The sequence below is a fragment of the Helicobacter typhlonius genome (assembly GCF_001460635.1).
Taxonomy (GTDB): domain Bacteria; phylum Campylobacterota; class Campylobacteria; order Campylobacterales; family Helicobacteraceae; genus Helicobacter_C; species Helicobacter_C typhlonius.
Window position 1 is genome coordinate 1,151,050 of sequence record NZ_LN907858.1, and the last position, 115,343, is coordinate 1,266,392.

At 39.0% G+C, this 115,343-nt stretch carries 116 protein-coding genes, 12 tRNA genes and 2 pseudogenes (2 of these 130 only partly in view); 22 read left to right on the forward strand and 108 right to left on the reverse strand.

The annotated features are described in order from the left end of the window. The 5 genes from BN2458_RS05705 to BN2458_RS05725 all read right to left on the reverse strand — a co-directional run. Nucleotides 1-1,199, reverse strand: partial view of a replicative DNA helicase gene (locus BN2458_RS05705; protein ID WP_034326081.1) — the 5' portion only. Its footprint begins 244 nt before the window's first position; the window shows 1,199 of its 1,443 coding nt (coding positions 1-1,199); the start codon lies at nt 1,197-1,199; its stop codon lies beyond the left edge, outside the window. A gap of 45 nt (nt 1,200-1,244) precedes the next feature. Beyond that, complete coding sequence (locus BN2458_RS05710; RefSeq protein WP_034326082.1) at nt 1,245-2,546, reverse strand: sensor histidine kinase; 1,302 nt, start codon at nt 2,544-2,546, stop codon at nt 1,245-1,247. Beyond that, on the reverse strand, nt 2,539-3,234 hold the full coding sequence (locus BN2458_RS05715) for a response regulator transcription factor (RefSeq protein WP_034326083.1): 696 nt from the start codon (nt 3,232-3,234) through the stop codon (nt 2,539-2,541). Before BN2458_RS05715 ends, BN2458_RS05710 begins: the two co-directional genes overlap by 8 nt. 155 nt (nt 3,235-3,389) lie before the next feature. After that, a complete protein-coding gene (locus BN2458_RS05720; RefSeq protein ID WP_052082111.1) occupies nt 3,390-3,815 on the reverse strand; it encodes a DUF1104 domain-containing protein in 426 nt (141 codons plus the stop codon). A gap of 75 nt (nt 3,816-3,890) precedes the next feature. Next, nucleotides 3,891-4,655: a TSUP family transporter gene (locus tag BN2458_RS05725; protein WP_034326085.1), complete on the reverse strand. Its 765-nt coding sequence runs from the start codon at nt 4,653-4,655 to the stop codon at nt 3,891-3,893. 334 nt (nt 4,656-4,989) lie between these two features. Here BN2458_RS05725 and BN2458_RS05730 point away from each other — a divergent pair, with 334 nt between their 5' ends. The 4 genes from BN2458_RS05730 (at nt 4,990) to BN2458_RS05745 (ending at nt 6,605) form a co-directional block, all read left to right on the forward strand. Then, on the forward strand, nt 4,990-6,267 hold the full coding sequence (locus BN2458_RS05730; protein WP_058122062.1) for a glycosyltransferase family 61 protein: 1,278 nt from the start codon (nt 4,990-4,992) through the stop codon (nt 6,265-6,267). A 71-nt stretch (nt 6,268-6,338) separates the two neighbouring features. Continuing rightward, a tRNA-Pro gene (locus tag BN2458_RS05735) sits at nt 6,339-6,416 on the forward strand. Nucleotides 6,417-6,431: 15 nt separating this feature from the next. Continuing rightward, nucleotides 6,432-6,508 (forward strand) — tRNA-His (locus tag BN2458_RS05740). A 20-nt stretch (nt 6,509-6,528) separates the two neighbouring features. Next, nucleotides 6,529-6,605: transfer RNA gene (locus BN2458_RS05745), tRNA-Arg, on the forward strand. A gap of 360 nt (nt 6,606-6,965) precedes the next feature. Here the strand turns inward: BN2458_RS05745 and BN2458_RS05750 are convergent. The 20 genes from BN2458_RS05750 to truB all read right to left on the reverse strand — a co-directional run bounded on the left by BN2458_RS05750 (nt 6,966) and on the right by truB (nt 24,564). Next, a complete protein-coding gene (locus tag BN2458_RS05750; RefSeq protein WP_034342056.1) occupies nt 6,966-7,385 on the reverse strand; it encodes a hypothetical protein in 420 nt (139 codons plus the stop codon). A 69-nt stretch (nt 7,386-7,454) separates the two neighbouring features. Beyond that, nucleotides 7,455-8,552 (reverse strand): DegT/DnrJ/EryC1/StrS family aminotransferase, encoded by a 1,098-nt coding sequence (locus BN2458_RS05755; RefSeq protein ID WP_034327602.1) that lies wholly within the window; start codon nt 8,550-8,552, stop codon nt 7,455-7,457. Between the two features lie 100 nt (nt 8,553-8,652). Then, nucleotides 8,653-9,441 (reverse strand): hypothetical protein, encoded by a 789-nt coding sequence (locus tag BN2458_RS05760; RefSeq protein WP_052082023.1) that lies wholly within the window; start codon nt 9,439-9,441, stop codon nt 8,653-8,655. Further along, nucleotides 9,434-10,453 (reverse strand): glycosyltransferase family 2 protein, encoded by a 1,020-nt coding sequence (locus BN2458_RS05765; protein ID WP_034327601.1) that lies wholly within the window; start codon nt 10,451-10,453, stop codon nt 9,434-9,436. The genes BN2458_RS05760 and BN2458_RS05765 overlap by 8 nt, the downstream gene beginning before the upstream one ends. Nucleotides 10,454-10,470: 17 nt before the next feature. Beyond that, nucleotides 10,471-12,267: a translation elongation factor 4 gene (gene lepA, locus BN2458_RS05770; protein ID WP_034327600.1), complete on the reverse strand. Its 1,797-nt coding sequence runs from the start codon at nt 12,265-12,267 to the stop codon at nt 10,471-10,473. 172 nt (nt 12,268-12,439) lie between these two features. Continuing rightward, a complete protein-coding gene (locus tag BN2458_RS10400) occupies nt 12,440-13,609 on the reverse strand; it encodes a hypothetical protein (protein ID WP_052082024.1) in 1,170 nt (389 codons plus the stop codon). After that, complete coding sequence (mnmE, locus tag BN2458_RS05780) at nt 13,609-15,009, reverse strand: tRNA uridine-5-carboxymethylaminomethyl(34) synthesis GTPase MnmE (protein WP_034327599.1); 1,401 nt, start codon at nt 15,007-15,009, stop codon at nt 13,609-13,611. The genes BN2458_RS10400 and mnmE overlap by 1 nt, the downstream gene beginning before the upstream one ends. Beyond that, on the reverse strand, nt 14,972-15,829 hold the full coding sequence (locus BN2458_RS05785) for a Jag N-terminal domain-containing protein (protein ID WP_034327598.1): 858 nt from the start codon (nt 15,827-15,829) through the stop codon (nt 14,972-14,974). The genes mnmE and BN2458_RS05785 overlap by 38 nt, the downstream gene beginning before the upstream one ends. Further along, nucleotides 15,826-17,601 carry a membrane protein insertase YidC gene (gene yidC / locus BN2458_RS05790; protein ID WP_034327597.1) on the reverse strand — a complete coding sequence of 592 codons (1,776 nt, stop codon included), beginning with the start codon at nt 17,599-17,601 and terminating at the stop codon, nt 15,826-15,828. Before yidC ends, BN2458_RS05785 begins: the two co-directional genes overlap by 4 nt. Before the next feature lie 11 nt (nt 17,602-17,612). Beyond that, the gene (gene yidD, locus BN2458_RS05795; protein WP_081951328.1) at nt 17,613-18,032 is read right to left on the reverse strand and encodes a membrane protein insertion efficiency factor YidD; all 420 of its coding nucleotides are present in this window, start codon (nt 18,030-18,032) and stop codon (nt 17,613-17,615) included. After that, complete coding sequence (gene rnpA, locus BN2458_RS05800; protein ID WP_034342057.1) at nt 18,033-18,458, reverse strand: ribonuclease P protein component; 426 nt, start codon at nt 18,456-18,458, stop codon at nt 18,033-18,035. Nucleotides 18,459-18,469: 11 nt separating this feature from the next. Continuing rightward, nucleotides 18,470-18,604 (reverse strand): 50S ribosomal protein L34, encoded by a 135-nt coding sequence (gene rpmH / locus BN2458_RS05805; protein ID WP_034342058.1) that lies wholly within the window; start codon nt 18,602-18,604, stop codon nt 18,470-18,472. 59 nt (nt 18,605-18,663) lie between these two features. Further along, nucleotides 18,664-19,380 (reverse strand): OmpA/MotB family protein, encoded by a 717-nt coding sequence (locus tag BN2458_RS05810; RefSeq protein WP_034327589.1) that lies wholly within the window; start codon nt 19,378-19,380, stop codon nt 18,664-18,666. A 14-nt stretch (nt 19,381-19,394) separates the two neighbouring features. Next, nucleotides 19,395-21,302 carry a hypothetical protein gene (locus BN2458_RS05815; protein WP_034342059.1) on the reverse strand — a complete coding sequence of 636 codons (1,908 nt, stop codon included), beginning with the start codon at nt 21,300-21,302 and terminating at the stop codon, nt 19,395-19,397. A gap of 16 nt (nt 21,303-21,318) precedes the next feature. Continuing rightward, nucleotides 21,319-21,699, reverse strand: a complete 381-nt coding sequence (locus BN2458_RS05820; protein WP_034327586.1) for an ExbD/TolR family protein — start codon at nt 21,697-21,699, stop codon at nt 21,319-21,321. Then, nucleotides 21,696-22,148 carry a TonB-system energizer ExbB gene (gene exbB / locus BN2458_RS05825; protein WP_064504579.1) on the reverse strand — a complete coding sequence of 151 codons (453 nt, stop codon included), beginning with the start codon at nt 22,146-22,148 and terminating at the stop codon, nt 21,696-21,698. Before exbB ends, BN2458_RS05820 begins: the two co-directional genes overlap by 4 nt. A gap of 10 nt (nt 22,149-22,158) precedes the next feature. Further along, nucleotides 22,159-22,626: an SsrA-binding protein SmpB gene (gene smpB / locus BN2458_RS05830; protein WP_034327583.1), complete on the reverse strand. Its 468-nt coding sequence runs from the start codon at nt 22,624-22,626 to the stop codon at nt 22,159-22,161. 1 nt (nt 22,627) lies between these two features. Further along, nucleotides 22,628-23,494, reverse strand: a complete 867-nt coding sequence (locus tag BN2458_RS05835) for a 4-(cytidine 5'-diphospho)-2-C-methyl-D-erythritol kinase (protein WP_064504563.1) — start codon at nt 23,492-23,494, stop codon at nt 22,628-22,630. Continuing rightward, nucleotides 23,484-23,738: a carbon storage regulator gene (locus BN2458_RS05840; RefSeq protein WP_034327582.1), complete on the reverse strand. Its 255-nt coding sequence runs from the start codon at nt 23,736-23,738 to the stop codon at nt 23,484-23,486. The genes BN2458_RS05835 and BN2458_RS05840 overlap by 11 nt, the downstream gene beginning before the upstream one ends. Continuing rightward, a complete protein-coding gene (truB, locus tag BN2458_RS05845; RefSeq protein ID WP_034342061.1) occupies nt 23,707-24,564 on the reverse strand; it encodes a tRNA pseudouridine(55) synthase TruB in 858 nt (285 codons plus the stop codon). The genes BN2458_RS05840 and truB overlap by 32 nt, the downstream gene beginning before the upstream one ends. Before the next feature lie 154 nt (nt 24,565-24,718). On the opposite strand from truB, the gene BN2458_RS05850 reads away from it, so the two are divergent. Beyond that, entirely contained in the window at nt 24,719-25,240 is a 522-nt protein-coding gene (locus BN2458_RS05850) for a PAS domain-containing protein (protein ID WP_034327578.1), read from the forward strand. Between the two features lie 154 nt (nt 25,241-25,394). Here the strand turns inward: BN2458_RS05850 and BN2458_RS10405 are convergent, their stop codons facing one another. Both BN2458_RS10405 and BN2458_RS10410 read right to left on the reverse strand, forming a co-directional pair. Then, nucleotides 25,395-25,850, reverse strand: coding sequence for an outer membrane beta-barrel protein (locus BN2458_RS10405; RefSeq protein WP_328590463.1), 456 nt, complete (start codon nt 25,848-25,850; stop codon nt 25,395-25,397). Then, on the reverse strand, nt 25,762-26,037 hold the full coding sequence (locus tag BN2458_RS10410) for a hypothetical protein (protein WP_231944738.1): 276 nt from the start codon (nt 26,035-26,037) through the stop codon (nt 25,762-25,764). The genes BN2458_RS10405 and BN2458_RS10410 overlap by 89 nt, the downstream gene beginning before the upstream one ends. Before the next feature lie 332 nt (nt 26,038-26,369). Here BN2458_RS10410 and BN2458_RS05860 point away from each other — a divergent pair, with 332 nt between their 5' ends. Continuing rightward, the gene (locus tag BN2458_RS05860; protein WP_034342063.1) at nt 26,370-27,329 is read left to right on the forward strand and encodes an SLAC1 anion channel family protein; all 960 of its coding nucleotides are present in this window, start codon (nt 26,370-26,372) and stop codon (nt 27,327-27,329) included. Between the two features lie 717 nt (nt 27,330-28,046). On the opposite strand, the gene BN2458_RS09935 is transcribed toward BN2458_RS05860, so the two are convergent. From BN2458_RS09935 to BN2458_RS05955, 20 genes are all read right to left on the reverse strand, one after another. Further along, nucleotides 28,047-28,208, reverse strand: coding sequence for a hypothetical protein (locus BN2458_RS09935; RefSeq protein WP_156407283.1), 162 nt, complete (start codon nt 28,206-28,208; stop codon nt 28,047-28,049). Between the two features lie 233 nt (nt 28,209-28,441). Then, the gene (locus BN2458_RS10665) at nt 28,442-28,930 is read right to left on the reverse strand and encodes a c-type cytochrome (protein WP_081951329.1); all 489 of its coding nucleotides are present in this window, start codon (nt 28,928-28,930) and stop codon (nt 28,442-28,444) included. Nucleotides 28,931-28,977: 47 nt separating this feature from the next. Continuing rightward, nucleotides 28,978-29,223, reverse strand: coding sequence for a hypothetical protein (locus BN2458_RS05870; protein ID WP_034326262.1), 246 nt, complete (start codon nt 29,221-29,223; stop codon nt 28,978-28,980). Nucleotides 29,224-29,225: 2 nt separating this feature from the next. After that, nucleotides 29,226-31,304: an elongation factor G gene (fusA, locus tag BN2458_RS05875; RefSeq protein WP_034326264.1), complete on the reverse strand. Its 2,079-nt coding sequence runs from the start codon at nt 31,302-31,304 to the stop codon at nt 29,226-29,228. 15 nt (nt 31,305-31,319) lie between these two features. Beyond that, nucleotides 31,320-31,787, reverse strand: coding sequence for a 30S ribosomal protein S7 (rpsG, locus tag BN2458_RS05880; RefSeq protein WP_034326266.1), 468 nt, complete (start codon nt 31,785-31,787; stop codon nt 31,320-31,322). A gap of 15 nt (nt 31,788-31,802) precedes the next feature. Further along, on the reverse strand, nt 31,803-32,192 hold the full coding sequence (rpsL, locus tag BN2458_RS05885) for a 30S ribosomal protein S12 (RefSeq protein ID WP_034326268.1): 390 nt from the start codon (nt 32,190-32,192) through the stop codon (nt 31,803-31,805). A gap of 92 nt (nt 32,193-32,284) precedes the next feature. Beyond that, nucleotides 32,285-40,966, reverse strand: a complete 8,682-nt coding sequence (locus BN2458_RS05890) for a DNA-directed RNA polymerase subunit beta/beta' (RefSeq protein WP_034342807.1) — start codon at nt 40,964-40,966, stop codon at nt 32,285-32,287. A gap of 154 nt (nt 40,967-41,120) precedes the next feature. Further along, nucleotides 41,121-41,498, reverse strand: a complete 378-nt coding sequence (gene rplL, locus BN2458_RS05895; RefSeq protein ID WP_034326271.1) for a 50S ribosomal protein L7/L12 — start codon at nt 41,496-41,498, stop codon at nt 41,121-41,123. Nucleotides 41,499-41,518: 20 nt separating this feature from the next. Next, nucleotides 41,519-42,001 (reverse strand): 50S ribosomal protein L10, encoded by a 483-nt coding sequence (gene rplJ, locus BN2458_RS05900; protein WP_034326272.1) that lies wholly within the window; start codon nt 41,999-42,001, stop codon nt 41,519-41,521. A 93-nt stretch (nt 42,002-42,094) separates the two neighbouring features. Further along, the gene (gene rplA / locus BN2458_RS05905) at nt 42,095-42,799 is read right to left on the reverse strand and encodes a 50S ribosomal protein L1 (RefSeq protein ID WP_034326274.1); all 705 of its coding nucleotides are present in this window, start codon (nt 42,797-42,799) and stop codon (nt 42,095-42,097) included. 14 nt (nt 42,800-42,813) lie between these two features. Then, the gene (gene rplK, locus BN2458_RS05910) at nt 42,814-43,239 is read right to left on the reverse strand and encodes a 50S ribosomal protein L11 (RefSeq protein WP_034326276.1); all 426 of its coding nucleotides are present in this window, start codon (nt 43,237-43,239) and stop codon (nt 42,814-42,816) included. A gap of 27 nt (nt 43,240-43,266) precedes the next feature. Beyond that, on the reverse strand, nt 43,267-43,782 hold the full coding sequence (gene nusG, locus BN2458_RS05915) for a transcription termination/antitermination protein NusG (protein WP_034326277.1): 516 nt from the start codon (nt 43,780-43,782) through the stop codon (nt 43,267-43,269). Between the two features lie 22 nt (nt 43,783-43,804). Beyond that, nucleotides 43,805-43,984, reverse strand: coding sequence for a preprotein translocase subunit SecE (gene secE, locus BN2458_RS05920; RefSeq protein WP_034326310.1), 180 nt, complete (start codon nt 43,982-43,984; stop codon nt 43,805-43,807). Nucleotides 43,985-44,029: 45 nt separating this feature from the next. Next, nucleotides 44,030-44,105, reverse strand: a tRNA-Trp gene (locus tag BN2458_RS05925). A 17-nt stretch (nt 44,106-44,122) separates the two neighbouring features. After that, entirely contained in the window at nt 44,123-44,293 is a 171-nt protein-coding gene (gene rpmG, locus BN2458_RS05930) for a 50S ribosomal protein L33 (RefSeq protein WP_034326279.1), read from the reverse strand. 12 nt (nt 44,294-44,305) lie between these two features. Then, on the reverse strand, nt 44,306-45,505 hold the full coding sequence (tuf, locus tag BN2458_RS05935; protein ID WP_034326281.1) for an elongation factor Tu: 1,200 nt from the start codon (nt 45,503-45,505) through the stop codon (nt 44,306-44,308). An 82-nt stretch (nt 45,506-45,587) separates the two neighbouring features. Then, nucleotides 45,588-45,662, reverse strand: a tRNA-Thr gene (locus BN2458_RS05940). 71 nt (nt 45,663-45,733) lie between these two features. Beyond that, nucleotides 45,734-45,810: transfer RNA gene (locus tag BN2458_RS05945), tRNA-Gly, on the reverse strand. Nucleotides 45,811-45,882: 72 nt separating this feature from the next. Continuing rightward, nucleotides 45,883-45,967: transfer RNA gene (locus tag BN2458_RS05950), tRNA-Tyr, on the reverse strand. A gap of 54 nt (nt 45,968-46,021) precedes the next feature. Beyond that, a tRNA-Thr gene (locus BN2458_RS05955) sits at nt 46,022-46,097 on the reverse strand. A 210-nt stretch (nt 46,098-46,307) separates the two neighbouring features. On the opposite strand from BN2458_RS05955, the gene BN2458_RS05960 reads away from it, so the two are divergent. After that, complete coding sequence (locus BN2458_RS05960; RefSeq protein WP_034342804.1) at nt 46,308-46,508, forward strand: hypothetical protein; 201 nt, start codon at nt 46,308-46,310, stop codon at nt 46,506-46,508. A 248-nt stretch (nt 46,509-46,756) separates the two neighbouring features. Then, entirely contained in the window at nt 46,757-47,236 is a 480-nt protein-coding gene (locus BN2458_RS05965) for a hypothetical protein (protein WP_052082110.1), read from the forward strand. Nucleotides 47,237-47,248: 12 nt separating this feature from the next. Here the strand turns inward: BN2458_RS05965 and BN2458_RS05970 are convergent. From BN2458_RS05970 to BN2458_RS05985, 4 genes are all read right to left on the reverse strand, one after another. Further along, nucleotides 47,249-47,336 (reverse strand) — tRNA-Ser (locus tag BN2458_RS05970). Nucleotides 47,337-47,386: 50 nt separating this feature from the next. Then, nucleotides 47,387-47,461 (reverse strand) — tRNA-Cys (locus tag BN2458_RS05975). 19 nt (nt 47,462-47,480) lie between these two features. Continuing rightward, nucleotides 47,481-47,568 (reverse strand) — tRNA-Leu (locus BN2458_RS05980). Between the two features lie 102 nt (nt 47,569-47,670). Beyond that, a tRNA-Gly gene (locus BN2458_RS05985) sits at nt 47,671-47,745 on the reverse strand. A gap of 241 nt (nt 47,746-47,986) precedes the next feature. On the opposite strand from BN2458_RS05985, the gene BN2458_RS05990 reads away from it, so the two are divergent. From BN2458_RS05990 to BN2458_RS06005, 4 genes are read left to right on the forward strand one after another with little or no spacing between them, the layout of a single operon-like run. Further along, complete coding sequence (locus BN2458_RS05990) at nt 47,987-49,144, forward strand: succinyldiaminopimelate transaminase (protein ID WP_034326289.1); 1,158 nt, start codon at nt 47,987-47,989, stop codon at nt 49,142-49,144. Then, entirely contained in the window at nt 49,141-50,460 is a 1,320-nt protein-coding gene (gene murC / locus BN2458_RS05995; protein WP_034326291.1) for a UDP-N-acetylmuramate--L-alanine ligase, read from the forward strand. Before BN2458_RS05990 ends, murC begins: the two co-directional genes overlap by 4 nt. Continuing rightward, a complete protein-coding gene (locus tag BN2458_RS06000; protein ID WP_052082109.1) occupies nt 50,460-50,915 on the forward strand; it encodes a hypothetical protein in 456 nt (151 codons plus the stop codon). Before murC ends, BN2458_RS06000 begins: the two co-directional genes overlap by 1 nt. Nucleotides 50,916-50,920: 5 nt before the next feature. Continuing rightward, a complete protein-coding gene (locus BN2458_RS06005) occupies nt 50,921-53,155 on the forward strand; it encodes an endonuclease MutS2 (RefSeq protein WP_034326293.1) in 2,235 nt (744 codons plus the stop codon). Between the two features lie 5 nt (nt 53,156-53,160). Here BN2458_RS06005 and BN2458_RS06010 read toward each other — a convergent pair whose 3' ends face one another. The 5 genes from BN2458_RS06010 to BN2458_RS06030 all read right to left on the reverse strand — a co-directional run bounded on the left by BN2458_RS06010 (nt 53,161) and on the right by BN2458_RS06030 (nt 58,893). Beyond that, nucleotides 53,161-53,451, reverse strand: coding sequence for a hypothetical protein (locus BN2458_RS06010; protein ID WP_034326294.1), 291 nt, complete (start codon nt 53,449-53,451; stop codon nt 53,161-53,163). Nucleotides 53,452-53,562: 111 nt separating this feature from the next. Then, entirely contained in the window at nt 53,563-55,800 is a 2,238-nt protein-coding gene (locus BN2458_RS06015; RefSeq protein ID WP_034326296.1) for a flagellar hook-basal body complex protein, read from the reverse strand. Then, nucleotides 55,797-56,618 (reverse strand): flagellar hook assembly protein FlgD, encoded by an 822-nt coding sequence (gene flgD, locus BN2458_RS06020; protein WP_034326297.1) that lies wholly within the window; start codon nt 56,616-56,618, stop codon nt 55,797-55,799. The genes BN2458_RS06015 and flgD overlap by 4 nt, the downstream gene beginning before the upstream one ends. Nucleotides 56,619-56,633: 15 nt before the next feature. Continuing rightward, nucleotides 56,634-57,914: a flagellar hook-length control protein FliK gene (locus BN2458_RS06025; RefSeq protein WP_052082108.1), complete on the reverse strand. Its 1,281-nt coding sequence runs from the start codon at nt 57,912-57,914 to the stop codon at nt 56,634-56,636. Between the two features lie 37 nt (nt 57,915-57,951). Then, nucleotides 57,952-58,893: a hypothetical protein gene (locus BN2458_RS06030; RefSeq protein ID WP_231944739.1), complete on the reverse strand. Its 942-nt coding sequence runs from the start codon at nt 58,891-58,893 to the stop codon at nt 57,952-57,954. Between the two features lie 133 nt (nt 58,894-59,026). Here BN2458_RS06030 and BN2458_RS06035 point away from each other — a divergent pair, with 133 nt between their 5' ends. Both BN2458_RS06035 and BN2458_RS10575 read left to right on the forward strand, forming a co-directional pair. Next, a complete protein-coding gene (locus BN2458_RS06035) occupies nt 59,027-59,605 on the forward strand; it encodes a phosphatase PAP2 family protein (protein WP_034326298.1) in 579 nt (192 codons plus the stop codon). A 122-nt stretch (nt 59,606-59,727) separates the two neighbouring features. Then, complete coding sequence (locus BN2458_RS10575; RefSeq protein ID WP_268902970.1) at nt 59,728-59,862, forward strand: hypothetical protein; 135 nt, start codon at nt 59,728-59,730, stop codon at nt 59,860-59,862. Here BN2458_RS10575 and BN2458_RS06040 read toward each other — a convergent pair. Beyond that, nucleotides 59,828-60,523, reverse strand: a complete 696-nt coding sequence (locus BN2458_RS06040) for an NAD(+)/NADH kinase (protein ID WP_231944740.1) — start codon at nt 60,521-60,523, stop codon at nt 59,828-59,830. The two genes, BN2458_RS10575 and BN2458_RS06040, sit on opposite strands and share 35 nt — an antisense overlap. Before the next feature lie 8 nt (nt 60,524-60,531). Then, entirely contained in the window at nt 60,532-61,140 is a 609-nt protein-coding gene (locus BN2458_RS06045) for a hypothetical protein (protein WP_034342799.1), read from the reverse strand. 238 nt (nt 61,141-61,378) lie between these two features. Here BN2458_RS06045 and yedE point away from each other — a divergent pair, with 238 nt between their 5' ends. The 4 genes from yedE (at nt 61,379) to BN2458_RS06065 (ending at nt 66,053) form a co-directional block, all read left to right on the forward strand. Further along, entirely contained in the window at nt 61,379-62,605 is a 1,227-nt protein-coding gene (gene yedE / locus BN2458_RS06050) for a selenium metabolism membrane protein YedE/FdhT (protein ID WP_034342796.1), read from the forward strand. 11 nt (nt 62,606-62,616) lie between these two features. Next, nucleotides 62,617-62,856, forward strand: a complete 240-nt coding sequence (gene yedF, locus BN2458_RS06055) for a sulfurtransferase-like selenium metabolism protein YedF (protein WP_011116139.1) — start codon at nt 62,617-62,619, stop codon at nt 62,854-62,856. Between the two features lie 244 nt (nt 62,857-63,100). After that, complete coding sequence (locus tag BN2458_RS06060) at nt 63,101-65,128, forward strand: BspA family leucine-rich repeat surface protein (RefSeq protein ID WP_058122064.1); 2,028 nt, start codon at nt 63,101-63,103, stop codon at nt 65,126-65,128. Between the two features lie 316 nt (nt 65,129-65,444). Beyond that, nucleotides 65,445-66,053, forward strand: a complete 609-nt coding sequence (locus BN2458_RS06065; protein WP_173644078.1) for an outer membrane beta-barrel protein — start codon at nt 65,445-65,447, stop codon at nt 66,051-66,053. 79 nt (nt 66,054-66,132) lie between these two features. Here the strand turns inward: BN2458_RS06065 and BN2458_RS06070 are convergent, their stop codons facing one another. The 15 genes and pseudogenes from BN2458_RS06070 to BN2458_RS06135 all read right to left on the reverse strand — a co-directional run bounded on the left by BN2458_RS06070 (nt 66,133) and on the right by BN2458_RS06135 (nt 78,808). Further along, on the reverse strand, nt 66,133-66,510 hold the full coding sequence (locus tag BN2458_RS06070; protein WP_034342788.1) for a hypothetical protein: 378 nt from the start codon (nt 66,508-66,510) through the stop codon (nt 66,133-66,135). Continuing rightward, on the reverse strand, nt 66,483-66,866 hold the full coding sequence (locus BN2458_RS06075; protein WP_052082107.1) for an NAD(P)H-binding protein: 384 nt from the start codon (nt 66,864-66,866) through the stop codon (nt 66,483-66,485). The genes BN2458_RS06070 and BN2458_RS06075 overlap by 28 nt, the downstream gene beginning before the upstream one ends. A gap of 102 nt (nt 66,867-66,968) precedes the next feature. After that, a complete protein-coding gene (locus tag BN2458_RS06080; RefSeq protein ID WP_034342785.1) occupies nt 66,969-67,550 on the reverse strand; it encodes an NAD(P)H-dependent oxidoreductase in 582 nt (193 codons plus the stop codon). Nucleotides 67,551-67,730: 180 nt separating this feature from the next. Further along, entirely contained in the window at nt 67,731-69,233 is a 1,503-nt protein-coding gene (locus BN2458_RS06085) for a M48 family metalloprotease (protein WP_052082106.1), read from the reverse strand. A 26-nt stretch (nt 69,234-69,259) separates the two neighbouring features. Continuing rightward, the gene (locus BN2458_RS06090; protein ID WP_034342782.1) at nt 69,260-69,859 is read right to left on the reverse strand and encodes a LemA family protein; all 600 of its coding nucleotides are present in this window, start codon (nt 69,857-69,859) and stop codon (nt 69,260-69,262) included. Nucleotides 69,860-69,936: 77 nt separating this feature from the next. Continuing rightward, nucleotides 69,937-70,410, reverse strand: a complete 474-nt coding sequence (locus tag BN2458_RS06095; protein WP_034342779.1) for a flavodoxin — start codon at nt 70,408-70,410, stop codon at nt 69,937-69,939. Beyond that, nucleotides 70,407-70,841 carry a MerR family transcriptional regulator gene (locus BN2458_RS06100; RefSeq protein ID WP_034342776.1) on the reverse strand — a complete coding sequence of 145 codons (435 nt, stop codon included), beginning with the start codon at nt 70,839-70,841 and terminating at the stop codon, nt 70,407-70,409. The genes BN2458_RS06095 and BN2458_RS06100 overlap by 4 nt, the downstream gene beginning before the upstream one ends. Before the next feature lie 105 nt (nt 70,842-70,946). Continuing rightward, nucleotides 70,947-72,095: an aldo/keto reductase gene (locus BN2458_RS06105; protein WP_081951419.1), complete on the reverse strand. Its 1,149-nt coding sequence runs from the start codon at nt 72,093-72,095 to the stop codon at nt 70,947-70,949. Nucleotides 72,096-72,331: 236 nt separating this feature from the next. Further along, complete coding sequence (locus BN2458_RS06110; RefSeq protein ID WP_064504564.1) at nt 72,332-73,516, reverse strand: site-specific DNA-methyltransferase; 1,185 nt, start codon at nt 73,514-73,516, stop codon at nt 72,332-72,334. 2 nt (nt 73,517-73,518) lie between these two features. Next, complete coding sequence (locus tag BN2458_RS06115) at nt 73,519-74,304, reverse strand: restriction endonuclease (protein WP_034342253.1); 786 nt, start codon at nt 74,302-74,304, stop codon at nt 73,519-73,521. Between the two features lie 111 nt (nt 74,305-74,415). Then, nucleotides 74,416-74,529, reverse strand: a pseudogene (locus tag BN2458_RS09945) (carboxymuconolactone decarboxylase family protein); the annotation flags it as partial. 15 nt (nt 74,530-74,544) lie between these two features. Next, a complete protein-coding gene (locus BN2458_RS06120; protein ID WP_034342255.1) occupies nt 74,545-75,687 on the reverse strand; it encodes an aldo/keto reductase in 1,143 nt (380 codons plus the stop codon). A gap of 14 nt (nt 75,688-75,701) precedes the next feature. Next, complete coding sequence (locus tag BN2458_RS06125) at nt 75,702-76,631, reverse strand: carboxymuconolactone decarboxylase family protein (RefSeq protein WP_081951360.1); 930 nt, start codon at nt 76,629-76,631, stop codon at nt 75,702-75,704. 10 nt (nt 76,632-76,641) lie between these two features. After that, nucleotides 76,642-77,667 carry an alpha/beta hydrolase gene (locus BN2458_RS06130; protein WP_052082092.1) on the reverse strand — a complete coding sequence of 342 codons (1,026 nt, stop codon included), beginning with the start codon at nt 77,665-77,667 and terminating at the stop codon, nt 76,642-76,644. A 79-nt stretch (nt 77,668-77,746) separates the two neighbouring features. Beyond that, nucleotides 77,747-78,808, reverse strand: coding sequence for an aldo/keto reductase (locus BN2458_RS06135; RefSeq protein WP_231944741.1), 1,062 nt, complete (start codon nt 78,806-78,808; stop codon nt 77,747-77,749). A 172-nt stretch (nt 78,809-78,980) separates the two neighbouring features. Between BN2458_RS06135 and BN2458_RS09950 the strand changes: the two genes are divergently transcribed. The 3 genes from BN2458_RS09950 to BN2458_RS06145 all read left to right on the forward strand — a co-directional run bounded on the left by BN2458_RS09950 (nt 78,981) and on the right by BN2458_RS06145 (nt 81,365). Next, nucleotides 78,981-79,124, forward strand: coding sequence for a hypothetical protein (locus tag BN2458_RS09950; protein ID WP_156407284.1), 144 nt, complete (start codon nt 78,981-78,983; stop codon nt 79,122-79,124). Between the two features lie 97 nt (nt 79,125-79,221). Then, nucleotides 79,222-80,352 carry a PDDEXK family nuclease gene (locus tag BN2458_RS06140; RefSeq protein WP_034343626.1) on the forward strand — a complete coding sequence of 377 codons (1,131 nt, stop codon included), beginning with the start codon at nt 79,222-79,224 and terminating at the stop codon, nt 80,350-80,352. Continuing rightward, the gene (locus tag BN2458_RS06145) at nt 80,352-81,365 is read left to right on the forward strand and encodes a DNA adenine methylase (RefSeq protein WP_034343624.1); all 1,014 of its coding nucleotides are present in this window, start codon (nt 80,352-80,354) and stop codon (nt 81,363-81,365) included. The genes BN2458_RS06140 and BN2458_RS06145 overlap by 1 nt, the downstream gene beginning before the upstream one ends. A 35-nt stretch (nt 81,366-81,400) precedes the next feature. Here BN2458_RS06145 and BN2458_RS06150 read toward each other — a convergent pair whose 3' ends face one another. The 5 genes from BN2458_RS06150 to BN2458_RS06170 all read right to left on the reverse strand — a co-directional run bounded on the left by BN2458_RS06150 (nt 81,401) and on the right by BN2458_RS06170 (nt 87,914). After that, complete coding sequence (locus BN2458_RS06150) at nt 81,401-81,916, reverse strand: cupin domain-containing protein (protein ID WP_081951503.1); 516 nt, start codon at nt 81,914-81,916, stop codon at nt 81,401-81,403. Nucleotides 81,917-82,122: 206 nt separating this feature from the next. Then, complete coding sequence (locus tag BN2458_RS06155; RefSeq protein WP_052082197.1) at nt 82,123-83,568, reverse strand: restriction endonuclease subunit S domain-containing protein; 1,446 nt, start codon at nt 83,566-83,568, stop codon at nt 82,123-82,125. Further along, entirely contained in the window at nt 83,559-86,267 is a 2,709-nt protein-coding gene (locus tag BN2458_RS06160) for a restriction endonuclease subunit M (RefSeq protein WP_034343622.1), read from the reverse strand. The genes BN2458_RS06155 and BN2458_RS06160 overlap by 10 nt, the downstream gene beginning before the upstream one ends. 176 nt (nt 86,268-86,443) lie before the next feature. Then, a complete protein-coding gene (locus BN2458_RS06165; RefSeq protein ID WP_161594510.1) occupies nt 86,444-86,905 on the reverse strand; it encodes a cyclophilin-like fold protein in 462 nt (153 codons plus the stop codon). Between the two features lie 16 nt (nt 86,906-86,921). After that, entirely contained in the window at nt 86,922-87,914 is a 993-nt protein-coding gene (locus BN2458_RS06170; RefSeq protein WP_052082204.1) for an alpha/beta hydrolase, read from the reverse strand. Between the two features lie 905 nt (nt 87,915-88,819). On the opposite strand from BN2458_RS06170, the gene BN2458_RS06175 reads away from it, so the two are divergent. Next, entirely contained in the window at nt 88,820-89,611 is a 792-nt protein-coding gene (locus tag BN2458_RS06175) for a TSUP family transporter (protein ID WP_052082196.1), read from the forward strand. Between the two features lie 99 nt (nt 89,612-89,710). Here BN2458_RS06175 and BN2458_RS06180 read toward each other — a convergent pair whose 3' ends face one another. From BN2458_RS06180 to rplF, 30 genes and pseudogenes are all read right to left on the reverse strand, one after another. Next, nucleotides 89,711-90,115, reverse strand: coding sequence for a carboxymuconolactone decarboxylase family protein (locus BN2458_RS06180; RefSeq protein ID WP_081951502.1), 405 nt, complete (start codon nt 90,113-90,115; stop codon nt 89,711-89,713). A gap of 62 nt (nt 90,116-90,177) precedes the next feature. Beyond that, nucleotides 90,178-90,255: pseudogene (locus tag BN2458_RS10730) on the reverse strand (twin-arginine translocation signal domain-containing protein); the annotation flags it as partial. 193 nt (nt 90,256-90,448) lie between these two features. Beyond that, nucleotides 90,449-91,225, reverse strand: coding sequence for a M15 family metallopeptidase (locus tag BN2458_RS06185; protein ID WP_173644080.1), 777 nt, complete (start codon nt 91,223-91,225; stop codon nt 90,449-90,451). 58 nt (nt 91,226-91,283) lie between these two features. Further along, nucleotides 91,284-94,358 (reverse strand): efflux RND transporter permease subunit, encoded by a 3,075-nt coding sequence (locus tag BN2458_RS06190; protein WP_034343619.1) that lies wholly within the window; start codon nt 94,356-94,358, stop codon nt 91,284-91,286. Continuing rightward, entirely contained in the window at nt 94,358-95,053 is a 696-nt protein-coding gene (locus tag BN2458_RS06195) for an efflux RND transporter periplasmic adaptor subunit (protein ID WP_034326428.1), read from the reverse strand. The genes BN2458_RS06190 and BN2458_RS06195 overlap by 1 nt, the downstream gene beginning before the upstream one ends. 18 nt (nt 95,054-95,071) lie before the next feature. Beyond that, nucleotides 95,072-96,436 (reverse strand): TolC family protein, encoded by a 1,365-nt coding sequence (locus tag BN2458_RS06200; protein ID WP_034343617.1) that lies wholly within the window; start codon nt 96,434-96,436, stop codon nt 95,072-95,074. A 102-nt stretch (nt 96,437-96,538) separates the two neighbouring features. Continuing rightward, nucleotides 96,539-97,321 (reverse strand): formate dehydrogenase accessory sulfurtransferase FdhD, encoded by a 783-nt coding sequence (gene fdhD, locus BN2458_RS06205; protein WP_034343615.1) that lies wholly within the window; start codon nt 97,319-97,321, stop codon nt 96,539-96,541. A gap of 25 nt (nt 97,322-97,346) precedes the next feature. Beyond that, the gene (locus BN2458_RS06210; protein WP_034343614.1) at nt 97,347-98,324 is read right to left on the reverse strand and encodes a formate dehydrogenase subunit gamma; all 978 of its coding nucleotides are present in this window, start codon (nt 98,322-98,324) and stop codon (nt 97,347-97,349) included. A gap of 9 nt (nt 98,325-98,333) precedes the next feature. Beyond that, complete coding sequence (gene fdh3B, locus BN2458_RS06215; RefSeq protein WP_034326437.1) at nt 98,334-98,963, reverse strand: formate dehydrogenase FDH3 subunit beta; 630 nt, start codon at nt 98,961-98,963, stop codon at nt 98,334-98,336. Nucleotides 98,964-98,974: 11 nt separating this feature from the next. Continuing rightward, nucleotides 98,975-101,809 (reverse strand): molybdopterin-dependent oxidoreductase, encoded by a 2,835-nt coding sequence (locus BN2458_RS06220; RefSeq protein ID WP_082628719.1) that lies wholly within the window; start codon nt 101,807-101,809, stop codon nt 98,975-98,977. Nucleotides 101,810-101,828: 19 nt separating this feature from the next. Then, entirely contained in the window at nt 101,829-102,044 is a 216-nt protein-coding gene (locus tag BN2458_RS06230; protein ID WP_034343609.1) for a twin-arginine translocation signal domain-containing protein, read from the reverse strand. Between the two features lie 93 nt (nt 102,045-102,137). Then, nucleotides 102,138-102,824: a molecular chaperone TorD family protein gene (locus BN2458_RS06235; RefSeq protein ID WP_034326446.1), complete on the reverse strand. Its 687-nt coding sequence runs from the start codon at nt 102,822-102,824 to the stop codon at nt 102,138-102,140. Next, nucleotides 102,821-104,356 carry a 4Fe-4S dicluster domain-containing protein gene (locus tag BN2458_RS06240; protein ID WP_052082195.1) on the reverse strand — a complete coding sequence of 512 codons (1,536 nt, stop codon included), beginning with the start codon at nt 104,354-104,356 and terminating at the stop codon, nt 102,821-102,823. Before BN2458_RS06240 ends, BN2458_RS06235 begins: the two co-directional genes overlap by 4 nt. 152 nt (nt 104,357-104,508) lie before the next feature. Further along, complete coding sequence (locus BN2458_RS06245; RefSeq protein ID WP_034326448.1) at nt 104,509-105,099, reverse strand: anthranilate synthase component II; 591 nt, start codon at nt 105,097-105,099, stop codon at nt 104,509-104,511. Nucleotides 105,100-105,106: 7 nt separating this feature from the next. Then, nucleotides 105,107-106,960 (reverse strand): bifunctional chorismate-binding protein/class IV aminotransferase, encoded by a 1,854-nt coding sequence (locus tag BN2458_RS06250; RefSeq protein ID WP_034343606.1) that lies wholly within the window; start codon nt 106,958-106,960, stop codon nt 105,107-105,109. A gap of 55 nt (nt 106,961-107,015) precedes the next feature. Then, nucleotides 107,016-107,510, reverse strand: coding sequence for a hypothetical protein (locus BN2458_RS06255; RefSeq protein WP_034326453.1), 495 nt, complete (start codon nt 107,508-107,510; stop codon nt 107,016-107,018). Between the two features lies 1 nt (nt 107,511). After that, nucleotides 107,512-108,585 (reverse strand): ankyrin repeat domain-containing protein, encoded by a 1,074-nt coding sequence (locus BN2458_RS06260; RefSeq protein WP_034343603.1) that lies wholly within the window; start codon nt 108,583-108,585, stop codon nt 107,512-107,514. 154 nt (nt 108,586-108,739) lie between these two features. After that, entirely contained in the window at nt 108,740-109,090 is a 351-nt protein-coding gene (gene rplQ / locus BN2458_RS06265) for a 50S ribosomal protein L17 (RefSeq protein ID WP_034343600.1), read from the reverse strand. A gap of 14 nt (nt 109,091-109,104) precedes the next feature. Next, complete coding sequence (locus BN2458_RS06270; protein WP_034326460.1) at nt 109,105-110,109, reverse strand: DNA-directed RNA polymerase subunit alpha; 1,005 nt, start codon at nt 110,107-110,109, stop codon at nt 109,105-109,107. 19 nt (nt 110,110-110,128) lie between these two features. Continuing rightward, the gene (gene rpsD, locus BN2458_RS06275) at nt 110,129-110,755 is read right to left on the reverse strand and encodes a 30S ribosomal protein S4 (RefSeq protein WP_034326462.1); all 627 of its coding nucleotides are present in this window, start codon (nt 110,753-110,755) and stop codon (nt 110,129-110,131) included. A gap of 11 nt (nt 110,756-110,766) precedes the next feature. Then, nucleotides 110,767-111,159 (reverse strand): 30S ribosomal protein S11, encoded by a 393-nt coding sequence (gene rpsK / locus BN2458_RS06280; RefSeq protein WP_034326465.1) that lies wholly within the window; start codon nt 111,157-111,159, stop codon nt 110,767-110,769. An 11-nt stretch (nt 111,160-111,170) separates the two neighbouring features. Then, a complete protein-coding gene (gene rpsM, locus BN2458_RS06285) occupies nt 111,171-111,533 on the reverse strand; it encodes a 30S ribosomal protein S13 (RefSeq protein ID WP_034326467.1) in 363 nt (120 codons plus the stop codon). Between the two features lie 3 nt (nt 111,534-111,536). Then, nucleotides 111,537-111,650: a 50S ribosomal protein L36 gene (gene rpmJ, locus BN2458_RS06290; protein WP_002956266.1), complete on the reverse strand. Its 114-nt coding sequence runs from the start codon at nt 111,648-111,650 to the stop codon at nt 111,537-111,539. Nucleotides 111,651-111,740: 90 nt separating this feature from the next. Beyond that, nucleotides 111,741-111,959: a translation initiation factor IF-1 gene (gene infA, locus BN2458_RS06295; protein WP_011116239.1), complete on the reverse strand. Its 219-nt coding sequence runs from the start codon at nt 111,957-111,959 to the stop codon at nt 111,741-111,743. Further along, nucleotides 111,960-112,721: a type I methionyl aminopeptidase gene (map, locus tag BN2458_RS06300; protein ID WP_034343598.1), complete on the reverse strand. Its 762-nt coding sequence runs from the start codon at nt 112,719-112,721 to the stop codon at nt 111,960-111,962. It lies immediately after the preceding gene. A gap of 2 nt (nt 112,722-112,723) precedes the next feature. Next, complete coding sequence (gene secY / locus BN2458_RS06305) at nt 112,724-113,974, reverse strand: preprotein translocase subunit SecY (protein WP_034326476.1); 1,251 nt, start codon at nt 113,972-113,974, stop codon at nt 112,724-112,726. Then, nucleotides 113,974-114,372, reverse strand: a complete 399-nt coding sequence (rplO, locus tag BN2458_RS06310) for a 50S ribosomal protein L15 (protein ID WP_034326479.1) — start codon at nt 114,370-114,372, stop codon at nt 113,974-113,976. The genes secY and rplO overlap by 1 nt, the downstream gene beginning before the upstream one ends. Nucleotides 114,373-114,381: 9 nt before the next feature. After that, the gene (gene rpsE / locus BN2458_RS06315) at nt 114,382-114,822 is read right to left on the reverse strand and encodes a 30S ribosomal protein S5 (protein WP_034326482.1); all 441 of its coding nucleotides are present in this window, start codon (nt 114,820-114,822) and stop codon (nt 114,382-114,384) included. A gap of 12 nt (nt 114,823-114,834) precedes the next feature. Further along, complete coding sequence (rplR, locus tag BN2458_RS06320) at nt 114,835-115,191, reverse strand: 50S ribosomal protein L18 (RefSeq protein ID WP_034342207.1); 357 nt, start codon at nt 115,189-115,191, stop codon at nt 114,835-114,837. Between the two features lie 9 nt (nt 115,192-115,200). Beyond that, nucleotides 115,201-115,343 carry the end of a 50S ribosomal protein L6 gene (gene rplF, locus BN2458_RS06325; RefSeq protein ID WP_034326489.1) on the reverse strand. 394 nt of this gene lie beyond the right edge of the window, so only the last 143 of its 537 coding nucleotides appear in the window; its start codon lies beyond the right edge, outside the window — the gene reads right to left on this strand; the stop codon is at nt 115,201-115,203.

Below are 115,343 nucleotides of genomic sequence, written 5' to 3' on the forward strand. Positions count from 1 at the left end.
AACCTCGCGTATCGCTCCCTATCCTCGCGCTTTTTGTAAATATCATCTCTATATAGAAACAAAATCACATCAGCATCTTGCTCTATTGCACCCGAATCTCGTAAGTCCGAAAGCGTAGGATGTTTATCATCTCTAGTTTCCACAAGGCGATTAAGCTGTGAGAGAGCTATTATTGGCATTTCAAGATCACGCGCTAACATCTTAAGCCCACGCGAGATTTCAGCAATTTCTATTTGCTTATTCTGCTCCTTTCCACCGCTCATAAGCTGCAAATAGTCAATAATCGCCACATTAATTTCAGGGTGCTGTTTTTTCAGTCGGCGCAAAATCCCCTTGAGCTGCGCGATACCCAAAGACGAGGTATCGACAATATACAGAGGTTGGCTTGACATTGTATTTGCTACTTCACTCAAACGACCAAGCTCATCATTTGTGAGGTTTGCAGTGCGGAGATTCTGCAAAGCAATTGAGCTTTTCGCACTAAGCATTCTCATACCGAGTTGTAAATAGGGCATTTCAAGACTAAAAATCACCACTCCATTATGAGAATCCAAAATATGCTGGGCGATATTAAGGGCAAAAGTCGTCTTACCCATTGAGGGGCGCGCACCAATGATTATCAAATCGCCCGGATTGAATCCTGTCGTTAGGCGACTAAGCTCTCTAAAGCCCGTATCAAGCCCCACCACGACATTATTACCGCTATTTTTTAACTTTGTGAGATGGCTAATCACATTATTTGCTATCATCGGTGCTTCATAAATATTCTCTTGAGATTTCCCCAAAGAGACATTATTCAGCTTACGCTCAATCTCATTGATGATTTCCACCACATTTTGATTGTTATCAAGCGACTTTTCACGCAAAAAATTCGCTAATTGATGCAGCTCACGCTTGATACTCGCCTCTTTTATCTCATCTACATAAACTTCAATATTCGCAATTGGATTGATCGCTAGAATCTCGAGCAATTCTTCTTGCGTGATTTTCTTATGCGGTGGCTTCTTGCTTAAGAGCAACTCACTATCAATAGGGAGATTGTTTTTAGTAAGGAAGTGGCACATATCAAAAATATCCTTATGCACAGGCAAAAGAAAATCATCGGCTTTAAGTTCAGCAGTGATTTCTTCAAATTTTTCGGGCGAGAAAAAGATAGATGAGAGGACAATTTTTTCAATCATCACAATGGGTTCTTGCATACACACTCCTTAAAAAGCAGTATTTTATCTTTTTTTACATTATCATTACTTGAGATTTTTTGTATTATCCCACAAAAGTGTGAAGCAGCTTCCCTCCCCTACTTCGCTCTGCACCTCAATATCAATATGATATTCATCACAAATGCGCTTAATAAGCGTCAAGCCTATGCCAAAGCCGCCTTGAAAGTCATTGCAGCGCACATATCGTTCAAAAATCTTTTTACACTCTTTTTCATTTATGCCACAGCCACTATCACTAATACTTAAAAAACCTTCCCTTAGCACAATGTGAATTTTGCCACCTTTTTTGTTGTATTTAATAGCATTATGCAATAAATTATCAACTACGCAGGTGATTTTCTCCGCACTTGCATTGATAAATCTCTCCTCTAATCTGCTTTGCACCACAATGGATTTTTGTTCAAAAAATGGCGTAAAATACTCTAATCGCTCCTGTAAAAGCAAATGCAATGCAAGATTCTCATTTTTATCACTAATAGTGTGGGGAAAATTATACGCGACCAAGTCTTTATACAAATGACTTAAACTCTTTGAGGCAAGTTTAATGCGTTCAATTTTTTGAATCTGCGACTGGGTGAGATTATCCCTCTGTAAAGTCTCTATACTCATCAAAATAATGCTTAAAGGCGTGTTTATCTCGTGCGTAGAATCCTTGATAAAGCTATTAAGCAAATCGATTTTTTCACGCATAGGCTTAAGCGAGAGACGCACGAGAAAATAAGCGATAACTCCCATCGCAAAAAATGATAAAAGAAAATATGCAATAAGTCTAAGGCGCAAAAACAACATATCAGAATCTAAACTATCATCTTGTATAAAAACTTGATAACGTGGGCTCTTATAAAGCTTATGAAGTTTGGTATTTTTATCTTTTGTATCCTCTAAACCTACTTTATTTGAATCTTTGCCTTGCTTTTTTGTCTCATCTCGCTTCTTTTGTCTATGCAAAGGCTTAGGAGAATACTCGTGCATTGAAGGCTCGATAATAACCTTATCGCCGCGAATCGCAATACCATCTGCACGCTCATTTTCACTCAAAGGGCTTTCTAGGCTATTATAGATAACCTGCCCCTTGTGATGATAAATTGCTATGGGGTAGGTGATATTAGATTCTATTTGAGCAAGAGCAAGTGACAAATCATCTTTATTTGTGTATAAAATATCATACACCTCAAGGCTCATTTCACGCAATTTGCTTATCTGCTGGGCGAGTAAATGCCGACTCTCTTTTGCATACAAAAAACCAAAGAAAAGGCAGAGAAACACCCCGCTTGTGCCAAGATATAAACACAAAATCTTAATAATCGCCTTTTTTGCATTATCCATTGTGTGCCTCGTTTATGCTTTCGATATAACAATACCCGTATCCGCGCTGATTCACAATGCTATCCTTACCCAAAAGCTTACGCAGATTCTTCACATATGCGCGCAGACTCATCTCACTAGGGTTTTGATTATACCCCCATAATGTATCAAAAATCACTTCTTGAGACACATATTTGCCCTTGTGCTGCAATAAGAGCGATAAAAGCAGAATCTCTTTTTGCGTAAGCGGAACAATCGCTTCATCTTTATCATAGAGTAATTGTGTGATAATGCCAAATTTGAAGCCATTTGATAAAAAGATATAGTCTTGCTGTGTATGCGAAAACGAGCGCTTAAGTAATGTGCTTATGCGATATTGCAATTCTAAGAGTTCAAAGGGTTTTTTGAGATAATCATCACAACCCGCCTGATAGCCACTTTGCAAATCGCTTACCCTATCAAGTGAGGTAATAAAAATCGCTGGTGTTTTCTTGCCACACTCCCGTAGCTCCTTGAGCATAGTAAAGCCATTGCCAAAGGGCACTTTCACATCTAAAATCCACAAATCAAAATATTGCTCATACGCCTCATCTTGCGCCTCTTTGGCATTATCATACAATTTTACTTCATAGCCCTGCTCTTGTAAAAATTCTAGCAGAATTTCAGATAGTACAAAGTCATCTTCAAGTAGCAAAATTTTAGCTGACATTTCTCCTTCCTCTTTGCACTTTTTAGATTTTATATTTTTGCTTGAAAGCTCACATTATTTTACACATTTTTGCATTTTTTTAGATTCTAAAATTTTGTATTTATAGCCACCTCTAAGTTTTACGATAAAATCTTAGAGGCATTATCAATTACTTTTTAGAATCTGCAAGTTTTATGACAATCTTTGCCTTTTTTCGCATTTTTATCTTTTTTGTCCTTTACCTCACAGAATCCAAGCTCTTTTCGCTCCTTTTTGCTCATTGTAGATACACGCTTTTTCATCGCCTCGCCTGTCGCCTTTCTATACTCTCTCAATTCCTTGACTTTCATATTTTCGGTAGCCTTCTCGTATTGTGCCTTAAGTTCTTCCTTGAATACCTGGGCGTCTTTGTCGCTCTTTTGCTTTATGCGCTTTGCAATTTCAATTTTATAGTCAGGAAAATCCACCGCCTTCACGCTGCCTGAAAGTTTAATCAACTCATCATCACTTTTTTTGCTAAAATCTGCTGCACTAAGTGCGCTAAATAATCCGCCACAGCAGAGCAAAGCCAAAGTCATTCCGCATCTTTTTATACACTTCATCATAAACTCCTCAATAAAGAATTGTCTTTGAAAGACATTATGAATCTTAAAACAAAAGTATGAAATCAAAGTGAATTAAAAATATTCTTTATAAAGTAGATTCGCACTTGCACAAAGTGATACAATCACCACCAAAGGCTTAATGATACGCACACCATAGCCAATGGCAAGATGTGAGCCTACATTCGCTCCCACAAACTGCCCCAACGCCATACATAAGCCCACAATCCACAAAATCTTCCCTCCTAGTGCAAAGATAATCACAGAGGCGAGATTTGTGGCAAAATTAAAAAGTTTTGCGTGGGCAAGAGAGCAAAGCAAATTGAATCCACCAAGCGTGATGAGTGCTAACATAAAAAACGAGCCTGTCCCGGGACCAAAGAAACCATCATAAAAGCCAATCGCCCCTAGAATAAACGCAAGTGGAAAAACCCCAATCAATACAATGTTTTGTGAATCCTGCGTAATTTTTGGAGAAAAAAGAAAATAGAACGCAAAGAGGATAAGCAAAAACGGGATACATTTACGCAAAAAATCAACTTCAAAGCTCTGCACACAGAGACTTCCAAGCATAGAGGCACAAAAAACAACAATCACAAAAGGGAAATATTTTTTTAGCTCAATATGCCCTCGTTTATAAAAATGCACGCTCGCACCAAAACTGCCAAAACTGCTTTGAAGTTTATTCGTCCCAAGTGCTTCAAGCGGAGGGATTCCAGCCATAAGCAGAGCGGGAATTGTAATCATACCACCACCACCTGCTATTGCGTCAATACACCCAGCTACAAATGCTACAAGCACCAAAGCACCAAGCGCATACAAGCTTATATCTAGCTCCATAATGAATCCTTATAGTCCTTTAATAAAAACATATTGAGGGTGCATTATAGCAAATTTGATAGACAAATACCTAGTAAGCATTCGCACTGCGTTACAAAAAAATGTGTTTAATAGCTGTTGCCTAGCATACGCAACATTCTAAGTCTCTGCAATCCTTGAAAAAAAAGTAGCGTTGTATTATAATACCATCACTTGGTTTAGGGTTGAAAAAGGTTTAAATCTCATTACCCACCTCATAAATTTTGAGATTGTATTTGATATAAAGCCGCCCATCAGCGCATACTCAAAAAGCTCTTAAAATGTGCTATACACTTCACAATAAAAAAGGAAAACAATGAAAACAACAACTTACCAACAAGCACTCGCAAATGGTGAAATCTCACTTGAAATACCTGTATATGAATCACAACATCTTTTTGTAAGCCAAAAAGGCATTATAAAACTTTCAGATTCTAATCATTTAACGGAGGGGGGGGGGGAGCAAGATGAAAACGATAATTTGCAAAATTTCACAGATGAATATTTCATTTTTCGTGATATTTTTGGAAAACTTAGTCGCTTTTTTCGTGCCTATACGCACCACACACTTGAATGTAAAGTTAGAATCCTCCCTTACGCCTACGCCTACACGCACCAAGAAATCGTATTTACTAGGAGTAAAAAAGCACTCATAGATCACACTCCATTCCGCAGACACCCCTTTAGTCCTCCCCTATCTAACACAAGCAACATAAAGAATTATATTTATCTCATAAAACGCACACTGAGTTACATTTATCTCATAAAGCAATGGTTTTCTTTTTATACAAAATCTCTTTTTGCCAAGCGGTATAATACTTCAGTCGCACTTTTGACACGAGAGGTGGCAAATAATTATTATCATTTCTTAAATGAAACACTCGCAGAATACTATCAGCTTAAACTTGCCAAAAAAGAGCCGGATTTCTATATTTTGCCACTTGAAATGCCATTTCACAAACAAGTATATCAACTGCTTAATATCGATATAAAGCGCATTATCCCCTCACACACACGCAAACTTATCCGTGCAAAAGAATTGATTATCCCTACACTCCTTGCAGACTATGAAATCCTTGAATACCGCAAATATACGCATTTTGACTCACATATTTTGCCACTTTTTACCTACACAATGCATAAGGAGCTATTTCATAAAACACTCTCTATCACGCATACACTAAAACCCACAAGAAAAATCTTTCTTGCACGTCCAGCTCATTCTAATCGTAATTTTACAAATCACCAAGAGATAGAAAAAGTGATGAGGGAGTATGGATTTGAAATTATTATGCCAGATTCTCTTAGTGTGGAAGAGCAAATACATACAATCAGGGAGGCAGCATATGTTGTAAGCCCTCACGGAGCAGCACTAGAAAATCTTGTATTTGCCAAGGAGCAAACCAAAGTGCTAGAGATTTTTCCTCAATATTACCACAACCGCTGTCCGCAATTTGTCGCACTTGCTCAAAAATGCCAATACTCCTATCTCATCGGCGATACGCAAGATACTTCAATGCACCCACAGCAAGAGTGCATATATCTTTCTGCAGATAAGCTGCGTTTCGCACTTGATATATTCTTAGGATCTTGATAGCAAGAACTATTCAATATAAAAATATTGACAAAGCCTTAGGAGTTATATTATAATACACGCTTTTATGTCGGGGCGTAGCGCAGTCTGGTTAGCGCACTTGGTTTGGGACCAAGGGGTCGAAGGTTCGAATCCTTTCGCCCCGACCATTCTTCTTTTTTATGGTGGGTGTAGCTCAGCTGGTTAGAGCATCAGGTTGTGGCTCTGAGGGTCGTGGGTTCGAACCCCATCACCCACCCCATAAAATCCTTTTATTTTTTTGCGTTCGTAGCTCAATTGGATAGAGCACCAGACTTCGGATCTGGGGGTTAGGGGTTCGACTCCCTTCGGGCGTGCCACTACTCAATATCTCAAAAATATTTTAAGAGATTAAAAAAGCATTTAAAATACCCAAGACGCGATATTTTAGCAATTTTTTAATTTTTTCTTAAACTTTTCCACACAGCAGGTTTCTCTCAATGGCAAAAATGGTGCTAAAAGCGACAACAGATTTTATATGCTTTAAAAACCTATAAAAATGTCAAATGCCTTGCCCCTGCTCGATTCTACATAGAATCTTTGCTAGAAAATTTACCGCGCATTTTTTTTATAATAACTCGTATCAAGCTGCCACGAAAGCCCTGTATAATCTCCTCGCCTAATGTGAATAAAAATGCTATTTTTACTCTTTAGAATCTGCTCGAGCTTAGGTAAATTTTCTAGACTTTTAATGGGGGGGGGGATAATGATTCTTTAATATAGTCATCAATATTTTGATAATATTGCTGATTTTGAAAATAGCCACAAAAATAAGTAATATCATTTGGCTTGAGATACTCCTCATCATACTCATCAAAAGGTGGTAAGGAAAAAGTCGGCTTTGCATAGCCTAGTCGTTTCATAATGCTCCTTAGGATTTTCGGTTTGCGCTCAAACGCCCTAGATTCTGTCAGGTTTGCTATGTTTGGGTGCTTTAGGGCTTCAATAATTTGAGCCTTTGTCACACAGGCTAAATCCATATGAAAAATATCTAGGCTCAACATTTTTGCGTATTTTGGCTTATCATACCAGCTTTTATCAAGCAAAATTGGTATTTGCAAATGTTTTTGTAATGCCTTTGCAAAGGCGTATTGAAACATTTGATTGCCTAGTCCCCCCCCCCATAATCTACACAACTTTATATTCCATTCCCTCTCCTTTTTTAATTTTTACGGCTTAAACACATTGACAGATTCTATCACTCGCTGCACTTGCGCTTCACTCATCACCGGGCTTATAGGCAAGGATAGCACCTCTTTATGAATACGCTCTGTGATAGGCAAAGAGAGATGATTATACTCTTTGTAGGCTTCTTGCTTATGCGGTGGTATAGGATAGTGAATAAGCGTTTGAATACCATTTGCACTTAAATGCTCCTGCAATTTTGTGCGATTTTCGCTCCTTACAATAAAGAGATGCCACACTGCGCCCTCCTCGTTTAACACTTGCGGAAGCACGATATAAGGATTAAAAATCTGCTCCCTATAAGCCTTTGCGATTTCACATCGCCTTTGATTATCGCTATCAAGGACTTTAAGTTTAATACGCAAAAATGCCGCCTGCACCTCATCGAGCCGAGAATTTAGCCCCTTATAAAGATTTTCATACTTGATATGTGAGCCATAATTCCCCAGCGCGTGGATTTTATACATTAAATCCTCATCATTTGTAACTACACAGCCACCATCGCCCAGCGCACCAAGATTCTTCCCCGGAAAAAACGAAAATGCGCCCACATCGCCAAGATTCCCTACTCTTTTACCCTGATATATCGCTCCGTGTGCCTGTGCGCAATCCTCAATCACCTTCAAATGATATTTTCGCGCCAAATCCCACACCTTTTGCATATTCACCGCCTGTCCATAGAGATGAACGACAAGTATTGCTTTCGTGCGTTTCGTGATATGCGCCTCTATCAAATCCACATCAATATTATAAGTTGTAAGTTTTGGCTCGACAAACACAGGCGTGCAGCCATTATCGGTAATGGCTAAAATTGAGGCGATGTAAGTATTTGCCGGGACAATAATCTCATCGCCGCTACCAAATCCCAAAGCCTTAATGCTAAGGCGCAATGCGTCTAAGCCATTCGCACAGCCCACGCTATACTTCGTGCCACAATACGCGCTAAACTCGCGTGTAAAGCCTTTATACTGCTCCCCCAAAATATACCAACCACTTTTGAGCACCGCACTAAAGGCAGATTCAAACTCATCTGCAAATCGCGCATTAATCGCCCTCACATCAAGAAATGGAATCTGCTCCATAAACAAACCTCTTTTTTGATTCTTGCTTTGTTTTACGCGGCATTTTAGCAAGATTCTATAAATTTCTTATCTTTCAAAAGAAAATGCAACCTCATCACTATCAAGCCTTAATCCTCTCTCGTAACTGCGGATAATGCGCCAAAAGTAATGAGAGCACCTCATCATTTGCACTCTTTGCATTCTGCAACCACAGCGCACCTGTAACGCTTGTATCAACATAGCTTTCAAACTCCGTGTAATTATCCTTAACCACATTAATTTTCACACCATTCAATAATGCCATAGCAAAAAACCAAAAATCATCTTGTAAAGGGGCGAGGCGCAAAAACAGCTCCTCTTTTAATACATCGTTATAAAGACAATGAGGTGGATACAACACACCGCCTACGCCTGTGAAAAAATTTAAAAATGAAGGGTAAGTGTGTTTGTGTGAGATTCTAAGTTGCCATTTCATATAAGGCAGGATTTCGCCATTTTCATCAAAAATAATCCTATGTGCACGGTGGCAGTGGATATACTGCGGCGCAGTTTTATACGCACTATACAGGCGCAAAAGCCAATCGTGTGGATAGCATACATCATCATCTGCAGTTACGATAATACAATCCGCATATTCTCGCAGAGTAGGTATAAGCTTTTTATAGGATTTGATATTCCCCTCGCACCACCTTATCTGTAAGCCATAGTTTGTGAATCTTAGCACACTTTGTGGTAAATCCTTTTCTTTATATAAAAACTCATCGCGTGAGAGCCAAAGGATAATCTTATGAGGTTTTAGCGTTTGAGTAAAAAGCGAATAAAGCGTGTAATGCAGAGTTGGGATTCTAAGCGGATATGATGTAAGAGAGACTATCAAGCAACCCTCCATTATAGAATCCTTTTCAACCATTAACAAATCCTTTCTTGCGAAGTTTTTTGCCTAAAACCCTATACAGAGTAAAAAAGATTCTATCCTTGAGATTTGCACCTTGCAAGGCGATTTGCTCTAACTCGTGCTTATGACTTTTATATGTAGCCTCTAGCTCCTCGCATTGTGATATTTTTCTTTTTATCTCTAGCTCCCCCTCCCCAGCGATAAATTGAGTAGGGCTATACCTCATATACCCTTTTTGCGAAAAAAGCAAAAATTGCGGATATTTTTTGTCAAAATACAGCCACATATCGCGCCAAAACATCGCATTTATCAAAACACGCTCATATGCGCTAAGAGAAGTCCAAATCCCGCTTGAGACAATTCTATACACAGAATCTACCTCGCCAGAATAATACGCCTTACCTTTTTGCAAATGCACAACATTGCGGAAAGTATCGCCACGAAAGGTAATCTCGTTGTCTGCGCTCACATTTAAAAGCTGCTGCGGCAGTCCATTACAAAAGACGACATTTCGATATATTACGCTCGAAGTATGCGGAAACATTCTACGCTTATCAAGGAGTGCAGCAAAATCGGTAATGTGAGGTTTGCAATCCCTAAAGTGCTGCTCGGGGTCTTGGCTATGTGTCTCTACCTCGTATTTGTAAGCCGTATTGCCAAAATACATACTAAAATCTTTATGAGATTCTAAAAAATCAATTGCCTTTTGAATCTTGTGCCTATCTATCCAAAAATCATCAGGGTCTAAAACGCAAAAATACTCGCTTTTTATATCCGCATACACGCGCGAGATATTTTTAAAAAGCTTTTGATTATGCGCAGAAGTAAGGATTCTTATCTTGTCCTTATGCTTACTTTGATACTCCTTAGTAATATATAGTGAATCATCGCTTGAGTAGTCATCGGCGATGATAATTTCATACAAATAGCTACACTCTTGCATCAAAATAGAATCTAGCGCGTCCCTTATATAAGCCTCCCTATTGTAGGTTGGCATAATAATAGTGAGTTTAGGCTTATGCGTCATTATCGCGCTTCTTGTCTCTAGCTGTCAATCTTAAGCACGGCTAGGAATGCCTCCTGTGGTAGCTCCACGCGCCCTATGGCTTTCATTCTTTTTTTGCCCTCTTTTTGCTTCTCTAGCAATTTTCTCTTACGCGTTATATCCCCACCATAGCATTTTGCGGTTACATTTTTACCCATAGATTTGATTGTTTCCCGCGCAATAATCTTGCTTCCCACACTCGCTTGAATTGCCACCTCAAAAAGCTGTCGCGGAACAATTTCTTTCATAGATTCTACCAATGCCCTACCCTTTTCGTAGCTTTTTGACTTATCCACAATAATGGAGAGCGCATCGACAACCTCTCCCGCCACGCGTATATCAAGGCGCACCAAATCCCCCTGCCGATACCCAATAGGCTCATAATCAAAACTCGCATAGCCTTTCGTGCAGGATTTGAGCTTATCATAAAAATCCATTACAATCTCGTTGCTCGGCAAGGCATACACAAGCATAACACGCGATTGCGTGAGGTATTCCATTTTCTCCTGCACACCCCTACGATTTGACAAAAGCGTGATGATATTCCCCACATACTCGCTCGGCGTGATAATACTCGCCCTTACATAGGGTTCGAAAATAGATTCTATTTTTTGTGTCTCGGGTAACTCGCTTGGATTTTGCACAAGCACTTTTGCGCCATCTGTGAGACACACTTCATACACAACCGTTGGTGCAGTAGCAATGAGTGAAAGCCCAAACTCCCGCTCGAGTCGCTCCTTTACCACCTCCATATGCAAAAGCCCCAAAAACCCCACGCGGAAGCCAAAGCCTAAAGCCACGCTTGTTTCAGGCTCAAAACTAAGTGCCGAATCATTTAACTTTAGCTTATGTAACGCCTCACGCAACTCCTCGAATCTATCCGTCTCAATGGGGTAGATTCCAGCAAATACAAAGGGTTTTGCTGGTCTAAAGCCACCTATCGCTTCGCTCGTTGGTGTCTTTGCGTCAGTAATCGTATCGCCCACTGCCATATCAGTTAGAGTTTTTAGCCCGAGAGAGATAATGCCAATCTCGCCACATTCTATAAGCTGTGTTGGAATCTTCTGCACAGGGTGGGGGTAGTAGAGACTTAGCACCTCATATTTTTTGCCGTTACTCATCATTATCACTTCCTGCCCCACACGCAAATTCCCGTCTTTTAAACGCACTAAGGCTAATGCCCCTAAATAATTATCAAACCAGCTATCATAGATAAGCGCTTTTGTAGGTGCGCTACTATCGCCACTAGGTGCGGGGATATGCTCGATGATATACTCGATAAGAGCCTTTATACCCTCGCCACTTTTTGCGCTTACCTTGAGGGCATTTTGACAATCTAAGCCAATGGTGGATTCTATATCCTCACATACCCGCGCGGGGTCAGCGGCAGGCAAGTCAATTTTATTAATCACGGGCACGATTTCAAGATTATTTTCCATAGCGATATAGACATTTGCGATTGTTTGCGCCTCCACGCCCTGACTCGCATCGACTACAAGCAGCGCACCCTCGCACGAAGTTAATGAACGCGAAACCTCGTAGCTAAAATCCACGTGCCCGGGCGTATCGATGAGATTGAGTATATATTCTTGCCCCTTATATGGATAGCCCAAGCGCACAGACTGCGCCTTAATCGTAATGCCCCGCTCCTTTTCAATATCCATAGTATCCATAATCTGCGCTTTCATCTCACGCTCACTTACCGCCCCACATTCCTGTATGAGTCTATCTGCGAGGGTAGATTTGCCGTGATCAATATGGGCAATAATCGAAAAATTACGAATATGAGATTTCATAAACAACCTTTGGAAGAGCTTTTGCGTAATTTATATTTTATATTTTTATGGACGCACCTTAAGATTCTAAAATATTTAGAATCCATAGAAAAACCTACGCATATCACAAACTACACATAAGCGCGATTCTAGCACACTCTTTACACTTTGTCTATAAAAGCCCTAGAAATTACTAATGCTTTGAAACCAAGCGAGTTTTTAGAATCCTCGCATACCTGTCAAGCTGTGTTATATCACCGAGCAGTCCGCCAGAGAGGATAAACACAATCTCCTTATGCTTGAAAGATTCTAAATGCCTTTGCAAAAGGCAAAATGCGGGGCTGTCATAGACCAAATCCGCCCTCACTCCATTTTCTAGCAGATATGCCCTCATCGCCCATATCTCCTTGTGAGGTTTAGCAAATGTGAAAGGTGATTGCAAAATCTGTATATGTGCTACATTGTGCGTCTTGCACTTTGCCCTTAGCTCCGCCTCACTCCCCGCAATATTAAGAGCCACCAAAGTAGCCTTTGGCAAGAATCTATCTAAAGCTTTGCGCAAAGCAATTACCCCTACTCCACTCCCACTACTACAACAAATCACAGGTGCGCCACCAATACTTTGGGCTAACTCTCCTGCAAGCGCATTCATACCACTCATAGCATCTTCCACACTTCCACCCTGTGGAATAAAAAGGCTATTTTTATCGACAAGCTTTTTCGCATAAGATTCTAAACTCGCGCGATTGCTCCCCACCGGCAAGGCAAAGGCGGACATACCATATTTGAACGCATAGTAAAGATTGCCCTTGTGCGAGAGATTTTGCGCATTTATAGAATCTCGTATAAAATCAAGTCTAACAAGCAAATCCTTATCAATTTCCTCACGCGTGGTATCTGCGCTCATAGAAAGGAGATGTATAAAATCTTGCATATTTTGCATCAAAAGAGAATCTGCCCCCTCACCCAAAGATTCTAAATGTGGTGGTAGCATAGGCATTACATACTTAAAAGCCACGCCTTTAAGATTAGCAAGATAAGCCAAAGCGAACATTGCATTAGACTGATTGCCCCCATAGCTTATCCAAGTTTTATGTGGGACTTTAATAGATTCTAAATTGAGAGAATCTACCTGCGAGGTAAAACACAAACAAGAATCCACGCTCTGTGGGGCAAGGTTCAAGTGAGAATCCCCACACTGCTGGGTAACCTCCGCAAAGTCTGGGTTAGATTCATATAAATATGCAAATTTTCTCGCCTTGTTGCCATTGCAAATAGGATGGATTAAATCATCGCGTTTAAGCCACAATGTGCGCCCAAACAATCGCTTCTGCTCCATTATAGAGAGCGAAAAATCAAGCATTATTTGCCTAGGCAGAATGTGCCAAAAAGTTTGTCGAGCAGCTCCGCACTTTCAAACGAATGAGTAATACGACTAAGTAAATCGAGTGCGTCCCTTATATGATACGCACATAACTCCAACTCACCGCTTTTTAGCACCTTAGTTGCTTCACATATAGAATCGAGCGTATTTTTTACGCATTCAATCGCATAGCTGGTTGTAAGTATCAAGCTCTCATCACCACTTTGCGTGTTGATAATGTCTTTCAAAGATTCTATAACTTTCTGTGCCCCATCATTGTGTGCGCTGATGTAGAGTGGTGTGGGAAGTATAGCCTTATCACACGCATTTATAAACTGCGCGATTTTCTCCTGCTCAAAACTTTGGGGGAGGTCGGCTTTATTGCAAACAATGAGTATATGCTTGTCGCTAAAGTTTTTGAGCATATCAAGCACCTGCATATCCTTGTCATCAAATAGACGTGAAGTATCAAAAAGTGCGAGGATAATATCGCTTCGTTGCAACGCCTCTATTGACTTCTGTATGCCAAGCCGCTCAATCTCATCATCGCTCTGGCGAATACCTGCAGTATCAATGATACGCACCAACGCACCATTGACATAGAAACTCTCCTCTATGGTATCGCGAGTCGTCCCCTCTATGCTACTCACAATGGCGCGCTCATAGCTTAATAGCGCATTCAACAGGGAACTTTTACCAACATTTGGCTTACCAACAATGCTAAGTGTGAATCCATCAACTAGCCCACTGCGTGCTAAAGAAGATTCATATACCCTACACAAAGTATCCTCTATGCGCTTTAAGCGAGTGAGTATATCATTACTATAATCCTCCTCCACCTCCTCGCTATAATCAATATTGACCTCGATAAAAGCAAGGACTTCGAGCAAAGATTCTCTTGTATGCTCTACAAAAGCTCCCACATCGCCCTTTAGATGACGCATTAGAATCTTATTTGCTTCGAGGCTTTGCGAGGTAATCAGCCCTGCAACCGCTTGTGCTTGAGACAAATCAAGCCGCCCACCCAAAAAGGCGCGTTTGGTAAATTCCCCCGGATTTGCCACTCTAGCACCCAAAAATACACATAGCTCGACAATCGCCCGAGCACTCACAATCCCGCCGTGACACTGCACCTCGCATACATCTTGTGTCGTGTAGCTGCGTGGAGCTGGAAAGTAGAGCACTATGGCTTCATCTATACTCGCCCCCTGTGTATCATAAATACGGCATAAATGCGCGTAACGCGCTTTAAGCGAATCTCTATGTGTTAGGCGTAAAATAATTTCACAAGCGTTTTTACCACTTAGTCGCACAATGCTAATCGCCCCCACACCCACAGGTGTGGCAATGGCAACAATGGTGCTATCGTCTAAAGTCATTGATGATAATGTATTTTTCATCAGCCTCATTTTGTCGAACAGAGACATATTTATCTGGGAAAATATCACGCAATTTATTCAGCGCAATATAGACAAGAATCCCTTCAAGTGTCTTTGTCTGCGCCCTGCCATTGCTTCTTACAAGCCGCACAATATCCTTAAGATACACATCTATCATTTCTTCTTGATTCTTCAAAAATTCTGCGATCTCTAGGCGTAATGTATAACCATATCGAGGATTAATCCAATTAAAAAGCAAGTAAGAAAGTGCCTTGTAGCGATAACCTCGCTCACCAATAAGCAACGCACAATCACGCCCATCAATATAGACAGAGAGCGTATTATCGTCCTCAAGATGCACTTCAAATGTGTCAATCTCAAATGGCAACATCGCAAACAAAGATTCAATTTCTGCACGAATCTGCGCTACATTATCATCATCTTGCTGTGTAGAGGGGGTTTGCTTACCCCAAATATCTTGTGAAAAATCTTGCTCCGCGTGATAGTCCTCATAGTCTGTACGTGATGCTATGTTAGATTCTCCCACTTCCTTAGGAAGCTTAGGCTCTCTTACCTCTTTAGATTCAAAATCTTTATATGAATCCTTGTATGGTTTATGATGGCTGTATTCTTTATATTCTTTTGGTTTTGCATATTCTGTTTTTTGCGTAGTCTTATTTTTTGTATCAACAATAATAACCGCCTCTTTCTTACCTAGCCCCAAAAAACCATTACTAGAATTTTGCACCACTTCATATTCCAAATCAACCACCGAGCAACCAAGCTCCGTAGAAGCCTTGATTAAAGCCGCTTCTAAACTTTTTTCTACAATCTTTTTCACTTTATCCCCTTTTGTTTATGAGATGTTTCATTATGATGTTGATGTTGCTCTATTTCTTTGAATTTTCTCTTTTCCATAATTTTATTTAAGAACATTTGCTGGAAAATCGAAAATACATTATTAATCGTCCAATACAGCACGAGCCCCGCTGGAAAAGGAAAGATAATAAAAAATATTGTAAAAATGATAGGCAACATTTTGAAAATCTTTTCCTGCATTGGGTCTGTGAAATTTGAGGGTGTAAGCTTTTGAGAGATATACATACTCCCTCCCATAAGCACAGGCAATACAAAATACGGGTCGATAGCGGATAAATCGCTAATCCATAGAATCCACTCCGAGCTTTTGAGTTCCACCGCGTTATGTAGCACACGATAGATTGCAAAAAACACAGGAATTTGTAGGAGCAGAGGCAAACAGCCACCGAGCGGATTTGCTCCGTGTTTTTTGTATAAATCCATCATATGCATTTGCAACTTTTGCGGGTCGTCTTTATAACGCGTCTGCAATTCTTTCATCTTAGGTGCTAAGTCTTTGAGTTTTTGCATACTCATCATACCACGATAAGTGAGAGGATACAGCACAATACGCACAATCAGCGTCAAGAATACAATCGCCCAGCCCCAATTCCCACATAGATTATACAAATATTCGAGCAGCACAAAAAGTGGCTTAGCAAAAAATGTAATGCGCCCATACTCTACCACATCAGTAAGGCTCTCATCAATCCTTTGTAGCTCTTTATAAATCTTTGGTCCTATGTATCCGGCAAAATTCGCATTCCCCTCAAAGCGCACATAGGGCATAGGATTATGTGCATTGTCTCCACTCATCACAACATAAAATCCTTGCGATTCCTTAGTAAAAAATAGGCTTGTATAATATCTATCCACACTTGCTATAAAGCTTGAATTACGCATATCTACGGCAGTTTTTGCAAGATAATCACTACTTGCATCACCATCCTCGATTTTTGTCAAAACGCCATCAAAGGCATTACGCGTTACTACACCGCGAAATGCGTAGGTATCAGGGTCGGCAGTGGGGCGCATACCATTGCTTACAAAATATTCTACATTTGGCTTATCAAGCTCTATGCGCACATCGTAACGCAAATTTGGGTGTATTGTAAGATATTTTGTCAGCACGACATCGTCAAGATCCTGTGTGAGGACAATTTCAATCGGTGCACTTTCCAACTCGATATGCTTAAGGTTTGTCGTATAAGGGGTATTAAAGGCTCTTTGGTTAAGATTGCTATCGCTAAAGCGCACCTCCATTGTGTGTAGTCCGCCATTATCAAACAATGGGAGCTTTTCTACTGCCTCTCTATGGGAAGTTTTGAATCCCAAAACCTCGCCCACCATACCAAAGAGGCTTTTTTGTTCTCCGCGCGTGAATTGCTCATCTTTAAGATAAACTTGCTTAATCCGCCCCAATGCGTCAATTTCAATTTCAAAGGCATCGCTTTGAATATGCGCGATAATAGTCTGTTTGAGGGGTTGTGAAGTAGGTAGCGCAGAAGTGCTACTCGCCTGTGTAGCACTGCTTTTGCTAGGAGTGTGAGGAGATGAGATACTATCTTGAGATTCTATACCTGCCACATCTGCACCACTCACTTCACTTGAAGTAGCTTGTGTTTTCTCGGCGACTTGAGTGGGCGTTTGAGGGAAAAAATACGCATACACAGCAAAAAACGCGATTGATAAACCAACTGCTATGAGTACGCGCGAAAGTGATATGCCACTATCTTGTTCATTTGGACGATACATCGATATAACCTTTAAAAAATTGATTTAATAATATAAACTCGCATAATGTAAGTTTGACTAGAAACGCGCATTATATCTAAAAAACTTGTATTTGCGGTAGGGACAAACCAATATTTTACCTTTTTGCGCACAAACACAATATTTTTAAACTTGAGGCGTGCCTTAGGATATGCTATACCCCCTACAAAAAATTGATTACAGCTTAGAATTCGTAGTAATGATTTATATAAGGCAATAAAGGGATTATCAAAATATAACAGCCACAAAGTATATTCCGAGCAGCTTGGATAATATCTACACGCCCCAACACTTAGCGATGAAAGACTCTTTTGATAGAATCTTACACTTAAGATAAATATCTGGCGCAAAATATGCAAAACACTGCACACAGCATAATGCACAATGTGGGATACTCTATACAAAAGACACATTTAAGATTCTATCCTACTCATTGGGGCTTTGGGTGCTTTGGCATACATTTCACAAATTTTTACAAAACTAAAAAGTATATCTGCCCTCAAAGTTGCAAAATCAACATTAGTAATGCCCTCTTTTGCCACAAAAACAAAAATAAAATCCGCGAATGTGGCACGATTTTCATACACAATCGCCCTAACGCGTCTTTTGATAAGATTACGCTTATTTGCCTTGCCGATTTTACGCGAAATGCTTAACCCGAGATAGAGTGTAGCTTGATGAGATTTTATGCCTTCTAAAATCCGTTTGTCTTTGAAATGTTTGGGTTTGTAGTGCGAGATTCTAAGTGCATAAAGCACAAAGGATTTATGAAAAAATCGCCTCGCATTTTTGTAGATAAAGTCAAATTCAGCCTTTGTTTTTAGTGAATCTAACTTCATACATACTAAGCCTACACACAAAGTCTCTTGCGCCCTTTCGCTCTTCTAGCATTAACCACGCGGCGACCATTTTTTGTTTTCATTCTTGCGCGAAAGCCGTGAGTGCGTTTTCTGGGTGTATTGTGAGGTTGATAAGTTCTTTTCATTTTTAGCCTTAAGTGTAAAATAAGTTGGCGATTATGCCGATTTTATGCTTAAAAATAGGTTATTTTGGCTCAAATTCTTTACTAATATCAAGGATTTTAAGCAAATCTTTATTTGCCTTTGTGATGACCCTAAACTCCACACGGCGCGATTTGTCATCGTCCTCAAGTGGTTTGGCAAAAGAAAGCCCATTGGCACGAAAAACCTTAATGAGCCATTCTTTATACCCATCAATGCTTGTGAGATTAAAACAATACTTCAGCACCTCTAATGCCCTTGCCTGTGAAAGTTCGGCATTTCCTAAATATCTCTCCTCTAAACTATGAGCTGAAAACCAAATCTGTGAAGTATGTCCCTCTATGCGAATCTCCTCAATATTCCCCTTAAACTTCTCCAAAGATAGAATCTTTACATAACGTGGAAAAAAATCGTCCAAAATATCCTTAAAACGCTTTTTCACCTGCTTTGCCCCAGTATCAAAAAGCACTTCGGGTTCATTGAATCTAATCGTATTATCCTCATCAATAGATGCCTCCCACGCCTTCAAATCCTTGCCAAACTCCTTGAGTAACGCCTCATACAGCTCTTGCTGTAAATTAGAATAATTCTTTGCAATACTGCTCATAGCATCATTGAGTTCTAAAAGCTTTTGATTTTGAATCTTCAAATCCTCTTGCGTTTTTTGCGTAATCAGCATAAAAGATACCATAATAAGCAGAAAAATCATCATAATGCCTGCCATCATATCAGAAATGCTAATCCATTGATTATCTCTCATAGTTGCCCTTTATCTTATCTCGAGCCGATAATTTCACGCACACGGCGCAAAAACCACTCGTAATTCTCCTTGAAATTCTCCATACTCGCGCTCATTTGCGTATCAAGTGTGCTGAATGTATCCTTAATCTCATTTTGTAAATGCTTGTTGCCCTCAATGTTTTCGTTAATTGTATTTTGCACATTGCGATAAAGCTCAATGAGCTGCATACTATTATGCTGAATCTGCGCATTGAGATTTCCTAAATGCGAAAGTAAATTATGCTGCAAAGTGCCAAAATCCTTTATCACCTGCGCGCCCATATCTTTGGGAATGGCTACTGAATCTTTGGTAAGCTTTTGTATAATTTTTAGATACTCACTCGCAAGTTTTTTGACAAATCCGCTCACTTGCTCGTATTGCGCATTCACATATTCATCGCTTTTTGCACTTAGCTCACTCAAAGCTTCAAGCCGTGCTCTTGTCATCTCTTGCTCTTTAGTAAGCATACTTTCCATATTGCTTTGTGCTAATGTGAGGTATTGCTCCTGCATAGCCTTCATATCCTTTGCCATATCCTGCATAATCACTTCATTATGCGAAGTGAGATAAGAAAGGCTAGATTCTAAACTCTCCACGATTGCATTGTGATTTTTAGCTATATGCTCTCGTAAGCGCGCAAATTCCTGCGCATTTTCATTGCTTGATTGTGTATTTTGCGCGATATTTTGCTCCAACATTTTACCAAGGGCTATGATATGCGCACTTGCGCTATTTGTAATCTCATCAAAATACCCACTGCTACGCTCTACAAGATTGTTACAATGCGAGTTAAAGCCTGTGGCATTAGATTCTAAAATCGTGCCTATATGCTCCCTAGCCGAATCGGTGCTTTGGGCAATAAATGTACCCAAATGCTCCATTTGCCCCTTAGCGTGTGAATCTAGCTCTGCAAAATAGCTCTCCACCTGATTTTTTAACAAATCAATATGCTTATTTGTCGTATTTTCTAGTTCACCCATTTGCTGCGTAGCGGTGATAAAAAATTTATCCATACTATCCAAACAATGCTGTGCGTGCGCACCAAGTGTGGCGATTTCTTGCAGTTTTGCATTCAGCATTTCGCCACGAGAGCGCATATCCTCCATAACTTCAATACTCTTTGTATAAAATGCCATAGCATTCGCATTTTGCGCTACTATGGATTCTAAAGTATTTTGTGTGCTATTCATTGCATTCGCACTATCGCTCATCGCCTTATGCGTTTGCGTAAGAAGTTCTTGTGTATGTTCAATATTTTGCTTGTATTGCTCCTGCCAAGTGAGTAATTTGCCCACCGCGCTATTGAGTTCCTTAAAATTTTCGCCAAATTGATTCTGTAAGTTATGATTAAAATCCCTAATCACAAGTTCAAGCGCACTAATAAGTTCCCTAGAAGCGCCAGAGGCTAATTGCTTGATTGTCGCTTGTAAAGACGAATTAATATCTTGCAAAAGTGCATTTGTCTCATTATTCAATGTGCGTGTATCCTCTAGTGTAGGCAGATTCACAATCTTATTATTAAGCTCCAAAATACCTCGCAAATGGTCTAGCTGTCCTATTTGCGTTACCACATAGTCCATATTCATATCTTGTGCGCTTTTTATACCCTTTACCCTCTGTGTGATTGAGAGTGCTATTGCCAAACCCATACCCAAAATAGAGGTGTAAAACGCTGTCTTTAGCCCATTTAAGAGTAAGGGGACAGAATCTTGTAAGGCAAGCGTATCAAAACCAATAAGCCCAATAAAAATCCCCACAAATGTCCCCAGCACACCAGTGCTCATAATAATTGCCTTAAAGTCCTTATGCGTAGGCTCACCAAAGCTTCTAAAATCCCATACAAACAGCCCTACCATTAAAATCGTAAAGCAAATATTCACAAGCCAAACAAGTTCTTGCATATATCCTCCTTAAATGCTATTTTTGCTCCGTTGTTACATACACATCATCAATGCCATTATCTCGTAAAGTCGTGGCAACCTCCAAAAAATACTCCAAATCACTCTGTCTATCGCTACGAATAATCACCTGCGTATCCTTCTCAAAGCTCTTTATCTCTGCTTTAAGCTCACCTAAGCCTAACAGCTTGTCATCGAGAAAAAACCGCCCCTCCTTGTCAATGGTGATTGAATGCGTTTTCTTTTGCTGTGCATTTTGCCCCTGCGTGTCCTCAAGACGAGGCACATCAACCTGTATGTGTGAGCGCACCACAAATGACGCGCTCGTAAGCACAATAACAAGCAACACAAGCATAATATCAATAAAAGGGATAAGATTAAGCGAATCTATCTTTTTCATACATTATACTTTGTGGGGTTTTTGACTTTTGTAGGGGGGTTATGCTCAATATCCCAAAGCGATAAAATCACCTCTGTTTTGCGTAACAAAAAGTTATAAAACACAATCGATGGAATCGCCACGATAAGCCCCGCTGCTGTTGCCTTAAGTGCGAGAGATAGTCCCACCATAATACTTTGTGTATCAATAAGTGCATTTGAGCCAATCTCCACAAATGTAACCATAATCCCAAACACCGTTCCCAAAAGACCAATATAAGGTGCATTTGAACCAATCGTTGCGATAATTGTTAGACGCTTATGGAGCACAAGCTCCAAGATTCTTTTATCATCAAACTTCGCCACATCAATATGATAATACACCCACATACGCTCAAATGTCACGCCAAGCGCAACTACACTCAAAAAAATCAAAAAACCAAGCACCCCATAATCTACAATCTCTTTCACTGCCTCACCCCTATATTTTTTTACCATAGTTTTTCATATTCGCCCTCGCCTCGCGCTCTAGCATTTTTTTCTTTATGCTTTCGCGTTTATCATAAAGTTTTTTCCCTTTCACAAGTGCGATTGTCAGCTTGATTTTATTTCTTTGATTACAATAAATATTTAATGGCACGATGCTTAAGCCCTGCGTGCTCACATTTCCAAAAAGCTTATCAATCTCTTTTTTATGAAGCAAAAGCTTGCGTGGCGCACGTTCATTTGGCTTAAAATACGAGTAGGTATGCTCCAAAAATGAAATATGCATATGAAACAAAAACGCCTCGCCCTTGATGATTTTCACAAAACTATCTTTGAGATTCACACGCCCTGCGCGTATTGCCTTGACCTCACTTCCAACTAAAACTATGCCACTTTCAATTGTCTCTAAAATTTCGTAATCAAATGTGGCTTTTTTGTTTTTAGCAAAGATTTTTTTTTGCATACTATCCGCCTATTTTGCCAAATCTCATACTAGATTCTGTAACTTTAGAATCTAGCGCACTCTGCAAATTTCCCGCGCCCTGCATATTTTTCAAGCGAAAAAAGCTACTCCCGCTTCCACTAAAATACCATTCACTGCCTAGCTCTTGTGCAATCTCTTGTAGCACAGGATACACACTCACTGCGCTAAGAAATAAATCATTCATCACTTCCCTACTATGACTTTGCCCTAATAACTCTCTGCTTGTAAGCTTAAACCATTCTTTTGTGGGTGCGCTATACGCGGCTTTGCACTTATGTATAAAATCTGCATAGGCTTGATAGACTTTTGTCGTATCACAAAACAATTTGGGCGTGTGAATCTCATATAACGCGCTAGATTCCATAAATGCCTCTATTTTTTCCCCCTTGCCCGATACATTCGCGCTCTCCTCCCCACTCGCAAAAAAACTTACATCTGCACCTATACCTTGTGCGATACCCATAAGCTCCTTATCACTCAAATTCAGTTCGCCCATTTCATTTATCACACGCAAAAACTCCCCCACATTCGCACTTCCTCCGCCAAGCCCTGCGCCCTGCGGGATAGACTTTTGCACCTCTACCTTTATGGTTTCTAAAATATCAGCTCCTTTGCCTAAACTCGCCAAATACTCTTGCAAAGCACATTTTGCCTTAAAAATAAGATTATCCTCCACAGCACAGCCAAAATCACCCAAAAGTACAAAACAAGAATGTGTCCTTATCTCCATTTCATCATAAAGATTCCCATACGCCCTCACAAAGCGTGAATTGAGCTGATGAAAGCCATTTTCATATCCAATAACTTTCAAAAAAATATTGAGTTTTGGATAAATCTTACAAATCACTTGCGTCTCTATTTTTTGCTTTTAATAATTTTTGAATCTGTGTGAGCGATTGCTTATCAATAGCCTGTGAGGCTTGTTTATTTGCTAGGCTCACAGCCTCTTTTAGCTCACCGCGTAAAATTACGCAAGTTTCTGGAGCAGAGAAACCTAGGCGCACACTACCCTTATCAATAGAAATCACCCTTACTTCTATGTCATCGCCTATAATAACACTATCTTCTTGCTTGCGTGAGAGAATTAGCATATTCAATCCTATTTAAGATATATTTTACATTACCATTTTCACAAACCTCAATTATAGAGAAAAAATCATCAAAATACACTTTATATTTGCCTTTTTGTATATTTTTACATACGATTTTCTTACCAAGATACATATCTTTCGCTCTTATATCGCTATTACTAAGTAAGGGATAAGGTAAATAATCAAGCGGATTTAACATCTTAATCCCCTCTATTGCACTAACACTCATTGCCCCCTCACTCACGCGTTCTAAAGAGGACAATGTGCCTTCTACACCAAGATTTTGGGCTATCATCTCACCAATACTTCGCACATATCCACCCTCACTCACACTTACTTCAAAACTCACAAATGGGTGGCGATACGATAAAAGCTTTATGTAATAAATTGTCATTTGTATAGTTTTGAGGCTAAACTCCTCCCCCGCTCGTGCAAGTTCATACGCCCTCTTGCCATTAATATGCTTTGCGCTAAAACGTGGCGGCGCATAGGTAATAGTGCCTTTTATAGAATCTAGCGCGGATTGTATGTCGTGCATAGTAAAAGCCCTAAGTGTGCTTACAGATTCTATATTTTCTATATCAAGGCTCTGTGAGTGTGCCCCTAGCCACAAAGTTGCACGATAGACTTTAGGAGATTTTACCAAATGGCTAAAAAGCCTTGTATAGCTGCCAAAGCCTATCACAAGTGTGCCTTTGGCAAATGGGTCAAGCGTGCCAAGAAATCCGCCCTTTTTACAAGAAAATTGTTTTTTGAGTGTGTAAAGAAACCTATTTGAGCTAATAAATGGCGGCTTATAGGCAGCTATAAGCATTGAAACACTCATTATTTATCCTTTTAACATTAAATAAATTCTACAAGACTCTAAATAGAGACAGGGCAAACGCTATGTAAAAAGCGCGTATTATAGCAGTATTCTAAGGGAGATTTTATAGTCCTTGTGTAATAATCAAGCTTTATTTGATGTTTTAAGGATTGATATGGCACAAGAAATATTTCTCCAAAATGACACACTCATTACTTCCAAAACAGATTTAAAAGGTTGCGTCACCTATGGCAATAGCGATTTTGTGCAATTTAGCGGCTTTAGCGAAGATGAATTCTTAGGCAAACCGCATAATATTATCCGCCACCCAGATATGCCTCGTATCGCTTTTAAGCTCCTGTGGGATAATATCCAAAATGGCAAGGAGTTTTTCGCATTTGTAAAGAATTTATCACGCAACAATAACATTTATTGGGTGTTCGCAAATATTACACCCTCTTATGATGATAACAATAAAATCATCGGTTATTACTCCGTGCGCCGCCGCCCAAGTAAGCAGGGTGTGGCGTTTTTGAATGATATTTATGCCAAACTCGTTCAGGCAGAAAAACAAGGCGGTATGAATGCCTCACTCAAGCTTTTGCAAGATACATTACAAGATGCACAAACAACTTATGATGAGCTAGTGATTCATTTACAAAATACAGGCAAGACTGAGGGCTATCACGGAGATTAAGATTTTAGTTTCCAAACAAAAAAGTATCAAAAGTCTTTAGAAAATTTAAAAGATTTTAGGAAGTTTTGAGTTTTAAACCCCCAAGGGCGTAAAGCCTTTGGGGACAAAATGAGGAGATAAATATAAGAAAGCTTAAATTTAGATTCTAAAATTCTTAGAAGCTAAAGATATAGCGTAAGCCTACATTGTAGTTGTGTGTTGCTGTTACTTTTAAACCATCTTTATTAACAAGAGTTGTAGCGACAAAAGGTACACGAGCAGCTAATTCTATGCCGTGAGCTTTAGCAATCTCTGTGCGCAAACCAACATTAAGAGCAGCACCAAAGCCACTTGTTGTTACTTTTGCGCCAAGTCCTGCCATGTCATCTTTAAGACCTGTAATAAGGCTGCCACTCCAGCTATTAAGACCTAAGCCAAGCCCCAAAAATGCACCAAAGCTTAGAGAATCATCAGCGATAAAATTATAAAGTGCATCAACATTTACACCAAAATTCATCACATTTGCTTTACGCTTTATACCCTCAATTTTCTTTTCTCCTGTAGTAGATGCAAAGTTTGCATAATAAGCGCAAACCAAAATTTGGAGTAAAGAATTGCTTATAACCAGCAATCACTTCATAGCTTAAACCATCTAGACTTTGTTTCCCACCACCGTCACCAGGACTTGTAACTTTCATTGTGCTTCCACCATATCCTAGCCCTACACCCACAAAAATGCCATTTTCTTCAGCTACAAGTGCAGAACTTGATAATGCTAAAGCCACTACTGAACTTACAAGTAATTTTGTAGTTTTCATTAAACCACCTTTCATAAAATTGATTTTGTATTATAAATAATACGGGTTCAATTCTAGCCCCCTCCCCCCCCCCTTTTTTTTTGCTTAAAACAAAAACTTTAAAAGTGTTTCTTATGATTAAGTATAGAGAAAAGTAACATTTTTCTATCTTTTAGGTAGAGAAATAGGGAGGTTGTAGGAAGTGTTTTAAAGTATTTGATTTATGCTTGAAAATGTGTATAAATTTGTATGTTTAGATAAGGAAGCTTAAAAAACATAACAAAAAGGGATATAATTGCACTCAACACATTGGTGTATTCCACATAAGCCCTTGGGGCAAGAAAGAGTTGCAAATGGAAGAGGATTCACAATCTAAATTAAAATATTTTCCTGTTATGATGTTTGCCATTACAATGGGCTTTGGTGGGCTTACGATTGACTATAAAAAGGCAGTGGAGGTTTTGGCGTTTCCACCTGTTTTATATCAAATTCTCTCTATGGTTGTCGCCACTTTGGCGTGTGTAATTTTTGGATTCTATCTTTTGAAACTTTTGAAATATCCACGCGCGGTTTTGGGTGAATTTTCTCACCCTGTTAAGCTCAATTTCTTTGCAACAATCTCAATGTCTATCCTGCTCTTCTCTAGCATATTCCACGAAATTACAAATGTTTCTTTTGCTCTTTTTACCATTGGAGCTATTTTTCAAATTTTTATCGCTTTTTATGCAATTACCTATTGGCTCAATAGAGATATTGAGTTCTCACATTCCAATCCCGCGTGGTTTGTCCCTGTCGTAGGCAATCTGCTTGTGCCAACCACGGGGGCGGATTTTGTGAGCCACCCTATCCTTATGTTTTTCTTTTCTTTGGGAATTTTCTTTTGGATTGTCCTCACTGCTGTGCTGTTTAACCGCATTATTTTTCACGGAATGCTTGCGCAAAAATTCTTGCCGACATTAGCAATTTTCATCGCGCCTCCGGCAATTGCGATGACGAGCTATCTTAGAATTAACGGCGATGATTTTGACTATATTGCCGAGTTTTTGCTAAATGTCGCCATTATTTTTGCCATTATTCTTTTTGCTCTTGCGCGAAATTTTTATAAAATTAAGTTTTTTATCTCGTGGTGGGCTTTCACTTTCCCCTTTGCCGCACTCACTCTTGCACTGCTCGTGGCATATGAAAAGACCCAATTTACACCCTATTATTTTCTAAGCTTTTTCTCACTCGTGCTGACAAGCTGTATTATCGCATTTGTAGGGATTAAAACTATTCAGGTGATTATGCGTGATGAGCTTTGCAAGGAGGAGTAAGGCTTTATTGTATTAAATGTAAAATCTGCAATTTTCACATTGTTTATTTGATTATCCTGCATTTTGTGTCCTAGCCGCGCAAGACTCTAATCTTGCTTATACCAGATTTTAAAGTACAGAAACAGATATGTCGCTTAAAATGCTATCAAAATGCCTCGTAAAACTTGATATGATACAAACACAAAGGATTTCTAAGTCCATAATCCAAAATGGCGATAATTCATACTAAACTATCAAGGGGATTTGTATGTCAAGCAAATGCAAAAACCCACAAAACAAATCAATGTCTTTTATCTTAAGCAACAAAGAATGACCAAGCCTTGAAATATTAGAATCTCTTGCAATAGGCGAAATTCTTAAGAGTGTGATGAGGGCGTATAAAGCCACCCTCGCCAAAAAACTACCACAAATTAATCATAATTCCTTAAGCCCAACAACCTTGCATAGTCAATAAATGTAGCGATATTATAGCCATTTTGTGAGTTTTCAAACCTTACCACTGCACTTTGTGCGTTACTTGCATCTTATTCTAGCAATCTCTTGTTATGCTGGCTTAGATTTTATCCGTGCTTGCAAAAGCTATTGCCACATCTGCCAAAATAGAGCTTGGATATCCAATTCTTTTCTAAAAATTCTTATTTTAGGGCTTTTGCTTTCATCTCATCAAACTTCATCATCGTTCTTAAATCTTACAGAATCTTTCTCGCTTCTTGTATTTTATTCTTTGGTATCTTTTAAAGAAACTTTATTTGAAAATTTTTCAAATAAAGCAGCGTAAGATATATCACTCTCTTGTTCCAATAGATAAAAATACTCTTGCAATGCTTTTAACCCCCCCCCCCCAGCCACATTCATATAGCCCATCTGTGTGTATCTCATATTTTATACTTTTGCTAGATTTTCCTAGCAAATCAAAGGACGATACATAGAGGATTTATTTTTAAAGTGGCACAAATCTCCTAACTCTTGTGCTACTTTGTCATTTAAAATCTCTTAAGTCCTCTTGTATTGTAAATTTACAGGTTTATTATTACACAAAAGAAAGTGTTTGAAGTGCAAATTCCATTCAACACAAAGATTCTAAAGAATGTCTGGGGGGTGCATTAAGTCGCCTAAAAGGCGTCAATATACTCCGCCAAAGCCTCAATATCCGCATCACTTAGATTCTTTGCCTGCATATACATTATCACGGAATTGCCACCTCTACTAAGCGTTCTTGAACGAAAACCTTTGAGTGATTCAACCACTTGAGTTTTATTCATTGAAGCAATAAGCACGCCACCGACACTACCGGGTGCAACACTCTTGCCGTCTTTACCGTGGCAAGCCGCACATCTCGCATATAGTGTCGCCGCATCCAGTGCGGTAGCCTCCTGCACCTCTTCACCTGTGCTAGATTCAGTAGATGTTTCTGCACTCTGTAAATCTTGCGGGATAGTAACCTCTACGCGTGTGTCATCGTCTAAAGATGGTTGCTCACTATCTAGTGAAGCTTGGCTACTAGATTGAAATTCTCGTGTTTCTTTGCTCTCTTGGTTTTTCTCATTAGAACAAGCACAAAATAGCACAAAAACAACACAGAAAAGAAGAGTTTTATACATAATACATCCTTTTGTTTCCTCTCGCACTTTACGAGAGGAAAATCAAATTATTGAGCTGTTTCTTCTTTTGAAGCTTCCTCATCTTTTGCTTCTTCTGTAGATTCTGTAGTAGCTTTACCTACTTCTTCCGTAACTTCTGCTTTATCGTCTTTTGCCTCTTCCACAGGAACAACAACTTCTACTTCCTCTATAACTTCAACAGGAGCTGGAGACTCATCTTTTGCCGCGTCATCTTTGTTTCCACACGCTACAAGAACCAAACCCAAACCTAGAACAAAAATCAGCTTTTTCATCATTAACCCTTTCTCTTTTCGATAATTTCTTTGGCAACATTACTTGGCACTTCACCATAGTGGTCAAATTCCATTGTATATGTGCCTCTACCCTGTGTAGCTGAACGCAAGTCAGTAGAATATCCAAACATTTCAGCTAAGGGAACAAAAGCATTCACAATTTTCAAGCCCATACGGTCGTCCATTGAGTTGATTTGCCCTCGCCTTCTGTTTAAATCTCCTATGACATCGCCCATATACTCTTCAGGGACCTCCACCTCAACCTTCATCATAGGCTCTAATAGCACTGCGTTTGCCTTACGGCAAGCGTCTTTAAATGCCATAGAGCCGGCAATTTTAAACGCCATTTCAGATGAATCCACATCATGATAGCTTCCATCATAAAGTGTTATTTTAAAATCCACTACGGGATATCCTGCAAGCACACCATTTTGCATTGCTTCTTGAATACCCTTATCAACAGCTGGAATATATTCTTTTGGAATAACTCCACCACTAATATTATTCACAAATTCATAGCCTGTGCCTGCTTCTTTTGGCTCAAGCCTAATATGCACGTGCCCATACTGCCCACGCCCACCTGATTGCTTAGCGTATTTACATTCTTGCTCAACTGCAGTGCGAATTGTCTCTCTAAAGGCAACTTGTGGCTCACCCACCTCTGCTTCTACTTTAAACTCACGTTTTAATCTATCAACAATAATTTCTAAGTGAAGCTCGCCCATACCGCCAATAAGCGTTTGTCCTGTCTCTTCGTGTGTGCTTACTCTAAAACTCGGGTCTTCTTCAGCAAGTTTGCCAAGTGCGATAGACATTTTTTCTTGGTCAGCCTTTGTCTTTGGCTCTACGGCAATTTGAATCACAGGCTCTGGGAAATCCATACGTTCTAAAATCACAGGCACTTTTTCATCACAAAGTGTGTCGCCTGTAACCGTGTCTTTCAAACCTACAAATGCACAAATCTCGCCTGCATAGATTTCTTTAATATCCTCACGTTTATTAGAGTGCATTTTTAAAAGTCGTCCTACACGTTCTTTCTTGCCTTTTGTTGAATTAAGCACATAACTACCAGATTCTAATTTACCCCGATATGCACGCACAAAAGTGAGTTGCCCCACAAATGGGTCAGTCATAATCTTAAATGCTAACCCTGCGAATGCACCATCATCGCTAGATTCTACGCTTAGTTCAGATTCATTTTTGGGATCAATGCCTTTAATCTCTGCTACTTCAGTAGGAGCAGGTAAATAATCCACCACAGCATCTAAAAGTGTTTGCACTCCTTTATTCTTAAAACTTGAACCACAAAGCATAGGGATAAGACTCATATTTAAACAACCAATTTTTATGCCTTTTTTAATATCTTCAATGCTCAATTCTTCGCCGCCAAGATATTTTTCCATTAAAGCCTCATCTTGTTCTGCTGCAGCTTCAAGTAATTTTTCTCGGTATTCATTAGCTTTTTCAACTAATTCGGCTGGAATCTCCTCTACATCATATTTTGCTCCCATTGATTCATCATTCCATACAATGGCTTTCATTTGCACCAAATCAATCACACCTTTGAAATTCTCTTCTGCACCAATGGGAATGTTAATGGGCACAGGATTAGCTTTTAAACGTTGCTTAATTTGACTTTCAACACTATAAAAATTTGCACCGATTCTATCCATTTTATTGACAAAAACCATACGAGGCACACCATATTTATTCGCTTGTCTCCACACGGTTTCACTTTGAGGTTGCACACCTCCCACAGAACAAAATACAGCAATAGCTCCATCAAGCACGCGCATAGAACGTTCCACTTCAATGGTAAAATCAACGTGTCCGGGTGTATCAATAAGATTGATTTGATAATCTCGCCAAAAACAAGTTGTAGTAGCAGAGGTAATGGTAATCCCGCGCTCTTTTTCCTGCTCCATCCAATCCATAGTTGCCGCACCATCATGCACTTCACCAATCTTATGACTCACACCTGTATAAAATAAAATTCGCTCTGAAGTTGTTGTTTTACCTGCGTCAATATGAGCAGCAATACCAATATTTCTAATTCTTGCTAAAGGGGTTTTTCTTGCCATTCTAGTTCCTTTATGCTACCAACGATAATGTGCAAAAGCTTTGTTTGCTTCAGCCATTTTATGCACATCTTCTTTTTTCTTAAAAGCCGCTCCTCGCTCATTCGCAGCATCTACGAGCTCACTCGCCAAACGCTCTACCATTGTGCGTTCATTTCTCTTGCGTGTAGCCTCAAGTAACCAACGAATAGATAGAGACTGCTGACGCGCTGGGCGCACTTCAACAGGTACTTGATAAGTCGCTCCACCTACACGGCGACTTCTTACCTCTACAAGAGGTTTAACACGTTCAAGGGCTTTTTCAAATACCTCTATACCTTTTTCACCGCTTTTTTCCTCAATTTTATCAAAAGCAGCATAGATAATTCTCTCGCTCACGCTTTTTTTGCCATCAAGCATCATTTTATTAATGAATTTTGTTACTACCTTATTGTTATAAATCGGGTCCCCTAGAATCTCTCTTGTTGGAGCTTTTCGCCTTCTCATTATCCTCTCCTTAAATTACTTTTTATCGCCACTAGCTTTGGCTTTTTTTGCACCATACTTACTACGCGAAACGCTTCTTTTCGCAACACCTGCAGTATCTAATGCACCACGAATAATATGATATTTTACCCCCGGTAAGTCTTTCACACGACCGCCCCTTACAAGCACTATGGAGTGTTCTTGGAGATTATGCCCTTCACCCGGAATATAACTAATCACTTCCACTTTAGAAGTAAGTTTTACTTTAGCGACTTTTCTTAATGCCGAATTTGGCTTCTTAGGTGTCGTAGTATAAACACGTGTGCATACTCCTCTCCTTTGTGGGCATTCTAGTAATGCTGGAGATTTCGTCTTACGGATAACTTTCTTTCTCTCTTTCCTAATTAACTGATTTATGGTTGGCACTGACATTTCCTTTTTGTGTGAATTTGAAAATAAAAAATGCGGGATTTTACCCAACAAAAACTTTTATTTCTCTTAGAAAATAAACAAATTGCCTATTCTTCCTCGAGTTCGCCCTCATCTTGCTCATCATATCTATATGATAGCCTCTTGTTCTTATACAAACCTGTTCCTACTGGTATCATACGCCCAAGCACGACATTTTCTTTAAGGTCATCAAGTGTATCTCTCTTGGCAGCAATACTTGCCTCTGTGAGCACCTTTGTCGTTTCTTGGAAACTTGCGGCCGAAATAATAGAATCACTTCCAATAGCCGCACGAGTAATACCAAGTAGCACGGGTTCAGCCACTGCAGGTTCTCCACCAATACTCAAGATCCTCTCATTTTCCTCTCTAAAGTGTCGCTTACTTACCAAGTCTCCCTCAATGAATTTTGTATTGCCACTATCAACGATTTTAACTTGTCGCAACATTTGGGAAACAATAATTTCAATATGTTTATCAGCAATGCTCACACCTTGTCGGCGATAGACTTGTTGTACTTCACTTACAATATGCTTATGAAGCTCTTTTTCGCCACTGATGCGTAAAATATCATGACTTGAAATGATACCATCAGTCATAGCCTCTCCAGCGTGAATAAACTCTTGCTCATGGACTAGAATCTTTTTATTTTTATCCACCGCATATTCAGCTACCCTGCCATCTTCTGAAGTAATGATAATACGCTCCTTACCTCGTATAGGCTTACCAAAGCTCACGGTTCCATCAATCTCTGATAGAATGGCTGTATCTTTTGGCTTTCTCGCCTCAAATAGCTCGGTAACGCGCGGGAGACCGCCAGTAATGTCTTTTGATTTTGCCAACGCCTTAGGCACTTTAGCAATAATATCCGCCACTTCAACCTTATCGCCATCATTGACCGCGATAGATGTGCGAGATTCTAAGCGATAAGATATTTCCTTACCATCTTTTGTCGTAATCACAAGCATAGGCTTATAACCTGCTGGCACATAGTCATTAATCACAAGATTCTTTTGATGTGTGTTTTCATCCTCTTGTTCGCTCACAGTGAGACCAGCGATAATATCCCTAAAGGATACAACTCCCGCTTGGTCTGCAATAATTGGCTCACTATATGCATCCCATTCCGCAATCACAATTTGCTCACTTGATATTGGCTCAGATATGAGTGTATTGATATCCACTTCACTATTATCATCAACTAGAATCTTCGAAGTGCGTGCGATATAGTGGCGGATAGCCTCTCTATCGTTTGAATCTGCAATTACTGCAAACATACCCTTTTCACTCACCACCATACTAGCTTTAACATCGTGGTTCCGCTCGAGCGTATCAGCATGCAAGGTAGAGAATTTCACAATGCCCTTTTCCTTAGCTGTAATTCTTTGGGAAATAGGTGCATTATCCTCTACCTTAAGCACACTCCCATAAGGTATGCGAGCAGGCACATTCCAATTATCCACAATCGTATCTACGACGCTTCCACCAGCCTTGACCTTATATCCACTCTCATGAGGCACAAGAATCTTACCTTCAATCTTCCCTGCCACACCGGCAAGTTCATTTTGCTTAGCAACTTCATCTTTACGCACACGATAAGTAACGGACTGCTTTTTGTCACCCACAATCGTAATATGCACCTCATCATGCACATTTTCTACTTGCACTTCTCCATCAAACGCTGCCTTAATGCGTGGCGTAACAACCAAAATTGCGGCATTTCTACGATTTGCCACAATCTTTTGCCCCTCTTTATTCGTATAAGTGCGGATATTGTGATAGCGTATAAAGCCTTCTTTTTTAGCAATAATTTGCTTCTCTTCTGTGCTTCTACTTGCTGTACCACCCACGTGAAATGTTCGCAGTGTAAGCTGTGTGCCCGGCTCACCAATACTTTGTGCAGCAAGTACACCTACAGCTTCACCCGGTTTTACCATTTGAGATTCACCAAGATTCAATCCGTAGCATTTAGCACATACGCCCTTAGTTGCCTTACAAGTTACAGGAGTGCGTATCATTACAGACTTGACATTGGCTTCTTTGATGCGTCTTGCCATAGCTGCATCAATTAACACTCCCTCACTCAATAGAATCTCATTCGCAATAGGATCAATAATATCACGCGCCAATACGCGCCCAATTACACGTTCTTCAAGTGGTTCAATCATATCGCTCCCCACCGTTATATCCGTAATTTCTACACCCTCGTGTGTGCCACAATCCTCGATTGTAACTTTCATATTTTGGCTTACATCAATAAGCTTTCTTGTGAGATACCCAGCATTTGCAGTTTTAAGTGCAGTATCGGCTAGACCCTTTCTCGCGCCGTGCGTAGAATTAAAATATTCCAGCACATTTAAGCCCTCTTTAAAGTTTGAAGTGATAGGCGTTTCAATAATCGTGCCATCAGGTTTTGCCATAAGTCCTCTCATCGCGGAAAGCTGACGAATTTGTGCCTCGCTTCCTCTCGCTCCAGAATCCGCCATCATATAGATAGAATTAAAGCCATCTTTGTCGGTTTTGACTTTTTCCATCATTAATTTACCCATTTTCTCGCTTGTCTCCGTCCAAATGTCAATACTCTTATTGTATCGCTCTTGTGCAGTAAGGAGTCCCTGCTCAAACTGGCTTTGAATTTTCTTAATCTCCTCTTTTGCATCATCAATCATAGAAATCTTATCGTGAGGGATAATAATATCTGCTGCTGAAATAGAAATACCCGCTTTTGTTGCGTATTTAAATCCAAGATTTTTAAGATTATCAAGGAAAGTCGCTGTAATGCCTAAGCCCCCCTCTTTATAGACATAGTCAATCAAAGCCCCTATGTCCTTCTTCTTCATTATCTTGTTCCACAAATTGAGTTGCACGAAATCAGGTAAAATTGAGCGCAAAATCATACGTCCCGCAGTCGTATCAATCACTCTGCGTTCATACACAGTCTTAATACGTGCATTAATATCAAGCTCACCCATTTCAATCGCCATAATGATTTCATCAATACTTGCAAAGATTTTATGCTCGCCTTTGACACCCTTTTTCTCTAACGAGAGATAATACAAGCCCAAGACCATATCTTGACTCGGCACTGCTACAGCCTTTCCACTTGCTGGGAGTAAGATGTTCATTGAGCTAAGCATAAGAATCTTGCATTCTGCAATCGCTTCTTGTGAAAGAGGCACATGCACCGCCATTTGATCACCATCAAAGTCGGCATTAAAAGCTGAACATACAAGCGGGTGCAACTGAATCGCCTTACCATCAATGAGTTTAGGATGAAATGCCTGAATGGATTGTTTATGCAAAGTCGGTGCACGGTTGAGTAACACAGGGTAACCATGCACAATTTCTTGCAAACATTCCCAAACTTCATTTGTCTTTTGATTTACCATTTTTACAGCTTGCTTCAATGTAGTCGCATAACCTTTTTCTTCAAGTTTGGCAAACAAATGTGGCTTAAACAGCTCTAGTGCCATATTTTTAGGCAATCCACATTCGTCCATTTTAAGATTTGGTCCCACGACAATAACGCTTCGCCCAGAGAAATCCACACGCTTACCGAGTAAATTCTGCCTAAATCTACCTTGCTTACCTTTGATGATTTCAGACAATGATTTAAGTGGTCGCTTATTCGCGCCCTTAACCGCATTTGCATTTCTACCATTATCAAAAAGCGCATCAACAGATTCTTGCAGCATTCTTTTCTCATTACGTACAATAATTTCTGGTGAATCAAGCTCCATAAGTCGCTTTAAGCGTTGGTTGCGATTAATCACCCGACGATACAAGTCATTCACATCGCTCACCGCAAATTTTCCGCCATCAAGTGCCACCAAAGGACGCAAATCAGGTGGAAGCACTGGCAAAATAGTAAGCATCATCCACTCTGGGCGATTGCCAGAGTTAATAAAGCTCTCTACAACCTTCAAACGCTTAACAATCGTCTTTTTCTTTGCTTCTGAATTTGTGGAGCGAATCTCCTTGCGCAAAGATTCTAAAAGCATCACCAAATCAAGCTCTTCAAGCAATTCCTTAATCGCCTCCCCACCCATTTGTGCTACAAAGCCGGTATGCTCAAAGCGTTGATTGATACTTTGATACTGCTCTTCATTTAGCACATCATATTTCAGAATAGGTTTTGAGCCTTCATTATCATAGAATGCCTCACCGGGTGATTTAACAATATATGCTTCATAATACAACACGCGTTCTAAATCCTTCATCTTCACGCCTAATAATGTCCCTATACGACTAGGCAATGAGCTTACATACCAAATATGTGCCACAGGCGCGACAAGTTCAATATGCCCCATACGAGAACGGCGCACTTTTGCTTTTGTAACTTCAACACCACATTTTTCACATACGATACCCTTATAGCGCATTTTTTTATACTTGCCACACAAACATTCATAATCACGCACTGGACCAAAAATTTTAGTGCAGAACAATCCATCGCGCTCAGGTTTTAAAGTGCGATAATTAATTGTTTCAGGTTTTTTTACTTCTCCATTACTCCAAGAGAGAATCTTTTCTGGGCTTGCCAATACAAGTTGGAAAGATTTGAAATCTTTTGGTCTATCATCTTCCTTAATAACAATAGGCACCGATATGCCATTTTCGTCTTTATCATCACCAAAGATATTCACATCAAGCGCAAGAGACTGCAATTCTTTTGTAAGAACATAAAAGGTCTCTGGGATCTCACTCTCTCCAACATGCTCACCCTTTGTAATCGCCTTATACGCAGCTTTTCGCCCCTCTGTATCATCAGATTTAATCGTAAGCATTTCTTTGAGCGTATGAGCCGCGCCGTGAGCCTCCAAAGCCCACACTTCCATTTCTCCAAAACGCTGCCCACCAAAGAGTGCCTTTCCTCCAACAGGCTGTTGTGTAACTAAAGAGTAAGGTCCTGTGCTTCGTGCATGGACTTTTTCATCAACCAAATGATGAAGTTTGAGCATATACATATAGCCCACATTCACGCGCTCACGCATCTTTTCGCCCGTCTTGCCATCATAAAGCTCTGTTTTGCCATCTGTATCAATTTTTGCCAAAGTAAAAAGTTTATCAAACTGCTCTTGCTTAATACCCTCAAACACTGGAATAGCAAACTTAACGCCATTGCTCCAATCTTTGGCGTAATTAATCAAGCTTTCATCATCTATTCTCTTAAGAAAATCAACCATTGTTTTATCATCGACATTCACAACCTGCGCGACTTCCATCATCTTTGTGCGCAAGGTATCAACCCATTGCTTTGTTTGAGAGGCAAAAATATCATTAATTTGCTTACCTAGATTCTTCCCAACAAGCCCCAAATGCACTTCTAGAATCTGCCCGATATTCATACGACTAGGCACACCAAGAGGATTTAACACAATATCCACAGGCTCACCATCGGCGGTATAGGGCATATCCACCATAGGCACGATATTTGAGACGATACCTTTATTTCCGTGCCGTCCTGCCATTTTATCACCCACTTTGAGTTTGCGCTTTGTAGCGATATAGATTTTTACAAGCTTCACAACACCGCTTGGCAAAATATCATCTTTCTCTAGGATAGAAAGCTTTTCTTCGTGCTCCTCGCCCAATGTTTTCTTTTGCTCTAAGAAATTTGTTTTAATCTGCTCGTAACGTACCTGCACATCTTTAGAGTAACTCTTAAGAAGGGTGCTTAGCATAAATGGATTGAAGTTACTGAGCTCTTCTTTTGGAATCTGCACACCTTTTTTAAACACCTTATCAGCTACCTTTGCATCACTCGCGAGTTTTTCTTTAGATAGCATAGCGGCGATTCGCAAAGACTCTTCTTGTTGAATCATCGTCAAACGGTCGTGGTGCTCGACATCAAGCACACTCTTTTCCTCATCGTGTGCACTCATCGCACGAGCATCTTTTTCATAACCTTTTTTAGTGAAGATTTTTACATCAACCACAGTTCCTTCAAGCGAAGGTGGGCAATAAAGAGATTTATTTACCACGTGTCCAGCTTTTTCTCCAAAAATCGCACGCAAAAGTCGCTCTTCTGGTGTTGGCTTTACCTCACCTTTTGGAGAAACTTTCCCTACAAGTATCATACCCGCGCTTACATAAGTCCCTATACGCACAATACCACTTTCATCAAGGTGCGCGGTTTCTGTCTCTTTGGTGCCGGGAATATCGGCAGTAATCTCCTCAATGCCGTGCTTAAGCTCCCTTGCCTCAATTTCTTTCTCATAAATATGAATTGACGTAAAAGCGTCCTCTTTGATGAGCTTTTCACTCACGACAATCGCGTCCTCAAAGTTATATCCATTCCACGGCATAAACGCTACGCGGATATTTTTACCTAATGCAAGCTCGCCATTATCCATACTTGGACCATCAGCGATGATTTGCCCCTCCTCTACTTTATTCCCCACACGCACAATGGGCTGTTGCGAGAAGCAAGTATTTTGATTTGTGCGGAGATTCTTGCCGAGATGATAATGATCAATATACGCGCCGTTGCCATCCTCGCCCAAAATGTAGATATTTTTAGAATCTACTCTCTCCACAACACCTCCGCGAGTTGCCTTGACCGCCTCCCAAGAATCTCGAGCAACAATCTGCTCTATACCCGTCCCAACTACCGGCGCATCTGGCTTAAACAAAGGCACAGCTTGACGTTGCATATTTGAACCCATAAGAGCGCGGTTAGCGTCATCGTGCTCTAAGAATGGAATCAAAGAGGCTGCCACACCCACAAGCATACGAGGGCTTAAATCAATAAGCTGGACTTTTGATTTCTCACTCAAAATAATCTCGCCGTCCTTTCTAGTCTCAATCAATTCCTCAACAATGTGCCCGTCCTTATCTACCTCTGTGCTTGCTGGAGCAATTACTATGCCCTCCTCTTGTGCGGCAGTGAGATAGACGATTTTATTGCTCACAACACCATTTTCCACTTTCTTATAAGGCGCCTCAATGAATCCCAAATCATTCACGCGCGTATAAGTTGAAAGCGTATTGATAAGCCCGATATTTTGCCCTTCTGGCGTTTCAATAGGGCAGATTCTACCATAATGTGTAGGATGCACATCTCTTGCCTCAAAACCTACTCTGTCTTTTACGAGCCCACCTTCACCAAGCGCAGAAAGACGACGCTTATGTGTAACTTCAGACAAAGGATTGGTCTGGTCCATAAATTGCGAGAGTTGCCCGCTGGTAAAAAACTCCATAATCGTGCTTGTAATCATCTTACCATTAACTAAGTCGTGAGGCATAATCGTATCAAATGTGCCACTCAGCGAAGTAAGCTTATCACGGATAGCCTTTTGCATTTTCACAAGTCCTGTATGAAGTTCATTTGCCAAAAGCTCCCCAATAGAGCGGATTCTACGATTTCCCAAGTGATCTCTATCGTCAATTTTACCCAAGCCATTTTTGACTTTTAAAAGATATTGAATCGTCTTGATAATATCCTCGTGGGTAAGCACAGTAACATAATCAGGGACATTAATTTGAAGTTTATGATTCATTTTCATACGACCAACACGTGTTAAATCATAACGTTCCGAATCAAAGAAAAGCTGTCGCACAAAGCTCTTAGCCACTTCTTTTGTTACAGGCTCACCCGGGCGCATTACCTTGTAGATTCTAATTGCGGCAAGCTCATTTTCATCATCAATTTTCTCATTTTGGCGGAGCATTTTAAGTGACTCCGCATCGGCAATGAAAGAATTAATAATTGAATTATCCACTCCAGCCGCGCTATCATTGGCAACCACAAATTCATTAATCTTAAGATCACACAGCTTTTTGAGTTTACTCTCATCAAGCTGTGTGAGTGTATCAAAAATCACCTCACCTTGTGCATTCACAATCGGTTGAGCCAAAAACTTATTTGTAAGATTCGCAACAGGATATTCGATTAGATCAATCTTCGCCTCTTTGAGTTCTTTGATTTTTTTTGCAGAAAGTCGCTTACCTGAAACAACTAAAAGATTACCCTTAGCGTCCTTAATGTCAAATTCCGCACGATTGCCAATACTATCTACATCAAATGGAATAAGATACTTTCCTCCCTTATATTTGACATTCTGTAAAGGATAGAAAATCTTAATAATATCTTGTTTGCTGTATCCCATAGCACGCAAAATAATCGTAACGGGCACTTTTCTGCGTTTATTGATACGTGCATATAACACATCTTTAGAATCATACTCAAAATACAGCCACGAACCCCTATCAGGGATAATCTGTCCAGTATAAATGAGCTTATTTGATGATGTGTTTGACTCTTCTTCTTTAAAAATCACACCCGGACTTCTATGAAGCTGATTTACTACCACGCGCTCCACACCATTAATAATAAAGCTTGTCCTATCCGTCATAAGTGGAATATCACGCACAAAGATGTTTTGCTCTTTCACATCTTTTACACCAAGCCTTTCGCCTGTTTTTTCATCCTTTTCCCACAGCACAAGGCGAATTTTAATCTGCAATGAAATGGCATAGGTTACACCGCGCACCATTGCTTCGTTTGTTGTATATTTTGGCTTGCCAAATTTGCAACCTGCATATTCAAGTGTAATGCGGTTTTGATTATCCTGTATAGGAAAAACGGACTTGAAAACTCGCTCAATGCCAGATTCCTTCTCACCACTAATGCAAAGAAAATCATCATAACTATTCCTTTGAAGCGACAAAAGATTAGGAACATCAATGCTTTGAGGATTTTTTGTAAAGTCAGCTCGGAGTCTATTTTTAAGTTTTATATTATGTGCCATAAGTCGTATCCTTCTTTGGGGGTTAAAACGAGCAAAATACTCTAAAAAAACCTAACGAAATTATAAAGTATTTTTACAATATTCCATAAATGCAAAAAGCCAAACCTTAGCAACTAAGATTTGGCGATTTATAAAAAGCAGAGAATGTCAAAAATTATTTGATTTCGACCTTTGCTCCTGCATCTTCAAGCTTCTTTTTGAAGTTTTGTGCATCTTCTTTGCTCACACCCTCTTTGAGTGTGCTTGGAGTTTGTTCTGTAGCATCTTTTGCTTCTTTCAAACCTAAACCTGTGATTTCGCGCACTGCTTTAATCACATTGATTTTATTCGCACCTGCATCGACAAGTATAACATTAAACTCGGTTTGCTCTTCAGCTGCTGTTGCACCTACACCACCCGCTGCTGCACCTGCCACAACGGTTGGCGCAGCACTCACGCCAAACTTTTCTTCAAAAGCCTTTACAAGCTCTGAAAGCTCCAACACAGAAAGATTCCCAATATACTCTAATACTTCCTCTTTAGAAATTGCCATTTTACACTCCTTTTATTGTGTTAATTTTCTTCTTTTTGCTTTCTCAAATTATCAAGCCCTGTAACAAAGTAGCGAGCTGGTGCAGTCCATACAGAAAGCAACATACCAATAAGTTCTTCTCTACTTGGTAGCTTGGAAACAGACACGATGTGTTTGCTATCGACTATCTCTCCATCAAACACGCCAAATTTTAGAGCAAAGTGCTCACTATGAGCGTCTGCAAATTTGCAAACAATCTTGGACAAAATGATTTGATCATCTGCCCAAAGAAAGATATTTGTGTCCTTTAACTCTAAATCAGGATACTGCGCTTTCTTAATTGCAATACTTGCTAGAGTGTTTTTAATCACTTGCACTTTAATGTTTGCAGCCCTTGAAGCACATCTCAACTCTTCAATTTGGCTTACTCGTAAACCCTTATAATCACATACAATAAAGGCTGAAGCCTGTTTAAATTCAGAACCCAAATGCTCAACAATCCGAATCTTATCTTGCTTAGTCATTTTTCCTCCTTTCAGCCCAAAACCTCACCTAGGGTAGTTTTTAAGCCTAAGCCCCCAAGTTCTTTGGTCTAAGATAAATGTGATACGCAAAGTTTATTTCATATCCATAAGTTCTTGCGAATCTAGCTTGATAGCTGGACTCATAGTCAAAGACAGAGAACTACTACGGATATACTTGCCCTTTGCTGAAGTTGGTTTTAGCTTATTGATTGCTCTCACAAGCTCAAGCATATTGTCTCGTATCTTATCTTCAGCAAAAGAAACCTTACCAATAGGCGCGTGGATAATACCCTTCTTATCCACTCTAAAATTCACCTGCCCACTTTTAGCATTAGAAACTGCTTTGGCTACATCCATTGTAACTGTGCCTGTTTTTGGGTTTGGCATTAAACCCTTTGGTCCCAAGATTCTACCAACTTTACCTACAAGAGCCATCATATCGGGCGTAGCAATAACAATATCAAAATTAATATTGCCATTTTTTATTTCATCTGCTAAATCATCAGCTCCAACCACATCTGCTCCAGCATTTTTTGCTTCATCTGCTTTCACACCCTTTGCGAACACAGCTACACGCACCTTTTTGCCTGTCCCGTGTGGTAAAACAACCGCACCGCGTATCATTTGATCAGCGTGTCTAGGATCAACCCCTAGACGTAATGCTACCTCAACCGTCTCATCAAATTTAGCAGAAGCTAAAGATTTAACCGCGCTTACGCCACTTTGCACATCATATATTTTTTGAGAATCCACCTTTGCTTGTAACGCTTGTAGTCTCTTTGCAATCTTCTTAGCCATAAACAACTCCGTTTCTAATCTTGGATTTCAATACCCATACTTCTTGCACTTCCCGCGACAATTAACTTCGCAGCTTCAATGCTAGAAGCGTTAAGGTCTTCCATTTTGGTTTGGGCAATCTCTTCAAGTTGTTTTCTTGTCAATTTCCCAACTTTATTTTTGAGAGGGTTATCAGAGCCTTTTGTAATTTTAGCTGCCTTTTTGATAAGATCAGTTACAGGAGGCTTTTTTGTGATAAAAGTAAAGCTTTTATCTTGGTAAATAGTAATCACAACAGGAATATTGAAATCACCCATATCCTTTGTTTTCTCATTAAACGCCTTACAAAATTCCATAATATTCACACCTCTTTGACCCAATGCTGGACCTACAGGAGGAGATGGATTTGCCTTCCCTGCTGGAATTTGTAATTTCAACTCACCAACAACTTTTTTACCCATTGCGTATTCCTTCCTTTACTAACAAATTTAAATAATCTTTTCCACTTGTGAATATAAAATTTCAACAGGAGTATTGCGTCCAAAAATAGAAACATTCAGCTTAAGCTTTTTATGCTCTAAATCATACTCTTCCACCGTGCCTGTAAAATTCACAAAAGGACCATCAATAATGCGCACAACCTCGCCGTGTTCAAAAGAAATTTTCGGTTTTGGCGCACTAGGATTCCTCACTTTTTCTAGAATCTTAGCAATATCAGCTTCGCTCAAAGGTGTGGGCTTTTTGCTCTCGCCAATAAAACGTCCAACTCTCGGCAAAGATTGAATCATATGCCAAAGCTTTGTATCCAAATCCACTTGGATAAATACATAGCCCGGATAGAGGCTTCTATCTACAATCTTTTTCTTTGCTTCAATAATAGACTCGGTAGGCACAACAACTTCACCGAATCTATCTTGCATCTGGTTTTCTTTAATAAGATTGCGGATTGCTTCACCTACTGACCTCTCACTACCAGAATACGTTTGTATAGCATACCACTCCAAGTGTCACCTCTCCACAACAATATTATAAAACTATCGATACAGAATGAAACAAAATCCAATCCGCTAATGCTAAAAATAAAGTAATTACACTTACTACAATCAACACAGAGACAAACGCATTTCGAATCTGCTCTTTCGTAGGAAATATAACTTTTGAACGTTCTTCATTCGCACTTTGAAAATAGGTTTTTATCTTTTTTATCATTTGCATCTCTTTCTTTTTTCACTACAGACTACCAAATCTCCGTGGCAGGCCAGGAGGGACTCGAACCCCCAACATTCGGTTTTGGAGACCGACGCTCTACCATTGGAGCTACTGACCTATAAGTTAGGCAAAAGCCTAACTTTTAAGCTTCACTTCCTTATGAATGGTATGTTTATTCAAACGAGGACAAAACTTTTTGAGCTCCAGTTTTTCTGTATTTGTCTTTGTGTTTTTAGTGGTGCTATAGTTAATATCACCACATTCTGCACACTTCAACCCTATCTTAATAGTGCTTCCCTTTGCCATGCCAAGCCTCTATTATTCTATGATTTTGGTTACAACACCTGAACCAACCGTTCTACCACCTTCACGAATTGCAAAACGAGTCCCATCTTCAAGTGCTACAGGTGCGATAAGCTCCACTGTGATTTTTACATTATCACCAGGCATAACCATTTCTACACCGCTTGGGAGCTCAATAGAACCGGTAACATCAGTTGTTCGCACATAGAATTGTGGGCGGTATCCCTTAAAGAATGGTGTATGGCGTCCGCCCTCCTCTTTTGAAAGCACATAAATCTCGCCCTCAAATTTCTTATGTGGAGTAATTGAGCCGGGCTTACAAAGAACCATACCTCTTTCTACTTCTTCTTTTTTTGTTCCTCGCAACAAAATACCGACATTATCTCCTGCCTCACCTTTATCAAGCTCTTTTCTAAACATTTCAACGCCTGTAACTGTTGTTTTTTGAGTGTCGCGGATTCCTACGATTTCTACTTCATCGCCTACTTGCACAACACCTCTTTCTACTCTTCCTGTTACAACCGTTCCACGACCAGCGATTGAGAATACATCTTCTACAGGCATAAGGAATGTTTTTTCAGTATCACGTTGTGGAGTTGGAATATATTTATCAACTTCTTCCATTAATTTTAATACTTTTTCACCCCATTCACCTACATTACCTGCTTTTGCTTCTTCAAGTGCTTTGAGAGCAGAACCTGCAATGATAGGAGTATCATCTCCGGGAAAATCATATTGACTAAGCAATTCACGCACTTCCATTTCCACAAGCTCAAGCAATTCAGCATCATCAACCATATCTTGTTTATTTAAAAATACAACGATGTAATGCACACCTACTTGGCGAGACAACAAGATATGCTCACGTGTTTGTGGCATAGGACCATCTGCGGCAGAAACAACAAGAATTGCTCCGTCCATTTGAGCTGCACCTGTAATCATATTTTTAACATAGTCAGCGTGTCCGGGGCAATCCACGTGCGCGTAGTGGCGATTTTCTGTCTCATATTCAATATGAGAAGTCGCGATAGTAATACCTCTTTCCTTTTCCTCTGGCGCGTTATCAATGTTATCATAGTCTTTCAATTCTGCAAGACCTTTAGTTGCCAACACAGCAGAAATAGCTGCACTCAAAGTTGTTTTACCATGATCAACATGCCCGATTGTTCCCACATTTACGTGAGGTTTGTTTTTCACAAACTTTTCTTTTGCCATTTTGTATCTCCTAACTTTAAGATTTAATTTTAGAATCTTTCAAAATCCATAGAAAACTAAAAAGATTCTACATATAAAAAACTGGAGCCCATAAGCGGGATTGAACCGCCGACCTCTTCCTTACCAAGGAAGTGCTCTGCCGCTGAGCTATATGGGCATATTAATGTAATACTTTAATGGGATAATCTTAACTTATTAGTAAGCAAAGTGAAGATTCAGCTCCCAGTATGGAGCGGGAAACGGGGCTCGAACCCGCGACCCTCAGCTTGGAAGGCTGATGCTCTAGCCAACTGAGCTATTCCCGCAAACTTACAAAAAAATTATTTCAGCTACCACCTCACCGCAATTCTTATAATCTCACACATAATTTTGCAAAGTGGTGGTGAGTCGTGGATTCGAACCACGGAAGTCGGAGACAGCAGATTTACAGTCTGCCCTCGTTGGCCACTTGAGTAACTCACCAAAAATAATCAAAAACTGGTCAAACACTGAAAGCGATACCGCTAGAGTGTAAAATGGAGCTGGTTAAGGGACTTGAACCCCCGACCCTCTGCTTACAAGGCAGATGCTCTACCAACTGAGCTAAACCAGCATTATAGATAAAAAAGTTGCAATTATATAGATTTCATCTTGCTTTGTCAAGAGAAAACCCTCTAAAACTTGCCTTTCTCATTTTATTTCACATTTTTTGCATCATCATAACTTTTTATTTTTGCTTTTTTTGCCTTGCATTAAAGTTTAAGCATTCGCATTAAATTTAGATAATATTATGAAGCTATAAATCTCAAAAAGGCTCATAACAATGAATGATTTGTTTTCTCTTATTGAAATTGTTGGAATGTTTGCCCTACTTTTTACTTTTCCATCATTTCTCATCAATATCTTCTTATTGCTCATTCCGAATTTTAAAAATATTATCAACTCATCGTTTATTCATGGTGGATTTGCTGGCATAGCAGTGGGTGGAATGATTGGCTTAACTCTAATTTATATCCCCGCGTGAAATTATTGATGTTGATTTTTTAAGAATCTATGCAATAGGCTTTGTGAGCTCCCTATGGATTCTTATCCCACATATATTAATATTTTTGTTAAATAAAAGGCAAAAAAAATTAAATGCTGACTCTCTTTTTAGTGGGGCTTGTTTATTATACTCTATTGAAATTTTAGCTGCATTTGCACTCTTAAATAAATCTTTCCATTAAGTGAATATTTGTTTATAATTACGCAAATTATAAACAAAGGAGATTAATGGGAAATTTGGCTTTTTTAGCTTATGTAATTATTTTTTTAAGTATTGTAGGCACAATTAGTATAATAGCAATGTGCATTACATTATTTTATGCACATAGAATCAGAAAACATATAAATAGATATTTTTTTACTTTTGCTTATGCCAGTTTAACAGGGTGTATGATAGGTAGCGTAATTGGGGTAGGTATAGTGATCGGATTGGAAATGATTGATGTGCTAATGCTAAAAGCAAAAGCTGCTATGGTAATGTTAGAAGATTTGAGATTCTCTATTCCTTTTATATCTTTAGTAAGCATTATTTGTGCTGCTCCGACCTTTATTATCTTATCTCTTATTATCTATCGTAAAAATACTCATTCTGCCATAATGCCCTCCTCTAAAAAACAAGTCTTCACTTTTGGGTTTTTATCTTTTAGTATTTTGAGTTTTCTAATGTGGTTTGCTTCAATGCTAACAATAGATGTTATCTTTAAATAATTGTGGAAATAGTGGCCGGGAGAGAGGGATTCGAACCCCCGGAGGTGTTACCCTCAACGGTTTTCAAGACCGCCGCTTTCAACCGCTCAGCCATCTCCCGAATCTGTGAAAAAAAGAAGTATATAGAATCTAAAATCCAAAGTCTATTTTTGGAGGCGACACCCAGATTCGAACTGGGGAATCAAGGCTTTGCAGGCCCATGCCTTACCACTTGGCTATGTCGCCACACTTTTTCAAGTATGGGTGGTGCCCGAGACCGGACTTGAACCGGTACAGACGCAATGTCCGAGGGATTTTAAGTCCCTTGTGTCTACCAATTTCACCACCCGGGCTTCACTCGCAAATCAAACAAAAATAAAGCCCTTAAAAAACATCAAAAAGCTTTAAAAATGATTGTGTGTAGTCGAAAGCTTAAAGTATAAAAATCTAAAAAATGGAGCGGGAGACGGGGATCGAACCCGCGGCCCCAACCTTGGCAAGGTTGTGCTCTACCACTGAGCTACTCCCGCACAGACTTTTAAGGTGGTAATTCTACCAACGCTTTATTAAAAAATCAAGGGCAAAAGTCAAAAACATAGCAAAAAGTTATTATTTTACTATATAATTCCCGCCACATAAGAGTGGTGGTGATATGCAAAAGCCCTAATCTCGCCCAAAACTCACAAATTTTTGGGTAGTGTGAGGGTAGTATATTTTGCTTACATTTTACACATTGTGGATTTTAGAACAACAACACTTTAAGGAGGCTGTGTGCTTAACCATTTTGAAAGTTATCCCTTTGAGAAGCTCCGCGCCCTCCTCGCAAATGCCACCCCACCAGAAAATTGCGAAATTTTTACCCTCACTATTGGAGAGCCTCAATTTCCCACTCCGACAAATATTATAGAATCTTGGCGGCAAAACGCACATTTACTCAACAAATATCCCAAATCAAGCGGCGAAGATGAGCTAAAAAACGCGCAGATTCAATTCCTTAACAAACGCTACAATCTCGCGCTTAGCTCACATCAAATTATCCCCACCTTTGGCACACGCGAAGTGCTTTTCAACTTCCCGCAGTTCTATCTCTATGATATGCCAAGCCCTACCATTGCTTATCCTAATCCTTTTTATCAAATCTATGAGGGCGCAGCTATTGCTGCAAAAGCACAAATAATTCTTATGAATCTCACAGAGCAAAATAACTTTACACCCTCACTCACAGCAAAAGATCTTGAGAAAGTCCATTTAGTTATTCTTAATTCTCCTAATAACCCCACAGGTAGAATACTAGATATGCAAGCACTTAAAGAATGGGTAAAAAAAGCACTTGAATATGATTTTGTGATTATAAATGATGAATGTTATAGTGAAATTTATGAGAGCTCTCCTCCTCCGAGCATTCTCCAAGCCTCAATCCAAGCAGGAAATGCACAATTTAAAAATATTATTGCCCTTAATTCTATTTCCAAACGCTCCTCTGCTCCGGGTTTGCGTAGCGGTTTTATCGCCGGAGATGCTGAAATTTTAAAAGCCTACAACCTCTATCGCACTTATCTGGGCTGCGCACTGCCATTACCTTTGCAAAAAGCTGCTGCCGTAGCGTGGAAAGATATGCAAACTCCTGAATCTATCCGACACATTTATGCTAAAAATCTCGCCTTAGCGAGGGAGATTTTAGAACTAAGCACAGGGCAAATCAGCCCTTATACCTTTTATGTATGGCTTAAAGTTGATAATGATGAGGCATTTTGCAAATTCGCCTATGAGAAAAAAGGAGTGCTTACTCTGCCAGGTAGTTATTTAGGCAGGGAGAATCAAGGTAAAGGCTATGTAAGAATCGCCCTTGTGTATGATAATAATACAACAAAAAAAGCACTTCTTGCCCTTAAAGAAGCAATCAAACTTTATAAACAGGAGCATAAATGAAAATACATTTCATAGGCATTGGCGGTATTGGTATTTCAGGCTTAGCCAAATATCTCCGCGCACAAGGCATAGAAGTGAGTGGCTCGGATATTGCAGAGGGAAATGCCACAAAATACCTCCGCGCACAAGGTGTGCCTATTCATATTCCTCATAGTGCTGCTGCTATTACCAATCAAGATGTAGTAATTCATTCAGCTATCATTAAGCCTGATAATATTGAAGTGCAAGAGGCAATAAAAAAAGGTATTAAAGTCCTTTCACGCAAAGAAGCCATTGCTTCTATTCTTAAAGAAAAACGCGTCTTTAGCGTATGTGGCGCACACGGCAAATCTACAACAAGCGCAATCTTAAGTGCGATTCTTCCACAATTTGGTGCAATTATTGGTGCAGATTCTAAAGAGTTTGGCTCAAATGTGCGTGAAACGAAAAGTGAAAGCATTGTTTTTGAAGCTGATGAATCTGATAAAAGCTTTTTAAACTCAAATCCTTATTGTGCGATTATCCCAAATGCCGAGCCAGAGCATATGGAGAGCTATAATCACGACTTAAAGGAATTTTATGGCGCATATTATGAATTCATTTGTAAAGCAAAAAAACGCATTTTAAACCTAAGCGACCCTTATTTGCAAAGCCTTACAGGTATAGAATCTATCACGCTTTGCCCTGATAAAGACATTAAAGACATACGCTTTAATCTCCATAATGATGAACCTCAAACAACTTTTAGCCTTAAAAATTATGGGGAGTTTAGTGTATGGGGTTTTGGAGAGCATATGGCGCAAAATGCAAGTTTGGCAATTTTATGCGCGCTTGATGAGCTAGGAGATTCTGCCCTACCCCAAATTAAAGAGAATCTTAAAAACTTCAAAGGTATCAAAAAGCGATTTGATATTCTCACTAAAGGCGCAACAACAATTATCGATGATTACGCCCACCACCCCACAGAAATTCTCGCTACACTCAAAAGCGTAGCGATTTATAACTCGCTTAAACCTCATAATAAAGTCATTGCCATTTGGCAACCTCATAAATACTCGCGTGTGCTTGATAATCTGCAAGCTTTTATAGATTGCTTTCATAATGCGTGTGATGAACTTGTGATTTTACCTGTATGGAAAGCAGGTGAAGCACATATAGACATTGATTTTGCTTCACTTTTTGCACATTATAATCCCACCTTTGCCACACATCTTAAACGCGAAAATTCTCAAATCCACCTCTATGATGGAGATAATCTCATTAAAACTTTGCAAAATGCACTTATTATTGGGCTTGGCGCAGGAGATATTACTTATCAATTACGAGGAGAAAAATAATGGGCTATGTTATCTTTTTACTCACATTACTCCTTTTTGTCCTTATTTTTGTGCTTCTTGCTCGATATAAAGAGCATATCTCACGTCAAAGTAAAATCATTATCGGTGTGTGTTTTTTAGCACTTGCCGTGCTTATTGGTATCTACAATCTCGTGCAAGAAGATGAGAGTGAAAAGCTGAATGCAATAAAGGGTGCATTTTTGCGTGGGATACCTATTGTGTGTAATTATCAGGGTAAGGAGATTGGCATTAGCGCAAAGGATTTTAACCTAAGCAATGGCACGATGAGCTTTCAGGGCAAAAATAATGCTTCTTTTACACACATTGTGATTCCATTACAAGAATGCAAGACAAAAAACACAGAGCAAAATATAGAATCTTCACAGACACAAGAAAGCGAAAGTAAAAGTATAGGTGAGGATTCACAAGATTCTATAAAGGCTAAAGATTTATAGCTATAATGCCAACACAAGAATATCAAACACTCATCACAAGGCTTGATTTATCCGCCTTTTTAGAGCAGTTTCAAGCATATTTCGCGCGGACAAAAGGCTTTATTTTTAATGGAGACAGGCAGTTTTATGCCACGATTTTGCAAGAACTTGATGATGTCCCATTATCCGCACCACCCAAACTTGCCTCACTTGATACACCTTTAATGCACCTCAAAAAAAGCGGTATCTTGGGGCTAGATTCTATCTTTGCTTGTATGCAGCTTGTGCGCTATTTTCTCTATCTCAAAATAAGGATTTTAGAATCCACCCCCTACACGCAAAAATGGCTTGATAAAATCGTTATTCCAAACGCGCTTAGCGATATACAAGAAATTTTTGATGATGAGGGCGAGTTAAAAGAAGGTATTTATCCTGATATTGACAATCTCAAATCCCACATCAAGCAAAACAAAATGCGTATAGACGAGCAAATGCGTCAGATTCTGCAAAAATCCGCTATCGCACCCTATCTCGTGGATCACAATGTGCATTATATTAATGAACACGAATGTTTGTTACTTAAAGCTGGATACAATCAAGTTATCAGCGGTATGGTGCTTGAACGCTCACACAATGGCTTTTTTTATCTCTTGCCAGATTCTATTATCACACTTAAAGAGAGGCAAAATACACTCAAAGACAGCTTGCAAGAAAGCTTATATAAGCTTTGTGCTACTCTATGCGCAACCTTACATAAACATATTCCTTTTTTGACTTTTCTTAACCACGCTTTTGATACCTTTGACCATATCTATGCGCGATTAAGCTTTGCCAAAGCCTATAATCTCTCATTTATCTATCAGTTAAGTAAGCAAAAAGATATTATCCTGCACGAGTTTTCCCACCCAACATTAGCCAATCCAAAGCCCATTAGTTTAGAATTTAACGCCCAAACGCTAATGATTACGGGTGTAAATGCAGGAGGGAAAACTATACTTCTAAAATCACTCCTTAGCGCGTGTTTTCTCACTAAATTTCTCATTCCGCTTAAAATCAACGCGCACCGCTCACAGATTCCATATTTTAAGCATATCGTAGCTATTCTCTCCGACCCACAAAATAGCAAAAATGATATTTCGACCTTTGCGGGGAGAATGCTTGAATTTAGCCAGATTCTAAACACACCCACTCTCCTACTTGGTATCGATGAAATCGAGCTAGGCACAGATGCGGACGAGGCGGCGAGTCTCTACAAGGTGCTTTTAGAGCATATAATGGCAAATGGCGCGCACATCGTGCTTACCACACATCATAAACATCTTGCAGCACTTATGGCGCATAATCCCAAAGTCCAGCTCTGTGCCGCAATGTATGATATACAAAACCAAAAACCACTCTTTAGTTTTCTTAAAGGTAGCATTGGCAAAAGCTATGCGTTTGAGAGTGCGGCGCGCTATGGTATCCCGCATACACTTATCCAACGCGCAAAAGAAGTGTATGGCGAAGATAAGGAACGGCTAAACGAACTTATCGAACGTTCAAGTGAGCTAGAAATTGCGCTTTTAGATAAACGCACAGAGCTAGATTCGCTCATAAAAAGTTATGAAAACAAAATTTTATCGCTTAAAGAACAAGAAGAGGCGCAAAGAGAAGCTTTTCTCAAACTACAACATCATCTAGAATCTACCTACCAAAACGCCACGCAAACACTTAAGAGTGCCCTAAAAGCAAAGGAATCTAAAGACATACACAAGGCTTTTAACAAGGCTCATCATATTTTACAAGATAAAATCACGGCAGAACCTCCCAAACTAGAATATTCACAAACTTTCAAAGTTGGCGATAGAGTAAAATATAAAAGTGCAAGAGGCAAAATCATAAGTATAAAGGGTGCAATGTGCTTTATTGAGCTTGACAATGGTGTGAAACTCAAGGAAAAATTAGTCAATCTCAAACCCCTAGGTGCTACTCCGCCCTCACCTCCCCCACAGACAAAAATTATGCTCTCACACACAAAAAGCGTAGGGGTAAGCTGCGATTTGCACGGAATGCGTGGTGATGAAGCAATAGATAAGCTCGATGAATTTCTATCCTCCGCGCTTATCGCCGGATACGACGAAGTGCTTGTATATCACGGCATTGGCAGCGGAATCTTAAGCAAACTTGTGTATGATTATCTCAAGTCTCACCCCAAAGTATTATCCTTTAGCGATGCACCCGCACAAATGGGCGGATTTGGCGCAAAGGTGATTAGGCTTTGAATCTTTTATATCAAATTTCGTTGGCATATAGGCTTGTTAAATAATCGCACAAGAGCATTTTTTGTCGCTATCGTTTGGATAAAATCCCCTAGATTTGTATATCCAGACATTACACAATGTATCGTGTAGGAAAAAAGCAAGAAGTGATTTGTTGCAACTTTTGCATTTGTATTAAGGATAATAAAATTCCTCAAAGCGAGTGTTTGCTCTACACAAGACAACATTTCTAGTTTTGTAGAGGGAGTTTTTTGTCTCGTATTTTTGTGAGAATACTTGATAATTTTTGTTTTAGCCATTTCATCTTTTAAAGCCTTTACATTGAGATGTTTCTTACATAAATTTGCTTATTTAAAAAATAATAAAGATAGATTCTACAATACGAGAAACATCATAGAATCTAAAAAATCTTATCGTTTGAGGTTAATCGCCTCTTTTAACAAATCATCGCCAGTTGTGAGGGCTTTTGCGTTCATCGAATAGCCCCTTTGCATTACAATAAGCTCTGTCAAGGCATTTCCCACATCAACATTGCTTGTTTCAAGGTGCTTATACAGCACAGAGCCATACTTAAGATTCAATCTATCCCAGCCGAGTATTGGGCGTCCGCTAATAGTATTTGCATTACCATTTACGACCATTTCAGTCATTTCAAAGAGATTTCCACCTACTTTTCTAAGTCCTTGATCATTGACAAAAGCCGCGATTCCCACACGCCCCATAGGCTCATACGCGCCATTATCAAACGCTAAGAAAATAATGCCGTCTTTATCAATTCTCACATCACGCAAATGCCCTTCAGCTCGTCCGTCCTGTTCCTTAGCCACCACACCAGAATCCCGATATACAAAATTAGAGCTTGGCACTTTGTCTGTCCCTGCGATATTATATATCACGCGCTTATCGCCAAATTCTAATTCCACAGGCTCTGCGATTGGCTTACCATCAGTGCCAAACTCTATATTATGCACGACAAAATCCGGGCTTACCATCACTTCGCCCTGCTGGTCAAAGATTGCTGAGCGCACTTCCCACTGCTCACCGCTTGGTGGCGTAGCGTTTGGATTATCAGAGGCTGTCATAAAATAATGGCTTTGTATAAGGAATTTCTTGCCACTCTCATCATAAATTTCCACATTGGTTTGATAACTTGGAATCTGTATAAACTCACTATGGAAGCTATCCCCGCGAATCTCCTGCCAACCGATTTTATCCACTTTTGGGTCGCTTGAGCCACTATCGATAATCTTGCGGTAAAGTTTGCCATCACGACTCACAATATCATCAAGTGCGTAATTCGTGCCTTGCGCGTATTCTGGCGGAAGCGAAGTCTGCATATCCGCGATTTCCTCCCAGTTGCCCTCACCTATGGGATTATTCCCAGCGTGCTCTGTGCGGCGGTAGATTTTGCCCTCACTCGCAACCATATCGCCTTCTAAATAGGTGGCATTCTCACTCCAATCGCTAATTGCGCTCGTATCTAAAATGCGCCAATTCTCCTTATCCTCAAATGGATTCTCGCTCTTGCCAAGCTCACCTGTGCGCATAAATACCACGCCCTTATATTGCACAATCGTATTTGGCTCATAGGCTTTATTTGCGTTGAAATTCACACCCACGCCACTACTAAAATGATCATTTTTACCTTTGAATCCTAACTTTTCAAACAAACTTCCGCCGAGTTCTAAATTAAGCTTTTTATAAGAATTATTTTTTAGTTCAAGGCTTACCTTCTCACCTACTTTATCATCAGCGCCCTTATTTATCACAAGCTCCAAGCCCACCTTATCAAGCAACAATTCCTTTAAATCGTTAAAAGTGCGAAACTCCAAAGCCTCTGCACCACCTTGCCCATATTTAAAGGTAAGCACTTCCTTGCGCCCTTCTTTATCAAGCGTGAGACGCACCTCATTATAACTTGGGGCATTGAGCGGCACATCATCGGCGGCAAAGGCATTAATGTCGGTATTCATAAAACGTTCTTCATCAAATTCGCCATTTGCATTTCTAAAGAATTTTGTCGCAGACGAAGCATTTTCATTTTTATTCAAATTCGTGCTTAAATCAACTCTTGTCGTAAGCACAGGGCGATAGTAAAGATTCTGTGGCACTTGCAAAGGTTTCAGCATACCTGAAGATAAGGCTTCTGTATCTTGTTCTTCACTTTGACTTGAAGTGAAAATATCATTTTCTATTTTACCCAAATCCACTCCATACATATAATATCCACTTGTATTGACAATATACCCCTCGCCATCACGCAAAAACGAGCCATCGCGTGTAAAATAATTTTTTTGCTTTTTCTCATAGCCATCATCTTTGATTTCAAATGAACCACTTTTTTGCTCACCTACAATAAACCAACCTTTGCCCTCATAAGCGACATTAAATTCACCATCACTTGCTTTATAGCTACCGCTACGAGTAGAAATAGCATTGCTTGATTTTGTTGCACCATAGTTCATATCGTTATTAATAGGAGAATCTGCATTAAGAGAATCCATATTACTAGCAAAAAGGCTTTCAAATTGTGGAATATTCTCTCTGTAACCAATGGTATTGACATTGGCAATATTGTTTGCAATAGAATCTAGCCCAAATTGATGCGTTTTTATACCACTATATCCATTGACTAAAGTCCCATTCATAGCCCGTGGTCCTTATTATAAAATTCAATCGCACTATCAAGCGGCAAGATCATATCACCCATTCGTAGCATAGGAGCACCTTTATCAAAAATAATGCTTTGCACCTCTCCTCTTCCCACACGAGCAGTATGATATTGCTTTGTGCCTTCATCAAGATTATACTCCGCGCGGATATTATAAGTGCCATCATCAACCTGCTTACCTTGATTATCCAAAGTATCCCAAGTAAATTCCAAATAGCCATTTTGATTTGCTCTATCTTTAAGTGAAATGCTTTTTACCATTTCATTGCTGCTATTAAAGATATGCACCATAGGTTCGCCCTTATTTGGGTCAATTTTTTGGTCAAAGTATATAGAAAATTTCACCGCCTTACCCCGCTCCACATTCACGCCAAAGACATCAGTTTCTGCGACTTTGCCTATCATTGACACCGTGTTGAGTGCATTCAGTTGAGCCGTAAGCACATTTGATTTTGCATTCTCTTGCATACCAAGATTCAAAGCTTCAAGGGATTCTTTCATTTGGGATTGAAATTCTTTAAGCTCTTTATTTGTTTCCTGCGTGCTTTTCATCGCCTCCGCCACTTCAACCATTGTCTTTTTATTTTGCTCCTGCATTTCAACCTGTGTGAGTTGGGCAGTTTGTGTGATGATTTTGTCTGTTTCCATAGGCGCGGTTGGGTCTTGATTCTTTAATTGCTCTAAAAAGAGGCGCATAAACGCGTCATTATCAAGCTCATTAATATTACGCACCTTTTCCTTTTCTTTTGCTATTTTTGCCGCACTGCCTGTAACTTCTGCTAAATCAACTGCCATTGTCCTACCCTCAACCTACGCATATTTTGGAAGCGTGATATGAATCATATTTATCTCGCCATTTTGCGAATCTTCCAAGCCATTTTTGTTCCTATTTTCGTGAGATGAGCCATTTTGTGAGGCGTTTTGCTCTCTAGGATTATCTCCACCGCCCTTTTCACCGGAACTAAAGCTTATATCTACATTTTCAAAGCCTACCTGTGCGAGAGAGTTTCTAAAATCCACTTGATTTTGCAAGAATAGCCCCACCGCGTTGGCATTTGACAACACACTTATATGCAAATCCTTGCCTTTTTTTGTGATTGTAAGCTCCAAACTCCCTAAATTACGCGGATTTAGCTCCATAGAAAGCTTTGTAACCGGTGGCTTATAGTTTAATATCTCCTCACGCAAAGTCTGTGCGAAATATCTTATATTTTCTTTAGCAAGAGCTGAACGATAGAGAATCTGCGTCTTCTCATTTTGCTTGACTTGACTTACCTCCGCACTTTGCTTTTGTGCACCACTCTTTTGCGTTTGACTTTCTTTTTGCTCTTGGATTTCTTTGGGCTGCTCCTTTTTTTTCTCTCCACTATTGAAACTTTCTATCTTTTGAGGCTCTTCCTCATCGATAAACTGACTTGCAAGCATATCCTCAAAGCCTATTTGCGCCTCCTCTTTATTTTTTGACTGCACGGATTGAGAATCGCCTGATTTTGTCATTTTTTGGCGCGAATCCTTTTGTGAATCTTTGTGATTTTTATCCTTATTTGATTCCACAATCGCCAAACTCTGTGCCAACACATTGCCCTTATTTTGTGCATTTGTATTCTGTGGCATTTGCCCTTTAGCTTGAGGTTTTAAGATGATTTCGCTCTCTTTGGATTCTATTTCTTGTGCCACTTCATCATCTTCTAGCTCAAATGCTTGTGGCGCAATATACTCTTTATGCTCCTTGCTCTGCTCCTGCAAAATCTGCGATACCTGCACTTTTTGTGTCGCTTGAATTTCTTTAGAATCTGCAATCTTTTTAATATCTAAAGGTTTTTTTGCAGATTCTTTAGAATCTATCACAACATTCTGCACCTCTTGCTTCTTGGCATTTTTGTGCTTCTTTGACTTTTTTGTCTTACCACTAGTTCGCTTTGCATTAGCAGATTCTAATACATCTTTAGTCTCTTTAGAATCTGCACCCTTTATAGGCATATCCTTGAGCGAGGATATTTCCACCTTAGATTGAGATTCTACGATACGCGTGGTCTCACTACTTTTAGAGTGAGATTCTACGATATGTGTAGTCTCGCCATTTTTAGACACAAAAGTCTTTGTGCTGCGCTTCTCAACTATCTCTACATCAGCTGATCTGGGGTCTGTCCTTTATAAAGGATAAATCAGCGATATTTTCTGTCTCTGGCTTTTTACTCGCATACTCATTTGAGATTTTGCTCGTGATATTTTTAGGCTTGTTCGTGCCTCGCTTCACAATGGCGATTCTATCGACATTATTTTCATACTCATACGCTATACTTTCTTTTGCCGATGCGGGAATAGTCTTCACCTTTGGCGTGGCTGGCTTTTCCTCCTCTTTACTTAATATAATATTGCTAGGATTAAGTCCCTTTACTTGGGCTAATCTCTCTATATCTGCCAAAGTCTTTTCATCATTCACCTTTTGAGGCATTGGCATAGTTGTAAGACGCTCTGCTGGAGACTTTTGCTCTGCTAGTTTTTGTTCATTTTGCCCCGTTATTGTTTTATCAATGGCAGGTTTAACAAGATTTTGTATATTTTTATCGTGTTCTGCACCGGGTTGTGAATCTGCCTTAAGCGTTTTTTGAGATTCTTTATTTGCCGCGCTCAATGCTTCAATCAAAGGATTTACCTCTGCTGGTTTTGATTCTTTTGCATTTTTAATCTTTTCTTGCAAGGCTATTTTAGAATCCTGCCCGTCATTGTCCGCAAAATCAAATGATGTAAGCGGAGCAGATTTTGCATTCGCTTCTTTACCTATAGCGAGTTGAGATTGTGTATTTGGCATACTTGATATATTTTTACCTTGCGTGGCTTTAGCATTTTTAGTCGGTATTTTAGAATCTTGCTCGGCTAACTTCGCCTTATTTTGGGCTTTTTGCGCGGATTCTGTATTTTTTGCAGTCTTAGCCTGTGCGGCTTTGGCAAACATATCTTCAAACTTGCTCTCAAGCTTGCTTACTTCGGCTGATGGTGAGTTGGCGCGTTTATTTGTGGAATCTGTTTTGTTTAAAATGGTGTTCTGCATAGCATCTAGCATAGTCATACTCCTCGAGTAAATTTTGTAAGAGATAAAGCAAAAAATATTCCGTATATACCCAAAAAATCAACAAACACTACGCAAAAGTTTGTAAAAATTATTTTATAATAGCGCTCATAAACACACAAAAAGGAATATAATGAAATTTTGTAGTATCATACTACTATGGATAATGCTCCTCACACAGGGCTTTTCTTACGAAAAAAGCGGGTTTAAAATCTATGGCGATGTAATGTTGATTTTGCCCTTTGCAATGATGGCATATAGCTATAGTATTGATGATATTCAAGGCGTGAAGCAACAGGCTATCGGTGCTGGAGCGACACTCATCGGCACACATCTTATCAAACAAGGATTTGTCATCGCCTCACGCTCGAATGAAGCAAACGCTAGAATCTCCCAACGCCCGAACAATGGGAGCTTTGATGGCTTCCCCTCCGGGCATACTTCATTTGTATTCTCAAGCGTGGGATTTGCTCAAAAACGATATGGTTGGAAATGGGGATTACCACTTGCAGCAGTGGCGACTTCTGTGGGAATAAGCAGAATCTACGCGGAGAGGCACACCACTGCGCAAGTTATTTCCGGAGCAATTTTTGGCTTTGGCACTTCGTATCTCCTTGCTTCAAAATATCAACCAAAGCATCTTAGTCTCTCACTTCATACCGCCATAGATGGCACACCAAGCTATCATTTACACTACAAAAAGGCATTTTAGCCAAACACCCTTGTTGGAAGCGTTACTTTGTATAAAAAATGTTTGTGTAATTTGCTTTTTTAAGAGTGATTTTTAAGTTTTATTATAAAATTATGGCTTAAAAAATCAAAGAAGGAAAGAATATGACACCTCAAGAAAAACTCAATAAGCAAATTTATGATGCGCTTAATGCTACAATAGAAGCACCAAAAGAGAAATTAGAATCTCTAAAAACAAAAGTCCTTACACTCTGTGAAAATGTGGTGCAATGGGGGTAAGCAAAATGTTGCGACAATAAGGATAAATAACTGAACCACCTGCACTAATATTATACGCAGTAGAGCCAGCAGGCGTGCCGATGATAAGCCCATCACATCTATAAGTATTAAAATATTTTCTATCAATACTTGCATCAATATGCACCATACCGCTTAATTCGTGTTTGGAGATAAGAAACTCATTGATGGCAATAAGTGTTTGAGCAGGAGTTTGGTTTTTATTGTCTAAATTGTCTTCGTATGCGGTATTTAAAGTGGAATATATACGCGCTTGAAGCACGAGATGTTTTTGCAGAGTGTAATCCCCACTTTTAAGATGAGAAGTAAAGGTATGTAGATTTTGAGGCATAAGTGCCGTAAGAAAGCCTAATCGCCCTGTATTAATCCCCATACAAGGTAGTTCATATTCAAATGCGCGGCGAAGCATAGAAATAAGTGTCCCATCGCCACCAAGGCTAAAAAGTGCATCACATTGTGTAGCAAGCTGATGAAAATCTCTTCCTAAGAGTTCAATCATACCCCCACTAATGCTTTCTAATATCACTTCAATGCCAGCATTATTAAGCTCTTCTTTTATTTGCAAAAAAGTCGTTTTTAGCTCCGGGCTTGAAGGGCGCAAGATAACGCCAACTTTTGTAATAGGGGCATTATGAGATTTCATTTTAGAGTCTATTCCACATAGTATGCGCGGACAACAAATCCCCTTTGATTTGCTTTTTGCTGACTTAAGCCCTCAAATGCTGCGACATTTGGCATTCTTTTGCTCACTATATAAATAGCCTCTCTTGCGCGAAAACTCGCTAATCCTTCTTGTTTAAGCTCTGGGCTTAGCCCTGCATAAGGGAGATTATCTACCACGCCTGAAATCTCAAAAGCCACAATTTTATTATCTGCCCTTGTCATTGCTACAATACCACTTGTAAGCTCTTCAGTGCAGTTTTTTGGCATACCCCAACGTCCTATTTTCATATTGACACAACGTGCCACGATTTTATCTTTTGGTTTGATAGAATAGCGGAGTTTCACAGGAGTGCTCTCTTGCTCTTTTTTTAATGCTTTGGTTTGGGCTTTTAAACGTTGAATTTGCGTGTCTTTAGAATCAAGTTCAGATTTTTCTATTTTTTCTTGCTGTAAAAGATTAGATTCTATTTTTTCACTAATATCCTCAAGCGAAATATCAGAATCTGCTGCTATATAATAATATACACCACCAAGAGCCACTAAAAGTAGCAGGACAAATATTAAAAAAATTTTTATTTTTGATGAATTCCTTTCCATAGCTATACACTCCTTGTATATGTCAAAAGCTAGAGGTTATAACGCCTTTGGTGCTCCTTATTTTAAGGAATATAAGCAAAAAATATTCCACCATAAGGTTAAGATTCTATTAAGTCGCTGTAATATACAATCTTAAATTTATCTTAGAAAGGCTTTCGTGTAAAGCATTACATTAGAGACGCATCATACTTCTTTTTCTTACGCACTCTAATTTTATTTTGCTATTTTGGGGAATGTTATGTTTGAGGATTTCAAGCAAAGATTCCTAGTCAAATTTTGGTCGCCTATGCCCGCGATTATCGCACTTGGCGTAATGGCTGCTTATTATTTTGGTTTGACTGGGACTTATTGGGCTGTTACAGGTGAATTTACGCGTTGGGGCGGACATATTATGAATCTTTTGGGTGTGGATACAAGCACTTGGGGTTATTTTAAGATTCTAGGTTTGCAAGGAACACCGCTAGATAGGGTAGATGGCGTGATGATTATTGGAATGTTTGCAGGGGCATTTGCCGCTGCCGCAATGGCAAATAATGTCAAGTTTCGTTTGCCTCAAAGCAATATTAGAATCGCTCAAGCCCTTATTGGTGGGATTATCGCAGGATTTGGTGCGAGGATTGGTATGGGTTGTAATTTGGCGAGTTTCTTTACGGGGATTCCACAATTTAGCTTGCACGCGTGGTTTTTTACGATTATGACGCTTGTTGGTGTGTGGCTAGGTACAAAGGTTGTTTTACTCCCACTTTTTCGCTCTCATACAAAGCTAGAGAAAGTCAGTGCGCAAAAAGACATTGGAAATAGCAAAGAAAATCAGAGTAGGGCAAAACTCCTTTTTGCACTTGGTGTTTTGGTATTAGTTGGAATTGGCGTTTGGGTAGCGTATCTAATGGCGTATGGAAATATTCCAGAGGGCAAAAAGATTCCTATTTTAGCACTTGCAGTTGTATTTGGTGTGGGATTTGGATTTATCATCTCGCGTGCGCAGATTTGCTTTACCTCTGCCTTTAGGGATTTATTTATCACAGGGCGTGGATATATGGCAAGAGCGGTGATTGTGGGAATGATGGTTTCAACTATTGGCGTTTTTAGTTACATTATGCTTGGACTTCCGCCTAAAATTATGTGGGCTGCGCCAAATGCAGTGATTGGCGGATTGCTCTTTGGCTTTGGTATTGTGATTGCAGGAGGGTGTGAATGTGGCTGGATGTATCGCGCAGTTGAGGGGCAGGTGCATTATTGGATTGTAGGTGTTGGTAATGTCATTGGCTCTACGCTTTTGGCAGCGACTTGGGATTATTATTCTGTGCCGCTTGCGACAAGCTTCCCTAAAATTAATCTTTTAGAATCCTTTGGTAATTATGGTGGCTTGGTGGTAAGCTATGTGTTGCTTTTTGCATTCCTTGCCTTTGTGCTGTTTCTTGAGCGGCGATATTTTGCCAAAAATAAACGATTTGAACGCGCATAAAGGAGGAGAATATGCAACAAGAAATTATCCCAAATTTTAGATTAGACTTGCAAGGCGAGCCTTGCCCTTATCCTGCGGTAAGAACTCTGGAGGTTTTGCCCGAGCTTAAAAGTGGCGAGATTTTGGAAGTGCTAAGTGATTGCCCACAAAGCATTAATAATATCCCCATTGATGCGAAAAATCACGGCTATGAAGTGTTAGGAGTAGAGCAGCTAGGAGCCACGATAAGGTATCTTATCAAGAAGCCTTAAAATATGCAGATTAAGATGTTTAAGCAAAATTATTTTATAATGCGACATTTTAAAACTTCGGGGGAGTAGCAATGGCAAGAAAGGCTTGTAATATAATTAAAGATTCTTACACACATAAGATTTCACAGAGTGAATCTACTAATCCCCCCCCCCTATTTTTATTGCTTATGTATTAAAGCCTAATTCCTCTTAATATTTTCGTTAAGTTATAAAGTAAATTTAAGAAAATAATCAAGGAGAGAAAATGAAAAAACAAATTATCTTTGGATTTGTGTTTTTAGCTTGTGTGGGGGCAGTTGCATTTGGAATAAAGGCATTAAGAGATTCTAAATCTCTTGTTTCTGAAAATGTAGAAAGTGTATTGCTCCAAGATACTCAAAACAATATTGCCACACTCAATAATGCCGATTCTATTTCTACTGGTGTATCTCAAAATCCAAATGAGACTTATATATTACCTCCTATAATCCCAGAAGTGCCACTTCCTGAAGGCTTGGAAGCCAAAGATTTTAAGTTTAACCAACAAGATAAACCTCATTTCAAGCACCCATACGACCCCGATAATTACACTTATGACTTTCCACTATTAGAGTTAAAAGATTCTCAAGGACATTCATTATTTGAACTTCCTGATAAACCCACTGAGATGATGATACCCGTCAATCAAAAAGATAATGAAATCATATATGCTACACCCTATTTTATCCTAAAAGAAAATACTTTAGATAAATCTTTTGGTGTAACACTCATAGGAAAGAATGAAAAAGCTATTTTAATGTTTGGGGAGATAGACCCAGAAGAAACTTGTTGCCAATTTTATTCTATACCCAATGGGCTAGAGTTCAGCGTTGATTTTGCAAAAGTTATAGGGGATTATTTTATTTTTTATGATTCACAAAGCAAACGCACAGCCATAGCAAGAATACTTTATGATGGTGAAAAGAAACTAGCTCATTGGTGGCTTTATAATCACGGCTATATTGAAGTTACTGAAGATTTTGAAATAAATGGTCTTTTGTTGTCAGATGATATTTTTAAGTCTGTATATTATGATGGTATTTATGGAGGACAAAATAAATCCGCAGAATCTGAAGAATCCGAAGTAATGTATATAGCTATTGACGACAAGGGTATCTTTCACCCAAAGGATAAATATGAGCTCTATTACCTTCTCACCTCTGAAAATATTGATTTTAAAAATATTGACACAAGCAACATTACAGATATGAGCTTTTTGTATGCCTTAGAATGCGAGCTTGATTATGATGATTTCTTCTCCTTTTGGGGGTGTATGCGAGATAAAAATGCACCAAGTTTCCAGCCTAGTGATTTTTCACATTTTGATGTCAGCAATGTTACCAATATGTCATATATGTTTGCAGGAGTAACTTGGGAGTTTGATGGACTTAATGAATGGGATACCTCTAAGGTAGAAAGTATGGAGGGTATGTTTGCGAATGCGAGCGCATTCAATGCACCTTTGGATAAATGGAATGTAAGTAATGTTAAAAATATGCAATTTATGTTTACAGGAGCAATAAGTTTTAATCAACCATTAAATGCGTGGAATGTCAGCAATGTAAAAAATATGAGCGAAATGTTTTGGAATGCAGAGAGTTTTAATCAACCTCTTAACCAATGGAATGTGGAAAATGTTGTAAATATGACATACATATTTAAAAATGCCTCTACCTTTAATCAAGACTTAAATATGTGGAAAGTCTCGCGTATGCTTGAAATGGAATATAATTGTGATTGTCTTGCGGAAGAAACTTTTAAGGGCACACCTTTAGAATCTCATTTGCCAAATTGGGTTTACAAGCTGACAGAGAAAGAACAAGCAAAGCTTGAAAGCATACCCAAGAAAGGAATTATATATTACCCACAAGATAAAGAGGAGCTTATTTTATTGTTGAGACAACCCATACGAATAGCTCTTGATCATATTGATACGAGTGCTATTACAGATATGGCAGGATTATTTTCTGAATATGTCTATTATCGTCATTCTGGTTGCCAAATACAAAAGTGGAATGTGAGTAATGTTAAAACAATGAGGGCTATGTTTAAAGATGTAAAATCATTGAATTGCGATTTGAGTGGGTGGGATATTTCTAATGTAGAGGATATGAGTGAGATGTTTGAAAACACTTCAATGTCTTTTTCGCTTGAACAATGGGGAGAGCAGCTAAAGAGCAATGTAAAACAAGAGGCGATGTTTAAAAATACACCTTTAGAATCTAATCTACCACAATGGTATAGAAAAAAGTAAATCTACCCTCAAAAAGGCGTATCAAAAATATCATTTCACACAAGAATTTTATGTCGCGTAGCATTTGATACGCACACACTTCAAATTTTTCCCACTAGCAAATGCACGCCACGCAATGCACTCACAAAGCAAGGCAAACCTACGAGTGAATATGACTACGCACTCAACAAACACAGCCTTAAGATTCTCTCCATATTGCTACATTTTTCTACATAAATATATTTTTTCTTATCAAACCTTTTGCTTTTAAGCAAAAATCGGGGGGGATAAAATTGAAATCGCGTTTAACGCAAAATTATCAACAAAGGTGGTTTCAATGAAAACAATCAAAAAATGTGTGCTAAGCTCTGCGGTAGCTTTAGCTCTTGCGAGTTCTGCTTCTTTTGCTGAAGAAAGTGGCGCATTTGTAGGTGTAGGTGTGGGCTATGGCGGCTCTCAAGTAAAATCTGGTGAAAAGATGAACCTTGATGGCATAAGCTATGAAATCATTGCTGGTTATAAGCAATTCTTTACTCCTAACTTTGGATTGCGCTATTATGCAAACTTTGCATATGCAGATGCAAGTGGAAAACCAAAAGACTCAAGTGAGAAAATCAAAGGCAATGTAATGGATTATGGTGTAAATGTTGATGCACTTTATAATTTTGTTACAGGTGGCACAGATTTTGGTGCATTCTTAGGACTTGGACTTGGTGCTAATACTTGGGGTGGCAAATCTTTCAAAGATGCAAAGATGGATAAGACAGGGTTTAACCTTGCACTTAATGTCGGTTTAAGAAGTGTGATTGCTCAACATCATAGTATGGAAATCGCTGCTCGTGTGCCTTTTATCGCTACGACATTGCAAGCAGCAGCAACAGGCACACCAAAAATGACAGGCTCACATACTTATAATGTAGGTGTAAGATATATTTTTAGTTTCTAAGATATAAATAAACCTCCAAAAATTAATGTCCTCACACACTCTGCCTAAAGAGTGTCAAAGGGCGGAGTAGATTCTATACTTAATGATAGAATCTACTTAACTGCCAGTTGTGGATATAGCCGTATATAGCTCCACTGCCATCAGTTACATTAGGTGGAAAATACACGACAGGCAGCCATATTGGTTTCTCTCTATCAAGCATAGCATTTATCCACTGCAAACGTTTTATGCCTCCACAAAGTTGCCCGCAATAGTCGTCTATATTGTTGTTATAGGTTGCTAGTAATATCCCACTCTCTCCGTATATATGTCCTTGACAAGCATCTTTAAAAGTAAGCGGTGGATTTGCGACACAATCCTTTTGTAAAGTGCAATCTATACGATAGGAATCTTTATATTCATCATATATAATAAGTCCTTTTTCAAGATTTAAGGCTTGTGCTTGATTTGAGGGCATATCTTTTTTATAAATACGAGTGAGAATCTTGCCATTTGCGGCGTGGGTGTGCCATAAAGATTCGCATAGACGACATTGACATCACTCATTGCCTTTTTGAGCGCATTTTCATCAAGTGCATTACCCTCCACTACTTCCACACGCGCACTTTTGAGGTGGGAAAGTCGCTTTGAGTTTCGTAAATAAAGTTTCAAATCTACATTGGTGTTTTGTAAAAACATCGTAGTAGCTACCCTTGCGACACTCCCATTCGCACCGATAATCAGCACTTTGAGCCTTTCATCTTTGCCTTGTGTGCTTTGGGATTTCACATTTTGTGCGAAAAGTGGATAAGACGCATAAGCTGTGAATGCCACTGCTCCTGCAAGTTGTGCTAGATTCTTTAAAAAGTCCCTACGATTTGCATTATTGCTCCTTTATTAGAATCTAAAACGCGCAACTTTGCGCTTACTAAAGCTCTATTTGTCAAAAACCTTTTTCAAATGCGCTTCATAGTCTTTGATATATTGTTCCACTTGCGGATTTTTGACAACATCATTACAGATAAAGCTTGGCAAAGCCTGCATTCCCATAAACTCGTGTGCTTTGTGTAAATGCAAATACACGCCATCTACCCCCACTCCCTCAAAAAATCCATTTTTTTCTGTAAAAACCCCAAGCGGTGCATTCCAAGTAACGCTAAACATTACCCTTTTGCCTTGAGACAAGCCCCCGCTGCCATATTTTAAGCTCTCATCTTTGCGGCTGCGCCCATCGTTTTTAAAGAGAATCCCCGCACCCTCCATATAAACCTCATCAATGTATTTTTTCACAATCCAAGGCTCGCCCATCCACCACGCAGGCATTTGATAGATGATTGCATCGCTTTGAAGCCATTTTTGCACCTCTACTTGCTCCTCATAACCCTTATCAATATGCGTTTGCAAAATCTCAAAGCCAAGATTCTCTAAAGTCTGCTTTGCGACATCGTGCAAAGTTTGGCTAAGCCTCCCGCTATCCATTCCAAATTGTTTTAAGCCATTGAGTAATAATGCTTGCATTCTCTCTCCTTAAAAATTGATTTTGCAATTATACAGCCTGATAGTTAGTATCTGTCAAGGGGGCAGAAGCACAGCAAGGATAAAAACCCAGCGACCTCAACCCTTAAGCTACCATAAAAACTTTTGTTATAATTCTAGCTTTATTTATTAAGGGGCAAGGAAAGAATTATTAAATTTTCTCTATATCTTTGCACCCATTTGTTCTAGGCGGAGGATTCTTTGCTCTAAGGGTGGGTGCGTGGCAAAAATCATAGCACGACAAGGTAGGAAAAACATATGTGCGCAAGAACTTGCTTTAGGGTTGGTAAGATAGGTGGGCTTTTTGGGAGAATCTTCACTTGCTTCATAAGTGCTTGAAACCTGTGCAATTTTTTGCAGAGCGGATTTTATACCTTGAGGATTGCGTGTGTATTGTGTGCTTGAGGCATCAGCTAGAAATTCCTTTTGACGCGAAATTGCCGCTTGAATGATTTGCGCAAAGAGCATACCAATATATCCAAGTGCAAAAAACACAAGCGCAATGGCAACGAGTAAAGCAAAGGCTTTACCATCATTTTTAGAGCGAGAAGTCCTTGTGGAGCTATTGCTCACCGCCCTAAGCAACACTTCACCCACCACCACTACGCAACTTAATGCAAATACAAGCGCGAAGATTCTAAGATTGAGCGCAACATCACGATGAAAAGCGTGTGAAAACTCGTGCCCTATCACGCCTTGCAACTCATCTCGACTTAGAGTATTTAGCGCACCTTGCGTTACAAAAATCGCTATTTTTTCTTTCTCTTTGCCAAAATATTCCCCGCTACACATTGCGTTAATACCTTTCTCCTCTTTGAGAATAAACACGCGTGGCATTGGGCAAGAGGAGGCGATTGCCATTTCCGCGATAACATTTAAAAGCATTCGTTCTTTTTGTTTTAAACTACTAGATTCTGTAATTTCTGTGGCATTGAGTGTTTTTGCGAGTTTGTCAATGCTATGTTTTGCCAAAGAGAATTGTTGAAAAATAAAGGTGCAAAAAATCACCGCAACTAAGACAAATGCTAAAGCTAGAGAAATAAGAAAATTTTGAGTAGAATTATCCGCTACAAGAACCATTCTTCTAGGTGGGAAATCAAAAGAATAAGAATGTGGCACAGCTACATTGAACCGACTAGGATTATCTAGCAAAGTAAAAATCAGTCCAAAGCAAGAAAAAGCAGTCAAAAAAATCAAAAAAAGCATTATGAAAAAGAGAGCATTGCACCATAAAATCTTAAATTGTGCAGCGTCTTTATGCTCCCAAAATGTATTGGATAGCTTCACTTCCCTACCCAAAATAGCACGTGTGATAAAAAATAAAATGAGTGTGCAGAATGCGACAAAGACAAGAAGTGCAATGAGGGTTTTGATATTAAAAAAATACCAAGTGGGCACATCAAAACCTAAAGATGTGCGTATGTCTGCAAAAGATCTTATGAAATCTACAATTTGTGAAGAAGAATTGGTTAGTAAAATTAAAATGAATAGTGCAGAAATAATGTAAATAATCTCCAAAGAAAATGCTTGTTTATCCTTAAATTTTTCAACTAAGCCTATTAATATTCCAATCGTAAGAGCCATAAGCAGAATCTTAACGCTTAAAGGAATAGTTGAAAGAAAGGGATTTTCAAAAAAATAAAAAAGGATAGATTTTATATCCATCAATGCACCGTTACAATATCATAATATCAAAACTGCACTTTGGGCGCTTGGTTTAATACCTCGCGCTTCTCCTCAAACTCTAGCAGAGGTAAATCTTGCGCGAATTGTGAAAAGAATCCCACAATAATATTAACTGGAAAGGTTTGTTTATAGGTATTGAAATTTGTTACATTATCATTATAGGCTTGACGCGCAAAAGCAATTTTATTCTCTGTGGAAGCTAACTCCTCACTTAGCTGCATCATCGTAGTATTTGACTTTAAGTCAGGGTAGGCTTCCATTGTCATATTGAAATTCATCAAGGCGTTTTGCAAAGATTTTTCAGCACTATTCAGTGCATTGATAGCATCGGGTGCATTTTTTGCAACATTGTCTAATGCGCCTTTTGCAGTGTTTCTTGCCTCTATGACTTTCATCAAAGTTTCTTGCTCGTGGCTTAGGTATTTTTTAGCGATTTCAATGAGATTTGGGATTAAATCATATCGCCGCTTGAGTTGCACATCAATTTGCGAAAAAGCATTTTGTGCGCGGTTTTTTAAGGTTACTAGAGAATTATAAGCACCAATAAGCCATATCACTCCAAAAGCAATAATACCAACAATGATAAGAATACTCCCAAATACCATTCTTTGCTCCTTTGTTGCAATTTAAAGCACGGATTATATCTTAAATAAGTTAAAATCCTTTTATGCTGTGAGCATTCTTAAATCCCTAAACCCTCAAGCCATTTTGTGAGTTTTGCCTTGCTTGTGCCGAAGTTAAAGCGTTTGCCCTCTTTAAAAATTGCATTAGGAGCGCAATTTTGCATATCGCGCGGGGCATTACTCAAATCACTTCCGCCACTTGTGCAAAAAGGCACGATGACTTTGCCCTTAAAATCGTGAGATTCTAAAAATGTGAAAATAATCTGTGGCGCACTATACCACCAAATGGGGAATCCAATGAATATGATGTCGTAGCTTGAAATCTCTATGTCTTTAGCGATTTGCGGACGCGAGGCTTTGTCTTTACACTCTTTTGTGCTGCGGCTTTGCTCATCTCTCCAATCCAAATCCACCTTGCTATAAGGCACTGCGGGGATTATCTCATAAAGCTTTGCATCTGCCACCTCTGCTAAGGCTAAAGCAACTTCCCTTGTGATTCCACTCGCGCTAAAAAATGCGACTAATGCTTTCATTTTTGCTTTTTCACCTGTTCTTTCAAAACCCTTTTGCACTCGCTAAAGCTAGAATGCCGATAATCCACTCCATTTTCAATCAAATCTGTATAAAGCTGCTCTTTGTATTCAAGCATTGCGATATTTTCCTTAGCTTTTGCAAGTTGGGCGAGATTCTTTTTCTTTTGCGCTTGAATGATTTTTAATCGCTCTTTTAATGTTTCATCGCCCTTATCACACAAATCTTTGTAATATTTAAGCTCTTTAATACTCATTCCAAGCTCACGATAAAGGTTAATCCAACAGAGCCAATCAATATCTTTTGGATTAAAAAGCCGTGTGCCGTTTTTGTCCTTATAAATGCGTGGAAAAAGTCCTTTATCTAGCCAAAAGCGAATCTTGCGTGAGGGAATGCCGCTTTTATGCTCTGCTTCTAAAATGGTGAAATTCATCTCATCTCCTTTTAAAGTTTTTAACCAAGTTTTTGAGGCTTATAAAATGACATTATAAACCCTAACACTTAGTGTTTGTCAAGGGGCAAATAAGATTTTAAAATCTCACAGCCCCACACTCTTTGCCGCATCGCTATTGGGTGCGTATCTATCCCCTATGATGACAATCTTGCTTAATTCCTTATTGATTTCTTTTAGCTCGTTAAGGCTAAAGTGCAATAAACTTGCGTTAAGATTCTCCTCTAGTCTGTGGATTTTCGTGGTTTCAGGGATTGGAATGACAAAGCTTTTGTTTGAAAGAATCCACGCTAAGGCGACTTGCGCGACACTTGCAGGTTTGCCATTAATGCTTTTGCTCTGTGCTACCTTTTTGATAAATTCAATCACACTTTGATTTGCCTCTAGGGCTTCTTTGGTGTAGCGAGGCATAGACGCGCGGAAGTCAAGGGTAGGGTGAAATTTCGTATCTTTGGTGAAATCCCCACCTAAAAATCCTCTATCAAGTGGAGAATAAGCAACAATCGTGATTCCTAGCTTTTGGCAAGTGTCCATTATGCCATTTTGCTCTAATTCACGGAATGCCATAGAGTATTGACTCTGCATTGCCACAGGGGCAAAGACTTTGTGCGCCCTCTCTATTGTCTTAATCCCTGCTTCGCCTAACGCCCACGCTTTGATTTTGCCCATTTTGACTAAATCTTTCATCGTCCCTGCCACTTCCTCAATAGGCGTATCAATATCCACTCTGTGTTGCGTATAGAGGTCAATGCAATCCCTTTGCAATCGTTTCAAGCTCCCATCAACTGCGCGCATAATAGACTTGCGGCTAGAATCTAGCTGTTGTTTGCCAAAGGGATAGTAAAAGCCAAATTTGGTATTGATGATAATTTTGTCTTTATAGCCTTTCAAAGCCTCGCCCAAAAGCTCCTCATTGGTGTGTGGTCCATACACTTCAGCGGTATCAAAGAATGTATATCCCAAATCCACCGCTTTATGCAAAAGCTTAATCATCTCTTTTTTATCTCTTGCCGGTCCGTGATTTGCGCTCATTCCCATACAACCTAAGCCAATCGCGGAGACTTTGAAATCGCCAATTTTTCTTTGTGGAATTGCTGTTTTTGTCATTTTTGCCTCCTTAGCATTTGCAAAAGTTTGTGCGCCTAAAAATGCCATTGTGGCAAGTGCTGCGCTTGTCTTTAAAAATGTGCGTCTTGAATGCAAAGCCGTGCCCTGTGGTGTGAAATGTTCTTGCATTTTTATCCTTTTTGTATTGAATTTTAAAATATTTTGTAATTATAAAGCCTGACACTTAGTGTTTGTCAAGGGGTTTTGGGGAAAATATAGAGAAAATAAGGTTTTGTTTGATTTCTTTACTATTAAATTGGGGCTTAATTTATATGAATTCTAATGGAATTGTTAAAACCCAGATTCACAAAGCGCAAAGTTCTTTATAGCTTTTTGCACCTGCTTGTTTCAAAATAAATGCTATTTTATAGTGTGCTTAATACCACTCGGTTAATGCTCTCTACTTCGTTGATGATTCTACTAGAATAGTTGTCTTTAGACTCTTTTGTGATTTCTTGCATATTTTTTAAAAACCCATATTCACATTTACAAAGATTTTGTTGATTAATCTTAATTGCTTCTTTGCTCTCATCAATGCCTATAAAGTTTCGCCCAAGCAAAAAAGATTCTCTCAAAAATCCTCCGCTTCCACAAAAGCAATCCATTACTAAGGAATCCACATTAGAGGACATTTGGATTATTCTTTTTAGCATTGCATTGTTTTTCTGTGTAGGATACATAGGGCTTTGCGTGTCTTTAAACTCCCAAATATCTTGAATCTTTTTACCCTTGCAATCTTTTGCATACACCTTTTTTCTAGGCACTCCATTTTTGCTCCACTCAATCAGTCCGGCTTTTTCTAGCTTATCTAACTCGTTTAAAGAGCAACGCCAATGTCTGCCCTCTGGAGGTTTTAAGCCATTCCATTCTTGTCCGCTTTCTCCCTTTTGCGTAACTCCGGGTGCGTGAAGCGGAATCGTAGTATAGTATCCTCTTTCATCTTGCTTTTTAAATCGTTTATGTAAATCATTTTTTGTGATTTCCTCACAAACTTCATTCCAAACATATTGATTGCTTTTTACATAAAATAAGATTCTATCTTTGACATTCCCATAGGCTTTGCGTTTAAAGTTTTTAGGATTACATTTAATGCGCGCAATATCACTAATAAAATGCTCTCTCCCAAAAATCTCATCACAGAGGATTTTGACATAATGTCCCACCTTGTCATCAATGTGTAAATACAAACTCCCCTTTTCGCTCATTAATTCTTTGATTAATATTAAACGATAGTAGAGAAATTCCAAATAAGATTCTAAATTAAATTTATCTTTATAAGCAATTTGTGAATCTAAACTCGCGCTCATCGTGCTTCCTAGTCTAAAGGTATTATTTGTGGCAAAAGGAGGGTCAATATAGACTAAATCAATACTATTTTTAAAGGTTTTCCCCTGATTAAAGCTTTGATTTTGCAAGAGATTTTGCATAGCATTGCAATTATCATCAAAAATAAGCAAATTTTTTTGATTGTAATCCCCTTGCAATTCTCTGCGTAATGGAAGTTTTAGAAAATCTTGCGGAGATTGAAAAGAGCTAAAAAAATCAAACATTACTACACCTGATAGAGAAAGTCTCTTAAGAGGAGAGCAGATAAAACATTATGATTTTGATAAATGCTTGTGAGTGTTTCAAACATTTTGTTTTTACCTTGAATATAACATACTCCATCTAAAATTGCTACTTTGATAATATTTTGCGTTAAAGGGGTGTTAAGCAAACTCATTGCGTCCTCAAGCTGGGCATTTTGATGTCCGCCAAAATCACTTAGAAACTTTGCCTCGCCGATAATCATTTTCCCATTAAATCTTGCGATGAAATCTAAGCCTTTTAAACGAGTATAGCCCAAATGTTCTTTTGCAAATTCTTGCATAGCCAAATCTGAAGCGTTTAAGATAGCATTTTCGTTAGTATTCTTAAATATCTCTAGACTAACAGGCTGGACTCCTAAAATACCACTATTAACCCACCGCTTAAAAAGCGGTCCTATTTGGCGATTCGTTTCTTTTGGTTGTGAGAGATTTTCGTAAATTTTATTTAATCCCATTTCTTTTAATCTCCCACAAATTCTTGCTATCGTTGCGGGATTTCTTTTGATTGCGCTCTTATCACGCCTTAGATATGCGATATAAGAATCCTTGATAGGAAACAAATCAAAATCAAGCAAAGATTCTATTATTTTTTCTTGCTCATTTGCGTTAAAGGCTTTTTCAAATCTATCCCATTTGATAGAATCTATCTCTCTTATATTATCCGGGCTCATAGGATATACTCTAAAAAGCTGGTCTAAATAATTTCTTTGATTCGCTAGTTCTATACTTTGGCTTAGAAAATGGTTCATTTGATAACCCTTTTATAATATTCTAGCCCAAATACAAACTTTTTCATCTCTTGTCTCCAAATCAAAGTAGCCTAACATTATAGCAAAAAAGCCTAATAAATGCCACTTTTTCTAGTGTAACGGTGCAATCTCATCAAGCGCACTTAGGGCGTTTAATCTTCTAGGGTAGCCGATGTAAGGCACAAGTGCGGTGATGACAGAGATGAGTTTGCCTCTATCATTTCCTGCTCTTCTTTTCATTTATTTCCCCACTCTATTTGCTTGTTCGGCTGGGTATCTATCCCCAACGATTACAATTTTATCTAGTTTAGAATCTAGGCTTGCTAGTTCTTGCTTACTCCATTTGATGCCTAAAGCCTGTATATTCTCCTCCAAATGTGCGGCGTTTGTCGTGCCAAAAAGCGGAACAATATAGGGCTTTTTCTCTAAAAGATAAGAGATTGCCACTTGTGCGGGAGTGGCGTTAGAATCCTTAGCGTGTGGATTCTTGCCTTTGCCAAATTCTGCCAAAAGATTGATGATTTGGTAATTTGCCTCCATAGCATTAGGTTGGAATCGCGGGAAAGTCGCGCGATTATCATTGTTTTTATCAAATTTAGAATCCTTATTGAGTTTGCCACTTAAATACCCGCGATTAAGCGGAGAATACGCGACAAAGCCGATTTTTAGCCTCTCTAATGTAGGGAAAATCTCACTTTCAGGGTTGCGCCACATTAGGTGGTATTCACTTTGCACAGCAGTAATCGGGCAGATTCTATGTGCTTCTTCAATGCTTTTTGCGCTTAGCTCACACACGCCAAATCGTGCGACTTTGCCCTCTTTTATTAAGTCTTTCACACAATTTGCTACCTCTTCAATCGGTGTTTTTGGGTCAAAGCGGTGTTGATACAAAAGCGGGATTTGCTCTAAATGTAGTCTTTTTAAGCTTTGCTCCACGACTTCGCGAATGCGTTTGGGTGAGCTATCTAGCACACTTGCGTCCTTGCCAAAGCCAAATTTGGTGGTGATGAAAAGTTTTTTATTATAAGGCTTTAAAAGCTCCCCGACTAAGATTTCATTACTATTTGGTCCATACACTTGCGCGGTATCAAAAAGCGTGATTCCATAGTCTATGGCAGATTCTAAAATCTTTAAGGATTCCTTTTTACTTAGCTTTTTAGAGCGGTGGTAGTTTAGCCCCATACAACCAAAGGCAAGGGCAGAAACGCTAAAAGCATAGCCCCCTTTGCCAAGTATGCGCGTGGGCATTTGGATTTTAGAATTTTTAGAATCTGCACCAAAAAGTGGCAAAGAACCTACGCTTAAAGCAACACTTAGCATTGCAGAGGTTTTGAGAAAATCTCGCCGAGAGTGTAAAGCTGGGTTTGTTAAATGTTTTTTCACTTTTTATCCTTTTGTTAATTTGATAACGGTGCAATCTCATCAAGCGCACTTAGGGCGTTTAAGCTTCTAGGGTAGCCGATGTAAGGCACAAGTGCGGTGATGACAGAGATGAGCTTGCCTCTATCATTTCCTACTCTTATATTTCCTGCGATATGCGCCCTCACTTGAGAATCTGCCCCGCCCATTGAGAGAATATATACAAGGGTTAAAAGCTCCCTAAACTTCAGAGGAAGCCCACCGCGCGTGTAATAATCCCCAAAGCAATTCGCACTTAAAAAGGTGCGGATATGTTGATAATCCTTTGGTGCTGCGGCATTGCCTTTGTCAATCGCCTCACCAAAAAGTGCGCGTTGGGTTTCTAGCCCTTTTTCTCTCCTTTGAGCGTATTCTACCCTGCCTTGAGATTCCAAAGGAAGCGCAATTCCTTGTTGTGCAAAGATTTCATTGGTGGCATTAATAAAATCTAGCACTTTCCCCATACCCACATAAGGCGTAGCTTGATAGAGAATCTCCTTAATTGCCACAGGTTCAACGCCATTTTTCAAAGCCGCATTGAGAATTGCCTTAAACTCACTCAAAGCAGGAATAGCTACAAGAGAGGCAAGAGTAATCATCAAGCCTTCTTTTAGCTCAAGCTTAGATTCTGTGGGGACTTCATCAAAGGCAAAATTCACATAATTACTAAAAAACTCGGGGTCGCTTTTGCTTAGTGGCACATCGGTGCTGCCAAAAAGCTTTTCAAAGGTTTGCTTGGCTTTTGGGGTTAGATTAGTTTTCATTGTGTCTCCTTGAATGTGTTGTGTTTGCGTGTTTGAAGTCTTAGAATCGCACGCACTTAAGGCAAATCCGCTAAGGCTTACTAGACTTGCAACTGCGCCAAACTTTGCAGAGGTTTTGAGAAACTCCCTGCGTTCTAATGATTGTTTATGTGGATATTCCCGCATTGCTCCTCCTTTACAAATTTTTGTCATAAAATGCTTTTAGCTCCCCTAGTGCCTCTTCAACCGCTTCTTTTTTGTAGTAAGTTTGGATATGCGTTGCATTTTTAAGCTTATGGTATTTTTTATCCTTACTCCCTGCCTTTTTATACGCTGCCTCACTCATATACGCAGTATCCGCCTTATCACCCACAAGCATTAATAAAGGCTGATGGATAAGTTCTATTTGATTGAGTGTATCAAAGCGCATTAAATCAAGCAGTGAGCTTGTCGTATAGGCAAAGCTTGAGTTTGGGTGCGCGTGGGTGTCGCCATAATATATCATTCCCTCCCTATATAAATCTGTGGGGATTTTGGCAAGTTCATCCTCGCTTAGCTTTTTAGGCGCACTACCTGTGTAGCTTACTTTGCCCTCTACAATCTCTTTTGTCCTTGCCTCACTTGCGCTTTTTAATCTCTCTTGAATGCTAGATTTTTCACTACCCAAAAAGCCCTCTCTGCGCACAAGTCCGCTATTAAATAGACTTAAGGTCGCCACTGCTTTTAGCCTTTTATCACTTTTTGCGCTATTTAGTGTATAGCCACCACCTCCACAAATGCCTAAGATTCCTATGCGATTGGAATCCACACCTTGCACTTTTAGCAGATAATCCACCGCCGCAGAAATATCCTCTGTGCGATTTTGCGGAGTATCTACATTACGAGGCTTTCCCTCACTTGCACCTTGATACGCCGCATCAAAGGCTAGGGTGATATAGCCAGATTCTGCTAACTTTTGCGCATATAGCCCTGCAACTTGCTCTTTCACACCTCCATTGGGGTGGGCTACGATAATTGCAGGAATCTTTGCTTTGGGATTAAAATCACTTGGCAGATAAAGATTTGCAGCGATTTTTAGCCCTCTACTTGCATAAGTTACGCTTTTGATATTGACTTTACCTTTTTCGTTTTTAGCGATTGCGCCCTCATAGACTAAACCAAAGGGATTCTTCGCCACATTTGCTTTTGCTTCCTCGCTAGGGTTTGCGATATTTGTTTGCATTGTGCCTCCTTGTGCGTAAGTAAAATTTAGTATCACCAAAACAAATAAAATAGATTTTAACACTCTCATTTTCTCTCCATTATTTAAAGCTATCTTTATGAATCTCAATCAGAAATTTCGCTGTTTGTGGGTCTTGGTGGTTTAAAAATAGGCTTGTTTTACTATCCATTGCTGCGATACTCTGCATATCTTGCTCACTTAGGACAAAGTCAAACACGCTAATGTTTTCAATCATGCGCTCTTTTCTTGTCGTCTTTGGAATTGCGATAATCCCTCTTTGAATCTGCCAACGCAAAATGACTTGCGCTATACTTTTATTGTATTTTTTGCCAATCTCGCTTAATGTGGGGTTGCTAAACATATTATTCTTGCCCTCGCCAAAAGGTGCCCAAGATTCCATAGCGACATTATATTCTTGCAAGACTTTTTGCGCCTCAAACTGCGCGTGGAGCGGGTTGCATTCTATTTGATTGAGTGCAGGTTTGATTTCGTTATTCAAACAAAAATCCGCGATTCTATCGGGATAAAAATTACTCACACCAATAGCTTTGAATCTCCCCTCTTTATAGAATCTGCTTAATGCTCTCCACGCACCATAAGTGTCGTTAAAGGGCTGATGAAGCAACATTAAATCCACATAATCTAAGCCTAGTTTGCGCAAAGATTCCTCACACGCTTTTAACGCCTTTTGCTCGGGGTAGTTGTTAATCCAAAGCTTTGTCGTGATGAAAAGTTCCTCGCGCTTTAGCCCGCCATTGAGGGCTGTTTTTATCGCCGAGCCCACACCTTCTTCGTTAAAATACGCTTGTGCGGTATCAATGCTCCTATATCCCACGCTGATTGCGTCCTCTACGCACCTTTGTGTTTCTCTTGGGTCAATTTGAAAAACTCCATAGCCTAGAATTGGCATTTTCACGCCATTATTTAAAGTTATAAATTCCATATTTACTCCTTGTGGTAGTGATATTGGGGCTTTCTCGCCCGCGCTTGTATTTTCTATGCCTTGTGGATTCCCTTTAGAATCCTCGCTACACGCACTCAAAACTAGTCCTCCAAAACTTGCTAAACTTGCCACTGCGCCAAATTTTGCGGAAGTTTTCAAAAACTCCCTGCGCTCTAGTGATTCTTTATTTTTTCGCATTGCACCTCCTTTATTGAAAAGATAAAATGACATTATAAAGCCTAACACTTAGTGTTTGTCAAGGGAATTTTAGGGAAAATTTAGAAAACTCTGCTTCATTTTGTTGTGCTATAATTTTTGAATGATTTTAATTACTCCTTGAAATTATATTTTGTATCAACAAGGATTTATAATGGCTACTAAAAAGAATGAAATGAAAGAAATCCTAAGTGATAATAAATGGCATTGTGCTGTCTGTGATTTAGTAAGTCAAGTCAGCACGCTGCAATCATTAGAGACCTTGCAGAAGAGGGGTGTGAATTTGATAATGCTTTAGATAATGCAACAAGGACATATAAGTATGGAGTGGAAATGTGGTGTAAAAAATGCAAAAGAAAAACCACACATAGAAGACTAAAACCTTAAGGACAGATATGACAACCCATGTTTTTATTGTAAATGCTATAACTTTTAAATATCACTTGGAATATATGTTCGTTGGTACGGGTATGAAAGATTCTGTTATCGATTTTAATAATAGTCCAACAACGCAGCTTGCGCCACAAACAGAGAATACTATTTTGGGTATGGTTGCAGATTTTTCAAGGGTTCAAATTGGAGATTTAATTATTTTTTATTTGCAACAAAATTTTCGATTTGGCATTGGGGAGGGAAAGTTTTTTGGTGTATTTAAAGTAAAGAACAAATTTTTCTTTGATAATAATGATGAGCAACAGTATCTTAAGCAAGAACTTAACAAATCCCTTACTTTTAGATGTTTGATTGAACCTGAAAAAGTTTATAGCAAGGGTGTTACAGAATGGGAAGCATTAGATGAGATTAAAACAATACAATCCCCCAATCAAATGTTGTGGAGTCTCATTTATCGGAAACTAAAGGGCAATCGCGGCAACACAATGATTACTATTTATGAAAGCGAAAGGCTTATTGCACTAATTAGAGATAAAAATTTAAAGCAAAATATCAATGGAATTCATTTTAGTTTTGATTTAAAAAATCAAGAAATTGTCTCTATTTCCACTCATCATATTTACAAGGGCAGACAAGAGAAATTAAATATTTTACCGAGATTAATTTATAAATATTCAAGAAATAATCAATTCGAGGCACATTTACAAGCCTACATTTTACAATCTATTTATGAAACTAAATTATTTGGAATTTTGGAAAATCAGCCGATTGAATGGTTGGGTAATGAAGTTAGCTGTGGCGTTGGAATGCAACGCATTGATATTATGCTATCTCTTGCTGAAAATCCAAGAAAAATTATTCCCATAGAATTAAAATCTAGATGTGTTTATGCTGAAATTTTAAGACAAATTCAACGATATATTGATTGGTTGGAACAATATTATATTCCAAATCGTCCATCAGATATTCAACCGATGATAATTTGTAGAGAAACTGCCAATAAAGATTCTGCTTGTTATCAAGACTTTTATCAACAAGCACAAATGTTCAATGAGAAAAATAATATTTTACCCCTAATGTATATAGAATTTAAAATTCAAAATTGTTCCATAACATTTAATCGGATATTTTAATGAACTACATTGGCTCCAAATTTAAACTCTCTCACTTTTTGCAAACAAGCATAGAATCTACACTGCAAAAAGCTAGTGCAAAGCCTTTAAAGGATTCTATCTTTTGTGATATGTTTGCAGGGAGCGCGGCAGTGGGGAGGCTCTTTAAAACACAAGTCAAGCAAATTATTAGCAATGATAGGGAGTATTATAGCTTTGTTTTGGCGCAAAATTATATCGGCAATCATCAAAAATTAACGCGTGTTAAAGAGTTGCTCGGTATTCTTAATGACACAACTCAAACGCCACCAAAAAAGGGTAAAATCTATACCCATTATGCGCTTGGCTCTGGGAGTGGGAGGCAGTATTTTAGCGATGAAAATGCACAAAAAATTGATGCTGTGCGTTCTAAGATTGCGCAATGGAAAAAAGAAAAGTTAATTGAGGACAAGGAATATTACTTTCTCCTTGCCTCCCTTTTAGAATCCGCCGACAAGGTTGCAAACACTGCTTCAGTGTATGGAGCGTTTTTAAAGCACCTTAAGAAAAGTGCGCTCAAAGGTTTTATTCTAAATCCTGCAGAGTTTGAATGCAATGAAAATGAACATTTGGTATTTAATGAGGACACAAATACACTTATTACTAAGATAGAGGGCGATATTCTTTACCTTGACCCGCCTTATAATGCGCGAGAGTATGGCGCGAATTATCATCTTTTAAACACGATTGCCTTGTATGATGACTTTATCCCAAAGGGCAAAACAGGATTAAGAGAATATGCAAAATCGCCTTGGTGCAAAAAAGCAAAAGTCGCGAGCGAGCTAGAAAACCTCATCAAAAATGCGCATTTTGAGTGGATTTTTCTAAGCTATAATGATGAGGGATTGCTTGGTTTAGAGCAAATTCAAGCTATTTTTGAAAAATATGGCAAATACTCTTTTGCCACACAAAAACACCAGCGCTTCAAAGCGGATTCTAAACGAATCCAAAAGCAAGATTGCACTTTGGAATATTTGCATATTTTGAGGAAGTAAAATTAACTTTTAGATTTATCTTTTATCCGCTAAACCTACTTCCTTGCCTTGCCCTCTGCCTCCTTGATATAGCCCCCATATTCTGTATCGCTTAAAAGCTCTAGCCAAGTAACATTCTTGCCATTTTTCTCGTGCGTAAGGGCGATATGCACGCCCTTTTCTTTCAAGCCTGCTCCGTGCCAATGCTCTACATCAGGCGGACAAAGCACCACATCACCAACCTTTGCGATTTGTGTAATACCTGCTTTTGTGCCCGTATAAATCGTGCCTTGTGTAACAATCAGCGTCTGTCCTGCGGGGTGAGTATGCCACGCTGTCCTAGCCTTTGGGCTAAAGGTAACCTCCCCACCCCCATAAGGGCGATAATCTCCGCTTTTAAAAAGTGTTTTGATACTCACTTCACCGCTAAAGATTTTAGAATCTCCTTTAAATCCTCCAAGACTGCCACTTTTAACCACTTCTTGTGTTTTTTGCATTTTTGCCTCCTTTGTATAAGCGATATTCACGCAACCTAAAGCTGTAACCAAAGCAATAGCAATGAGTTTTTGCATTTTTTCTCCTTATGATTTTAAAATACATTTGACATTATAAAGCCTGATACTTGGTGTTTGTCAAGGGTTTGGAGCAGAAAATTATTTTAAGATTCTATATTTTTTATCAAAGCTTGGATATGGGTTTGATACCATTTGCTACCCCAAGTTCGCCATTATCAAGGAGCTGTTGGATTTGGGCAAAAGCTCGTTGTAGTTTGAAGATTTTAAGCTAAGACAGAAATAATAAGATGACTGATTTCTTGTTGTTTTTGCTTGATTTGTTCATCAATAAAATTTTGATTATCAATTTGAGCTTTGATTTTTTGTGCTATGGCTTGTTGTTGCTCCAAAGAAATATTAAGAATATCAAAATTAGATATTTCATTTGCATATAACTCAACTTGATTGGTAGTGCCTGTATAGTCTCTCTCAATTTGATATGCCCCTAAAATACTACGCAAGAAATAAACAAGAAAAAGTGGATTATATAGTTTTTCATTAATTGTTACAATGCTGATATGTGCATCAGCTAGCACTTCTTTCTCTTCGTCCTCCCATATATCTATTTTGCCTATGGAAACCTTCCCTGTAGAGGCGATGACAATATCATTTTTGTTAATTTTTGCATTTTGTTTTTGGGAGAAAAATTTTTTATTTACAAATTCACAGCATTCTAAGTCAATAACACTATTCTTTAATTGCGCAGTTTTAACTACTGCAATTTCACCATTCTCATCATATTGTGGGTTTATGCCTCTCCTAATTTCTTTTGCAAGAATATCTTTAATTTTTATGGTATTTTGTGCGTGTAGGATATTTTCACATTGCTGACTTAATGGATTATGAAATCTACAAGAAAATCTTAAATTTAAACTTTTATCAATATCTGAAAATTTAATTGCATATATTTGGACAAGCCTTATATTTGAGTTTTGTGTATTTGCACTCATTCCTTTGCCAAATGCTCTCCATAGATTTTCATCATAATTAAACTCTTCTGCAAAAGCTTCATTAATAATTTCTAAATGAAGCTTTTTACTCTTTTTGAGTTTTTGGATTTCTTGCTCTATAAATTCTATGTTTGAAACAAGCATATTTTCTTGTCGCAAGATAGAATCTACAAGCGTTTTAGGAAACTTAATATTTTTTAAATCATCTGCTTTTAAGGTGGGGTAACCTTTGCCTTGTCGTGAAACTGCATTGATTAAATCAAAAAATACACTTCTTATGCAATAATAAAAAAGTTTGGGATTAATTTTTGGTTTGATTTGTATCATTGCCTTTGTGAAATATAATTCATCATCTGTGATTAACACATTTTTGTTTAAATATGGTCTTACTGAAGAGAGGAGAATACTATTGATTTGTGGTTTAAAAATATCGCCTCTTTCAATTTTTGCAAAGTAGCTTTCATTTTCTTCGTTTTTATTGTCAAAACAAAGATGAACAGGATAAACTTCTCCTTCTTTATTGATGTTGCTAATTTCAGCATATTTTAGTTCTTCTATTTCACTAAGATTGACATTATTTACAGCGGGAATACAAAATAAATCTTTATAACCATAATATTCTTGTTTTTGTGAAGCAAAAAATTTAATAAACGAAACATCAAATCTCAATGATTTTTCTTGTGCAATCTCACTTAATTTGACTTTATTTACTAATCCCATTGAATTTGCTTCCTTATGGAATCCAAAATTTTAATTTCTACATTTTTACGCAATAAAATATCATTACTCACCCATTGTTTCATAATGCCATTTTTAAAGTAATGGATTAAGGTTTCATCCGTTCTATCAAAAAATTCTTCTTTGATTTTATTATTCTCATAATAAGTTTCTAGTATATTTAATGCCTTTTCTTTTTGCTGCTCTAAATCTAATAATCTCTCCTGTAAAGATTGTAACTCTTCTTGTAGTCTTAAACATTTCTTTTCTTTAATATTGGAGGTTTTAGCTTCATTTGTAGATTTTAGTTTATCTATTTCTTGTTTAATATTTGCAAGGATTTCTTTATGTTTTTCAATCAATGGATTAAAATATTTTAAAATAGATTCTTGATTTAGAGTATTTGGAGCATACTCTAAATCAAACAAATCATTGCTCGTAACTTTTTCACTTTTTATACCGCGTTTATAGCCTATATTTTGGGCTTCGCTCATAAAGATTTCATAATCTTGTTCTTTTGCCACTTCTCCAAAAACCCACCAAGCATTGCAAAATCCGAAAACCTCACTTATATCTTTATCAATAGAGCAAATCTCTTTTAATTCGTCTTGATAGCTTTCTATAATTTCTTTTACAGAAGTGTTACAATCTAAAGAGATTTTTAACATTCTTTGTAAAATTTTTACTTCATCTTGAAATTTTAAACCTTTAAGGCTTGGCATTTTACTTCGCTCTTTATTATGCAAATAAACTTCTAAGAGGTTACTTACTCTCGTTTTTAGCATATTCCATTCATTCACATACTTGTCCCATATTTGATTCCAAGTTTTAATTTCATCTCGTGTTTTCTTTTGCATAAAAAGCAGAGAGGTTTTTGTAGAAGTGTATGGCTCAAAAGTAATTTGTGGCAAGCTTACTACTGCTTTGACTTTAAAATATTTGAAGATAAAAAGGCGGATATATTTATTTTCTGTTGTATCAAAAACAGATTCTGGCAACACTACCCCTATGCGTCCATTTTCTTTTAAAAGTTGATACCATCGCTCTATAAAAAGATTTTCCGAATTTTTCTTTGTAGAAAATAAAAAACTTCTAGGTAAAAGCCTTTTTGTTTCATTATCAAGTTCCACACTAAAAGGAGGATTAGAAATAATACAATCAAAATTGCCATTAACTTCTCTTGCTTGAGTATCTTTATATAAAGTATCCTCAAAGGAGACATTTAAATGATTGGGGGCGGTATCTTTTGTATAGAATCTAAAGGGCAATAAGCCATCTTTGACAAAAATATTACTAGAGCCATCACCGTGTAATATCATATTTACTTTTGATGCTGTGCCTAAATCAAAATTAATCTCCGCTCCATAAAGATATTCTTTTGCCCATTTATTTTCTTTTCTATCAGGCACAAAGAGCTCTTCAAACCTATCTTGCGTTTGATGATTATTGTTAAGTTTGTCAAATTGCTTATATTTTAGTTCTTTGGTAATAATTTTCATCACTTCAATAAGGTAAGTTGCACTCCCTGAACTCGGGTCTATGATATAAGGCAATTCTCTTGTGTTATTTAGTTTATCAATAGCAAGATTATCAAGATTTAGAGCATAAATAATAAATTGTACTATTGGAGTTGGAGTAAAGAATTGCCCCTTTGTTTGTTTGAAACCATCTCTAGTAATGCTCTCAAAGAAATCCCCCATAATATCTTTGCCATTCAGGGAATTTCTACCCTCGTAAAAAGAATAACCCTCAAGCTTAGAAATACAATAGAGTAACTTATTAAGAGGAAATTTTTCTTCATTGATGATATGTGCTTTAGCAAGCTTGTTTTTATCTGTAATATTTAACTTTTCTTTCAAGGCTCGGCGATAAAGTGCATTAATACGCTCATAAAGATTGTTTGGATTTTCTGAATTTTTCCCAATTGAATAGATTTGAAAATCATATTCTTGCCCATTATTTTTTTCTGTTTCATCTTGAATCTTTGCTAAAATAATATTTACAAGAGAGTAAAAGATTTCACTATCTGTTGTCCCACCTCCACCCCAAAGGACATTATGTAAATTTTTGGCTAAAGATTCTAATTCTTTTTTACTTATTTTACTTTTTAAATCATATTTAGAATCTCCCTTGATAAAAGGTTGCTTTTTGGGCTCTCCATAACCTGCTGGAATTTCATTTGCACTACTTACAAATCCTCCATTTTCCCAATCTTCATAATTTGGATATTTTTCATAATCAATAAAAATCAAATTATCTAGTATAATATTATTGTTTTCTTGTATGGTGTAATAAACAAGATATTTTGGCTTTGTTTTCTCTAATTTTGCAAGTTTATAAAGTTGCCCTTCTATATAAACTTTATCGCTCTCAAATTTATCTGGAGCTTTTAATTCTATGAATAAATAAGGTTTATTTTCTCTATCTCTCAAAATAATATCAATTCTTGGTTTATTTACTTTTGGTCTGCCGACTGAATATTCTTTTTCAATTTCAATAAATTCTGGTAAATAATTAAGTTCATTAATCAGCCTATCTACTAAGAAAGCTCTTACAATCTCTTCATCACCTGTAATTTTGCTAATATTTCTATGAAGTTTGATTTTTTCATCATAGGCAATACTTCTATCTTTTATATTTAATGCTACAAATTTTTGTTTTCTTAAATTTAATTTTTGCTCTATCGATTCCTGCCACTTCACTATTTTGCCTTATAATATATCTTTGGAGGATTAAATTATATAATAAATTTAATTAATGTAGCCCTCCTAATAAGACTCATTGTTGTCCTAAATCAAATTACCCTTAACCAAATAGATTTGCATTGATTTTCGTGCCACCTAACTAATGCGCAGCTTTAAACCTACGCAATTTATCTTTACTCCCTGCTAGGATATTTTTCTATCGTGAGGATAAAATCTTGCTTTTGGGCTTTCAGGTGCGCGATAAAAGATTCTTTTTCTGCCTTTACTACGCCTAGCTTAACCAAGCCCTTGTATGGGGGCTGCTTGGCATAAAAGATTCCGACATTACCCCAAGGGGCGAAATAGAAAAAATCGCCGCTTTGTGGGTCATATTCTCCGCGCTCTTGTGGGCTTAGGCTTTTATCAAGCTTAGCAATCTTTTCCTTGCCTACATAATCACTAAAGCTTAGGCGTAAAGGCAAGAGTGCGTAGAAATCCCTTGCAGCCGCATTATTTTCTAAAGTCAAAACAAAGCTTTTCCCTTGAAATTGCATTTGTATTTGCATTTGCTCCTCCAATTCCCCCCTTAAGTCTTTGCCTAAAGCGCATTGCGTTAGCAGCGCAAACAACAAACAAAGAAATGTATATTTGCGCATATTGTTCCTTTGCGTCCTACTTCAAATTCGCACTAAAAAATGTAGCAATTTTATCAAAGGGAATCTTTTGCTCATTGTCATACAAATCCGTGTGATTGGCATCTTTGATAAGCAATAATTCTTTATTTTTGCCCTTAAGCTTTTTATACGCGTCAGTGCTAAAATATTTGCTATGTGCCTTATCCCCGTGAATGATTAAAACCGCACTTGGTATCTCATCACTATATGCCAAAATAGGCGCATTGATAAAGCCTAAAGACGAAGTGAGATTCCAATTCCCATTGGAGTTAATAGAGCGTGCGTGGAATCCACGAGGTGTTTTGTAATAGTCAAAATAATCTTTGATAAATTGTGGCTCATCGCCTCTAAGCTTTTGAGGCAATCCATCGGCTTTGGCGTAAGTGCCGCTTTTGAAATCCTTTGTGCGCTGTGCATTGAGACTTTCTTTAAGCTTATAGCGTGCCTTTGCGTCCATTGAATCATTATAGCCATTGGCATTCACGCGACTCATATCATACATTGTAGAAGCCACGACTGCCTTAATGCGCGTATCCATTGCAGCGGCATTGAGTGCAAATCCGCCAAATCCGCAAATGCCCAAAATGCCGATTTTGTTAGAATCCACATTCGCATAATTGCTTAGAAAATCTACCGCTACACTAAAATCCTCTGTATTTATATCGGGTGAGGCGACATTTCTAGGTTTGCCTCCGCTCTCTCCTGTATAGGAAGGGTCAAAGGCAAGAGTGATAAAGCCCTTTTGCGCTAAAGTTTGCGCATAGAATCCACTTGCTTGCTCTTTGACTGCGCCAAAAGGACCACTGATTGCGATTGCAGGGAGCTTTTGTGCTTTGCCTAGATTCTTAGATAGATACAAATCCCCCGCGAGTGTGATTCCATAACGATTCGTGAATTTTACCTTTTGGACTTTGACTTCATTGCTTTTTGCAAACACCTTATCCCATTTCTCTTGAGCCATTGCTCCACCTCCTATAAAAAATATTAGCATTATAAAAATGCGTGTGAAAGTTTGTGTGAATGTTGTGTGTGTCATTTGTTCTCCTTGTGATTTTAAAATACATTTGACATTATAAAGCCTGACACTTGGTGTTTGTCAAGGGGTGGGAGAAAAAAAATGATAATTTTATGTTAGAATACATTTAACTAGAGGCAATGAGAATAGAAAATTTTCAACTTACTGGTGAGAGTTATGTCCAATAAAACCTTATTATACCTTTTATTAGTATGGTGTTGTTTTATATTTAATGCTTGTGCAGCTACTGCTTACTACTCAACGGAATCAGATCTACAATTTGCATTCAATCGGCAAGAACCTCTCACTTTCTCTTTAGATTAATCTCCAACGATTGAGGATAAGAAATTTGGGTTATTGTTGAGAGAATTAATGGTTGAAAGTGGATTTAATATTGCTGGCTTTAATATAAAAGAACAACAAACTCCCTGTTCTGTGAATTTTCCATAAAAACTTCTTCCTCTAAATACACAGGAAGCTATACAACATATCGCACAAATACTACATATATACCAAATCTCAGCAAGACAATTACCACCCTAACCCCTGTTACGAATGTTTATACAACTATATATTATAAAAAAATATAAACATAGGTATTTCTTGTTTAAATAATAAAGGAGAAAGCACTCAAGTATGGTTTGGATTTGTAGATGCTGATACTGCATATTATGACAAATACAAAAGAAGATTATTAAAAAGCCTTATTGAATTGATAGGTAAAGACTTTAAAGGAGAGTTAGAAATTAAGGATTCTCAAACCTCTTTGTTACTTATTTCAGATCTACAAATGACTTTTTTCAAATGATAATTTTGGTATATTAATGTAGAGATTTTGATTTCTAAACCAACCAGAGACTAGTATTGAAAAAGGAGAGAAAATGAGCCTAGATTTATTCACAACACCCACATTTGAAGGTATAAGCCCTGCTTTCTACATGCTCTTTTTTGTGGCTTCTATTGTAGGCGGGCTTGTAGGCTCACTCTCTGGTGGAGCAGGAATGATAACGATGCCCTTGCTCCTTGTGAGTGGATTAAACCCTCTCCAAGCCTTAGCAACGAATAAACTTCAAGCTTGTGTCGGCTCATTTACGAGTGCAGTGCATTATTATCATCAAGGCTTAGTTGATATGAAAGAATCCCGCGCAGTGATGATAGTCGCAATGCTCTTTGGAGCGTTGGGCGCGATTTTGGTGCAATTTGTAGAAGTCGCCTTGCTTTCCAAAATCTTGCCTTTTGTGATGATAGCAGTGGGTGCATATTTTTTGCTTTCTCCAAACATTAGCGAGGAGGATAGAGCGCAAAATCCTCATAAAATCTTTTTGTTTGCTTCTATGGCAGGGGCGAGCTTATATGGAGGGCTTTTGGGCATTGGGATTGGCTCTTTTGTCTTAGCCTTGCTTGTGAGTATTGGCGGATATGGGCTTAGCAAGGCTTTAGCACATTCGCGTTGGGTAGTTTTTAGTATCAATATCGCCTCTACTTTGTTTTTTGTGCTTGGAGGCAATGTGCTATGGGTTTTGGGCAGCATTATGTGTGTGGGACAAATCATTGGAGCGACTTTGGGAGCGCGCCTTGCAATAAAGCACGGAGCAAAGATTATCCGCCCGATTGTCATCTGTGTATGCTTCGCCCTCTCTGTGCAACTGCTTGTTAGGGAGTTTTTTAGATAATCTAAAATTCTATTTTTCGTGTAACCTGTGAAGCCTTAAGGTAGATTTGCGTTTAAGATTTTTCTATCAAAGCCTTTTAAGTCTCTTTCTTCTTGCCTCTTAATGTCTAGCAAAAGAAATTTGAAGCCTACATCTCATCTCTTGCCTCAAAAACTCTTTTGGCAATAAACATCGCTTAAGCATTTTTGGAAATCCTGTGTAAGGAATGCGCTGCATAAAACTCTCAATAATCTTTTCTTCTGGAATCCCCATATTTAAAGCCGCATTAATATGCACTGCAAGCTGTGCTTCGCAGCCTCCTGCTGTGAGCAAACTAGAGAATGTAATGAGTTCGCACTCTTGCAAATTGAGCTCACCTCGCGTATAAATATCGCCAAAGGCAAATTCAATGATAATTTTTCCTAAATCTAGCGCGATTGCACTAAGTGAATCTATAACTTTCTGCCCCACTTCTCCATCAATCTTTTGAAGCTGCTCTAAGCCCTTTTCAAATTGTGTTTGCATTTGTTCTCCTTGATTAGATTCCTGCGCTAAAGCTACGCCAAGTTGGAATCTTGCTTCACATTTTACCCCAAAAGCGGTGTATAAGCCCCAAGTGTCGCCACTCCTGCGAGTTGTGCTGAAGTCTTTAAAAAATCTCTACGATTTGTCTGTTTCTACTTATAGATTCTGTAATTATAAAGCCTGATAGTTGGTATTTGTCAAGGGCGTTTTGGATTTTTCTATGTAAAGATTTTAGCACCACGAAATATGTAAGATTCTGAATCTAGCCTTTGAGAACATACCTTGGAAGCTAAAAATATTGTTAAGAAATCTTATTGATTTTAGAATCTTGCCCTACTTATTGAGTTGTTGTAGATTTTTAGCATAGCAAATAATCTCCGGACGATATTCAAAGTGCATCGTATCATAATGCCACCACCGCCCACCCCATATGAATCCCTCTTCCTCAAACGCACGGACAATCTCTAGGGGGATTTGATTCTCATACTGATATTCATTGCGTTCTTTTTTATCCCATAGCCAATATTTAGAAAATTGCGTATTTATATCAAGTGCAATGCCAAAGCTGTGAGGGCTTAAGTTAGGAGAATCCGCAATCGTGCGCCAATAAAACGCATCTTGGTCGCTCAAAAATTGATAATATGCCTGTTGAATGTTGCTTAACCTTTGTATGACTCGCTCAAAAGCCTTATCTACACCATTTGCACTTGTTACCACTATGAAACTTTCATTGAAATATTCTTTAAACCAAGGCACTTGCACCAAATGTTCTTTTACTTCTTCCTCGTTCTCGCCATAAATGGCTTTGTAGAATCCTAAATGTCGTATGCGTGATGTATCCTCGTTGCGATTGGTAACATTACCGCTAAATGGGTAGGGGTAAGTGAAAGCATCATTCATATCGGGGGATAAAATCATCTCATCATAATCTTTACGCTTACCATCATCCCACACAAAGCTGTTGCCATTTTTAAGCAAAACTTGATTATCGCTAATGCTTACCACCTGCGGATAGTATCGCTTCACACATTCCTGCGCGATTATATCCATTACCTCATCAGCCCATAAAAGCGCACGGGATACACACAAACACACTATAATCTTTTTCATCTCTTTGCCTTATTTTAATGAAAAATTATAGCGCGTTTTGGCTAGATTCAAAAAATCGTTAGAATTTATCCTCTGCTTTAGGTTTATAGAATTTTTGCAACCAGTCGTCCAATGGCGCGATTGTGCGATAAATTGCGGGCACAATAAGCAAACTCAAAAACATTGAAAACAGCAATCCGCCAATAATACAAATTCCCATAGGCGATTTCATACCCGCTCCAGAGCCTGTAGAAATAGCTAGGGGTATCATACCAAAAACCATAGCAATTGTTGTCATAAGAATAGGACGCAAACGCGATTCTCCAGCTAAGATAAGAGCCTCATCAGTGCTATATCCTTCTTTGCGCTTTTCGTTTGCTACATCAATAAGCAAAGTAGCATTCTTACCTACTAATCCCATTAGAATCATAAGTCCCATAAGCGAAAACATACTAAAAGGCTGCTGCACAACAAAAAGTGCGATAAATGCTCCAGCAAAACTAAAAGGCAAAGTCATCATAATTACAACAGGTTGCAAGAAACTCTCATAAAGCGCGGCAAGGATAAGATAAATCAACACAATCGCCGTTAAAACCGCTACAAGAAAGGCTATCATCATTTCTTGTGCATTTTCAGCTTCACCTTGTAGCCTAAAAGTAGCGCCCGGCTCAAGCCATTCATTTGATTTTTGCGCAGTGATATTCATCATATCACCCAAAGAAATACCAGAATTTTTTACAGGATACGCATATACCGTAACGCTCCGTTGTCTATCAAAACGAGAAATCACCGAAGGAGCAGAGGTATGTTCTATTTCTACAAGCCCCTCTACAAACATCAAATCACCATTTCGATTTTTCACCTGCAATTTTTTAATATCATTGAGCGAGATTCTATCATTATCAGGTGCTCGGATAGTAATGTCGTATTCCTTACCCCTATCTTTATAATACCCGACAATCGCCTCACCAGAAAATGCTCCACGCACGACATTACCAATATCTTGCGCATTCACGCCATATCTATCGGCATTCGCACGAAGCACCCTCAAACGATACTCGGGCAAATCATCTGATGTATTAAGGTGGATATTAGTAACCTTGCCTGCCAATGTTGGATCAGTTTTTAAAAGATTGATGAGATTATCCTTTGTTTTTTTCAGTGTCTCACCATCGGGTGCAAGAATTGCCACTTGATAAGGAGAATTATCTCCTCCACCAAAATCTGATACTTCAGATGTAGAAATCACAAATTCTTTCCCCACTTCACTTGCTTTAAGCTGTTCTCCTATATCAGCCATAATCTTAAATTGTGATTCTTTATTTGCGCGCTCTTTTTTTGGCTTCAACCTCGCATAAATCTGTGCCTTAAAAATCGTTTTTTGCGCGTCATAGCCTATTTGCAAAGTCGTAAAGTCAATATCACTATGTGCCATTACTATGTTTTGCAGTTCATTTGTTTTTTCTTTCATAGCATTCATACTCGTGCCCGGCTTAGTCTCCATAAACACCTGAAACTCGCTTTTATCATCTGGAATAATAAACTCCATACCAAGCTTTGCCAAAAGCGTGAGTGAGAGAAAAAATATACCCACAATACCCACAATCACCTTGACTCTATTGCGCAATACAAAGGCTAGAGTTTTGACATAATACGCATCAAGTCTCTTAAAAAAAGGCTCTGTGCGATAATAGAATTTAGAGTGTTTAGGATTCACAACGATAGACGAAACCATTGGAATGATTGTAATCACAACGATATACGAGATACCAATCGCAGCAGCCACGGTTATACCAAAGCTTTGGAAGAATCTCCCCACGATTCCGCTCATACTTCCCACAGGGATAAATACTGATAAAAGCATTGCTGAAATAGCAATGAGTGCAAAACCGATTTCGCGCACACCCTCATAAGCCGCCTCACGCTTACGCATTCCGTGTTCAAGTTTCTTATGGATATTCTCAATTACCACAATCGCATCATCAATGATAATCCCAATCGCAAGAGCTACTGCAAGAAGAGTAAGCATATTTAAAGAGAATCCAAAAAAATTCATTAATGCAAAAGTCCCAAAAATAGAAATAGGAATACTAATGGCTGATACGAGCGTAATAGTCGCACTTCGTAAGAAGATAAAAACCACAGATACAGCCAAAAATACGCCAAGAAGCACATCAAATTCCACTGAAGAAATGGCTGCACGCACATTTTGTGTTGTATCTTTAAAGACTTTAATATCATACTCTGGGCTTATAGATTCTATTTGTGGCAGCACCTTCATCACCGCATCGGCAATGGAAATATCATTAGCGCCTGCGATTTTTTGCACTTCAAAAATCACACCGGGCGTTTTGTTAAAGGACGCAAAAGTCTTATCTTCTTCAATGCCATCTTCAATCGTAGCAATATCAGCTAATCTAATTCCCTCCGCAATACGAATATTTCCTATATCACTTACATCAGCACTTTGAGCATCGGTTGTTATAGCCCATTCACTCAATGTCCCAATGAGTTTCCCGCCATCAACTTCTAGATTCTCTAACCCTACTTTATTAGAAATATCTGTATAAGTTATACCATATTTATTAAGCATACTAGGGCTTACAAAGATTCTAATCTGTCGCTCTCTATGCCCTCTCATCTCAACGCCACCAACACCAGAGATTTTTTGCAACAATGGTTTTATATTATCTTTAGCGTGTCTCATCATTTCAGATGAAGGGACTTTATCACTTGTGAGAAATAAAGAGATAATAGGAGCGGAAGAGCTATCAAATTTATAAACTGCTGGACTTTTCACGCCAGAATCAAGCTGCACCGTGCCCACTTTATCTCGCACATCATTGACTGCATCACTTAGAGGCTTTTCAAGCTCAAATTGCACAATTACAACACTTGAATTACGTGCTGAACTTGAAGTTACTTTTTTGAGCCCATCAATACCCATAATAGCTTCTTCAATCTTATCTGTTACTTTTGTCTCTACAATCTCCGCACTTGCACCCGGATAAGCTGTGATAACTACTGCCACAGGAAAATCAATATCAGGAAAAAGTGAAGTTGGCATTTTAAATACGCCTAAGAATCCAAAAAATAAGATTGCAAAGGCGAACATTAAAGTTGAAATTGGACGAGTAATGGCAAATTTATACATTATTTTGTCCTTATATAACCATCACCAAATGTGCCTACAATTACGCCTTTTACAGGTGCTTCAGCCTTTACTTTACGCGTAGAAGTGCTAGCAGTTGGATAAATTTTACTAATCTTAGTGGTAAAACTATCCTTTTTGCCATCAATGCGGAATTCAAAAGTATCGCCTACTTTTACTTTATCAATGTATTTAAAGTCAAATTCTAGCACGAGTTTCACTTCTTTGCTGATGATTCTAAAAAGATTCGTGTTGTTTGCATTCACACCATCACCTAACTCTATGTCCTTAGAAGCAATAATTCCATCAAATGGTGCGCGCAGCTGCGTCTTACTCAACATAGCCTTTTGGTAACTATAATCAGCCTCAAGCTTTTTAAACTCCGATAGATACCTATCAATCGTATTTCTATCCACTGCCCCACCAGAGCGTTTGTAACGCTCATATTGCTTTTTGGCAAAGAGATATTGCTGCTCTGTGGAGCGCATTTGAGATTCTATATCTTGATTAAAAAGCGTGAGGAGCAAATCCCCGCTTTTTACTTCTGAATCTACATCAACAAAGATATTTGTTACAATCCCACTCGTAGCAAGACTCAAATTTGAATCCTTAATCGCCTCCGCGTTAAAAATCGCATATACATCTTCCGCCCATAAACAGCTCCACAAAAGCATACTTGCAAGTATTATTTTTTTCATCTTTTCTCCCTTATTTAACTATTGAATATGCTCTTGCAAATCTTGCCCACTATAATAAATATAATACGCCTTTTGCATTTCATAATTGTTGAGTGCTTGGTTGTAAGTAGATTCTGCTTCAAATTTCTTTGTTAAAGATTGAAGATAATCCACAAAATTAAGAATCTGTGCGTCATATTTTTTTGCTACATTCTCAAATGCAATGCTTGCTGAACGCAATGCTGCCTCTGATGCTTTAATCTTTGCTACGGCAATTTCAAGGCTTTTGCGATACATCTTTTCATCTTTTTTTTGCTCTTCTTTTTTATAAGCAAGCTCTTTAAGAGATTTTAAATAACCAAGTTGAGCAGCTTCATATTGCCGATAAGTCGTAAGTGCATCAAGGTGAATAGTCGCATTAATCATAATCTGATTTTGATTAAGCGGAAATTGACGAGACAAAAATGGAAGCATTTCGTCTAAGCCTCCCATAGAAGTATCTTTAAGAGTAATCGCCCCAGCCTTTTTAATATCGCTATTTATCACATAAGTATCACTGATACTTAAAATTGGCAGATAATTAAATTGTCGCGCTTGATATTTTGCGCTCAATGCTTGGAAGTTAAGCATATTTAAGTCGTGGCGATTTTCATCAAGTGCAAAAAGCGGTGCTTTAATATTTTTACGCTCAAGCTCTTGCACCTCTGTATTCGCAAGGAGTGAGAGCATAAGCTTATTTTTTTCAATCTCCATTTTGATATTTTCAATATCGTGCTCGGTAGCAAGCAGCTCCGCGCGCAAAGATTCTACATCATCAATGGTTGTAAGCCCTGAATTAAAAAGTCTCTCCACACGTTTAATGTTAGATTGTAGCTGAATGCGTTTTTGGTCTAAACTCAAAAGTTGCGCACGATTGGTAAAATAACCATAATATTGCTCAATCACACTTAAAAAAAGCTGGTCTTTAGTATTTTCCCTATCCTCAATGCTTGCACGATAGAGTGAGCCTTTTTCACGCACTTTGTTATAGGTTTTAAACCCACTAAAAACTTCCCAATTTCCCTTTATACTTCCTGTATATGTTTTAAGGCGCATACTTGGATTGTTTGTATCTTGGTATTGATATGCTCCATCAAGAGTGGGCAAAAATTCACCCCAAGCCGCCCTACTTGTGGCTTGAGCTTGTAAAATCGCCAAATCTTTAGCTTCAAGATTGTAATTTTTTCTTGCTCCTTCAAGCAAATCTGTTAGTGTAAAAACTCTCCCCACAGATTCAGTATTTTCGCCTCTTTGCTGCGTTGTAAAGCCTTGAGTAGATGTAGAATCCTGTAAACTAAAAGAATTTTCATATCCTTGCGCATTTAAAAGAGAGAAAAATCCTAACATAAGGACAATTCTTTTCATAAACCATACTCCTTAAATAATGATAAACGGATTGAGGGCGATATTCTAGCTCACTTTTGTAAATGTTGCATATGCAACTATATCAAAAATATGGCTTAAAAATTAATGAATAATGCGTGAAGGGTGTGTATAAATATTAAAGGTATCGCCTCGTGCAAAACCCACAAGCGTAACGCCCAAAGTCTGTGCGGACTTAATCCCTAAATGCGTGGTAGCCGAGCGAGAAATCACAATGGGAATATCACTCATTGCCGCCTTAATCACCATTTCCATAGAAAGCCGCCCACTGACAATAAGAATTGCCTCACTCATATCAACTTTGCTTAGCCTCGCTTGACCAATAACCTTATCAATCGCATTATGTCGCCCCACATCCTCGCTGATAAACTCGCGCTCACACACGAGCATTGCCTTATGTGTGCAACCTGTTTGATTAAAAAGTGCAGTTTTTTTATTGAATCTATCAAGTAGGGTAAATACGCTTTGCGCGCTAATCCGCATAGGAGAGGAAATATATTTTTGTGTAATCTCGCCATCAAAATTTGCGCTCACACCCACACAACAGCCGGTGGTAAGTGTTTTTTCCTTATGGAGATGAGAGAGCTTGTCCTCTCGTATATAAGCGCGCATATGCACACTTAAGCCGTCTTTGGCTACTTCAAGCGAGATAATATCATCAACACAATCTAACACACCCTCACCCATCAAAAAGCCCACAAAATGCGCATCTTGAGCATTTGGTAAGCTCATTACTGACAAGAGCTTGTTGCCATTAAGGTAGAAAGCTATGCGTTGCTCTTCAACAACCAAATCTCGCGTATCACTAAAGGATTGGGCATCTTTATGCACTTTTACCATACGCATTTTATGCATAAAATCGCCCATACTTCCCCTAACACATATACAAAAATTAATGCGAAAGACGCATAGAATCTAGTCTGCCTTGGCTTTGCAATTCTTTGTAATAAAGACTATGGAGCATTGAGACTTCTTCTTCGCCCATTTTGCCATTAATGATTGATTCCAAAGCACCCTCGATAGCAAAGACAGCCATATAAATATGTGTAATCAGCAATGCGATGATTAAAAAGCCCACAAAATTATGCACAAGAGCCATAAGACGCAAGGTATCAATGCCTGCTGCTTGGAAAAACATAATCCCGCCTGTGATAACCATAGCTGCGCCACCAAGTGTCGCCACCCAAAACCACATTTTTTGTCCGGCATTAAACTTATGTGCTGGAATCTCACGATTGACTTTATCAAGGTAGCCGCCCATAATCATCATCCACTTGATGTCATATCCACGAGGCAGACAATCTTTTACCCACATCAAAAACATTAATGTGCCAAATACAGCAAAAAAGATTGTTGCTAAGCCGTGAATATCACGTGCAAAGCGTATGAGCCAACCGCCACCAAGCTTATCACCAAACACCATCATTAGCCCACTAAGACAAATCATCACAAAAGGCACAGCCGCGCACCAATGCACGATGATATTGTATTTGCTAAAAACAAGCAAAAAGCTTTTATGCGAATAATGACGTTGCCCTATCATCTTATAATGCCCATAAAACGCCATAGGCACGAAAATAATAACAAGCAAGAAAATAAGCGCGAAATAATGCCCTTGCACGAGCGTGAAGATTTCACCAAGCCCCTTCGAGTTAGGCGAACCAACGCCCCACCCCTTAATTGCTGCCACTTCAGGTCCGCCATAGAGGAGCGGATTTGCCCTATCGCTTGGGGCAATGAGCGCATTATTACCACTTATGACTTCGGCATATTGCTTACCTCCCTCTTGTGGCACACTTGGATTCGCACCAAAGGCAAGGGCAGAGCTAAAGAACAAAAGGGCAAAGATTCTAAAACATATTGATTTCATAGAATCCTCCTAGTCGTTGTATGCCGTCTTCCACACATTTGGCACAGCATTAGGGATATTATCCCCCCTTGTTTGCGCACGATGCGTGATGATATTTGAAACTTCCTCGCTGCTTCCTGCTAAGAGTGCTTTTGTAGAACACATACTCGCACACATTGGCACTTTACCTTCTGCGATTCTATTTTGTCCATAGAGATGATATTCTTCCTCGCTATTTGTTTCCTCGGGACCACCCGCGCAGAAAGTGCATTTATCCATTGCGCCCCTTGAACCAAATACGCCATTTTTGGGGAATTGTGGTGCGCCAAAAGGACAAGCATAGAGGCAGTAGCCACAGCCTATGCAGGTTTTTTTATCGTGCAAAACAATGCCATCAGCACGAATATAGAAGCAATCCACAGGGCACACTTGCGCACAAGGCGCATCGGCGCAGTGCATACACGCAATAGACACGGCAGTTTCTTTGCCAACAACGCCTTCGTTTAACATAATCACTCTTCGGCGGTTGACACCCACAGGCAAATGATGTGCTTCTTTACAAGCGACATCACAACCGTGGCATTCAATACAGCGATTTGTATCGCAATAAAACTTGATTCTTGAAAAATTTTCAAGATTAGTAGGAATTGCATTACTCATTTTTTACCTCCCTACGCTTTCTCAATGCGGCACAAACCACATTTAGTTTCCGGACAAGCAGAGTTGTAGTCAAAACCATAACTTGCAATCATACACGCGGATTCACCAATCGCATAGGGCTTTGTGCCTTCTGGGTATTTATCAAGCCTTGATACACCTTGATCCATTCCCGAGAAGTTTTGTGGCAACCAAATACTATTATAATCCACACGCAACGAGAGCTTCGCAGGGACTAGAATCCTCGTATCCATTGTGCCATACACCCACACCATATCGCCATTTCTAATATTAAGCTCTGCGGCTTTATCAGGGTGAATCTCCATAAACATCTCGCCCTCAACTTCAGCAAGATATTTCGCACTTCGTGTCTCTGCACCTGTCCCCATATGCGCCACAAGTCGTCCTGTGAGCATATTGACAGGAAATTCATCAACCCAGTTTTTGTTCTCGCCCAATTCTTTTTGACGTGAGCGGTATTTGATGTTTGCACGGAAATGATTTGGCTTGTCAGGAAAATTGGGATATTTATCGACCAAATCGCCTCGCACGGAGTGCAATGGCTCTCTATGCAATGGAATCTTGTCATACCAATTCCACACATTTGCCCTTGCCTTGCCATTTCCATAAGGGCAAAGTCCCGCTTCTAGAGCTTTTTCCACCAAGATATTATTTCCAATGCCAAGCGCAAAAGTGCTGCCCTCAATCGCTGCCTTTTCAGATTCTGTAAGCTTAATGCCTAAAGATTCTGCATTTGCTGCAGTTACAGGTGCATGTCCGCCACTATATTTTGCATTTGGCAAGCTTCTATTTGTGAGCATACTTTGTCCATCTGGATTTGTAACACCCCAATTCACGCGGAATCCCATACCGCCACGCATAACAGGAATGCTATCATTATACATTACAGGAGTGCCCGGGTGCTTGTCGCTCCAGCAGGGCCAAGGCAACCCATAATAATCGCCCTTAAACTCCCCTGTGCCTTCTAGCGTTACCTTATCAAATTTATGCCAATTTTCTTGGTGTGCCTTTAGTCGCTCTGGACTCATTCCCTGCAAGCCAATGCTGCGGATACTTTGGGTAAGCTCGGTAGTCGCATCTTCTGGCCACATAAATTGCTCTCTGCCCTTTTCTTTTGCGATGTCAAATAAACGTCTTTGGAATTCTTCTAAGAATCCTAGTCTTTTTGCCAAGCCAAAGAGAAATTCCTCATCAGGTCGGCATTCAAAAAGTGGCTCCATTACCTTAGAACGCCATTGATAGCTACGATTTGTCGCTGCCACAGAACCGCTTGTCTCCATTTGAGACGCCGCTGGAAGCATAAAAAGATTATCGCTTCTATCGCTATAAATAGCCAAGTCATTGACATAAGGATCGACAAACACAACCAAATCAAGCTTATCCATTGCTTTTTTCTGCAAATCAAGCAAGGAAACGGTTGTCATACCCGAGCCAATCACCACAAGTGCGCGAAGTTTGGTGCCACCATTGTTTGCGGCATTTTCTTCATCTAAAACACCAAATTTCCAAGTTGAATGCGCAAAACCTGTCTTGCCCATCATCTCTTGGTCTTTGAATCTGCCCACCATCCAATCAAAATCAACATTCCAATGCTTGCAGAAATGTCTCCACGCAGGTTCGCCAAGCCCATAATAGCCCGGGAGAGAATCCGCGAGGTTATTCATATCACTCGCACCTTGCACATTATCGTGTCCGCGCAAAATATTGACACCTCCGCCATTCTTACCAATATTGCCTAAGAACATTTGCAAAATAGGCATAATGCGTGTGTTGCTCGTGCCAACTGTGTGTTGGGTAAGCCCTTGATTCCAAATAAGACTTGCAGGTTTTGCTGCCGCCATTTCTTCAGCAATATGCCGAATTGCATCAGCTGGGATTCCGCACACATTAGCAGCCACTTCAGGTGGGAACTTTTTAGCTTCTTCCATAATCTTCTCATAGCCATCGACTCTTTCCTTGAGATATTGCTCATCATAGAGTTTTTTAGCAATGATGTGGTTGAGCAATCCATATGCAAAGGCAATATCTGTCCCACTGCGGATTCTATGAAATTCATCACATTTTGCTGCAGTTTTTGTGAATCGTGGGTCAATACATACAAGCTTCGCCCCTTGCTCTTTTGCACGCAAAATATGCACCATAGACACAGGGTGATTCACCGCTGGATTTGCACCAATCACAAGGATATATTTTGAGAACATCATATCGCCCAAATGGTTTGTCATACCACCATACCCAAATGTATTCGCCACACCGGCGACTGTAGGTGAGTGTCAAACGCGAGCGCAATGGTCTATATTGTTTGTCCCAAAAAACGCTGCAAACTTGCGGATATAGTAACTTTGCTCGTTAGAGCATTTCGCACTTCCTAAAAACATTACTGCATCAGGTCCGCTTTCTTCTCTAATTTGCTTGAGTTGTGAGGCGATTTTGTCCATCATATCATCATATTTATGGCGCACCCATTTGCCTCCCTCTTTCGCAAGAGGATAGCGCAATCTTGTTTCACTTCTTGCCCTATCAATTAAATCTGCTCCTTTGCAGCAATGCCCGCCTTGAGAGATAGGGTGGTCTTGCGCCACTTCTTGTCGCACCCATACACCATCAACAACTTCAGCTACAATGCCACAACCTACAGAACAATGGGTGCAGATTGTTTTGATTTTCTTAGACTTTGGATACCTTTCTTTTAGCTCTTGCGCACTTGCCTTTTTGACGACACTCTCGCCCTCATTTCCCAAAGCACTGCTCACACCAGCCACAGAAGCCAATGCAGAGAGCTTGAGAAACGAGCGGCGCGCATTGCGTCTATTGTTTGCCTCGCTCATTTTCGCTCCTTATTTGTTGTTATTTGGCAACAGAAAAATAACTTTGCCAATATTGTGTATCACCACGATACAAAATCTCTTGCTTCTTGCTCTTGCCCTTGATGACTTCTTTTTGTTTGTGCTCTCCAGAGCAGCCAGCCAAACTAAGAGAGCCTATCGCAACCACAGCACCACCAACCCCGGCAGTTTTTAAAAACTTACGCCTAGAGTGGTTACCCTCTTGTGTCTTAGCCATATAGCCTCCTTTGTTTTTGACTTTGGGATAAACCCATTTTAACCTTTAGTTTCTGTATAAAAGCTAAAATCGATTTACCTTAAGCATTACTCCCTATTTATCATATCCTACAAGCCCCCTCTCCACATCTAAAAAACTCTGCAAAACATAGGCAACAGGTGCATAATACATTAGCCCCTGCCTTTCTAATAGCGCATCTATCACAAAATTTCCTAGAGGTATCACAAACTCCTTTGCAAATTGCGCACTTAATGCCACATCTTGCTTATCCGCAGAGCATAAAAGATAGCGCATAAGTAAAAGTAAGAATCCCAAATGCTCCTCACTCTCTTTAAAAGTGAGATTATTAAGCCTAAAAGTGCTTTGCTTAAGAAGCGCACGAGCCTGAAGCAGTGCCTTGCCATTGAGGCAACCCTCCGTGTAATGCGAGAGATAGAGCATTATTTGAGGATTACTATAAAACACCTCGCCCTTCCCTCTCCGCTTCGGTGCAGATTCTTTCTCACTTGGCACACTAAAAGGCAAAATAAAAGTATTTGTGTATTCATCAATAATACGCTTCAAACCATTCGCTTTTATCTCATTTTCCAAAATCTCAAAATACGCACTATCGCGCTCATCAAGCACATTTTCTTTTAAAATCATCACCTGCTTTAAAATCACATCTTCTCGCACACAAAGCAGCTCATACAAAAACAGCCCGGCAAAAAAATCATAATACAACGCCCGAGCACTCGCAACAGATTCTAAAGTATTGTTTGTTTGTGTATTGTGCGTCATACAGATACTCCATTAAACATCACTTTTACCTTGCAATCTGCGCAGCATTCTAAGCTTCTAAGCTTTGCGATATTGCCTGAAAATGCGGGTGAAAGAATATGCTTAATCTTTTCAATACTTTTGCGTGTGGCAAAAATTTGATTGCATTCCACACATCTAAAAGGCTCATCGCTCGCTATCGTGGTATATTCAAAGCTTTGTGGCACAAGCTTGAGCGTGTGAGATTCTAGGCTTAAGACTTGCTCGGGGCAACTTGACACGCAATAGCCACAATCCGTGCAAAGCAAGGCTTTATGTAGCAGCTCAAAACGACTTTGATGATTGATAAGGGCTTTTGTATTACACGCCTCCACACAGCTAAGGCACAGGGTGCATTTTTGAGAATCTATGTTAAGCAATGCGCTATTTTTCATCGGCACTTCACCATAAGATTCTTGCTTTACCCAAAAGCGCAAACGCTCGGCTAAAATATCCTTGCTACTCTCATTACTCGTGGGTGTGTAGATATAATGCGTCTGCCCAATGGGCTGCAGTGCGCCTACCTCTTGTAAATCTGCAAAAGAATGGATAGCTCGTTGAAAAAAAATGCGCTCATAAATGGTATTTAAAGATTCTATATCATCATTTATATGCTCACCTAATGGGCTATACAACACGATTGGCGCACCTGATTCTTGCAAAAGCGTAAGCAAATAGGTGATATTAAGCATATCCGGCACTTGTAGCACAAAGGGCAGAATCAAAGGATTATGATTTTTTAGATTCCCTAAATCATTATAAAACTCTGCCCTTTCAAATGCCTCCTGCGCGACTATAAGCGGGATAAACCCTTTATAAAGCCTCGCGCGATAAGTAAAAGATTCAAATCCGTCTCCATCACGCCATAAGCTACCTGTGGGACATACACTCACGCATTTGCCACACGCAATACAATCAATCGCTGAAAGCTCTAAGATTCTCGCACTCTTGTCGCTTGTTATGCCAATGGTTGGGCAAATATCCACACAGCTATGGCATACACTCTGCCCATTGGCAAGCGGTCGCCTCAACTGGAATTGGCAATGTGTTGGATTAAAAATGATATTCCGCTCATAGCTTTGCTCTCCGCACAAACCTAAAAGCGCTTGGAGCATTTGCTGGGCATTAGCATACATATCTGGCTTATGCACGCCTTTGCATTCGGGCAATTCAATGGGGGCAAAGCATACAATCTGCGATGTTTCAAGGCTCTCAACATCGTCATTTGCATTTTTGAATCTTAGGCTAAAAGCACCCAAATGTCCTTTTACACTCACAAAATCCTGCGGCAAAAGCTGCGAGACTTCTAACACAACAGAATCTTGATTCACACATAGCTCTAAAAATTCATCGCACAGCTCCCCATAGCCAATTACCACGCATTGAGGAGAAATGATATGAATAGAATCTTTGTGTAATGAGGCAAAATCAAGCGTGAGTTCATCACATTCACTTAGAATCTCACGCTCATTATCAGTCAAAATAGTGTGTAAAATGGATATTGCCTCTGCCATTGCCGCTTTGAAATACCTTCATAATAAGATCTAAGTGGCATTCTACAACAAATCAGCAAAAATGAAAGTATTTTTAACTAAAATATTTTTACAGAATCTATAACATATTGGTTTTTGTAGCACTCTTATGAGTTATCTCCTATCATCAAAGGCTACAACGCAAGAAAATTTTGCATTATAGCTTTTCCTTGCTCTTGCAGGATAGATTCAGGGTGGAATTGCACCCCATAGCTTTGATAATCCCTCGCTTTAAGTGCGAGAAGCACCCCACTTTCACTATATCCTAATGCCTCACACTGCCCTAATTTACTCACATAAAGCGAATGATACAAAGCAACTTTTACCCCTTGCTTGATACCTTTAAACAAAGGGTGAGGCGTGAAATAAAAATGTGCATTCTTGCCGTGCGTGGGATTTGCAAGAGAGATAACCTCACCCCCAAAGGCTTGAGCGATACATTGATGTCCCAAACAAATACCTAGAATCTTCCTCGTTGATGCAAAATGTCTAATCGCCTCCAAACAAACCCCTGATTCTAAAGGGTGGCTTGGACCCGGAGAGATGATAAGATGAACGATAGAATGCTTTTGGCAAAGCTGCTCTAACGCCGACAAAGGCGTATCATTTGGCACTACAAGAGCTTTCGCACCACATTGATTAAGCAAATACAGCACATTATAGGTAAAAGAATCATAATTATCAATGAGTAGCACTTTGGGTGCTTTGCGCCTTTGCTTATTCATTTTGCCCTCATTTTTCAAGCTGCACTTGCACTACGCCACGCACAGAATTGATGCAGTAGATTGTCTGCGCCTTTTTAAGATGTTTGCGTTTTAAAGTTTTTGCCTCTATCGCCCCGCTTTGAAGCAAGACTTGAGCCAGAGTGCCGCCAAGCAACCCGCTTTTGCGCTTTGGAGTATAGAATCTCCCCTTTATCTCAAGCACGATATTGCTTCGCGCACCCTCGCATAGCTCACCCTTTTGGTTACAATACAGCACATCAAATACCGCGCCAGATTCTATGAGTTTTACAGAATCTGCAAAATGCGCTCTGTGTGTGCTTTTGTGGCGCAAAAAGAAATTATGAGAATCTTGCCTATATGTAGAGAGAATGACAGCAGTAGAGCGATGAGGTACAAAGGGTTTGATGATAAGATTCAAACTGCCATTTGGCAAGAGGCTTAATCGCAAAATTACGCGCTCTTGTGGTATTTGTTGTTTGCAAAATGCAAAAAATGCTTGTGTTTGCTTCACACAATCTCGCTGCACTAAACTCTCAATATGTGGAAATACAAGAGGCGGAAATGCAGAATGTGGCGCATAAGATTCTTTCAAAGACGCGACAAATGAAGCAAGATAAGCATAATCAAAGCCACACTGAAGCGCGGAGTACAAAAGTCGCTCTAAATGCTCTTTTAAAAGAAAAATGCGTCCATTGTCAAAAAGCATTGTCTCAAAGAGTGCAAAAGATTCTAAAGGGGCGGCTTGTAAAAAATGCGTTTTGAGCGCAAGTTCGGCACATTCACTCTCACATACAGAATCCCACACTACCCCGCTTCCCACACCATAGCGGTAAAACTCCTCTTGTGTGGATTTAAAAAGTGTGCGAATAGGCACACAAAATGACATTTTCTTAGCAGAAATCACGCCCAATGCACCGCAATACACGCCCCTTTGGCGAGATTCTAAACTTTGGATAATCTCCATTGTCTTAAGCTTTGGCGCACCTGTAATGCTGCCACAGGGAAAAAGCGCACAGAAAATCTCGCGCAATGAAGTGTGCTTAGAGAGTTTGCCTTGCAGAGTGGAAACCATTTGATGAAGCGTGGGATAGCTCTTTATCGCACAGAGATTCTGTATATGCAAGGAATTAGGCTTAATCATCTTGCTTAAATCATTACGCAACAAATCTACAATCATCATATTTTCGCTACGATTTTTGCTATCTTGCTGCAATGCACGCTTTTGCAGAGAATCTAACTTGTGGGTTTTTACCCTTTTTATCGTGCCTTTCATTGGTTGGGCGGTAATTGTGCGATTTTTTATTTGAAAAAAAAGTTCAGGTGAAAAGCAGAGAATTTCACCAAAAGCATTTTTGATATATGCCTTATATGCGGTGTTTTGACGGGATAGAATCTCCTTAAAAAGCTGCTTGGAGCGCACTTTGGAGTAAAGCTTGAGCTCTTGGGTATAATTAATTTGATAACTCTCACCCTTTAAAATATGCTCCTTAATGCGCTTAAATGCACTCTTGTATCGTTCATTATCAAGCCCTTGTAACATAAAGAGTGAGGATTGTGCGTGATGTGTCGTGCTATGAATCTTTTTACATTTACTCCTTTGCGTGAAATATGCAAAATACAGCAGTGGCTGCTTGTGTGGGGACATTGTGGTGCTTATATGCTTGGAGAGATGAATATATGCCTTTGCCTGATAGGCTTGGAGCAGCACACCCGCTTCATAAGTCATATAGCCCACAAAATAACCTTCGGGGTTAGATTTGAGGGTGGATTCTATACATTTAAATGCGCTCAAAACCCCTTGCACATCAAAGACAATGAGCTTTCTTATAGGATTTTTATATTTAAAATTGCCATAAATCATTGCATAATGCTACCCAAAAAGCATTAAATGTTTGAAAATATTACTCCTTATTGCCCTATGATTCAAGGCTCTTTTCAAAACTCTCCAAATATTCTTTTATAGGATCTTCGCTTATCCATTCCTCTTCGCTCATTTCCTCCTCAAAATCCGCATAACCATACACCGCAGGGTCATCATAAAGCTCCATATCTCTTGTTTCTAAGATAGATTCTAATCTATCTTTTGCTTTAAAGTCCGCCTTGCTTTCATCAGGATTCAAAGCCTTAAGTGCGTTTAGAATCTCAAAGGCTTTGGCGTGATTACTTTCATATTTTTGCTTATCAAATCCTTTTTTATCATAAGGAATATAAGCAAGAGGAGAAAGTGCTATATCAAGTGCTGTGCTTAGATAGCTTTCACCCTCTTGGAAATCAAACTCCTCGTCTTGTTCCTCACTCACTACGCCATTTATATTTGCTCCCTCTTTTAAAGCCTCTTTAAAAAGTTCTACATCACTTTCATAAATCGCTTCTAAAAGTTTGTCGTCTGCTTTATTTGTTGTGTTTTGCATTTTAATCCCTCTCCACTTCTATCCATATTAAGAATGCCAAGGAAGTAGTCTTCTCAAGGGCTTTTTTATAATCCTCCCATAGCTTTTGCTCATACTCTTCACCTTTCTCTCTTTCTATTTTCCATTCCTTTTTCTTAGCCTCTCTATACTCTTTTACCTTCTCTTCACTCCCTAGTATCTCTAAAAGGCTCTTGCCTCCTGCTTTTCTTATGTATTTTTCTATCGTAGCACTTTGATCACCACAAGTATCTAAGGGTGTCTTTCCCAAACGATTAATAGCACTTGCATCTGCTCCAGCCTCAAGGAGTAATTTAACCGTGCTAGAATACAAACTACTAACAGCTATATTTAATGCAGTGTCATCATAATAGGTAGCATCTTTATATTTATCGATTCTTGCGTTCATATCTTTTATCTTACCACTTTGAATAATGAGATTTGCGAGTTTTTGTTCTTCAAAACCTATTGCTTGATGTAACATATTCTCTCCCCCAGAATCTTTTATATTAGGATCAGCTCCAAGCTCCAAGAGAAATTGCACGATTTCAAGCTGCTTTTCTCTACCTTGCTTCGTGTTGTTAAGCACAAAAGAACAACAACGATGCAAGAGTGTTTGATACCAACAATGATGAGTCGAAGTGCAATAAAATGAAGCATTGAGATTTGCACCCTTATCCACTAAGAGTAAGCAGAGTTTTTTTATATCCTCTAGTTCCATCTTACAACCATACAAATCGTAGAGTAGAATATTTAAATATTTTTTATCGTGGATAAATTGTAAAATAAACTCATAATATTCATAAGAAAATTGACGAAAAAATAGAAATTGAGCCATTGTGAAACAATACGCAGTTTCATCTAAAATAGCCTCTCGTGGATCTTTGCCTTTTAAAGGTTCTAAGAAATATACCCTTTCCATATCCTCATTTTTTACATATTCTTGCCATTCTTTAAAAAACTTATCTTCTGCAGTGCGCTTAATTTCGTCATTAGAAAACCCTTCAAAAAACCATTGAAGCATAGGATTTGCTTGGATTTCCTCATAAGTTACGAATTTTTCTTGTGTATGTGTCATTTAAACTCCTTGCTGTAATAGTGTGAATGCTTGGGTATTTTGAGATTTATAATTGCGAATATCAAAACTAGAATCTAAAGTGATAGAAAACTTGAAGCGAAATTAAGATTTTATGAAAGCTATGGAGGCTATGCCCCCCATATTGTTTATCATACTATACCAATTCAATGATTGCCATTTGTGAAGCATCGCCTCGGCGCAGTCGTGTGCGTTGGATTCTTGTATATCCGCCATTGCGTGAAGCATATTTAGGAGCTATTTCTGTAACAAGCTTTTTTGTAGCTGTCTTATCTTGTAGATAAGCAAATACATAGCGATGAGCGTTTAAATCTCCGCTACGAGCTGCTGTGATAAGCTTTTCGATATAGCTTTGCAATTCTTTTGCCTTAAAAATACCTGTTTCAATCTTGCCGTGTGTGATGAGGGCGATAGCAAGATTCTTTAATAATGCCTTGCGATGTGCTGATGTGCGCCCTAATTTCCTATATCCGTGTCTATGTCTCATTTTGCTCTCCCTAACTAATTATTTTTTATCTTGGTTAATTTGCGACTAAGAAGCTGCAAAATATCATCAGCAACCTCTCCACCAACAGGATAGCCAAGCTCCTCTAGCTTATCTGCAATCTCATCATAAGATTTTTTACCCATATTTTTGATGTTTTTAAGCTCATTTTCACTCATCATCACAAGCTCACCCACATATTTTAAACCAGACCTATCAAGGCAATTAAAACAACGCGCACTAAGATTAAGCGTGTCTATTTTAATCATCAAAGTCTTAAGTTCTCCAGAATTTTCAGCAATATTTTTCACACCACTAGAGGCAACGCTCAAATCCACGCCAAAAACGCTCATTTGCTTATGCATTACAGATATGGCTTCTTTGAAAGCTGTGATAGGCTCAATTTGTCCGTCCGTCTCAATATCAAAGATAATCTTTTCATAGTTTGGATTATCTTCTACAAGCATATTTTCAATCTCATACACTACTTTTTTTACAGGTGTAAAATACGCATCAAGCGGTATATAATCCTCCGCTATTTTGCCACGAATACTCTCACTTGGTACATAGCCTATACCCTTTTGCACGATGAGCGAAAAGCTAATAGAAGCATTTTCGTTAATCGTTGCTAGATACGCATCAGCATTTACAATACTTACCATATCATTAGCTAACTCTCCGGCATTGAGCACCATTGGACCCTTAAAATCGTAATGTAACTGCACATTATCGAGTTCCTTATCTTTGATAAGAAAGCGGATATTTTTAAGATTACTAATGAAATGCGACACATCTTCGACAATCCCTCTAACAGAATCAAACTCGTGTGCCACACCCTGAATCTTAAGCGCAGTTGGCGCATAGCCCACAGAGCTTGAAAGCAATAGTCTGCGAATGGGGTGAGCCAAAGTAATAGCATAGCCAGATTCAAAAGGATAAGCACTAATCTTGATTCTGTTTGCTGAAATTTCTTCAGTGCTTATATCCGTAGGGACATAAGGTTCGATTTTAATCATATTCATCGTGTTACCATCCTTATTTTTACTTAGAATAAAGCTCAACTATCAGTCTTTCCTCGATTGGTATCACTACTTCCTCTCTTTGTGGAAAACGAGTAAAAATACCAAATTTCTTTTCCTTATCTACATCGACCCAAGGCACTATACCTGTTTGTGCAGTTAAATCAAGCGCACGAACCACTTGAGGATTATTCTTGCTTTTTTCTTTGACTTCAATTTTTTGACCGGGCTTTACAATATATGAAGGAATATCCACACGTTTGCCATTAACAAGAATATGTCCGTGTGTTACAAGCTGTCGTGCAAATCGCCGCGTTGTAGCAAAGCCCATACGATACACAACATTATCAAGTCTTTGTTCAATAATACGCACAAGATTTTCACCCGTATTACCTTCTTGACGATTTGCTTCTCTAAAAAGCGCACGGAATTGCTTTTCATTCACCCCATACATAATTTTAGCTTTTTGTTTCTCACGCAACTGCAAACCATATTCCGAAATCTTGCCTCTTTTTTGCCCGTGCTGCCCTGGTCCATAAGGACGCTTATCAAGCGCACTCTTACCTGCCAATCTCCTCTCACCTTTTAGTGCAAGAGAGACGCCAAATCGTCTTTCTAATTTTTCAACTGGTCCTCTATATCGTGCCATTTATCACTCCCCTATACTCTTCTTCTTTTTGGCGGTCTGCAACCATTGTGCGGCAATGGTGTAATATCTTTTAGCCAAAGCACCTTAATGCCCTCAATCGCACCTACACTTTTCACAGCAGTTTCTCGCCCACTTCCGGGTCCTTGCACCTTGATACCCACCTCTTTAATGCCACATTCTTTTGCTTTTTCCATTGCTGCTTCTACTGCTTGTTGAGCTGCATAAGGAGTAGATTTTTTGCTTCCTTTAAATCCCAAGCCACCAGCAGTAGCCCAGCACAACACATTACCCATTTCATCAGTTACGGTTACATTTGTGTTGTTGAATGAGGCAGAGATACACACAACACCGCGTGCAATATTTTTCTTTGCGCCTTTCTTTTTTGTTACGCTCTTTTTTGCCATTTACCTACTCCTTATTTGCTACCAACTGTTTTCTTCTTGCCTTTACGCGTGCGAGCATTATTTTTTGTTGTTTGTCCTCGAACAGGCAATCCCTTTCTATGTCGCAAACCGCGATAACTTCCTAAATCCATTAGTGCCTTAATATCCATTGTTACTTTCTTTCTAAGGTCTCCCTCGACCATATAGCCTTCTTGAATCTTTTTTGCAATAGATGAGACTTCATCTTCGCTGAGATCAAAAACTCGCTTATCAAAAGAAATATTTACAGCCTTTAGGATATCCCTTGAGCTTTTAAGCCCAATACCATAAATATAAGTAAGAGCATACTCTACTCTTTTCTTTTTTGGCAAATCTACACCAGCAATTCTAGCCATTTTCTATCCTTGTCTTTGTTTATGTTTTGGGGTTGAGCAAATCACTCGCACCACACCTTTGCGCTTGATAACTTTGCATTTATCACACATTTTTTTGACCGAAGGTCGCACTTTCATACCTACTCCTTTTATGCTTTCTAACTTTTTTGAGTTAAAACTGCGGATTTTACAAAAAAAAAATTTAAAAACTACTTACAAATCACAAATTTATTTATGCCTATAAGTAATTCTCCCCTTATCTAAACTATAAGGAGTCAGCTCGATTTTTACCATATCGCCGGGCAGAATCTTGATATAGTGCATACGCATTTTGCCAGCTATATGGCAAAGCACGATATGCCCATTTTCAAGCTGCACGCGAAAAGTCGCATTTGGCAAAGCTTCGATGACTTTGCCATCAACTTCAATCACATCATCTTTTGCCATTTAATCTACCTCCGTTAGAATCTCTGCCTTGCCATTCACAACAGCAATCGTATGCTCATAATGACTACCATTTAAGCCATCTTTTGCTACGACAGACCAATTATCCTTAAGAATTACCGGCTCTCCGTCAGTATGGGCAATCATCGGTTCTAGACAAAAAACCATACCCTCTTGTATCTTTGGACCTTGTTTTGGATTGACAGATTCCAAATAGTTTGGAATCTCTGGTTCCTCGTGTGGTGCTCTGCCTATGCCGTGCCCACAAAATCCTTTCAAAGGCTCAAAACCCCTACTCACAATCGCCCTTTCAAGCACAGAGCTTAGCTCTTTGAAACGCATACCCACACGCACTTGCGAGATGGCTTCATATAAAGAATCTTTAGCACACTTTATCAAAGCCTCATCACTCTTTTTGATTTCTCCAATCCCAATTGTAATAGCCGCATCACCATACCAGCCACCATACTCCACGCCTATATCAATTCCCACAATATCGCCACTTTTAAGTTTATAATCCGTGGGGATTCCGTGAATAATCACTTCATTGACAGAGGTGCAAATAGATTTTGGAAAACCATAGAGCTGATAGAAAGCTGCTCTCCCGCCTTGAGAAACGATAAAATCATTTGCCATACTATCAAGCTCCAACAATGAAACACCCTCTTTTGCGTGTTTAGCTAAAAGATTCAATGTTTGGGCAACAATTTGATTTGGTATGCGCAAAGATTCTATGTCTTTTTTACTCTTAATGCTAATCGCCATATTTAAAGCCCTACGGCACTTAGCGTTTGATATTTACTCATATATACTTGAGCTTCAATACGTCTCATCGTATCAATAGCCACCTGCACAACAATCAGTACGGCTGTCCCACCAAAGTAAAAAGGGACACCTGTAAATTTCACAAGCACCCACGGAAGCGTAGATACAAGTGCCAAATAGAGCGCACCCCAAAATGTGAGATTGCTCGCTACATTATTAAGGAAATTCGATGTGCCCTCACCCGGACGCAATCCCGGTATGAATCCACCCTGCCTTTTGAGATTATCCGCAATATCCTTAGAGTTAAAAACAATAGAGGCATAAAAATACGCAAAGAATACTACCAAGATAAACATCAACGCATTATATGTGTAACCATCTGGTCTTAAAATATCTGCGATGCTTTGAATGATTGTGTTTGATGACGCCTGCAATATAGTGGAGGGGAACACGAGCAAAGCAGATGCAAAAATAGGCGGAATCACACCACTCAAGTTAAGCTTCACAGGAATGTAATTCATAATACGCTTATTTTGATTTTGCATAATCACCTTACGCGCGTAAGAAACAGGTATGCGTCTTTCGGCTAATTCAATATAGATAATAACACCAACTGTGATAATAATTACAGCAAGAAGCACAAGGAGCATAAAGACATTAAGCTGTCCTGTATTGACTAGATTAAAGGTTTTACCTATACTTGATGGAATCCCGGAGACAATACCAGCAAAGATAATGAGGCTGATACCATTACCAATACCCCTTTGGGTGATTTGCTCACCAATCCACATAAGCAACATCGTGCCTGTAAGCATTGAAAATACAGATACAGCAATAAAGAGATTCAAATCAATCTTAATCGCTCCATTACTCATACTATTAAGCCCAATACTCACGCTCACTGCCTGAATAATCGTAATGGCAATAGTTACATAACGCACGATTTGCATATATTTTTGCATACCATCACGTTCTTTTTTCATTTTAGCAAGATTGGGGAAAGTCGCAGCAAGAAGCTCCATAATAATGGAAGCAGTGATGTAAGGCATAATGCCAAGTGAGATGATACTAAATCTCTCTACTGCATTGCCACTAAACATATTAAATAAGCCTAGCGCATTGTTTGCATTATCATCAATAAATGATTTAATAAGCCCAACATCTACGCCCGGCACCGGCACATACGCTAAAATTCTATACGCAAATAAAAAAGCAAGAGTGATAAGAATCTTATTTACAATGCTTTTTGTCATTATTTGTTTCCGCTTGTTGTGATATTAGAATCTTTGATTTTAGATACTAAACCTTTCGCCTTTGAACCGATAAGCTTTACTCGAGTCGCATTCTTTGGGATACTAAAATGAGCGCGTAAAACCTCTACATTGATTTCAGCAAGAGAATCAAAAACCTTTGCCTTATCTACATTAATCACAATAGGCTTTTCCACGCGCGAAGTGAATCCCACCTTTGGCAAACGTCTTTGAAGCGGTTGCTGTCCGCCCTCAAATCCTCTTTTTGCTTTATAACCTGTGCGGGCAGTTTGCCCTTTTCCACCTCTCGTAGAAGTCTTGCCCATACCGCTACCTTGACCCCTACCCACGCGTTTAATATCCTTTGTGCTTCCCTCTGCAGGTTTAATCTTTTCTAGCATAGCCACTCCTTAGGCTTTGATTTTAGCGAGTGCATCAATCGTTGCGCGCACTACATTGTAAGGATTATTCGAACCAAGCGATTTTGTCAAAATATCCTTAATTCCAGCAAGTTCAATCACAGGACGCGTAGAACCACCAGCAATCACACCTGTTCCCTCACTCGCAGGTTTTAAGAGAATCTTGCTCGCATTGTATTTATACTCAATGTCGTGGGCAATAGTTGTGCCTTTAATATTGACTTTAATGATATTCTTAAACGCATCATCAATAGCCTTTTTAATCGCATCTGGCACTTCTTTTGCCTTGCCAAGCCCAAAACCTACAAGCCCATTCTTATTGCCTACCACAACAAGCGCATTAAATCTAAATCTGCGCCCACCTTTAACAACCTTTGTAACCCTACCAATATTCACAACAACTTCGCTAAATTCTTCTCTATTAATTTCCATAAATATCCTTTATTATAACTTTATGCCATTTTCACGCAAAGTATCGGCAAATGCCGCTACAACGCCGTGGTAAAGGTATCCATTTCTATCAAACACCACTTCTGTAACATTAGCCTTTCTAAGGGCATTAACAAATTCACTTGCAATTTTCTTTGCGTCCTCTTTGTTGTTTCCCAAACCAAGCTTTTTACCATCAACACTTGCAAGGGTTACACCAATCTCATCATTAATCGCTTGAGCATAAAAATACTTATTTGACTTAAACACACTCACGCGCGGTTTATGTGCCACTCCGTAGATATTACCCCTTGTGCGTAGCTTTCTCTTTGTCTTAAGAAGCTGTTTTTGCTTTAATATTTTTTCTGTCATAGCACACCCTTACTTTTTAGAAGTCTTGCCTGCTTTACGCAAGATTGTTTCATCGCTATATTTAATCCCTTTACCCTTATATGGTTCTGGTGGTCTAAACTCGCGAATTTCAGCCGCAATCTGCCCTACTTGTTGCTTATCAGCGCCTTTAA

Excerpts from the sequence above, each read along its gene's own strand:
- BN2458_RS05755 (WP_034327602.1), bottom strand. The coding sequence starts at position 8,552 with ATGGAGCAGATTCCATTTCTTGATGTGAGGGCGATTAATGCGCGATTT.
- flgD (WP_034326297.1), bottom strand. The coding sequence starts at position 56,618 with ATGGCAGTTGATTTAGCAGAAGTTACAGGCAGTGCGGCAAAAATAGCA.
- rnpA (WP_034342057.1), bottom strand. The coding sequence starts at position 18,458 with ATGAAGTTAGATTCACTAAAAACAAAGGCTGAATTTGACTTTATCTAC.
- BN2458_RS05730 (WP_058122062.1), top strand. The coding sequence starts at position 4,990 with ATGAAAACAACAACTTACCAACAAGCACTCGCAAATGGTGAAATCTCA.
- BN2458_RS06180 (WP_081951502.1), bottom strand. The coding sequence starts at position 90,115 with ATGCAAACACAATTTGAAAAGGGCTTAGAGCAGCTTCAAAAGATTGAT.
- BN2458_RS06230 (WP_034343609.1), bottom strand. The coding sequence starts at position 102,044 with ATGGCTAAGACACAAGAGGGTAACCACTCTAGGCGTAAGTTTTTAAAA.
- BN2458_RS06155 (WP_052082197.1), bottom strand. The coding sequence starts at position 83,568 with ATGGGATTAGTAAATAAAGTCAAATTAAGTGAGATTGCACAAGAAAAA.
- secY (WP_034326476.1), bottom strand. The coding sequence starts at position 113,974 with ATGACAAAAAGCATTGTAAATAAGATTCTTATCACTCTTGCTTTTTTA.
- BN2458_RS06040 (WP_231944740.1), bottom strand. The coding sequence starts at position 60,523 with ATGAAATCTCATAATGCCCCTATTACAAAAGTTGGCGTTATCTTGCGC.
- rpsK (WP_034326465.1), bottom strand. The coding sequence starts at position 111,159 with ATGGCAAAAAAGAGCGTAACAAAAAAGAAAGGCGCAAAGAAAAATATT.
- rpsE (WP_034326482.1), bottom strand. The coding sequence starts at position 114,822 with ATGGAAATTAATAGAGAAGAATTTAGCGAAGTTGTTGTGAATATTGGT.
- BN2458_RS05815 (WP_034342059.1), bottom strand. The coding sequence starts at position 21,302 with ATGCAAGAACTTGTTTGGCTTGTGAATATTTGCTTTACGATTTTAATG.
- smpB (WP_034327583.1), bottom strand. The coding sequence starts at position 22,626 with ATGCAAAAAAAAATCTTTGCTAAAAACAAAAAAGCCACATTTGATTAC.
- BN2458_RS06260 (WP_034343603.1), bottom strand. The coding sequence starts at position 108,585 with ATGACACATACACAAGAAAAATTCGTAACTTATGAGGAAATCCAAGCA.
- rplL (WP_034326271.1), bottom strand. The coding sequence starts at position 41,498 with ATGGCAATTTCTAAAGAGGAAGTATTAGAGTATATTGGGAATCTTTCT.
- BN2458_RS06195 (WP_034326428.1), bottom strand. The coding sequence starts at position 95,053 with ATGAAAAAAATAATACTTGCAAGTATGCTTTTGTGGAGCTGTTTATGG.
- rpmJ (WP_002956266.1), bottom strand. The coding sequence starts at position 111,650 with ATGAAAGTGCGACCTTCGGTCAAAAAAATGTGTGATAAATGCAAAGTT.
- BN2458_RS05715 (WP_034326083.1), bottom strand. The coding sequence starts at position 3,234 with ATGTCAGCTAAAATTTTGCTACTTGAAGATGACTTTGTACTATCTGAA.
- BN2458_RS06270 (WP_034326460.1), bottom strand. The coding sequence starts at position 110,109 with ATGAATATGATTAAAATCGAACCTTATGTCCCTACGGATATAAGCACT.
- lepA (WP_034327600.1), bottom strand. The coding sequence starts at position 12,267 with ATGAAATCTCATATTCGTAATTTTTCGATTATTGCCCATATTGATCAC.
- BN2458_RS06210 (WP_034343614.1), bottom strand. The coding sequence starts at position 98,324 with ATGAAATCAATATGTTTTAGAATCTTTGCCCTTTTGTTCTTTAGCTCT.
- BN2458_RS06035 (WP_034326298.1), top strand. The coding sequence starts at position 59,027 with ATGAAATTTTGTAGTATCATACTACTATGGATAATGCTCCTCACACAG.
- fdh3B (WP_034326437.1), bottom strand. The coding sequence starts at position 98,963 with ATGAGTAATGCAATTCCTACTAATCTTGAAAATTTTTCAAGAATCAAG.
- BN2458_RS10400 (WP_052082024.1), bottom strand. The coding sequence starts at position 13,609 with ATGCTTGATTTTTCGCTCTCTATAATGGAGCAGAAGCGATTGTTTGGG.
- BN2458_RS06010 (WP_034326294.1), bottom strand. The coding sequence starts at position 53,451 with ATGGCTAAAACAAAAATTATCAAGTATTCTCACAAAAATACGAGACAA.
- BN2458_RS06070 (WP_034342788.1), bottom strand. The coding sequence starts at position 66,510 with ATGCCCTCAAATCAAGCACAAGCCTTAAATCTTGAAAAAGGACTTATT.
- mnmE (WP_034327599.1), bottom strand. The coding sequence starts at position 15,009 with ATGAAAAATACATTATCATCAATGACTTTAGACGATAGCACCATTGTT.
- fusA (WP_034326264.1), bottom strand. The coding sequence starts at position 31,304 with ATGGCAAGAAAAACCCCTTTAGCAAGAATTAGAAATATTGGTATTGCT.
- BN2458_RS06130 (WP_052082092.1), bottom strand. The coding sequence starts at position 77,667 with ATGCAAACAAATATCGCAAACCCTAGCGAGGAAGCAAAAGCAAATGTG.
- BN2458_RS06235 (WP_034326446.1), bottom strand. The coding sequence starts at position 102,824 with ATGACGCACAATACACAAACAAACAATACTTTAGAATCTGTTGCGAGT.
- truB (WP_034342061.1), bottom strand. The coding sequence starts at position 24,564 with ATGAGTGTTTCAATGCTTATAGCTGCCTATAAGCCGCCATTTATTAGC.
- BN2458_RS06250 (WP_034343606.1), bottom strand. The coding sequence starts at position 106,960 with ATGATTTATGGCAATTTTAAATATAAAAATCCTATAAGAAAGCTCATT.
- infA (WP_011116239.1), bottom strand. The coding sequence starts at position 111,959 with ATGGCAAAAGATGATGTGATTGAAGTTGATGGCAAAGTCATCGAAGCT.
- BN2458_RS06000 (WP_052082109.1), top strand. The coding sequence starts at position 50,460 with ATGGGCTATGTTATCTTTTTACTCACATTACTCCTTTTTGTCCTTATT.
- BN2458_RS06060 (WP_058122064.1), top strand. The coding sequence starts at position 63,101 with ATGAAAAAACAAATTATCTTTGGATTTGTGTTTTTAGCTTGTGTGGGG.
- BN2458_RS10665 (WP_081951329.1), bottom strand. The coding sequence starts at position 28,930 with ATGTATAAAACTCTTCTTTTCTGTGTTGTTTTTGTGCTATTTTGTGCT.
- BN2458_RS05810 (WP_034327589.1), bottom strand. The coding sequence starts at position 19,380 with ATGAGAGATAATCAATGGATTAGCATTTCTGATATGATGGCAGGCATT.
- BN2458_RS06065 (WP_173644078.1), top strand. The coding sequence starts at position 65,445 with ATGAAAACAATCAAAAAATGTGTGCTAAGCTCTGCGGTAGCTTTAGCT.
- yedE (WP_034342796.1), top strand. The coding sequence starts at position 61,379 with ATGTTTGAGGATTTCAAGCAAAGATTCCTAGTCAAATTTTGGTCGCCT.
- BN2458_RS06015 (WP_034326296.1), bottom strand. The coding sequence starts at position 55,800 with ATGAATGGGACTTTAGTCAATGGATATAGTGGTATAAAAACGCATCAA.
- BN2458_RS06085 (WP_052082106.1), bottom strand. The coding sequence starts at position 69,233 with ATGGATATAAAATCTATCCTTTTTTATTTTTTTGAAAATCCCTTTCTT.
- rplQ (WP_034343600.1), bottom strand. The coding sequence starts at position 109,090 with ATGAGACATAGACACGGATATAGGAAATTAGGGCGCACATCAGCACAT.
- rplR (WP_034342207.1), bottom strand. The coding sequence starts at position 115,191 with ATGACAGAAAAAATATTAAAGCAAAAACAGCTTCTTAAGACAAAGAGA.
- rplA (WP_034326274.1), bottom strand. The coding sequence starts at position 42,799 with ATGGCTAAGAAGATTGCAAAGAGACTACAAGCGTTACAAGCAAAGGTG.
- BN2458_RS06080 (WP_034342785.1), bottom strand. The coding sequence starts at position 67,550 with ATGCAAGCATTATTACTCAATGGCTTAAAACAATTTGGAATGGATAGC.
- BN2458_RS06110 (WP_064504564.1), bottom strand. The coding sequence starts at position 73,516 with ATGTTTGATTTTTTTAGCTCTTTTCAATCTCCGCAAGATTTTCTAAAA.
- BN2458_RS05890 (WP_034342807.1), bottom strand. The coding sequence starts at position 40,966 with ATGGCACATAATATAAAACTTAAAAATAGACTCCGAGCTGACTTTACA.
- BN2458_RS06255 (WP_034326453.1), bottom strand. The coding sequence starts at position 107,510 with ATGCAAAACACAACAAATAAAGCAGACGACAAACTTTTAGAAGCGATT.
- BN2458_RS05720 (WP_052082111.1), bottom strand. The coding sequence starts at position 3,815 with ATGAAGTGTATAAAAAGATGCGGAATGACTTTGGCTTTGCTCTGCTGT.
- BN2458_RS06045 (WP_034342799.1), bottom strand. The coding sequence starts at position 61,140 with ATGGAAAGGAATTCATCAAAAATAAAAATTTTTTTAATATTTGTCCTG.
- BN2458_RS10575 (WP_268902970.1), top strand. The coding sequence starts at position 59,728 with ATGACACCTCAAGAAAAACTCAATAAGCAAATTTATGATGCGCTTAAT.
- BN2458_RS05960 (WP_034342804.1), top strand. The coding sequence starts at position 46,308 with ATGAATGATTTGTTTTCTCTTATTGAAATTGTTGGAATGTTTGCCCTA.
- BN2458_RS06190 (WP_034343619.1), bottom strand. The coding sequence starts at position 94,358 with ATGTATAAATTTGCCATTACTCGTCCAATTTCAACTTTAATGTTCGCC.
- yidC (WP_034327597.1), bottom strand. The coding sequence starts at position 17,601 with ATGTATCGTCCAAATGAACAAGATAGTGGCATATCACTTTCGCGCGTA.
- BN2458_RS06240 (WP_052082195.1), bottom strand. The coding sequence starts at position 104,356 with ATGGCAGAGGCAATATCCATTTTACACACTATTTTGACTGATAATGAG.
- BN2458_RS05870 (WP_034326262.1), bottom strand. The coding sequence starts at position 29,223 with ATGAAAAAGCTGATTTTTGTTCTAGGTTTGGGTTTGGTTCTTGTAGCG.
- BN2458_RS06135 (WP_231944741.1), bottom strand. The coding sequence starts at position 78,808 with ATGCGAAAAAATAAAGAATCACTAGAGCGCAGGGAGTTTTTGAAAACT.
- BN2458_RS05710 (WP_034326082.1), bottom strand. The coding sequence starts at position 2,546 with ATGGATAATGCAAAAAAGGCGATTATTAAGATTTTGTGTTTATATCTT.
- BN2458_RS06245 (WP_034326448.1), bottom strand. The coding sequence starts at position 105,099 with ATGAATAAGCAAAGGCGCAAAGCACCCAAAGTGCTACTCATTGATAAT.
- BN2458_RS06145 (WP_034343624.1), top strand. The coding sequence starts at position 80,352 with ATGAACTACATTGGCTCCAAATTTAAACTCTCTCACTTTTTGCAAACA.
- BN2458_RS06170 (WP_052082204.1), bottom strand. The coding sequence starts at position 87,914 with ATGCTAATATTTTTTATAGGAGGTGGAGCAATGGCTCAAGAGAAATGG.
- BN2458_RS09950 (WP_156407284.1), top strand. The coding sequence starts at position 78,981 with ATGGCTACTAAAAAGAATGAAATGAAAGAAATCCTAAGTGATAATAAA.
- rpmG (WP_034326279.1), bottom strand. The coding sequence starts at position 44,293 with ATGGCAAAGGGAAGCACTATTAAGATAGGGTTGAAGTGTGCAGAATGT.
- BN2458_RS06150 (WP_081951503.1), bottom strand. The coding sequence starts at position 81,916 with ATGCAAAAACTCATTGCTATTGCTTTGGTTACAGCTTTAGGTTGCGTG.
- BN2458_RS06200 (WP_034343617.1), bottom strand. The coding sequence starts at position 96,436 with ATGAAAAGAATTGTCCTTATGTTAGGATTTTTCTCTCTTTTAAATGCG.
- rplK (WP_034326276.1), bottom strand. The coding sequence starts at position 43,239 with ATGGGTAAAAAAGTTGTTGGTGAGTTGAAATTACAAATTCCAGCAGGG.
- BN2458_RS05840 (WP_034327582.1), bottom strand. The coding sequence starts at position 23,738 with ATGCTAATTCTCTCACGCAAGCAAGAAGATAGTGTTATTATAGGCGAT.
- rpmH (WP_034342058.1), bottom strand. The coding sequence starts at position 18,604 with ATGAAAAGAACTTATCAACCTCACAATACACCCAGAAAACGCACTCAC.
- BN2458_RS06090 (WP_034342782.1), bottom strand. The coding sequence starts at position 69,859 with ATGGTATTTGGGAGTATTCTTATCATTGTTGGTATTATTGCTTTTGGA.
- BN2458_RS06005 (WP_034326293.1), top strand. The coding sequence starts at position 50,921 with ATGCCAACACAAGAATATCAAACACTCATCACAAGGCTTGATTTATCC.
- BN2458_RS05760 (WP_052082023.1), bottom strand. The coding sequence starts at position 9,441 with ATGGTTGAAAAGGATTCTATAATGGAGGGTTGCTTGATAGTCTCTCTT.
- BN2458_RS06140 (WP_034343626.1), top strand. The coding sequence starts at position 79,222 with ATGACAACCCATGTTTTTATTGTAAATGCTATAACTTTTAAATATCAC.
- BN2458_RS06185 (WP_173644080.1), bottom strand. The coding sequence starts at position 91,225 with ATGAAAAAGATTATAGTGTGTTTGTGTGTATCCCGTGCGCTTTTATGG.
- BN2458_RS06165 (WP_161594510.1), bottom strand. The coding sequence starts at position 86,905 with ATGCGCAAATATACATTTCTTTGTTTGTTGTTTGCGCTGCTAACGCAA.
- fdhD (WP_034343615.1), bottom strand. The coding sequence starts at position 97,321 with ATGGGCGATTTTATGCATAAAATGCGTATGGTAAAAGTGCATAAAGAT.
- rplO (WP_034326479.1), bottom strand. The coding sequence starts at position 114,372 with ATGCTAGAAAAGATTAAACCTGCAGAGGGAAGCACAAAGGATATTAAA.
- murC (WP_034326291.1), top strand. The coding sequence starts at position 49,141 with ATGAAAATACATTTCATAGGCATTGGCGGTATTGGTATTTCAGGCTTA.
- map (WP_034343598.1), bottom strand. The coding sequence starts at position 112,721 with ATGGCGATTAGCATTAAGAGTAAAAAAGACATAGAATCTTTGCGCATA.
- BN2458_RS06095 (WP_034342779.1), bottom strand. The coding sequence starts at position 70,410 with ATGAAAGCATTAGTCGCATTTTTTAGCGCGAGTGGAATCACAAGGGAA.
- BN2458_RS06175 (WP_052082196.1), top strand. The coding sequence starts at position 88,820 with ATGAGCCTAGATTTATTCACAACACCCACATTTGAAGGTATAAGCCCT.
- BN2458_RS06100 (WP_034342776.1), bottom strand. The coding sequence starts at position 70,841 with ATGAATTTCACCATTTTAGAAGCAGAGCATAAAAGCGGCATTCCCTCA.
- BN2458_RS06115 (WP_034342253.1), bottom strand. The coding sequence starts at position 74,304 with ATGAACCATTTTCTAAGCCAAAGTATAGAACTAGCGAATCAAAGAAAT.
- BN2458_RS05725 (WP_034326085.1), bottom strand. The coding sequence starts at position 4,655 with ATGGAGCTAGATATAAGCTTGTATGCGCTTGGTGCTTTGGTGCTTGTA.
- rpsM (WP_034326467.1), bottom strand. The coding sequence starts at position 111,533 with ATGGCTAGAATTGCTGGTGTAGATTTGCCAAAAAAGAAAAGAGTAGAG.
- BN2458_RS05850 (WP_034327578.1), top strand. The coding sequence starts at position 24,719 with ATGGCACAAGAAATATTTCTCCAAAATGACACACTCATTACTTCCAAA.
- BN2458_RS06105 (WP_081951419.1), bottom strand. The coding sequence starts at position 72,095 with ATGCAAGAACATTTCACACCACAGGGCACGGCTTTGCATTCAAGACGC.
- rplJ (WP_034326272.1), bottom strand. The coding sequence starts at position 42,001 with ATGACTAAGCAAGATAAGATTCGGATTGTTGAGCATTTGGGTTCTGAA.
- rpsD (WP_034326462.1), bottom strand. The coding sequence starts at position 110,755 with ATGGCACGATATAGAGGACCAGTTGAAAAATTAGAAAGACGATTTGGC.
- BN2458_RS05965 (WP_052082110.1), top strand. The coding sequence starts at position 46,757 with ATGGGAAATTTGGCTTTTTTAGCTTATGTAATTATTTTTTTAAGTATT.
- tuf (WP_034326281.1), bottom strand. The coding sequence starts at position 45,505 with ATGGCAAAAGAAAAGTTTGTGAAAAACAAACCTCACGTAAATGTGGGA.
- rpsG (WP_034326266.1), bottom strand. The coding sequence starts at position 31,787 with ATGAGAAGGCGAAAAGCTCCAACAAGAGAGATTCTAGGGGACCCGATT.
- BN2458_RS09935 (WP_156407283.1), bottom strand. The coding sequence starts at position 28,208 with ATGAGATACACACAGATGGGCTATATGAATGTGGCTGGGGGGGGGGGG.
- BN2458_RS05750 (WP_034342056.1), bottom strand. The coding sequence starts at position 7,385 with ATGTTTCAATACGCCTTTGCAAAGGCATTACAAAAACATTTGCAAATA.
- BN2458_RS06030 (WP_231944739.1), bottom strand. The coding sequence starts at position 58,893 with ATGACTATGCTAGATGCTATGCAGAACACCATTTTAAACAAAACAGAT.
- BN2458_RS05820 (WP_034327586.1), bottom strand. The coding sequence starts at position 21,699 with ATGAAAAAGATAGATTCGCTTAATCTTATCCCTTTTATTGATATTATG.
- BN2458_RS06125 (WP_081951360.1), bottom strand. The coding sequence starts at position 76,631 with ATGCGGGAATATCCACATAAACAATCATTAGAACGCAGGGAGTTTCTC.
- yidD (WP_081951328.1), bottom strand. The coding sequence starts at position 18,032 with ATGTGTCTTTTGTATAGAGTATCCCACATTGTGCATTATGCTGTGTGC.
- BN2458_RS05765 (WP_034327601.1), bottom strand. The coding sequence starts at position 10,453 with ATGACGCATAAGCCTAAACTCACTATTATTATGCCAACCTACAATAGG.
- yedF (WP_011116139.1), top strand. The coding sequence starts at position 62,617 with ATGCAACAAGAAATTATCCCAAATTTTAGATTAGACTTGCAAGGCGAG.
- BN2458_RS10410 (WP_231944738.1), bottom strand. The coding sequence starts at position 26,037 with ATGAAAACTACAAAATTACTTGTAAGTTCAGTAGTGGCTTTAGCATTA.
- BN2458_RS05860 (WP_034342063.1), top strand. The coding sequence starts at position 26,370 with ATGGAAGAGGATTCACAATCTAAATTAAAATATTTTCCTGTTATGATG.